The organism is Pseudomonas sp. BC42, from assembly GCF_021560055.1.
Taxonomy (GTDB): domain Bacteria; phylum Pseudomonadota; class Gammaproteobacteria; order Pseudomonadales; family Pseudomonadaceae; genus Aquipseudomonas.
Genome location: NZ_CP091067.1, coordinates 5,145,513 through 5,259,135 on the forward strand (window position 1 = coordinate 5,145,513; position 113,623 = coordinate 5,259,135).

At 64.4% G+C, this 113,623-nt stretch carries 105 protein-coding genes and 2 tRNA genes (2 of these 107 only partly in view); 45 read left to right on the plus strand and 62 right to left on the minus strand.

What is annotated here, in order from left to right; genetic code table 11:
* The 3 genes from L1O02_RS23160 to cysK all read right to left on the minus strand — a co-directional run.
* Positions 1-62 carry the start of a DMT family transporter gene (locus tag L1O02_RS23160; RefSeq protein WP_235758777.1) on the minus strand. 802 nt of this gene lie to the left of the window's left edge, so 62 of the gene's 864 nt are visible here — the first part of the coding sequence; it begins with the start codon at positions 60-62; the stop codon falls past the left edge of the window.
* Positions 63-412: 350 nt separating this feature from the next.
* A complete protein-coding gene (locus tag L1O02_RS23165) occupies positions 413-1,351 on the minus strand; it encodes an aspartyl/asparaginyl beta-hydroxylase domain-containing protein (protein WP_235758779.1) in 939 nt (312 codons plus the stop codon).
* 224 nt (positions 1,352-1,575) lie between these two features.
* Entirely contained in the window at positions 1,576-2,550 is a 975-nt protein-coding gene (gene cysK / locus L1O02_RS23170; protein ID WP_060838043.1) for a cysteine synthase A, read from the minus strand.
* Positions 2,551-2,677: 127 nt separating this feature from the next.
* Here cysK and L1O02_RS23175 point away from each other — a divergent pair, with 127 nt between their 5' ends.
* The 3 genes from L1O02_RS23175 (at position 2,678) to L1O02_RS23185 (ending at position 6,084) form a co-directional block, all read left to right on the plus strand.
* Positions 2,678-3,754 (plus strand): DUF748 domain-containing protein, encoded by a 1,077-nt coding sequence (locus tag L1O02_RS23175; RefSeq protein ID WP_235758781.1) that lies wholly within the window; start codon positions 2,678-2,680, stop codon positions 3,752-3,754.
* A 141-nt stretch (positions 3,755-3,895) separates the two neighbouring features.
* Complete coding sequence (locus L1O02_RS23180; RefSeq protein ID WP_047284378.1) at positions 3,896-4,741, plus strand: MoxR family ATPase; 846 nt, start codon at positions 3,896-3,898, stop codon at positions 4,739-4,741.
* Between the two features lie 164 nt (positions 4,742-4,905).
* Positions 4,906-6,084 carry a VWA domain-containing protein gene (locus tag L1O02_RS23185; protein ID WP_060838041.1) on the plus strand — a complete coding sequence of 393 codons (1,179 nt, stop codon included), beginning with the start codon at positions 4,906-4,908 and terminating at the stop codon, positions 6,082-6,084.
* Positions 6,085-6,197: 113 nt separating this feature from the next.
* Here L1O02_RS23185 and L1O02_RS23190 read toward each other — a convergent pair whose 3' ends face one another.
* The 4 genes from L1O02_RS23190 to L1O02_RS23205 all read right to left on the minus strand — a co-directional run bounded on the left by L1O02_RS23190 (position 6,198) and on the right by L1O02_RS23205 (position 9,921).
* On the minus strand, positions 6,198-7,115 hold the full coding sequence (locus L1O02_RS23190; RefSeq protein ID WP_060838040.1) for a biotin-dependent carboxyltransferase family protein: 918 nt from the start codon (positions 7,113-7,115) through the stop codon (positions 6,198-6,200).
* The gene (pxpB, locus tag L1O02_RS23195) at positions 7,112-7,816 is read right to left on the minus strand and encodes a 5-oxoprolinase subunit PxpB (protein ID WP_060842758.1); all 705 of its coding nucleotides are present in this window, start codon (positions 7,814-7,816) and stop codon (positions 7,112-7,114) included. Before pxpB ends, L1O02_RS23190 begins: the two co-directional genes overlap by 4 nt.
* Positions 7,813-8,565 (minus strand): 5-oxoprolinase subunit PxpA, encoded by a 753-nt coding sequence (locus tag L1O02_RS23200; protein WP_235758783.1) that lies wholly within the window; start codon positions 8,563-8,565, stop codon positions 7,813-7,815. The genes pxpB and L1O02_RS23200 overlap by 4 nt, the downstream gene beginning before the upstream one ends.
* 72 nt (positions 8,566-8,637) lie before the next feature.
* A complete protein-coding gene (locus L1O02_RS23205; protein ID WP_235758785.1) occupies positions 8,638-9,921 on the minus strand; it encodes an MFS transporter in 1,284 nt (427 codons plus the stop codon).
* 137 nt (positions 9,922-10,058) lie between these two features.
* Between L1O02_RS23205 and L1O02_RS23210 the strand changes: the two genes are divergently transcribed.
* A complete protein-coding gene (locus tag L1O02_RS23210) occupies positions 10,059-10,979 on the plus strand; it encodes a LysR family transcriptional regulator (RefSeq protein ID WP_060838036.1) in 921 nt (306 codons plus the stop codon).
* A 106-nt stretch (positions 10,980-11,085) separates the two neighbouring features.
* On the opposite strand, the gene L1O02_RS23215 is transcribed toward L1O02_RS23210, so the two are convergent.
* From L1O02_RS23215 to L1O02_RS23225, 3 genes are read right to left on the minus strand one after another with little or no spacing between them, the layout of a single operon-like run.
* Positions 11,086-11,628 carry a DUF2937 family protein gene (locus L1O02_RS23215; RefSeq protein WP_060838035.1) on the minus strand — a complete coding sequence of 181 codons (543 nt, stop codon included), beginning with the start codon at positions 11,626-11,628 and terminating at the stop codon, positions 11,086-11,088.
* Between the two features lie 10 nt (positions 11,629-11,638).
* The gene (locus L1O02_RS23220) at positions 11,639-12,415 is read right to left on the minus strand and encodes a class II glutamine amidotransferase (protein WP_060838034.1); all 777 of its coding nucleotides are present in this window, start codon (positions 12,413-12,415) and stop codon (positions 11,639-11,641) included.
* Positions 12,416-12,447: 32 nt separating this feature from the next.
* A complete protein-coding gene (locus tag L1O02_RS23225) occupies positions 12,448-12,942 on the minus strand; it encodes a hypothetical protein (RefSeq protein ID WP_060842755.1) in 495 nt (164 codons plus the stop codon).
* A gap of 100 nt (positions 12,943-13,042) precedes the next feature.
* On the opposite strand from L1O02_RS23225, the gene L1O02_RS23230 reads away from it, so the two are divergent.
* Entirely contained in the window at positions 13,043-15,097 is a 2,055-nt protein-coding gene (locus tag L1O02_RS23230; RefSeq protein ID WP_235758786.1) for a S9 family peptidase, read from the plus strand.
* Between the two features lie 103 nt (positions 15,098-15,200).
* The gene (locus L1O02_RS23235) at positions 15,201-15,674 is read left to right on the plus strand and encodes a cyclic nucleotide-binding domain-containing protein (protein WP_060842753.1); all 474 of its coding nucleotides are present in this window, start codon (positions 15,201-15,203) and stop codon (positions 15,672-15,674) included.
* 167 nt (positions 15,675-15,841) lie between these two features.
* Here the strand turns inward: L1O02_RS23235 and L1O02_RS23240 are convergent, their stop codons facing one another.
* Positions 15,842-16,153 (minus strand): hypothetical protein, encoded by a 312-nt coding sequence (locus tag L1O02_RS23240; protein WP_235758788.1) that lies wholly within the window; start codon positions 16,151-16,153, stop codon positions 15,842-15,844.
* Positions 16,154-16,228: 75 nt separating this feature from the next.
* On the opposite strand from L1O02_RS23240, the gene L1O02_RS23245 reads away from it, so the two are divergent.
* The 4 genes from L1O02_RS23245 (at position 16,229) to L1O02_RS23260 (ending at position 18,508) form a co-directional block, all read left to right on the plus strand.
* Positions 16,229-16,915, plus strand: a complete 687-nt coding sequence (locus tag L1O02_RS23245; protein ID WP_235758790.1) for a hypothetical protein — start codon at positions 16,229-16,231, stop codon at positions 16,913-16,915.
* A 49-nt stretch (positions 16,916-16,964) separates the two neighbouring features.
* The gene (locus tag L1O02_RS23250; RefSeq protein WP_011059841.1) at positions 16,965-17,342 is read left to right on the plus strand and encodes a YajD family HNH nuclease; all 378 of its coding nucleotides are present in this window, start codon (positions 16,965-16,967) and stop codon (positions 17,340-17,342) included.
* A 245-nt stretch (positions 17,343-17,587) separates the two neighbouring features.
* A complete protein-coding gene (locus L1O02_RS23255) occupies positions 17,588-18,055 on the plus strand; it encodes an RNA methyltransferase (RefSeq protein WP_011059840.1) in 468 nt (155 codons plus the stop codon).
* 81 nt (positions 18,056-18,136) lie between these two features.
* Entirely contained in the window at positions 18,137-18,508 is a 372-nt protein-coding gene (locus tag L1O02_RS23260; RefSeq protein ID WP_060838028.1) for a DUF2892 domain-containing protein, read from the plus strand.
* 60 nt (positions 18,509-18,568) lie between these two features.
* Here L1O02_RS23260 and L1O02_RS23265 read toward each other — a convergent pair whose 3' ends face one another.
* Positions 18,569-19,804 carry a hypothetical protein gene (locus L1O02_RS23265; RefSeq protein WP_060838027.1) on the minus strand — a complete coding sequence of 412 codons (1,236 nt, stop codon included), beginning with the start codon at positions 19,802-19,804 and terminating at the stop codon, positions 18,569-18,571.
* Between the two features lie 74 nt (positions 19,805-19,878).
* The gene (locus L1O02_RS23270) at positions 19,879-20,328 is read right to left on the minus strand and encodes a YcgN family cysteine cluster protein (protein ID WP_108544703.1); all 450 of its coding nucleotides are present in this window, start codon (positions 20,326-20,328) and stop codon (positions 19,879-19,881) included.
* Between the two features lie 275 nt (positions 20,329-20,603).
* Here L1O02_RS23270 and L1O02_RS23275 point away from each other — a divergent pair, with 275 nt between their 5' ends.
* The gene (locus L1O02_RS23275) at positions 20,604-21,197 is read left to right on the plus strand and encodes a nitroreductase family protein (protein WP_060838026.1); all 594 of its coding nucleotides are present in this window, start codon (positions 20,604-20,606) and stop codon (positions 21,195-21,197) included.
* A 61-nt stretch (positions 21,198-21,258) separates the two neighbouring features.
* Here the strand turns inward: L1O02_RS23275 and L1O02_RS23280 are convergent, their stop codons facing one another.
* From L1O02_RS23280 to L1O02_RS23295, 4 genes are all read right to left on the minus strand, one after another.
* Positions 21,259-22,191, minus strand: a complete 933-nt coding sequence (locus L1O02_RS23280) for a D-2-hydroxyacid dehydrogenase (RefSeq protein WP_235758792.1) — start codon at positions 22,189-22,191, stop codon at positions 21,259-21,261.
* 119 nt (positions 22,192-22,310) lie between these two features.
* Positions 22,311-22,604, minus strand: coding sequence for a YcgL domain-containing protein (locus tag L1O02_RS23285; RefSeq protein WP_016964446.1), 294 nt, complete (start codon positions 22,602-22,604; stop codon positions 22,311-22,313).
* Entirely contained in the window at positions 22,601-23,734 is a 1,134-nt protein-coding gene (gene rnd, locus L1O02_RS23290) for a ribonuclease D (RefSeq protein ID WP_060838024.1), read from the minus strand. Before rnd ends, L1O02_RS23285 begins: the two co-directional genes overlap by 4 nt.
* A gap of 122 nt (positions 23,735-23,856) precedes the next feature.
* Positions 23,857-24,519 carry a class I SAM-dependent methyltransferase gene (locus tag L1O02_RS23295; protein ID WP_060838023.1) on the minus strand — a complete coding sequence of 221 codons (663 nt, stop codon included), beginning with the start codon at positions 24,517-24,519 and terminating at the stop codon, positions 23,857-23,859.
* A 181-nt stretch (positions 24,520-24,700) separates the two neighbouring features.
* Between L1O02_RS23295 and L1O02_RS23300 the strand changes: the two genes are divergently transcribed.
* Positions 24,701-25,489, plus strand: coding sequence for a transporter substrate-binding domain-containing protein (locus tag L1O02_RS23300; RefSeq protein ID WP_060838022.1), 789 nt, complete (start codon positions 24,701-24,703; stop codon positions 25,487-25,489).
* Here L1O02_RS23300 and cynR read toward each other — a convergent pair.
* Positions 25,462-26,352 carry a transcriptional regulator CynR gene (gene cynR / locus L1O02_RS23305; protein ID WP_108544699.1) on the minus strand — a complete coding sequence of 297 codons (891 nt, stop codon included), beginning with the start codon at positions 26,350-26,352 and terminating at the stop codon, positions 25,462-25,464. The genes L1O02_RS23300 and cynR overlap by 28 nt on opposite strands.
* A 108-nt stretch (positions 26,353-26,460) precedes the next feature.
* Between cynR and L1O02_RS23310 the strand changes: the two genes are divergently transcribed.
* The 5 genes from L1O02_RS23310 (at position 26,461) to L1O02_RS23330 (ending at position 31,027) form a co-directional block, all read left to right on the plus strand.
* Positions 26,461-27,120 (plus strand): carbonic anhydrase, encoded by a 660-nt coding sequence (locus tag L1O02_RS23310; RefSeq protein ID WP_060842749.1) that lies wholly within the window; start codon positions 26,461-26,463, stop codon positions 27,118-27,120.
* 36 nt (positions 27,121-27,156) lie between these two features.
* On the plus strand, positions 27,157-27,627 hold the full coding sequence (gene cynS / locus L1O02_RS23315; protein ID WP_060838019.1) for a cyanase: 471 nt from the start codon (positions 27,157-27,159) through the stop codon (positions 27,625-27,627).
* A 171-nt stretch (positions 27,628-27,798) separates the two neighbouring features.
* On the plus strand, positions 27,799-28,983 hold the full coding sequence (locus L1O02_RS23320; RefSeq protein ID WP_235758794.1) for a cyanate transporter: 1,185 nt from the start codon (positions 27,799-27,801) through the stop codon (positions 28,981-28,983).
* A 16-nt stretch (positions 28,984-28,999) separates the two neighbouring features.
* Complete coding sequence (locus tag L1O02_RS23325; protein WP_235758796.1) at positions 29,000-29,908, plus strand: DMT family transporter; 909 nt, start codon at positions 29,000-29,002, stop codon at positions 29,906-29,908.
* Between the two features lie 180 nt (positions 29,909-30,088).
* Complete coding sequence (locus L1O02_RS23330) at positions 30,089-31,027, plus strand: LysR family transcriptional regulator (protein ID WP_060838016.1); 939 nt, start codon at positions 30,089-30,091, stop codon at positions 31,025-31,027.
* A gap of 3 nt (positions 31,028-31,030) precedes the next feature.
* Here the strand turns inward: L1O02_RS23330 and L1O02_RS23335 are convergent, their stop codons facing one another.
* From L1O02_RS23335 to dapA, 23 genes are all read right to left on the minus strand, one after another.
* A complete protein-coding gene (locus L1O02_RS23335; RefSeq protein ID WP_060838015.1) occupies positions 31,031-31,396 on the minus strand; it encodes a 5-carboxymethyl-2-hydroxymuconate Delta-isomerase in 366 nt (121 codons plus the stop codon).
* 80 nt (positions 31,397-31,476) lie between these two features.
* A complete protein-coding gene (locus tag L1O02_RS23340) occupies positions 31,477-32,667 on the minus strand; it encodes a low temperature requirement protein A (protein ID WP_235758798.1) in 1,191 nt (396 codons plus the stop codon).
* Between the two features lie 245 nt (positions 32,668-32,912).
* Positions 32,913-33,833 (minus strand): LysR substrate-binding domain-containing protein, encoded by a 921-nt coding sequence (locus L1O02_RS23345; RefSeq protein WP_060838013.1) that lies wholly within the window; start codon positions 33,831-33,833, stop codon positions 32,913-32,915.
* Positions 33,834-33,923: 90 nt separating this feature from the next.
* On the minus strand, positions 33,924-35,030 hold the full coding sequence (locus L1O02_RS23350) for a fimbrial protein (RefSeq protein WP_159426417.1): 1,107 nt from the start codon (positions 35,028-35,030) through the stop codon (positions 33,924-33,926).
* A gap of 198 nt (positions 35,031-35,228) precedes the next feature.
* A complete protein-coding gene (locus L1O02_RS23355) occupies positions 35,229-38,222 on the minus strand; it encodes a GLUG motif-containing protein (protein WP_235758800.1) in 2,994 nt (997 codons plus the stop codon).
* Positions 38,223-38,298: 76 nt separating this feature from the next.
* The gene (locus L1O02_RS23360; protein WP_108544686.1) at positions 38,299-39,951 is read right to left on the minus strand and encodes a ShlB/FhaC/HecB family hemolysin secretion/activation protein; all 1,653 of its coding nucleotides are present in this window, start codon (positions 39,949-39,951) and stop codon (positions 38,299-38,301) included.
* Positions 39,952-40,036: 85 nt separating this feature from the next.
* Entirely contained in the window at positions 40,037-40,789 is a 753-nt protein-coding gene (locus tag L1O02_RS23365) for a fimbria/pilus periplasmic chaperone (protein WP_235758802.1), read from the minus strand.
* Entirely contained in the window at positions 40,786-43,410 is a 2,625-nt protein-coding gene (locus L1O02_RS23370) for a fimbria/pilus outer membrane usher protein (RefSeq protein WP_348636612.1), read from the minus strand. Before L1O02_RS23370 ends, L1O02_RS23365 begins: the two co-directional genes overlap by 4 nt.
* Before the next feature lie 147 nt (positions 43,411-43,557).
* Positions 43,558-44,313 carry a fimbria/pilus periplasmic chaperone gene (locus L1O02_RS23375; protein ID WP_235758804.1) on the minus strand — a complete coding sequence of 252 codons (756 nt, stop codon included), beginning with the start codon at positions 44,311-44,313 and terminating at the stop codon, positions 43,558-43,560.
* A 28-nt stretch (positions 44,314-44,341) separates the two neighbouring features.
* Positions 44,342-44,923, minus strand: a complete 582-nt coding sequence (locus tag L1O02_RS23380) for a fimbrial protein (protein WP_082729189.1) — start codon at positions 44,921-44,923, stop codon at positions 44,342-44,344.
* Positions 44,924-45,633: 710 nt separating this feature from the next.
* Positions 45,634-48,567, minus strand: a complete 2,934-nt coding sequence (locus L1O02_RS23385; RefSeq protein WP_235758806.1) for a GLUG motif-containing protein — start codon at positions 48,565-48,567, stop codon at positions 45,634-45,636.
* A gap of 168 nt (positions 48,568-48,735) precedes the next feature.
* Positions 48,736-49,899, minus strand: a complete 1,164-nt coding sequence (locus L1O02_RS23390; protein ID WP_082729188.1) for a fimbrial protein — start codon at positions 49,897-49,899, stop codon at positions 48,736-48,738.
* Between the two features lie 209 nt (positions 49,900-50,108).
* Positions 50,109-53,144, minus strand: a complete 3,036-nt coding sequence (locus L1O02_RS23395) for a GLUG motif-containing protein (protein ID WP_235758808.1) — start codon at positions 53,142-53,144, stop codon at positions 50,109-50,111.
* Positions 53,145-53,219: 75 nt separating this feature from the next.
* Positions 53,220-54,854 (minus strand): ShlB/FhaC/HecB family hemolysin secretion/activation protein, encoded by a 1,635-nt coding sequence (locus L1O02_RS23400; protein WP_235760265.1) that lies wholly within the window; start codon positions 54,852-54,854, stop codon positions 53,220-53,222.
* Positions 54,855-54,948: 94 nt separating this feature from the next.
* Positions 54,949-55,707, minus strand: coding sequence for a fimbria/pilus periplasmic chaperone (locus L1O02_RS23405; protein ID WP_060838004.1), 759 nt, complete (start codon positions 55,705-55,707; stop codon positions 54,949-54,951).
* Positions 55,700-58,198 (minus strand): fimbria/pilus outer membrane usher protein, encoded by a 2,499-nt coding sequence (locus L1O02_RS23410; RefSeq protein ID WP_235760266.1) that lies wholly within the window; start codon positions 58,196-58,198, stop codon positions 55,700-55,702. The genes L1O02_RS23405 and L1O02_RS23410 overlap by 8 nt, the downstream gene beginning before the upstream one ends.
* Before the next feature lie 256 nt (positions 58,199-58,454).
* On the minus strand, positions 58,455-59,219 hold the full coding sequence (locus L1O02_RS23415; RefSeq protein WP_060838003.1) for a fimbria/pilus periplasmic chaperone: 765 nt from the start codon (positions 59,217-59,219) through the stop codon (positions 58,455-58,457).
* Positions 59,220-59,246: 27 nt separating this feature from the next.
* Complete coding sequence (locus L1O02_RS23420) at positions 59,247-59,810, minus strand: fimbrial protein (protein WP_060838002.1); 564 nt, start codon at positions 59,808-59,810, stop codon at positions 59,247-59,249.
* Positions 59,811-60,414: 604 nt separating this feature from the next.
* Positions 60,415-60,504: transfer RNA gene (locus tag L1O02_RS23425), tRNA-Ser, on the minus strand.
* Positions 60,505-60,588: 84 nt separating this feature from the next.
* The gene (gene purC, locus L1O02_RS23430) at positions 60,589-61,302 is read right to left on the minus strand and encodes a phosphoribosylaminoimidazolesuccinocarboxamide synthase (RefSeq protein ID WP_060838001.1); all 714 of its coding nucleotides are present in this window, start codon (positions 61,300-61,302) and stop codon (positions 60,589-60,591) included.
* Between the two features lie 28 nt (positions 61,303-61,330).
* Positions 61,331-62,089 carry an MBL fold metallo-hydrolase gene (locus L1O02_RS23435; protein ID WP_060838000.1) on the minus strand — a complete coding sequence of 253 codons (759 nt, stop codon included), beginning with the start codon at positions 62,087-62,089 and terminating at the stop codon, positions 61,331-61,333.
* 4 nt (positions 62,090-62,093) lie between these two features.
* Entirely contained in the window at positions 62,094-63,209 is a 1,116-nt protein-coding gene (bamC, locus tag L1O02_RS23440; RefSeq protein WP_047302471.1) for an outer membrane protein assembly factor BamC, read from the minus strand.
* Positions 63,210-63,226: 17 nt separating this feature from the next.
* Positions 63,227-64,105: a 4-hydroxy-tetrahydrodipicolinate synthase gene (gene dapA / locus L1O02_RS23445; RefSeq protein WP_060837999.1), complete on the minus strand. Its 879-nt coding sequence runs from the start codon at positions 64,103-64,105 to the stop codon at positions 63,227-63,229.
* A gap of 325 nt (positions 64,106-64,430) precedes the next feature.
* On the opposite strand from dapA, the gene L1O02_RS23450 reads away from it, so the two are divergent.
* Together L1O02_RS23450 and L1O02_RS23455 are read left to right on the plus strand one after the other, a co-directional pair.
* Entirely contained in the window at positions 64,431-64,991 is a 561-nt protein-coding gene (locus tag L1O02_RS23450) for a glycine cleavage system protein R (RefSeq protein WP_016963909.1), read from the plus strand.
* Positions 64,992-65,001: 10 nt separating this feature from the next.
* The gene (locus tag L1O02_RS23455; RefSeq protein WP_060837998.1) at positions 65,002-65,475 is read left to right on the plus strand and encodes a peroxiredoxin; all 474 of its coding nucleotides are present in this window, start codon (positions 65,002-65,004) and stop codon (positions 65,473-65,475) included.
* 36 nt (positions 65,476-65,511) lie between these two features.
* Here L1O02_RS23455 and L1O02_RS23460 read toward each other — a convergent pair whose 3' ends face one another.
* On the minus strand, positions 65,512-66,582 hold the full coding sequence (locus L1O02_RS23460; RefSeq protein WP_060837997.1) for an AI-2E family transporter: 1,071 nt from the start codon (positions 66,580-66,582) through the stop codon (positions 65,512-65,514).
* A 33-nt stretch (positions 66,583-66,615) separates the two neighbouring features.
* Positions 66,616-66,855, minus strand: coding sequence for a sulfurtransferase TusA family protein (locus L1O02_RS23465; RefSeq protein WP_060837996.1), 240 nt, complete (start codon positions 66,853-66,855; stop codon positions 66,616-66,618).
* 230 nt (positions 66,856-67,085) lie between these two features.
* Here L1O02_RS23465 and L1O02_RS23470 point away from each other — a divergent pair, with 230 nt between their 5' ends.
* Positions 67,086-68,519 (plus strand): M48 family metalloprotease, encoded by a 1,434-nt coding sequence (locus L1O02_RS23470; protein WP_047302467.1) that lies wholly within the window; start codon positions 67,086-67,088, stop codon positions 68,517-68,519.
* A 75-nt stretch (positions 68,520-68,594) separates the two neighbouring features.
* Here the strand turns inward: L1O02_RS23470 and L1O02_RS23475 are convergent, their stop codons facing one another.
* The 4 genes from L1O02_RS23475 to rpoE all read right to left on the minus strand — a co-directional run bounded on the left by L1O02_RS23475 (position 68,595) and on the right by rpoE (position 72,415).
* Positions 68,595-70,025: a DegQ family serine endoprotease gene (locus L1O02_RS23475; protein WP_060837995.1), complete on the minus strand. Its 1,431-nt coding sequence runs from the start codon at positions 70,023-70,025 to the stop codon at positions 68,595-68,597.
* Between the two features lie 224 nt (positions 70,026-70,249).
* Positions 70,250-71,206: a MucB/RseB C-terminal domain-containing protein gene (locus L1O02_RS23480; protein WP_108544676.1), complete on the minus strand. Its 957-nt coding sequence runs from the start codon at positions 71,204-71,206 to the stop codon at positions 70,250-70,252.
* An 8-nt stretch (positions 71,207-71,214) separates the two neighbouring features.
* On the minus strand, positions 71,215-71,802 hold the full coding sequence (locus L1O02_RS23485; RefSeq protein WP_016963902.1) for an anti sigma-E factor RseA C-terminal domain-containing protein: 588 nt from the start codon (positions 71,800-71,802) through the stop codon (positions 71,215-71,217).
* A gap of 31 nt (positions 71,803-71,833) precedes the next feature.
* A complete protein-coding gene (gene rpoE / locus L1O02_RS23490) occupies positions 71,834-72,415 on the minus strand; it encodes an RNA polymerase sigma factor RpoE (RefSeq protein WP_007930230.1) in 582 nt (193 codons plus the stop codon).
* Positions 72,416-72,972: 557 nt separating this feature from the next.
* Between rpoE and nadB the strand changes: the two genes are divergently transcribed.
* Positions 72,973-74,595, plus strand: a complete 1,623-nt coding sequence (gene nadB, locus L1O02_RS23495; protein WP_108544674.1) for an L-aspartate oxidase — start codon at positions 72,973-72,975, stop codon at positions 74,593-74,595.
* On the opposite strand, the gene L1O02_RS23500 is transcribed toward nadB, so the two are convergent.
* On the minus strand, positions 74,558-75,010 hold the full coding sequence (locus L1O02_RS23500; RefSeq protein ID WP_235758810.1) for a protein YgfX: 453 nt from the start codon (positions 75,008-75,010) through the stop codon (positions 74,558-74,560). The genes nadB and L1O02_RS23500 overlap by 38 nt on opposite strands.
* Positions 74,994-75,248, minus strand: a complete 255-nt coding sequence (locus tag L1O02_RS23505; RefSeq protein ID WP_016963899.1) for a succinate dehydrogenase assembly factor 2 — start codon at positions 75,246-75,248, stop codon at positions 74,994-74,996. The genes L1O02_RS23500 and L1O02_RS23505 overlap by 17 nt, the downstream gene beginning before the upstream one ends.
* Before the next feature lie 149 nt (positions 75,249-75,397).
* Between L1O02_RS23505 and L1O02_RS23510 the strand changes: the two genes are divergently transcribed.
* Complete coding sequence (locus tag L1O02_RS23510) at positions 75,398-76,339, plus strand: folate-binding protein YgfZ (protein WP_235758812.1); 942 nt, start codon at positions 75,398-75,400, stop codon at positions 76,337-76,339.
* A 37-nt stretch (positions 76,340-76,376) separates the two neighbouring features.
* On the plus strand, positions 76,377-77,198 hold the full coding sequence (locus L1O02_RS23515) for an HDOD domain-containing protein (protein ID WP_060842730.1): 822 nt from the start codon (positions 76,377-76,379) through the stop codon (positions 77,196-77,198).
* Between the two features lie 3 nt (positions 77,199-77,201).
* Here L1O02_RS23515 and L1O02_RS23520 read toward each other — a convergent pair whose 3' ends face one another.
* Together L1O02_RS23520 and L1O02_RS23525 are read right to left on the minus strand one after the other, a co-directional pair.
* Entirely contained in the window at positions 77,202-78,587 is a 1,386-nt protein-coding gene (locus L1O02_RS23520) for a sensor histidine kinase (protein ID WP_060837989.1), read from the minus strand.
* Positions 78,580-79,251 (minus strand): response regulator, encoded by a 672-nt coding sequence (locus L1O02_RS23525; protein ID WP_060837988.1) that lies wholly within the window; start codon positions 79,249-79,251, stop codon positions 78,580-78,582. The genes L1O02_RS23520 and L1O02_RS23525 overlap by 8 nt, the downstream gene beginning before the upstream one ends.
* Before the next feature lie 237 nt (positions 79,252-79,488).
* Here L1O02_RS23525 and L1O02_RS23530 point away from each other — a divergent pair, with 237 nt between their 5' ends.
* The 5 genes from L1O02_RS23530 to L1O02_RS23550 all read left to right on the plus strand — a co-directional run bounded on the left by L1O02_RS23530 (position 79,489) and on the right by L1O02_RS23550 (position 85,007).
* Positions 79,489-80,781 carry an OprD family porin gene (locus L1O02_RS23530; RefSeq protein WP_108544670.1) on the plus strand — a complete coding sequence of 431 codons (1,293 nt, stop codon included), beginning with the start codon at positions 79,489-79,491 and terminating at the stop codon, positions 80,779-80,781.
* Positions 80,782-80,963: 182 nt separating this feature from the next.
* Positions 80,964-81,950 (plus strand): tripartite tricarboxylate transporter substrate binding protein, encoded by a 987-nt coding sequence (locus L1O02_RS23535; protein ID WP_060837986.1) that lies wholly within the window; start codon positions 80,964-80,966, stop codon positions 81,948-81,950.
* 58 nt (positions 81,951-82,008) lie between these two features.
* Positions 82,009-82,467, plus strand: a complete 459-nt coding sequence (locus L1O02_RS23540) for a tripartite tricarboxylate transporter TctB family protein (RefSeq protein WP_060837985.1) — start codon at positions 82,009-82,011, stop codon at positions 82,465-82,467.
* A gap of 1 nt (position 82,468) precedes the next feature.
* Positions 82,469-83,983, plus strand: a complete 1,515-nt coding sequence (locus tag L1O02_RS23545) for a tripartite tricarboxylate transporter permease (protein WP_060837984.1) — start codon at positions 82,469-82,471, stop codon at positions 83,981-83,983.
* On the plus strand, positions 83,976-85,007 hold the full coding sequence (locus L1O02_RS23550) for an AbrB family transcriptional regulator (RefSeq protein WP_060837983.1): 1,032 nt from the start codon (positions 83,976-83,978) through the stop codon (positions 85,005-85,007). The genes L1O02_RS23545 and L1O02_RS23550 overlap by 8 nt, the downstream gene beginning before the upstream one ends.
* Before the next feature lie 32 nt (positions 85,008-85,039).
* On the opposite strand, the gene ung is transcribed toward L1O02_RS23550, so the two are convergent.
* The gene (gene ung, locus L1O02_RS23555) at positions 85,040-85,732 is read right to left on the minus strand and encodes a uracil-DNA glycosylase (protein ID WP_060837982.1); all 693 of its coding nucleotides are present in this window, start codon (positions 85,730-85,732) and stop codon (positions 85,040-85,042) included.
* 132 nt (positions 85,733-85,864) lie between these two features.
* Between ung and L1O02_RS23560 the strand changes: the two genes are divergently transcribed.
* Positions 85,865-86,977 (plus strand): enoyl-CoA hydratase/isomerase family protein, encoded by a 1,113-nt coding sequence (locus L1O02_RS23560; protein WP_235758815.1) that lies wholly within the window; start codon positions 85,865-85,867, stop codon positions 86,975-86,977.
* Between the two features lie 49 nt (positions 86,978-87,026).
* Here L1O02_RS23560 and L1O02_RS23565 read toward each other — a convergent pair whose 3' ends face one another.
* Positions 87,027-87,413 carry a hypothetical protein gene (locus L1O02_RS23565; RefSeq protein WP_082729322.1) on the minus strand — a complete coding sequence of 129 codons (387 nt, stop codon included), beginning with the start codon at positions 87,411-87,413 and terminating at the stop codon, positions 87,027-87,029.
* 303 nt (positions 87,414-87,716) lie between these two features.
* Between L1O02_RS23565 and L1O02_RS23570 the strand changes: the two genes are divergently transcribed.
* From L1O02_RS23570 to L1O02_RS23595, 6 genes are all read left to right on the plus strand, one after another.
* Positions 87,717-89,204 carry a sensor domain-containing diguanylate cyclase gene (locus L1O02_RS23570; protein ID WP_060837980.1) on the plus strand — a complete coding sequence of 496 codons (1,488 nt, stop codon included), beginning with the start codon at positions 87,717-87,719 and terminating at the stop codon, positions 89,202-89,204.
* Complete coding sequence (locus L1O02_RS23575) at positions 89,197-89,415, plus strand: cysteine-rich CWC family protein (RefSeq protein WP_060842727.1); 219 nt, start codon at positions 89,197-89,199, stop codon at positions 89,413-89,415. The genes L1O02_RS23570 and L1O02_RS23575 overlap by 8 nt, the downstream gene beginning before the upstream one ends.
* Before the next feature lie 35 nt (positions 89,416-89,450).
* Positions 89,451-90,143, plus strand: coding sequence for a pseudouridine synthase (locus L1O02_RS23580; RefSeq protein ID WP_108544664.1), 693 nt, complete (start codon positions 89,451-89,453; stop codon positions 90,141-90,143).
* Positions 90,144-90,469: 326 nt separating this feature from the next.
* On the plus strand, positions 90,470-91,354 hold the full coding sequence (locus L1O02_RS23585; protein ID WP_060837977.1) for an alpha/beta hydrolase: 885 nt from the start codon (positions 90,470-90,472) through the stop codon (positions 91,352-91,354).
* A gap of 157 nt (positions 91,355-91,511) precedes the next feature.
* Positions 91,512-91,585 (plus strand) — tRNA-Gly (locus L1O02_RS23590).
* A 442-nt stretch (positions 91,586-92,027) separates the two neighbouring features.
* On the plus strand, positions 92,028-92,756 hold the full coding sequence (locus L1O02_RS23595) for a class I SAM-dependent methyltransferase (RefSeq protein ID WP_235758817.1): 729 nt from the start codon (positions 92,028-92,030) through the stop codon (positions 92,754-92,756).
* A 46-nt stretch (positions 92,757-92,802) separates the two neighbouring features.
* Here the strand turns inward: L1O02_RS23595 and L1O02_RS23600 are convergent, their stop codons facing one another.
* Positions 92,803-94,578: an EAL domain-containing protein gene (locus L1O02_RS23600; protein ID WP_060837975.1), complete on the minus strand. Its 1,776-nt coding sequence runs from the start codon at positions 94,576-94,578 to the stop codon at positions 92,803-92,805.
* Positions 94,579-94,874: 296 nt separating this feature from the next.
* Between L1O02_RS23600 and L1O02_RS23605 the strand changes: the two genes are divergently transcribed.
* From L1O02_RS23605 to L1O02_RS23620, 4 genes are all read left to right on the plus strand, one after another.
* Complete coding sequence (locus L1O02_RS23605; RefSeq protein ID WP_235758819.1) at positions 94,875-96,413, plus strand: DUF1800 domain-containing protein; 1,539 nt, start codon at positions 94,875-94,877, stop codon at positions 96,411-96,413.
* A 42-nt stretch (positions 96,414-96,455) separates the two neighbouring features.
* The gene (locus tag L1O02_RS23610; RefSeq protein WP_235758821.1) at positions 96,456-97,652 is read left to right on the plus strand and encodes a DUF1501 domain-containing protein; all 1,197 of its coding nucleotides are present in this window, start codon (positions 96,456-96,458) and stop codon (positions 97,650-97,652) included.
* A gap of 340 nt (positions 97,653-97,992) precedes the next feature.
* On the plus strand, positions 97,993-98,280 hold the full coding sequence (locus L1O02_RS23615; protein WP_060837973.1) for a hypothetical protein: 288 nt from the start codon (positions 97,993-97,995) through the stop codon (positions 98,278-98,280).
* Positions 98,281-98,499: 219 nt separating this feature from the next.
* Positions 98,500-98,874 carry a hypothetical protein gene (locus L1O02_RS23620; protein ID WP_060837972.1) on the plus strand — a complete coding sequence of 125 codons (375 nt, stop codon included), beginning with the start codon at positions 98,500-98,502 and terminating at the stop codon, positions 98,872-98,874.
* 58 nt (positions 98,875-98,932) lie between these two features.
* On the opposite strand, the gene L1O02_RS23625 is transcribed toward L1O02_RS23620, so the two are convergent.
* Positions 98,933-99,469: a GNAT family N-acetyltransferase gene (locus L1O02_RS23625; RefSeq protein ID WP_060842723.1), complete on the minus strand. Its 537-nt coding sequence runs from the start codon at positions 99,467-99,469 to the stop codon at positions 98,933-98,935.
* A 224-nt stretch (positions 99,470-99,693) separates the two neighbouring features.
* On the opposite strand from L1O02_RS23625, the gene L1O02_RS23630 reads away from it, so the two are divergent.
* Positions 99,694-101,790, plus strand: coding sequence for a TonB-dependent siderophore receptor (locus L1O02_RS23630; protein WP_235758823.1), 2,097 nt, complete (start codon positions 99,694-99,696; stop codon positions 101,788-101,790).
* Between the two features lie 52 nt (positions 101,791-101,842).
* Here L1O02_RS23630 and L1O02_RS23635 read toward each other — a convergent pair whose 3' ends face one another.
* From L1O02_RS23635 to L1O02_RS23650, 4 genes are all read right to left on the minus strand, one after another.
* On the minus strand, positions 101,843-102,856 hold the full coding sequence (locus tag L1O02_RS23635) for an Ldh family oxidoreductase (RefSeq protein ID WP_235758825.1): 1,014 nt from the start codon (positions 102,854-102,856) through the stop codon (positions 101,843-101,845).
* Positions 102,857-102,983: 127 nt separating this feature from the next.
* Positions 102,984-104,549 carry an aldehyde dehydrogenase (NADP(+)) gene (locus L1O02_RS23640; RefSeq protein ID WP_235758828.1) on the minus strand — a complete coding sequence of 522 codons (1,566 nt, stop codon included), beginning with the start codon at positions 104,547-104,549 and terminating at the stop codon, positions 102,984-102,986.
* A gap of 32 nt (positions 104,550-104,581) precedes the next feature.
* Positions 104,582-106,153 carry an APC family permease gene (locus L1O02_RS23645; RefSeq protein WP_060842719.1) on the minus strand — a complete coding sequence of 524 codons (1,572 nt, stop codon included), beginning with the start codon at positions 106,151-106,153 and terminating at the stop codon, positions 104,582-104,584.
* Between the two features lie 127 nt (positions 106,154-106,280).
* Positions 106,281-107,201 carry a dihydrodipicolinate synthase family protein gene (locus L1O02_RS23650; RefSeq protein ID WP_060837967.1) on the minus strand — a complete coding sequence of 307 codons (921 nt, stop codon included), beginning with the start codon at positions 107,199-107,201 and terminating at the stop codon, positions 106,281-106,283.
* Between the two features lie 265 nt (positions 107,202-107,466).
* On the opposite strand from L1O02_RS23650, the gene L1O02_RS23655 reads away from it, so the two are divergent.
* From L1O02_RS23655 to L1O02_RS23675, 5 genes are all read left to right on the plus strand, one after another.
* Positions 107,467-108,399, plus strand: a complete 933-nt coding sequence (locus L1O02_RS23655; protein ID WP_235758830.1) for a 4-hydroxyproline epimerase — start codon at positions 107,467-107,469, stop codon at positions 108,397-108,399.
* Complete coding sequence (locus tag L1O02_RS23660; RefSeq protein WP_060842716.1) at positions 108,396-109,517, plus strand: FAD-dependent oxidoreductase; 1,122 nt, start codon at positions 108,396-108,398, stop codon at positions 109,515-109,517. The genes L1O02_RS23655 and L1O02_RS23660 overlap by 4 nt, the downstream gene beginning before the upstream one ends.
* Complete coding sequence (locus L1O02_RS23665; protein WP_060842715.1) at positions 109,514-109,747, plus strand: 2Fe-2S iron-sulfur cluster-binding protein; 234 nt, start codon at positions 109,514-109,516, stop codon at positions 109,745-109,747. Before L1O02_RS23660 ends, L1O02_RS23665 begins: the two co-directional genes overlap by 4 nt.
* Positions 109,744-111,003 (plus strand): FAD/NAD(P)-binding oxidoreductase, encoded by a 1,260-nt coding sequence (locus L1O02_RS23670; protein WP_060837963.1) that lies wholly within the window; start codon positions 109,744-109,746, stop codon positions 111,001-111,003. Before L1O02_RS23665 ends, L1O02_RS23670 begins: the two co-directional genes overlap by 4 nt.
* Positions 111,004-111,107: 104 nt before the next feature.
* Positions 111,108-111,926: an AraC family transcriptional regulator gene (locus L1O02_RS23675; RefSeq protein WP_060837962.1), complete on the plus strand. Its 819-nt coding sequence runs from the start codon at positions 111,108-111,110 to the stop codon at positions 111,924-111,926.
* Here L1O02_RS23675 and L1O02_RS23680 read toward each other — a convergent pair.
* From L1O02_RS23680 to L1O02_RS23690, 3 genes are all read right to left on the minus strand, one after another.
* A complete protein-coding gene (locus L1O02_RS23680; RefSeq protein ID WP_235758831.1) occupies positions 111,886-112,659 on the minus strand; it encodes a GNAT family N-acetyltransferase in 774 nt (257 codons plus the stop codon). The genes L1O02_RS23675 and L1O02_RS23680 overlap by 41 nt on opposite strands.
* Positions 112,660-112,808: 149 nt before the next feature.
* Complete coding sequence (locus tag L1O02_RS23685; protein WP_108544647.1) at positions 112,809-113,333, minus strand: DUF4142 domain-containing protein; 525 nt, start codon at positions 113,331-113,333, stop codon at positions 112,809-112,811.
* Positions 113,334-113,489: 156 nt separating this feature from the next.
* Positions 113,490-113,623, minus strand: partial view of a diguanylate cyclase gene (locus L1O02_RS23690; protein ID WP_235758833.1) — the final stretch only. Its footprint extends 1,216 nt past the window's final position; the window shows 134 of its 1,350 coding nt (coding positions 1,217-1,350); its start codon lies off the right edge, out of view — the gene reads right to left on this strand; it ends in the stop codon at positions 113,490-113,492.

Sequence of the window (113,623 nt, forward strand, 5' to 3'; positions counted from 1 at the left end):
AGCAGGACGAACAGGCTCGTGGAAGCCGCCGCCAACGCGGTTTTTTTGCAAATGAGCAACATGAATACCACCTGTAATCAGGCAAGAAGCCAATTCAGCCGAGGCTGAAGTTCAGTAGTGTTTGGTTCAGGCGGGCACCGGGAACAGCAGCGATGCTGATCAGCCCGAAAAGCCAACGCCCGGCGGTGATACGACTGCGTACACCGGCGTGCTACTGACAGGTGGGGGGTACTGACCGATCTGCACAGGCTGCTGATTCCCGCACGGCACGACGCCAGCGTTGACCGCTGAAAGCACTACCGCGTTGAGAGGGGAAAAAGCCATGTGCCGATGGTTCTCGAAGAGGAGGAACGTGAGTTGCAGGACTCACAGGGCGCCGACTATAACCAGCGCCCGAGAGGCGTTGCAAGATTTATCCGAACAGCCACTTCCACAACAGGACCAGCACCAGCACCGCCAGCACCGGACGCAGAATGCGGTAGAGCTTGGGGTTGCGGCGCTTCCACTGCTTGACCACGCCACTGAAGCTGTCGCTGAAGCGCTTGCTCCAGGCGTAGGCCTGGTTGATTCCGCCGACGCGCTCGTCGTCGAGGTTCTGCGGCGCGGTGGCACGCCCCAACTGGGCGCTGACCCAGCGGTTGATGCGGGTCATCAGCGGGCTGCTCAACGGCCGCTCGATGTCGCAGAACAGGATCACCCGGGTGGTTTCGGTTTCGTTCTTCACCCAGTGCACATAGGTTTCGTCGAACATCACGTCTTCACCGTCGCGCCAGGCGTATTCCTGGCCATCGACGAAAATCCGGCAGGCATCGGAGTTGGGGGTCGACAGGCCCAGGTGATAACGCAGGGAACCGGCAAAGGGATCGCGGTGCGGGTTCAGGTGGCTGCCACCGGGCAGCAGCGCGAACATCGCACCCTTGACGTTGGGAATGGCGCTCACCAGCTCGACGGTCTTGGGGCACAGGGCAGCGGCCGAAGGCAGCGGCTTGTCGTACCACTTGAGGTAGAAGCGCTTCCAGCCCTTCTTGAAGAACGAACCGAAGCCGGCATCGTTGTTCTTCTCGGCGGCACGAATGTAGCCCTCATCGAACAGATGCATGGCCTCTTCGCGGATCACCTGCCAGTTGTCCCGCAGGATATCCAGCTCGGGGAACTTGCTGCGATCCAGGTAGGGCTTGGAAGGCACCCCGGAGAACAGGTACATCAATGCGTTGTAGGGGGCGAACAGCGCCGAATGGTTGACGAACTGGCGCAGTACCGGCAGACGCGCCTTGCCGCGCAGATGCACGTAAAGGATGCTGCCGACGAACAGCGACAACACCGCGAACTTGGCGGCAAAGGAAAAGCTCATGCAACGACTCCTTGGAAATAGGCACCTGTGGGGAGTGTTCACCCGGCCTGGCAGCCGGCAATGATAAACACTCCTGGACCCTGGAAAAACCCGCACGACTCAACATTCAGTGTTAACGGTCGTGCAACAAAGGCGCTTGAGTAGCACAAGCGACCAGGCCCTTGCCTGATGTGGATCAGCATTCGCCGGCACGTCGGTGCCTGCCGACGAATGCCCGGGGTGCGTTACTGCTGGTTTTCCTGCTCGGTGAACAGGTCGCTGAACAGCATGCTCGACAGATAGCGCTCGCCGGAGTCCGGCAGGATCACCACGATGGTCTTGCCCTGCATTTCCGGGGTTTCCGCCAGACGCACCGCCACCGCCATTGCCGCACCGCAGGAAATCCCGCAGAGAATTCCCTCTTCCTGCATCAGGCGCAGGGCCATGGCCTTGGACTCTTCATCGGTCACCAGCTCCACCCGATCGACCATGGCCAGGTCGAGGTTCTTCGGCACGAAGCCGGCACCGATGCCCTGGATCTTGTGGGGGCTGGGCTTGATCTCTTCACCGGCAAGCTTCTGGCTGATCACCGGCGAAGTCGCCGGCTCCACCGCCACCGACAGGATAGGTTTGCCCTGGGTCTTCTTGATGTAGCGCGACACGCCGCTGATGGTGCCGCCGGTGCCGACCCCGGCCACCAGCACGTCCACGGCGCCGTCGGTGTCGTTCCAGATTTCCGGACCGGTGGTTTTCTCGTGGATCGCCGGGTTGGCCGGATTGTCGAACTGCTGCGGCATGAAGTACTTGGACGGATCGCTGGCCAGGATCTCGGCGGCCTTTTCAATCGCTCCCTTCATGCCCTTGGCCGGCTCGGTCAGCACCAGCTCCGCACCCAGGGCCTTGAGCACCTTGCGCCGCTCGATGCTCATGGACGCCGGCATGGTCAGCATCAGTTTGTAGCCACGAGCCGCTGCAACGAAGGCCAGGCCGATCCCGGTGTTGCCCGAAGTGGGCTCGACGATGGTCATCCCCGGCTTGAGCTTGCCGCTGCTTTCGGCGTCCCAGATCATGTTGGCGCCGATCCGGCACTTCACCGAGTAGCCCGGGTTGCGCCCTTCGATCTTGGCCAGGATGGTCACCCCGCGCGGGGCGATGCGGTTGATCTGCACCAAGGGCGTATTACCGATGGAATGGGCGTTGTCAGCAAAAATTCGGCTCATGGCTGGGTCCTTATGCAGCAGTGAAGAAGTTCCCAAGGGTATGCCTGGTGCCCTTGAGCGTCCAGTCGCGCCGAACGACTGCGATCGCGGGCAGTCAATGCCTGTATACGGCCGGAGACTGCTGATCATGAAAGCTCGTTATCGTTGGCCCCTGTGGACCCTGGCAAGCCTGGCGGTGGTGCTGGTGAGCCTGCACATTGCCCTGCCCTACCTGGTGCGCGATTACCTGAATGACAAGCTGGCGGACATGGGCGACTACCGCGGACGCATCAGCGACATCGACCTGGCCCTGTGGCGCGGTGCCTACCGCATCAACGGACTGGAGATCATCAAGGTCAGCGGCAAGGTGCCGGTGCCCTTCGTCAAGGCACCGCTGATCGACCTTTCGGTGAGCTGGCATTCGCTGTGGTACGACCACGCCGTGGTGGCCAAGGCGCTGTTCGTCCAGCCGGAGCTGAACTTCGTCGATGGCGGCGCCGACCAGCAGGCCTCGCAGACCGGTGCCGGCACCGACTGGCGGGCGCAGTTGGGCAAGCTGCTGCCCATCACCCTCGACGAAGTGCGGATCGAGGACGGCAAGATCCACTTTCGCAACTTCAGCTCCACGCCGCCGGTGAACATCGGTGCCACCCAGGTCAACGCCAGCTTCTACAACCTGACCAACGTGGTCGACAGCCAGGGCAAGCGCGACGCGCGCTTCGACGGCAAGGCCTCGCTGCAAGGCCAGGCCCCCATGGAAAGCACCGCCACCTTCGACCCCCTGAGCAATTTCGAGGACTTCGAATTCCGTCTGCGGGCCCGGGATATCGAACTCAAACGTTTCAACGACTTCGCCTCGGCCTACGGCAAGTTCGACTTCAATGCCGGACACGGCGACGTGGTGATCGAAGCCCAGGCCGACAAGGGCCAACTGCATGGCTATATCAAGCCGCTGCTGCGGGACGTGGAAGTCTTCAACTGGCAGCAGGACGTGGAGAACCGCAACAAGAGCATTTTCCGCTCGGTATGGGAGGCCCTGGTGGGGGCCGGCGAAACCCTGCTGAAGAACCAGCGCAAGAACCAGTTCGCCACCCGGGTCGAGCTCAGCGGCAACGTGCACCGGCAAGATATCAGCGCGTTCTCTGCGTTTTTGCAGATTTTGCGCAACGGTTTCATCCAGGCCTTCAACGCCCGCTATGAACAGCCCAAGCCCTCGACTGACTGAGTCACCCCGTGACGCTCCATTCAGAGACTGAATGGGGCGTCTACGTTCACAGTCGACCGGGCGCCGCGTTATAGTCGCGCATCGCATCAATTCAACCGACCTGCCCCGAGCAGCTCGCCGTCACCGTTCGAGGAATTGCAGATGAAGTTCGAAGGCACCAGCGCATACGTCGCCACCGATGACCTGAAGCTGGCAGTCAACGCCGCCATCACTCTGGAGCGTCCGCTGCTGGTCAAGGGCGAACCCGGCACCGGCAAGACCATGCTCGCCGAGCAACTGGCCGAATCCTTCGGCGCCAAGCTGATCACCTGGCACATCAAGTCCACCACCAAGGCCCACCAGGGTCTGTACGAGTACGACGCGGTCAGCCGCCTGCGCGACTCGCAGCTGGGGGTGGACAAGGTCCACGACATCCGCAACTACCTGAAGAAGGGCAAGCTCTGGGAAGCCTTCGAATCCGAGGAGCGGGTGATCCTCTTGATCGACGAGATCGACAAGGCCGACATCGAGTTCCCCAACGACCTGCTGCAAGAGCTCGACAAGATGGAGTTCTACGTCTACGAGATCGACGAGACCATCAAGGCCAAGCAGCGGCCGATCATCATCATTACCTCCAACAACGAGAAGGAACTGCCGGACGCCTTCCTGCGTCGCTGCTTCTTCCACTACATCGCCTTCCCCGATCGCGCCACCCTGCAGAAGATCGTCGACGTGCACTACCCGGACATCAAGAAGGACCTGGTCAGCGAAGCCCTGGACGTGTTCTTCGACGTGCGCAAGGTGCCGGGCCTGAAGAAGAAGCCCTCGACCTCGGAACTGGTGGACTGGCTCAAGCTCTTGATGGCCGACAACATCGGCGAGGCGGTGCTGCGCGAGCGCGATCCGACCAAGGCCATCCCGCCCCTGGCCGGCGCCCTGGTGAAGAACGAGCAGGACGTGCAGTTGCTGGAACGCCTGGCCTTCATGAGCCGTCGCGGTAGTCGTTAGGCTCTGCCCAGACGCTGCCTGCGCGTCGATCATGCTGCGTTAGAAACCGGTTCGGAATGCTCATTTAGCTCGCTAAACTCCGCCTCCTCAGCTGTTTCTGCCTTGCCTGATCGCCGCTCGGCGAGCTTTTGAACAGACCCCTAGATCATTAGAGAGCGATAGTCATGCTGCTCAACCTGTTCAATGAAATGCGCGCGGCCAAGGTGCCGGTGTCGGTGCGCGAACTGCTGGACCTGATCAACGCGCTCAAGCAGCGCGTGACCTTCGCCGACATGGACGAGTTCTACTACCTGGCCCGGGCGATCCTGGTGAAGGACGAACGGCATTTCGACAAGTTCGACCGGGCCTTCGGCGCCTACTTCAACGGCCTGGAAAAACTCGACGACCACCTGCAGGCGCTGATCCCCGAGGATTGGCTGCGCAAGGAATTCGAGCGTTCGCTGACGGATGAGGAACGGGCGCAGATCCAGTCCCTGGGCGGCCTGGACAAGCTCATCGAAGAGTTCAAGAAACGCCTGGAAGAACAGAAGGAACGCCACGCCGGCGGCAACAAGTGGATCGGCACCGGCGGCACCAGCCCCTTCGGCTCCGGCGGCTTCAACCCGGAAGGCATTCGCGTCGGCGACGCCGGCAAGCGCCAGGGCAAGGCGGTGAAAGTCTGGGACCAGCGCGAGTACAAGAACCTCGACGACTCGGTGGAACTGGGCACCCGCAACATCAAGGTGGCCCTGCGCCGCCTGCGCAAGTTCGCGCGCCAGGGCGCCGCGGACGAGCTGGACATCGACGGCACCATCGACCACACCGCTCGCGACGCCGGCCTGCTGAACATCCAGATGCGCCCGGAACGGCGCAACAACATCAAGCTGCTGTTGCTGTTCGACATCGGCGGCTCCATGGATGCCCACGTGAAGATCTGCGAGGAGCTGTTCTCGGCCTGCAAGACCGAGTTCAAGCACCTGGAGTACTACTACTTCCACAACTTCATCTATGAATCGGTGTGGAAGAACAACCTGCGTCGCGGCTCGGAACGCACCTCCACCCAGGACCTGCTGCACAAGTACGGTGCCGACTACAAGGTGATCTTCGTCGGCGATGCCGCCATGGCCCCCTATGAAATCACCCAGGCCGGCGGCAGCGTCGAACACTGGAACGAAGAGGCCGGTTATGTGTGGATGCAGCGCTTCATGGAGAAGTACAAGAAGCTCATCTGGATCAACCCCTACCCGAAGGACACCTGGGGCTACACCGCCTCGACCAACATCGTGCGCGAGTTGATCGAAGACCAGATGTACCCGCTGACCTTGCGTGGCCTGGAAGAAGGCATGCGTTTCCTGTCCAAGTAAGCGCGGCCTTGCGGGCCTTTTCGCAGCCTCGCCATGGCTCGACAGCAGCTACAGAGCCCCCTGTAGCCGCTTCCGCAGGCTGCGAACGGTCGCGAAGCGGCCGCCTTCAGCCACTACCCAAACCTGCGCAAGAACGCCACCTGCTGCCGATGCGCCGTTTCCTGCACCACCGGCGTCAATCGCACTTCGCCGCCCGGCAAGCACTGCGCCAGCCGCGCCAGGGATAACGGGGTCAAGGCCCCCAAGCGCGGATAGCCGCCAATGGTCTGCCGGTCGTTGAGCAGGACGATCGGCTGGCCGTCCGGCGGCACCTGGATCGCCCCCAGGGGAATGCCCTCGGAAATCATCGGCCGGCCCTGATACTGCAAGGTCGGCCCGAGCAAGCGCGCGCCCATGCGATCGGCGCGGCTGTCCAGGGTCCAGGTGCTATTGAAGGCATCGAACAGGCTCAGGCCGCTGAACTGGCCGATCTGCGCGCCGAGGATCACCTCCAGCGGTGCAGCGGATTGCCAATCCGGCAACTGCGCAGCCGTCAGGCTCTTGAGCGCCCCACCAGTGCCCGAATAGCTCAGTACCCCACCCTCGCTCAGCGCCCGGCCGTAACCGTCGAGCCCGCCAAGGGCCTCGCGCTGCACGCTGGCGCAACTGCCCAGGACCTTGGGCGCATCGAAACCACCCGGCGCCGCCAGGTAGGCCCGAGCGCCCAGGAAGGGTTGGGTAAAGCGCAGACGCTGGCCCTTTTGCAGGATGAAACTGCGCCCCGGGCTCAACGGTCGTTCATCGACATAAGCCCCAAGGTCGGCCCCGGCCAGGGCCAGCAGGCAATAGTCCTCGGCCAACAGGGTGAAGCCGCCCAGGGTGATTTCCACCACCGGCGCATCCAGGGCATTGCCCAGCAGCCAGTTGGCCCAGGACATCGACACCCAATCCAGCGCCCCGCCCTGGGTCACGCCCAAATGGCGCACGCCAAAACGCCCGGCATCCTGCAGCAGGCACAGCGGGGTGCTGGCCTCGATCATCAAGCGGCTCATGCCGGCACCTCCAGCGGCGTGTCATCGCCCCCCAGGCGCAGGAACTCGCTTCGGTCCACCGCGGCAAAGCGCACCCGGTCCCCCGGTTGCATCAGGCTGTAGCCGTCGCGCTCGCGATCGAACAGGCGGCTCGGGGTACGGCCGATCAGGTTCCAGCCCCCCGGCGATACCACCGGGTAAGCGGCGGTCTGTCGCTCGGCAATCCCCACGCTGCCCGCCGCCACCCGCTTGCGCGGGGTGTTCAGCCGCGGCGTCGCCAGCGCTTCTTCCACCAGCCCCATGAAGGCGAATCCGGGCGCGAAGCCCAGGGCAAACACTTGATATTCACGCTGGCTGTGACGCTGGATCACCTCGGCCACCGACAGCCCGCTGCGGCGGGACAACAGCGCCAGCTCCGGCCCGACACTGGGGTCGTACCACACCGGCAGCACATGCTCGCGCCCGGCCCCGGTGGTGCCGGGCGCCAGATCGGTCAAGGCGACCTCGATCCGCTGCCGGGCCTCGGCCGGACTCAGGGCCAGCAGGTCGTAATGCACCATCAGCGTGGTATAGGACGGCACCAGATCGACCAGAGACTCGCCAAAGGCCCGCCGCAGCCCTTCGGCGGCGGCCAGCATCCAGGGCATGTTGTCCTCGGCGATCACCTCGAACAGGCGCACCATCAGGCAGTCGATGGCGACGACTTCAACCTGTGGTTTCATAGGCCGGACTGCTGGTTCAGGGCCTGGCGAATGCGCTGCACCGCGGCCACCGAACTGGCGTTGTCGCCGTGCACGCACAGGGTGTCGGCCTGCAGCAGCAAGGCGCTGCCGTCGCTGGCGGTCAGGGGCTCGCCCCGGGCAATGGTCAGGGCCTGCTCGATGATGGTGGCCGAGTCGTGGTGCACCGCCCCCGGCAGTTGCCGCGACACCAGGTGCCCGGCGTTGTCGTAGGCGCGATCGGCAAAGGCCTCGAACCACAGGGTCACACCGTATTCGTCGCCCAGGGCCCGGGCCGCGCTGTTGTCGCGGGTGGCCATGAGCATCAGCGGCAGCTGCGGATCATAGGCCGCCACCGCCTGGATCACCGCCCGCAACTGGGCTGGCTTGGCCATCATGTCGTTGTACATCGCGCCATGGGGTTTGACGTAGCTGACCCGCGCGCCCTGGGCCCGGCAGATGCCGTCCAGCGCGCCGATCTGGTAGTGCAGCAGGTCGCGGATTTCCTCGGGCGAATAGCTCATGGAGCGGCGGCCGAAACCGGCCAGGTCCTGATAGGCCGGGTGCGCGCCGATGCGCACGCCATTGGCCAGGGCCAGGGCCACGGTCTTGCGCATGATGCCCGGGTCGCCGGCATGAAAGCCGCAGGCAATGTTGGCGCAGTCGATAAAGGGCATGACTTCGGCATCCAGGCCCAGGGTCCAGTTGCCAAAGCTCTCGCCGATGTCGCAATTCAATAACAGGCGGCTCATGGTCGGTGCTCCTGTGGTTCTTGTTGTGGGTCAGCTGCAGGGCTGTCGCGCAATGCCCGCGCAGATTATCAGTTAGTGCGCCTCAAGTTCCTTGCCGCGGGTTTCCGGCAGGCTCAGGGCCGCCAGCACCACCACGCCGTAGGACACCGCGGCGAACGTGCCGATGGCCACGCTCAGGGGCACGTGCTGGCTGAGCAGGCCGATCAGCAGCGGAAACAGCGCCGCCAGCGCCCGGCCGCTGTTGTAGCAGAAACCCTGGCCGGAACCGCGGATGCGGGTGGGGAACAGCTCGGTGAGAAAAGCCCCCATGCCGCTGAAGATCCCCGAAGCGAAGAAGCCCAGGGGAAAGCCCAGCCAGAGCATTACCGCGTTGCTCACCGGCATCTGCGTGTACAGCAGGACGATGGTGAAAGACCCCGCGGCAAACAGCACGAAGTTCTTCTTGCGCCCGAGAATGTCGGTCAGGTAGGCGCTGACCACGTAACCCACATAGGAGCCGGCGATCACCATGGCCAGGTAACCGCCGGTGCCCAGCACGCTGAGGCCGCGCTCGGTCTTGAGAAAGGTCGGCAGCCAGAAGGTGATGGCGTAGTAGCCGCCCTGGGCACCGGCTGCCAGCAACGACGCACGCAGGGTGGTGCTGAGGATCCCCGGGGCGAAGATCTCGTAGAACCGCGCCGGGTTGCTGGGTTTCTCACGGGCGCGGGTTTCCCGGTAGACCTCGGGATCCTTGACCAGGCGGCGGACGAAGATCACGAAGATCGCCGGCAGGATGCCCAGCAGAAACAGCCCGCGCCAGGCGTCTTCCGGCGGTAGCCAGGAGAACAGCAGCGCATAGAGGATCGCCGTCAGGCCCCAGCCCAGCGCCCAGCCGGACTGCACCATGCCCACCGCCTTGCCACGGTTCTTGGCGCGAATCACCTCGCCGATCAGCACCGCGCCGGCGGTCCATTCGCCACCGAAGCCGAAGCCCATCAGGGTCCGGGCGATCAGCAACTGCTGGTAGTTCTGGGCCAGGCCGCAGAGAAAGGTGAAAAACGCGAACCACAGCACCGTGAGTTGCAAGGTACGCACCCGACCGATGCGGTCGGAGAGAATCCCGGCGATCCAGCCTCCCAGGGCGGAGGCCAGCAAGGTGCTGGTATGGATCAGGCCAGCTTCGGCGGAGGTGATGCCCCACAGCGCGATCAGGGTCGGGATCACGAAGCTGAGCATCTGGGTGTCCATGCCATCCAGGCCATAACCGATCTTGCAGCTCCAGAAGGTGCGGCGTTCCTGCTGGTTTATATCCCGGTACCAGTCAAACGGACCGGCGCGGCGCGGGGCCTTGGCGGCCAGGGTTTCGGGCGCACTCATGGCGATCTCCAGGGTGATTTATTGGTGTTGTTCTGGGCCCAGACGACGCATATCTTGGGTTGGCGCATTCTTCGACTCGGACGCCCGACGCGTCCAACTAATAAAAACCGCCCCAAGGCATAAGAAAAGTTGATCCCATGAATCTCAAGTTTCTCGAAACCTTCGTCTGGGTGGCGCGGCTCAAGAGCTTCAGCCTCACCGCGGAAAAACTCTTCACCACCCAGGCAGCGATCTCCAGCCGCATCGCGGTGCTGGAAGGCGAACTGGGGGTCAAGCTGTTCCTGCGCGATTCCCGGGGCGTCAGCCTGACCCCGCAAGGGCTCAAGGTGCTGGAGCACGCCGAGCAGATGCTCGACACCCTGCACCTGCTGAAACAGTCCATCGAGGCGCCGTCGAGCAAGGTCGGACGGATGCGCATCGGGGTCATGGACACGGTGATCCATACCTGGCTCAGCCCCCTGGTGACGGAACTGATGGACCACTACCCGCAAGTGGAAATCGAGCTGGTGGCCGACACCTCGCTGAATCTGTGCGACCAGTTGCAAAAAGGCTTCCTCGACCTGGTGCTGCAGACCGACCTGCTGCGCCAGGAAAGCATCCGCAGCCTGGAAGTGGCCAGCCACCCGGTGGGCTGGATCGCCGCCAGCAATTCGATCTACAACCGCGACTACGCCAGCCTGGCCGAACTGGCCCAGGAGCGGATCATCACCTACTCGAAGAACTCCCTGCCCCACCAGCAGGTGCTGAGCCTGATGCAGGCCAACGGGGTACTGGCGCCACGGCTCAATTGCGTGAACTCGGTATCGGCCATCACTCGCCTGCTGCGCGACGGCTTCGGCATTGGCGCCCTGCCGCCGGTGCTGGTGCGCGAAGAGCTGGCCCGCGGCGAACTGACCCTGCTGGCCATCGACCAGCGCCCGCCCAACCTGCAGGTGGTGGTGTCGTGGCGGGTCGGCGTGGAATTGGTGGAGGACATCGTGCAGCTGTGCCAGCGCGTGGTGCAGCGCTATGGGCAGCAGGTCGGCGAGGATTACCTGGTACTGATCGCCCCGCAGTAAACATCGCCCTCCCCCCCTCGCAGGAGCTGGCTTGCCAGCGAAAGCGATCTGCAGCCAGGCGCAGGACTTGCAGGCCCCTTCGCCGGCAAGCCGGCTCCTACAGAGGTCAGAGGCCCTTGAGGTCGCGTTCCTCGATGGGACGGCTCTGGCGCAGGCGCCGGCCACCCAGGACCACCCAATCGATCAGGCGGTATAGGCACTCAAGGCCGAAGGACAGCAGCATGGCGCCGCTCATGCCCCAGATCATCGCTTCCGGGGTCAGCAGGATCTGGTAGCTGTAGCCGTCCCAGGTTTCCTTGCGGATATCCGGGTCGGGCGCCAGGGCCACTTGCAGCAGGCGGATGTACCAGGGGCCCTGCATGGCCTGGTATTGCTTGTCCAGGGCCAGCTGGCGATGCAGCAAGCCGCTCAGGCTCTCGGCATCGCTGCGAAACACCGGGTCTTCGCTGGCGCGGTAATGGGCCACCAGGGCATTCAGATCACCCTTGAAGAACTGCTGCGCGGTGCTCTGGAAGCCCCGCAGGCTGTTCTGCGACTCAATCAAGTGGGCTTCCACACGCTTGGCGTAATCGCTGATGAAACCCGGCACTTGCACACCGACCAACAGGCCGGCGGCGAACAACACCAGCCGCAGATAACTGAGCAACATAGAGATGTCCTTATTCAGTCTGGCCGTGGCTGACGCATTCACCGCGCCGCCACAGGCTCCATTGGCCCGGCTGATAGCGGGTCCAGGTTTCGTTTTCGGTCAAAGGTTCGGTGGCGATCACGGTCACTACGTCGTTGGGCGTGGTTTCCGCCTGGAAGTCGACGATCACATCGACATCCTTGAGCCGGGCCGGGCCGAACGGCGCGCGCCGGGTGATCTGCGCCAGCTTGGTGGAGCAGAAGCAGAACAGCCAGTCACCGTCACTGAGCAGCCCGTTGAACACGCCTTTGCTGCGGTATTCGCTGCAGGCCCGGATCAGGATCGGCAGCAGTTGCTCGACTTCCACCGGTTCGGGAAAGGCTTCGCGCACCCGGTTGAGCAAGTCGCAGAACGCCGCCTCGCTGTCGGTGTCCCCCACCGGGCGATAGAAGCTGGCCCGGGGCTGGAAGTCCGCCAGCTGGCCGTTATGGGCAAAGCACCAGTTGCGGCCCCAGAGCTCACGGACAAAGGGATGGGTGTTGGCCAGGCAGACCTTGCCGACGTTGGCCTGGCGAATGTGGCCGATCACCACTTCGCTCTTGATCGGGTAGCGCTGCACCAGATTGGCCACTTCCGACTCGCAGCTGGCCGCCGGGTCCTGGAACAGACGCAGGCCACGGCCTTCGTAGAAGGCGATGCCCCAACCGTCGCGGTGGGGACCGGTACGGCCACCGCGCTGCATCAGCCCGGTAAAGCTGAAGACGATATCGGTCGGTACATTGGCGCTCATGCCCAATAACTCACACATGCTCGGACTCTCGCTTGAATGCCGGGGCCAGGTTACAGACGCGGCTCGACCCGCGTATTCAGGGGAGTGCCCGCGGCAGGCCGACCATAACGGTCGTTGCCGGCACCGCCAAAGGGCTGGTCATCCTCGACTTCGGCAGCCTTGGCCGCGGCTTTCGCCGCTTCATGACGCTCGCGGCGCTCCCTGGCGGCGCGCTCGATGGGCCAGCGGATCAGCACGAACAGCAGGTACACGCCGAAGGCGATCATGCCGTACATGAACAGGTCGGATACCGCGCGCCAGGCGTTGTTGCCCACCTTGAAGGCGATGTCCAGGGCCGTGATGGCGATGGCCGGGGCAAATTTATCCTTGACCGAGTCGATGATGGTGGGGCTGAACAGCAGCACCGCCATCAGCACACGCAGCGGCTCGCGCAGCCAGCGCCACATCCAGCGGGTCAGGCGCATCCACACCAGCAGGCAGCCCAAGGCGGCGAAGGCATAGAGCCCCCAGGCGATCAGATAGTCGTTCTCGGTCATGGTGTCCATGGCAAGGCAGGCAAAGAGGCGCTTATGATAACGACTTTTGCCGTGTCAGGCTGCAACGCCGTCTGCCCAGCCCTCATTTGTCATCGCCCGAGAGCCACCCATGCCCTTACCCGCCAACGACAGCAGTGCCCCGATTGCCCACAAGGCCGATGGCGCTGACCCGTATGCCTGGCTGCAGGAACGCGACACCGACGCGGTGCTCGATTACCTGAAGGCTGAAAACAGCTACCTCGACGCCCAGCTGGCGCACCAGGCGCCGCTGCGCGAGACGCTGTTCCAGGAGATCAAGGGCCGGATCCTCGAAACCGACCTGTCCCTGCCATCGCCCTGGGGCCCGTACCTGTACTACACCCGCACCACCGCCGGTGACGAATACGCTCGCCACTACCGCTGCCCGCGCCCGGCGGACGACAGCCTGACGGTCGACGAAAGCCGCGAGCAACTGCTGCTGGACCCCAACGCCCTGGCCAATGGCGGCTTTTTCTCCCTGGGCGCCTTCAGCATCAGCCCCGACCACCAGCGCCTGGCCTACAGCCTCGACACCACCGGCGAGGAAATCTACACCCTGTTCGTCAAGGAGCTGTCCACCGGCAAGGTCAGCGAACTGTCCTTCGACAACTGCGATGGCAGCATGACCTGGGCCAACGACAGCCTGACCCTGTTCTTTGGCGAGCTGGACGACACTCACCGCCCGCACAAACTGTTGCGCTACCGCCTGGACGGCACGGCCGCCGAAGAAGTGTTCCACGAGCCGGACGGGCGCTTCTTCCTGCACTGCTACCGCTCAAGCTCCGAGCGCCAGTTGCTGCTGTCCCTGGGCAGCAAGACCACCGGCGAGACCTGGGTCCTGGACGCCGCGCGGCCGGAGCAGCCCTTTACCTGCATGGCGCCTCGGGTCGAAGGCCATGAATACGATGTCGACCATGGCCAGCTCGACGGCCAGTGGACCTGGTTCATCCGCAGCAATCGCGAAGGCATCAACTTCGCCCTCTACCAGGCCGCGGACAACGGCGCGATCCCCGAGCAAGACCACTGGCAACTGCTGGTGCCGCACAACCCCGAGGTGATGCTCGATGGCGTGACCCTCAACGCCGGCGCCATGACCCTGAGCCTGCGCGAAGGCGGCCTGCCGATCATCGAAGTGCACCCACAAGGCCTGCCGGCGTATCGTGTTCAACTGCCGGATGCCGCCTACAGCCTGCATGTGCAGAACAGCCTGGAGTTTTCCAGCTCGCGCATCCGCCTGCGCTACGAGGCGCTCAATCGCCCGGCCCAGGTGCGCCAGTTGCAACTGGCCGACGGCCAGCAGCAGGTGCTCAAGGAAACCCCGGTGCTGGGCCCCTTCGATGCCGACGCCTACGTCAGCCAGCGCCTCTGGGCCACCGCGGCCGACGGCACCCAAGTGCCCATCAGCCTGGTGGTCAAGCGCGAGTGCCTGGGCCGGCCGACGCCCCTGTACCTCTACGGCTACGGCGCCTATGGCGAGAGCCTCGACCCCTGGTTCTCCCACGCGCGCCTGAGCCTGCTCGATCGCGGTGTGGCCTTTGCCATCGCCCACGTGCGCGGCGGCGGCGAACTGGGCGAAGCCTGGTACCGCGCCGGCAAGCAGGAACACAAGCAGAACACCTTCAGCGACTTCATCGCCTGTGCCGAACACCTGATCGCCCAGGGCCGAACCAGCGCCCAACAGCTGGCCATCAGCGGCGGCAGCGCCGGCGGCCTACTGATCGGCGCGGTGCTCAACCAGCGCCCCGAACTGTTCCGGGTGGCCATCGCCGAAGTGCCCTTCGTCGATGTGCTCAACACCATGCTCGATCCGGAGCTGCCGCTGACCGTCACCGAATACGACGAATGGGGCAACCCCGAGGAGCCGGAAGTCCATGAGCGGATCAAGGCCTACGCGCCCTACGAGAACGTCCGCGCCCAGGCCTACCCGGCCACCCTGGTGATCGCCGGCTACAACGACAGTCGCGTGCAGTACTGGGAAGCGGCCAAATGGGTGGCTCGGCTGCGGGCCACCAAGACCGACGATAACCCGCTGCTGCTCAAGACCGAACTCGGCGCCGGGCATGGCGGCATGAGCGGTCGTTACCAGGGATTACGTGACGTAGCCCTCGAATATGCCTTTGTCCTGAACATTCTGGGCCTGGGCTGAGGAACTCTCGGCGGCGCTTCTGTCTTAAACCAGGACCGCCGCCGGCAAATGCCGGACCGGGCTCGCGCCCGCGCAACAGACACAAGAAAAAGACCCTGATCCCATGTCCGAACCCACCTTACTGAACAACGAGATCCGCGACTGGCTGATGGACTGCGGCCTGTTCGATCAACTGCTGCCCGCCGACTTCAACGCGGCGGCCGGCTACTTCAGCATCAGCAGCATCGCCCAGGGCCAGGCGATCTTCCGCGAGGGCGATGCCGGCAGCTTCATGTGCATCATCCACAGCGGCCAGGTGTCCGTGCAAAAGAGCACCCTGGACGGCCAGCCCCTGACCATCGCCACTCTGCGCAGCGGCCGGGCCTTTGGCGAGATGGCGGTACTCGATGGCGAACGGCGCTCGGCCACTTGCGTGGCGGCCAGTGATTGCCAGTTGCTCAACCTGGGCAAGGACTCCCTGGAGAAGATGCTCAACGAAGCGCCGAAGATCGCCGCCAAGATCATCCGCGCCCTGGCCGTGTCGCTGTCCAAGCGTCTGCGCATGGCCGACGGACAATTGCTCGCACAACAGATCTGAGCCACGGGATACCCAACCTGTGGCGAGGGAGCTTGCTCCCGCTGGGTGGCGTAGCCGCCCCAAAGGCCACCACCCGGTTTCAACCGTCACAACGCGGACTCAGCTAATGCGGCCGCTACGCAGCCGAGCGGGAGCAAGCTCCCTCGCCACATAGGCCGGTTCAGGCATTAACCCTGGACCTTGGCCTTGTTGTCGTTCTGCTCCAGCCCCGGCAGGGTCTGGTCCTTGGGTGGCTTGGGCATGTCGATCGGCGGCAGCAGGGGCGCGCTGCCACTGCTGCCGGCTTTGGGCGTGCTGGGTGGGGTCACTTGCGGATAAGGCGTGGGCGTTGCGGTGCCCGGGGTGCCGAGATTGGGCGTCGGGGTCACCACCGGGGCGCTTTGCGGCTCGTCGGCCAGGGCCGGGCCGGCACTCAGCGCCAGGGCGGCGGTCAGGGCGAGCGCCGCTTGGGCAATCACCGTTAGAATAGTGCGCTTCATCAATGGCTCCATTGCTATTGTCTGGCGTCAGGCTACTCCCAACCGGGAGGTTTTGCCTTCCTCAATGAGATCCCCATGAAACGTTTCGTACTGCTGGACACTACTCCGATTCCTGAAAGCGGCGGTGCCTTGTGCCTGTTCGAATACGGTGAGGATTTCGTCATCAAGATCCAGGGCGGCGACGGCGGCCAGTTGATGAACACCCGCATGCACGGCTCCGAGGACGCCCTGGCGCAGATCCCTTGCAGCAAGGTCGCCGGGCGCCCGAACTCGCGGGTGCTGATCGGCGGCCTGGGCATGGGCTTCACCCTGGCCGCGGCCCTCAAGCACCTGGGCCAGAACGCCGAGGTGGTGGTCGCCGAGCTGGTGCCCGGGGTGGTGGAATGGAACCGCGGCCCGCTCGGGGAAAAGTCCGGCCGACCGCTGCTGGACCCGCGCACGGTGATCCGCCTGGAAGACGTGGCCAAGGTCCTGCAAGCCGAGCCCCAGGGTTTTGACGCAATCATGCTCGACGTCGACAACGGCCCCGAAGGCCTGACCCAGAAAGCCAACAGCTGGCTCTACTCCAGCGCCGGCCTCGCCGCCTGCTCCCGGGCGCTGCGGCCCAAGGGCATCCTCGCGGTATGGTCCGCCAGCGCCGACCAGAAATTCTCCGAGCGCCTGCGCAAGGCCGGCTTCAAGGCCGAGCAAGTGCAGGTGTTCGCCCACGGCAATCGCGGCACCCGGCACACCATCTGGATTGCCGAGAAGCTCAAGGCCTGAGCTAAACTTCGTCCATTACCGTCATTAGTCCTTCTACAAAGGTGAACCCATGAGTTCGTCCACTCCCCCGTCCAACACCGCCAAGCTGGACCGTATCCTTGCCGACGCCCAGCGCGACCGGGAAATGGGCTACCGCGACAAGGCACTGAAGATGTACCCCCACGTCTGCGGCCGCTGCGCCCGGGAATTCTCCGGCAAGCGCCTGAGCGAGCTGACCGTGCACCACCGCGATCACAACCACGACAACAACCCCCAGGACGGCTCCAACTGGGAGCTGTTGTGCCTGTACTGCCACGACAACGAGCACTCGCGCTACACCGACCAGCAGTACTTCGGCGAAGGCTCGCTGAGCACGCCGAAAGTCGCCAAGGCGACCCACAACCCGTTCGCCGCCCTGGCCGGGTTGATGAAGAAAGACCCGGAGTGAGTGCCGACAGCCGGGCCCTGCGCTAACGATCCCTGTATGGAAAACCCTGTGGCGAGGGAGCTTGCTCCCACGGGGTCGCAAAGCGGCCCCAAAAACCGCCACCAGGGCTTTTCAGCCACTGCGCCAGTGCCGTCCAGGGGAGTGCTGCGCACTCCAGCGGGAGCAAGCGCCCTCGCCACAACAAGCCCCCGAGCGGTGGGCAATCTCCGTATAATCGCGCTCTTTTCCCCCAAGGCTTCCTGCTCGTGGCAAACAAAAGGTACAGCTGCATCGGTTTGTATAACCCCAAGTCGCCGGAGAACGTCGGTTCGGTGATGCGTGCCGCCGGCTGCTATGGCGTCGCCTCGGTGTTCTACACCGGCAAGCGCTATGAGCGTGCCCGCGACTTCGTCACCGACACCAAGAAGGTCCACCAGGACATTCCCCTGATCGGCATCGACGACCTGAAGAAAATCCTCCCCCTGGGCTGCATCCCGGTGGCCGTGGAACTGGTGGAAGGCGCCCGCCCGCTGCCGGAATACACCCACCCGGATCGCGCGCTGTACATCTTCGGCCCGGAAGACGGCTCCCTCGACAAGGAGATCCGCGACTGGTGCGAGGACGTGGTCTATATCCCCACCACCGGCTGCATGAACCTGGCCGCCACGGTCAACGTGGTGCTCTACGACCGCCTGGCCAAAGGCAACAACACCCGCTCCGGGCCCAAGTTCTGAAGGCACGCCGGACAATTGGCGGGAACCCCCGTGCCCCAGGTGCAGTCAGCTGCATACCCTTATGTCCTTTGGAGACAGATCATGAGCGAGCGCAAACAGCTGCAAACCATCGAGCCGGCCCCGTTGTCCAGTCAGCCGACACAGAACGTCCAGGGTTGGGAACGCATCGGCTCCCTGGCGGGGGGTGTGGTGATGCTGGGCAAGGGCCTGCGCCGCGGCGGCCTGTTCGGCCTGATTCAGGTGGCCATTGGCGGCGTGGCCCTGGCCCGCGGGATCAGTGGCCACAGCTCGGCCAAGAGCCTGCTGGAAAAAGGCCGCCAGGACCTGCATCAGGTGCGGACCAAGATCGAGCGCGCCGGTGATGAACTGCGCAACCTGAAGGCCAATGCCGAGGCCGCCGGGCGCAATGCCAAGGCCGCCAGCAACGATGCCGTGAAAACGCCCAAGGCCTGAGCTTGCGCCGTCCGCTGCGGACACCCGGGACCGGCTCCCGGGTCCTGGCGGCTCTTCGGCTCAGTGCAGCAAGGGGCTGTCGAGCACCTTGGACGATTCCCCCAGCACGCTTTCGCTCAGCTTGATGAATTCGGCGGTGCTGACGCTCTGCAGGCGCATCGCCCCTTGCAGCACATCGTCCAGTGAGCGTTTGTTGCGGGTCTTGAGGCGGATTTCCCGGTCCAGTTCCTGCAACAGCAACACCGCCTTGGCCACCGTGGCGCTGTCCACCTGTTCGCCCCGCAGGCTGCTGACCTTGTGGCTGTCCTTGATCAGGTGCTGGTGCAGAACCTGATAACGCTCGTCACTGATGCCACCCGCGCGGCGCAGCAATTCAATGGCGTAGTACTCGGCCAGGCCTTCGCTGATCCAGTCGCTGCGCTGGCTGTCGTTGATGCGCGCCAACGACTGCACCAGCTCGCGCAGCAAAGGACTGCTGCCGCTCTCGCTGACCAGCGGCAGGCGACTGTGGAGGAACAGCGAATCGCGCCCGGCCAGGCTGCCCCGCCACATCGGATCGGCGGCACCGACAATCAGCAACTTGCCCGGCTGGCGGGGAAACACCGCCTGCACTTGCGGCCAGACAAAGGTCAGCAGCGTCAGCACATCCATGCGCCGCATGCCCTGGCCCAGGGGCGAGGCAACGCTGACCTCGGTGGCCCCCAGGCGCGTGCGGCGGCTGCCCAGGTTGCCGGCCAGCATCCAGCCGGTGGGGCGGTCGAACAGGCGCGAGGGGTTGTCGATGCGGAAGCGGTTCTTGCCGATGCGTGGCCAGGCGGTCTCGATGCTCTTCCAGCCGGCGGGCAAATCGAAGTCCAGACGCGACACCAGCTCGACCCCGTCCTGCTGGTCGATACGGGCCGGCGGCACCAGGGTTTCGCCGCGCAGCAGCGCCCAGTTGGCGCTGCTGCGGCTGTCGTAGCTGCCCTTCTTGATGCTGTGGCTCAGGCGCACCCGGTAGCTGAGGCTGGCGCTGCCACGGGCCGGACGCCAGATACCGCGCTGGCCCCCGCCATCGGCGGCGGCCGCCTGCCATTGACCGTCGGCCTTGAAGTCGCTGTAGTCGCCGTCCTGGCCCAGGTCGAAATCCAGGCTGCGCAGTGCCGAGCCCTCGGCCAGGGTCAGGCGCACTTCGGCCTGATCGCTCTGAGGCAGAAAACGCACGTGATAATTCAGATCGACCTTGTTCGCCGCCAAGGCCGATGCGCTCATCGCCAGCAGCGCCGCGACCAGCGCCAGCTTCGCCCCCACCCTCATACCCACTCCTTGCTTGGCAGGCTGCTGGCGCTCAAGCGAGCGTCGGCAGCATCCGAGGCCTGCGCAGCGAATCCTCAACCTGCGCGAAAAATCAGATGATCCTCCCAGTCCTCCTCCGCCACGCTGCCTTCGGCCAGCATGCGCCCGGACTGGGAAATACGTTCGTGGTGCACGGCATCGCGATCGCCACACACCAGGTGGTGCCAGAGCGGCAGGTCCTTGCCTTCGCTGACCAGGCGGTAGCCACAGGTGGGCGGCAGCCACTTGAACTCCTCGGCCTTGCCCGGCGTCAGCTGAATGCAGTCAGGCACCGACGCGCGACGGTTGGCGTAGTCGCTGCACTGGCAGGTTTTCAGGTCCAGCAGTTTGCAGGCGATGCGCGTGTAATAGACGCTGTTGTCGTCCTCGTCCTCAAGCTTTTGCAGGCAGCACAGGCCACAGCCATCGCACAACGACTCCCATTCGTCCTGGTCGAGTTGTTCGAGGGTTTTGCGTATCCAGAAAGGTTCGACTTTGGCGGCCATGGCTCAAGCATCAGTATCCGAGGGTGAAAAGGCCGCCAGTCTAGTGCCGAAGCCCCCGCCGGCCAAGCGCTAGCGACTGCCGGTAGCCCGAGACTTGTCAGCAGGCCATGGGCACAGTAGCTTTGCCCCCCGGACCGCCCCGCGTCCGTGTGCCATGAACGCTCGACCGCGTTGCACCGGGCCGACCGCACGGGGGTCAGGAATACCCCTTCGCTCAGCTGATCTGCGCTTGCCGGTTTATTCCACTCTTCTCACTTGCTGCCAGGAGTTTTTCCATGAGCGCCAATCCTCGCGTTGCCGATTACGCCATCCACCCGCAGTTCACCCAGCGCTGGTCACCACGGGCCTTCACCGGCGAAAGCATCCCGGAAGAAACCCTGCTGAGCTTCTTCGAGGCCGCGCGCTGGGCGCCTTCGGCCTACAACTCGCAGCCCTGGCGCTTTCTCTATGCCCGGCGCGACACGCCGAACTGGGAACGCTTCCTCGGCCTGCTCAACGAATTCAACCGTGGCTGGGCGCAGCACGCCTCGGCCCTGGTGATCGTGATGTCCAAGACCACCTTCACCGCCCCGGGCGCCACGGAAGAGTCCCCGGCGCTGTGGCACACCTTCGACACCGGCTCGGCATGGGGCCACCTGGCGCTGCAGGCGAGCCTGAGTGGCTGGCACACCCACGGCATGGCCGGCTTCGACCAGGAACTGACTCGCAAGGAGCTGAAGATTCCCGAAGGCTATGCCCTGCATGCCGCCGTGGCGGTGGGCAAGCTGGGAGACAAGTCGACCCTGGCCGAATACCTACAGGCCCGGGAAGAGCCAAGCCCGCGTCGCCCCCTGAGCGAAACCGTGGCCGAAGGCGACTTCAGCCTTTAAAGCAGCCCCAAGTCGGTAGCGTCAAGCTTGAAGCTACCGGCTTGAAGCTTGGCGCTGGGTTCTAGTAGCCGCGAGCGAAATCCACTTCGCCGCGCAAGGCCTGCCTGGCCTTGTAGGCCCGCAGGTTGTCGACAAACAGCTGCACCATCAATTCCGGCGAAGTCGGCGCCGAACTGTGGCCGGTCAGCAGCAAGCCCCAGGCGGTCCAGAACGGGTGCCGTTGCGGCAGCGGTTCCTGGCGGCAGACATCGATCACCGCCCCGGCCAGATGGCCATCCTTGAGGGCCTGCACCAGGTCCGCATCGACCACGGAAACGCCGCGCCCGACATTGATGAACAGCCCGGTGGGCTTGAACTGCCTGAACAGCGCGGCGTCATACAGGTCGTGGGTGCTGGGGGTGTTGGGCAACAGGTTGACCACGTAATCCACTTCCCCCACCAACCGTCCCAGGTCTTGCAGGCCGGCCACTTCGATAAAGGGCGCCTGCTCCCGGGCCTGGCTGGCGATGCCGTACAGCTTGACCCCGAACGGCACCAGGAACTGCGCCACGCTCTGGCCGATGTCGCCGGTGCCGACGATCAGCACCTTGCGTCCCACCAGGCTCTGGCCCAGGCGGTTGTCCCACTTGCGCTCCACCTGGCTGACCAGTCGCGCCAGCACTTCACGCTCATGGCCGAGGATGTAGGTCAGCACGTACTCGGCCATCACCTGACCAAAGATCCCCACCGCCCGGGTCAGGCGGTAATGCCGGGGCAAACCGTCGGCCAGCAGCGGAGTGATGCCGGCCCAGGTGGATTGCAACCACTGGGGCTGGTGCCCCTGGCGCAACAGGGTTGCCAGCAGGTCCGGCTGTCCCAGCCAGACCGGGCAATCGGCCGCCAGCCGCGACAGTTCGGCGGAGTCGCCGCTGGTCAGCACTTCCAGCTCCGGGGCCGCCTGACGCAACAGGCGGGCATAAACAGCGTGATCGTGTTCGGCAATCAGAACGCGCATGGCTCAAACCTTAAAAACGGTGCAGGTCGCCGCCGACGGAGTTTCGCTCCATCGATCAAGGCGGCGGCCAGGTCAGTCAGTTTGCATCTAACAGCGGCTCGGGACCGAGCCGCTACGGGTCAGACCGGATCATTGCGACGCAGCAGCTCTTCGGGCAAATGCTCGATGTACTCGTCTTCGGCCGGCGGCATCTGCAGGTGATAACCCTGCTTCTCGAGGTTCTCCAGCACCTGGTGGATATCTTCCCGGGACAGCTTGCGCTCCGGGGTCAGGACCAGGTCGAAGGCATGTTGCGGCTTGCCGAAAGCCAGCAGCAGGTTTTCCGGCACGCGTTCCAGGGCCTCGCTCTTGAGGACGTAGAGGTACATCTCGTTCTTGCGCGGGCTTTTATAAATGGAGCAGATACGTTTCAAGGCTGTTCTCCGGCGGTGGCCAGGCTGTCCAGCAGCGCCTGGCCCATCAATTCGCGACGCCAGCCACGCAGCGAATCAGGCAATTGGTAAGGCCCGTTGGGGAAACCGCTCTTGAGCAGGCTTTCCAGGGTTTTCTTGCGCAGCATGACTTCCGGGGCGATGCCCAGGCGCTCGGCCTCGACCTGGCCCACGGCCTTGAGGCGCTTGAGCAGGGCCGCGGCTTCGATCGGCAACGGCTCGGGGACGGCCGGCGGCCACTGATCCGGGCCCAGGGCGGCGGTGCGCTTGATCAGGTCAAGGAGAAACTCACCGTCCTGGCGCACGGTACGCGGGTGCATGTCTTCGATCTTGGCCAGCGCCGACAGGGTGTCGGGCTGGGTCTTGGCCAGGGGCCAGAGGGCGTGTTCACGCACGATGCGGTTACGCGGCAAGTCCCGGGCACGGGCTTCACGCTCGCGCCAGGCACAGAGTTCGCGCAGCACCGCCAACTGGGCACGGGACAGTTTCCAGGCCAGCTTGGCCTCGCGATAGACCTCGTAGGGGTCCACTTCACGGCGCAGGTTGGCCACCAGCTCGGCACCGTCTTCCAGCACCCAGCGGTACTTGTCAGCCGACAGTTTGGGGCGCAGCTCGGTGAACACCTGAGCCAGGTGCACCGCGTCTTCGGCGGCGTAGCTGACCTGAGTCTGCGACAGCGGGCGCTGCAGCCAGTCGGACCGGGTTTCGCCCTTGGGCAACTCGATGCCCAGGACTTCCTGCACCAGGCGCGAATAGCCCATGGAGAAACCCAGGTTCAGGTAGGCGGCCGCCAGTTGGGTGTCGAACAATGGCGCCGGCAGGCTGCCGGTCAGACGCAGCAGGACTTCGAGGTCCTCGCTGCAGGCGTGCACCACCTTGACCACGGCCGGGTTCTCCAGCAGGGCCGCCAGGGGCTGCCAGTTGTCGATGGTCAAAGGATCAATCAGGTAGGCGCGCTGTCCATCGCCGATCTGCAACAGGGCGGCGATGGGGTAAAAAGTGTCGACCCGCATGAATTCGGTGTCGAGGGCGACGAAGGGCAATTGCTGCCACTGGGCACAAAGCTGACCGAGGCTATCGTTGTCGCGAATCCAATGTATATCGATGGCCACACGGCTCTCCCTTGAAGAATGGCGCGCAGTATATATCGCCGCCGGAGATTTCTGAGCATTCGCCCGACAAGAGCAAGTGCGAAACCTTCTACCGGAGGGCAAGAATAGTCCGAGAGTTGCAACTAACTGTGTTTTCTGAGGACGTAGACCCGCAAGGCTCCAAAGCCGGGCAGCAGATCCTGATGGCCCAGGACCTCAAAATCGGCCTGCTTGAACTCGCCTTCCAGCAGCCCCTTGCTCACCGGGCGCAAGGCCGCAGGCCCGGCCGACGCGGCCCCGCGCACGTTCACCAGCGGCTCGACCCGGGTGGCGATGATCACCGAGTCACGGCTGACCCGATGGAACTCCTGCAGCAGGGCCAGGCGGTCCTCGCTGTGACTCACATGGGCGAAGAGCTGCATGCAGATGATGCTGTCCACCGCATTGGCCGGCAGGCCGATGTCGAACGCCGAACTGTGGAAGGTCTTGACCCGTCGCATCAGGCTGGCCGGATGGTGGGTCTGGGCATGATTGAGCATGTCCTGGGAAGGGTCCGCCGCCAGGATCACCCGATTGCCATGCTCGGCCAGCACCGGCCAGTAACGCCCGGCGCCGCAGGCCACGTCCAGAATCAGCCCCGGTTCCCCGGCCAGGTTCAGCGCATGACGGACCAGGCACGCCATACGCCAGTGCGCCAGACGTGCGCCAAGCCCGGCAGGCCGAGGCTCGCCGCAAACGCGCGCATGCTCCTGGTCGTAACGCCGAGCGAACTCCAGTTCGATGGACGGTGGGGGGTGGGACGACATGACTGGCGAGCTCTTGTGGGTATCCAGAGGTCACAGATTAACCAGTCGTTCGTGAAAAAAAGGTCGAAAGCCCGCAGACCTTTCTGTCCTGGTGCTGAACAACACCCCGCTTGCCCGCCCTCGGCCGGGCACCAATAATGCCCCGGCACCCTGCCCCGCCCGCCACTCAAGGATCGACCCCATGCTCCGCCGCTTCCTGCTCTGCACCCTGTTGGGCCTCAGTGCCCCCGCCCTCAGCTTCGCCCAGGACGCCAGCTCGCGCCTGGACCAGGTGCTCGAGCGCGGCCAGTTGAAGGTCTGCACCACCGGCGACTACAAGCCCTACAGCTACCTGCGCGACGATGGCCAGTACGAAGGCATCGACATTGACATGGCCCAATCCCTGGCCAAGAGCCTGGGGGTCCGGGTGAAGTGGATCAGCACCACCTGGAAGAGCCTGATGGCCGACTTCCACAGCCAGCAGTGCGACATCGCCGTGGGCGGTATTTCGGTGTCCCTGGAGCGGCAGAAAACGGCCTTCTTCAGTCAGCCCCTGGGCATCGACGGCAAGATTCCCCTGGTGCGCTGCCAGGACCTCAAGCGCTATGAAACCCTGGAGCAGATCAACCAGCCCTCGGTGCGCCTGATCGAACCGCCGGGCGGCACCAACGAAATCTTCGCCCGGGCGCACGCCCCCAAGGCCAACCTGATCCTGTTCGCCGACAACGTGAAGATCTTCGATCAATTGCTGAGCCGGCAGGCCGACGTGATGATCACCGACGCCTCGGAGGCGCGCTTCCAGCAGAAACACAAGCCGGGGCTGTGCGCGGTCCATCCCGAGCGCTACCTGCAATACAGCGAGAAGGCCTTCCTCCTGCCCCGGGACGACATGGCCTGGAAAAGCTATGTCGACCAGTGGCTGCACCTGAGCAAGGCCACCGGCGCCTATGACCAGGTGGTGAATCAGTGGCTGGCGGCGCCTGCGCCCTGATCCAGCAGCATCTGCCGGAAGGCCTGGCTGGCGGCGCTGCGGTAGGCGCCACGGCGTCCCAGCAGCACCACGCGGCGCGGCGCCAGCGCTGGCTGCAGCGCCAGGGTGCGCAGCCCCGGCTGCTCCCGGGCAATCGAGCTGGGCAGGATGGTCGCCAACTGCCCGTGCCGGACCATCTCGACAATCGCGCTGACCGCATTGGCTTCGGCGGCAATCCGCGGTGCAATGCCCTGCTGCCGGCAATACAGGTCGATATGCTGGCGGGTGGCGAAATCGCCACTGAGCAGCACCAGGGACTGACGGCCCAGGGCCTCGGCCGTCAGGGGCAGGTGGTCCGGCTGCGGGTACTGCGGGCCGACCATCAGGCTCAGGGTCTCGGTGAACAGCGCCTGGCTGTCGATCTCCGCCAGGTGCTCGCCGGCAAAGGCGATCGCCAGGTCCAGGCGGTCCTCGGCCAGGGCCGCTTCCAGGCGGTCCTGAGGCATTTCCTCGATGCTCAGGTCGATGCCTGGGTAGCGCTGCTGAAAGCGGCTGAGCAAGGGCCCGGCCAGGTAGGCGGTGAACGTCGGGGTCAGCGCCAGGCGCAACGAGCCGCGGCTCAGGTCCTGCACATCGTGGATCGCCCGCTTGGCCGCTTGCAGGTCCTGCAGTGCGCGCCGGGCATAGGCGACATAGGCCTGGCCCGCGTCGGTGAGGCGCACGCTGCGCCCGGAGCGATCGAACAGCGCCGCGCCCAGCGCTTCCTCCAATTGCTTGATCTGCTGCGACAGGGTCGGCTGCGACACATGCAGCGCCTCGGCGGCGCGGGTGAAGTTGCAGTGCTCGGCCACGGCCAGCAGGTAACGGATATGACGCAGCAGCATGCAGGCTCCAACTATAGGCTGTACTTATGGGGAGCATAATAAGCCGGTCTTGGACGCTATAGCTGAAAACTTCCATCCTTGCCCCATCAGCGACGCAAGGAGAACCCCATGCAGACCATCATCGACGGCTTCCTCAAGTTCCAGCGCGAGGCCTTTCCACAACGCAGTGCCCTGTTCAAGCAACTGGCCAGCACCCAGAGCCCCGGCACCCTGTTCATCACCTGTTCCGACAGCCGGGTAGTGCCCGAGCTGCTGACCCAGCAGGAGCCCGGCGACCTGTTCGTGATCCGCAACGCCGGAAACATCGTGCCCAGCTACGGCCCCGAGCCGGGCGGCGTGTCGGCCACCGTGGAATATGCCGTCGCGGTGCTGGGGGTCAGCGACATCGTCATCTGCGGCCACTCCGACTGCGGCGCGATGACCGCCATCGCCAACTGCACATGCCTCGACCACCTGCCCGCCGTCGCCAACTGGCTGCGCCACGCCGAGTCGGCCAAGGTGATCAACGCCGCCCGCCAGCACGCCTCGCCGGCCGCCCACCTGGACGCCCTGGTGCGCGACAACGTGATTGCCCAGTTGGCCAACCTCAAGACCCACCCCGCGGTGGCCCTGGCCCTGGAACAGGGGCGGCTGAACCTGCATGGCTGGGTCTATGACATCGAAAGCGGCGCCATCGCCGCCCTCGACGGCAACCACCGACGCTTCGTGTCCCTGGCCGAGCATCCGCACACCTGTGCCCTGGCCAGCCAACCTTCCAGCGCTGCCTGAGCCGCTGCCCTTTCGTCACCCAAGAGGAATCACCCCATGCTGCAATCGCAATTTGCCCAAGCCCCACGCCTGGCCCTGGCCGACACCATCATCGACGCCAAGGCGCGCAAGAACCTGTCATGGCAGGACCTCACCGACGGCACCGGGCTGAGCCTGGCCTTCGTCACCGCCGCCCTGCTGGGCCAGCATGCCCTGCCGGCCGCAGCCGCCGACCTGGTGTGCGACAAGCTCGGCCTGGATCAGGACGCCAGCCGCCTGCTGCAAAGCATCCCCCTGCGCGGCAGCATCGCCGGTGGCATCCCCACTGACCCGACCCTGTACCGCTTCTATGAAATGCTCCAGGTCTACGGTTCGACCCTCAAAGCCCTGGTCCACGAACAATTCGGCGACGGCATCATCAGCGCCATCAACTTCAAGCTGGACATCAAGAAGGTCGAGGACCCCGAAGGCGGCTCCCGCGCCGTGATCACCCTGGACGGCAAGTACCTGCCGACCAAGCCTTTCTAAAGGCAGCGGCAAGCGGCAAGCGGCAAGCGTCAAGCTGCAAGTTCAAGCACCCCGCTTGCAGCTTGCGGCTTGCAGCTTATTTAATTTTTAAATAACACCGCAGACTTTCTGATTTGCGCCGTTTCTGAGCCGCACCGCCTAATCAGGCCCTGATTTCTTGAAGGTCTGGTTATGGAAAACGTTCGTGCAACTTCCCGCCCCGCGCTCTGGCTGATGGTCAGCGTGGTCCTGGTGGCGCTCAATCTGCGGCCGTCGATGGCCGCTGTCGGCCCGCTCTTGTCGGGTATTCGCGGTGACATCCCGCTGAGTTTCAGCCTGGCCTCGTTGCTGACCATGCTGCCGGTGATGGCCATGGGCCTGGCGATGTTCTTCGGCATGGCCGTCAACCAACGCCTGGGCGAACACCGTACCGTGCTCCTGTCACTGCTGATCATCGGCCTGGCGACCGTTTCGCGGTTGTTCATGGATTCGGCCGCCGAGCTGATTCTCAGCGCGGTGCTGGCCGGCATCGGCATCGCCCTGATCCAGGCGCTGATGCCGGCGCTGATCAAGTCGCGTTTTGCCGACAATGTCTCGCTGTTCATGGGCCTGTATGTCACTTCGATCATGGGCGGCGCGGCCATTGCGGCGTCCTTCGCCCCGCTGGTGATGAATCACAGCGGCAGCTGGCGCCTGGCCCTGGCGATCTGGGCCGCCCTGGCCCTGCTCGGGCTGGGGTTCTGGTACGCCCAGCGCCGGTCGCTGCCGAGCCTGCCCGCCTCCCGCGGCGCACGGGAATCCTTTGCCGGCAACCGCCGGGCCTGGCTGCTGGCGGTGTTCTTCGGCCTCGGCACCGCCTCCTACACCTGCGTACTGGCGTGGCTGGCGCCCTACTACGTGGAGAACGGCTGGAGTGAGCAGAACGCCGGCCTGCTGCTGGGCTTTCTCACCGCTATGGAAGTGATTTCCGGGCTGGTCACCCCGGCCATCGCCAACCGCAACCCGGACCGGCGCCGGGTACTGGTGGGCCTGCTGGTGCTGATCATCGCCGGCTTCTGCGGCCTGATCCTCAGCCCGCAGCACCTGAGCCTGCTCTGGCCATGCCTGCTGGGCCTGGGGATTGGCGGGCTGTTTCCCATGAGCCTGATCGTGTCCCTGGACCACCTGCCCGACCCGCGCCGGGCCGGCGGCCTGACCGCCTTCGTGCAGGGCATCGGCTACCTGATCGCCGGCCTCTCGCCGCTGCTGGCGGGCATCATCCGTGACCAGCTGGGCAGCTTCGAATGGGCCTGGTGGTCACTGACCGCGGTGATGCTGCTGATGCTGCTCATGGTGCTGCGTTTCGATCCGCGGCATTACCGCCAGCACATCCGCTGAGCCACCGGAGCCTGCCATGCATCCCGTGAATTTCACCCAGGCGCATCTCGGCATGCTGCTGTGGGCGGCGTTGATCGCCGCATCGTTCTTCGCCGCCGCCCAGGTCAACCAGGCCATCGACCCGGTGCTGCTGACCGCGCTGCGCCTGCTGTTCTCGGCCCTGATGTTCGCCCCCCTGCTGTGGTTCAAGGGCTCCTCGGCGATGACCCTGGCGGGGCTGCGGGCCCATGCCGTGCTGGGGCTGCTGCTGGCGCTGTACTTCGGCTCGCTGTTCGAGGCCTTGCGCTACACCTCGGCGGTCAACACCGGAACCCTGTTCACCCTGGTGCCGCTGCTGACCCTGGTGCTCGAAGGCTGGCTGCTGCCCGGCGATCGCCAGTCCCGGCGCTGGCCGGCGATGCTGGTGGCCGGCGCCGGGGCCCTGCTGCTGATCCTCAAGGGTGGCACCCCGGGGCAGTGGCCGTCGTTGTACGCCATGGGCGTCTATGGCCTGGGATGCCTGGCCATGGCCGCCTACTCGCCGCTGAGCCAGCGCCTCAAGGCCAATAGCCTGCAAGGGCGCAGCCCGGCGGCCATGACCTTCTGGAACATGCTGTTCGGCGCCCTGTTTCTGTTTGCCGCCAGCCTGGTCGGCGGCGGCTGGCGCAGTGCAACCCTGCTGGGCAGCCAGGATCTGCTGTGGCTGCTGTACCTGGCACTGTTCGCCACCCTGGCGACCTTCTGGCTGCTGCACCGGGCGATTGGCGTCATCGCCCCGTCCACGGTGATTTCCTACATTTACCTCAGCACCCTATTGCTGACGCTGTTCCATTGGCTGTGGCTGGGCCAGACGCCGCGAACCGGGGAAATGCTCGGCGCCGTGCTAGTGGCCCTGGGCATGCTCGGCCTGGTGCGCGGCAGCCGTGCGAAGGCTGCCGCGGCCTGAAATTGCCCCGGGACAGGCAGCCGCTGGCTGAGCGAAAATGCGCAGGTCGTGTTATCGGAATTTAATGTCCCGATGCTGTCCGCGAATCCCCGCTCCGGGCATTTAATTAGGACGATCGTTCCGCTAGCATCGACCCGGTTTGCGCGCCACCGGCGCCAGGTGCCCAGCGGGATGGAACGGATGCTCATCAACAATGTGCTCAGAAAACTCGACATGCAGGACCTGATGGTCTTTGTCGCGGTGTACGAGCAAAGCAGTGTCACCGGGGTGTCGGAAACCCTGTGCGTCAGTCAGTCGACGGTCAGCTACTGCCTGAAGAAACTGCGCAACGGCTTCGAGGACGAGCTGTTCGTCCACACCCGCAACGGCATGCGCCCGACCTACAAGGCCACCAGCATGTACAGCCACGTGCTGAAGATCCTGGAGAGCATCAACCTGTGTCACAGCGGCGTGCCGGCCTTCGATCCGACCCGCCAGGCCGTGACCTTTAACCTGTGCGCTCCGGAGTACTTCGAGCTGTTGATCCTGCCCCGGCTGCTCAAGGGCTTCGACTACGCCGACCTGCCGGTGACGGTCAACGTGCAGAAACTGGAGAGCGATGTTCCCGCCGAGGAACTGCGCGACGGCAGCCTCGACCTGGTGATCTGTTTCGGCCCCCACTTCCATCGCAGCCACGCCGACCTGAAGTCGCAGATGCTGCTGGAGGACGATCTGGTGTGCGTCTTCGACAAGCGCGCGACGCCGCCCAAGGAGCCGCGCTTCAGCCTGCAGTCGTTCATCGAGCGGCGCCACGTGTTTCCCACGCCCTGGACCTCGGACAGCAACATGGTGGATGGCTGGCTGGCCCGCCAGGCCCACAAGCGGCAGATCGTCGCCCGCTCCAACAGCTACAGCGCGGCGTTGAAGATGATCACCGGCACCGACTTCATCCTCACCCTGCCGCGACGCATCCAGGGCCTGCTGGCCAACGAGGCGGTGTTCAGCCACTGCGAGGCCCCCAGCGGGCTGCCGGGGTTCACCCTGGATATGCAATGGAGCGAGCACACCGATCAGGACAGTGCGCAGACCTGGTTCCGTGAACAGGTGGTCAAGGTCTGCGCCGAACCGGGGCTGGTCTAGCCGTCAACGACCGATGGCGGCCTTGCTGTAGGAAGCGCGGTCGATATCGATGATCTCCACGCACAGTTGCACCTGAATGTCCGCCGGCCAGGGCGCCAGGTCCTGCAACACCGCCAGCAGGCTCTCGGACAAGTGCTTCTTGACCTCCGGCGAACGGCCGCTGAGCAAGGCCAGCTTGACGTGGACAAAGGCCCGCTCGCCCAGGCCCGTGCCGACCCGGAACGCCTCGACCTTGACCGCGCGGCTCTTGATATCGAACTCATCGGAGAACTGCCCGGACGCCACCAGCCCGTGGTTGAGTCGCAGCAGCGCCTTGTCGACGTCCAGTTGCGGCAGGTTGGCGGTGTATTCCATATGCAGGTGCGGCATGGCAGGACTCCTGGTCTGTCAGGGAAAAAGGCGCTCCATACTACACAAGCCGCAGCCGCCGACCGAACAGGTTGTTGGCCTCATTGCCCCGCCGTCGACCTCCGCTCACGCAGGGCCAGGGTTTCCCAGGCCGCCACGCCCACCATCACCAGCGTGCTCAGGCTGCCCAGGGCCAGGGCGGACAACAGCTGGCTGACGGCCGCCGGCAACAACAGCAGGAGCACCAGCAACCCGGCCAGGTGCGACAGCGGCGGCAACGGCCGGTCGTTCATCACCCACTTGAACAGGGCGCAGCCCAGGAGAAACAGCCAGGGGCCGCCAACGATCACCAGCACCCCGGCCGGACTGGCGTGATCGGGGTGCATCAGCACCAGTTCATCGGCCACGGCACTGACGATGATCCCGGCCACGATCAGCAGGTGCAGGTAGGTGTAGGCAATCCGCGCCTGGCGCCCCGGATCGGCGGAATGGGCTATACGGTGATGCGCCCGTTCGGCACCGCTGTCGAAGTACACCCACCACATGGCGATGCTGCCCAGCACCGCCGCCACGAAGCCCAGCAGGCCCTGGGCGCTGGTGGTCAGCTCGGCGAAGGTGGCGCCGGTTACCAGCAGCGACTCCCCCAGGGCGATGATCACGAACAGACCGCAGCGCTCGGCCATGTGATTGCCTTCCACGTTCCAGTCGGCCAGGGTCGAGCGGCCCAGCCCCGGCACCCAGAAATACAGCGACGGCGACAGCACCTCGATGGCCAGGGCCAGCCCCCAGCACGCCAGGCGCTGCGGACCTTCAAGCAGGCCACCGGTGATCCAGAAGACCCCGGAGAACAGCAGCCACAACAGAATCCGCTGAAAATTGCGGGTCATGTTCAACGGCTCGCCGCGCACCGCCCACAGGGAATAGGCGGTGCGCCCCACCTGCATGAACACATAGGCGCCGGCGAACAGCAGGCCGCGCTCACCGAAGGCCTGGGGAATCGAGGATGACAGCAGCAGCCCCGCCACCATCAGCACGAACAGCCCGAGGCGGATCGGCAGGGTTTCCGGATCCAGCCAGTTGGTGATCCACGACGTGAAGATCCACACCCACCACACCGCCACCATCAGCAACGCCACCTGCAGCGCCCCGCCCAGCGACAGATGGGCCAGCAGGGAATGGGACAGCTGGGTCACGGCGAACACGAACACCAGGTCGAAAAACAGCTCGACCATGCCAACCTTGCCGCTGTCGTGGCGGCCACGCCCACGCAACAGGGAACGGGAACGACTCATGGGCACACTCCACCGATCAATGTTTCACCCGAAGACCTACACAGCAAAGCAGCCGCCAGCGCCAATGCCAAGCGGGCGGCCTCCGTTCACCGCGCCGCTGTAGCCGCTGCCGCAGGCTGCGACCCAGTGCGCAGGACTGGCAAGGCCGCCCACCCGATCCGCCGGGCATGCCGCATGGGGCAGGTTTCGGGCCCGCTGCGCGGTCCATCGCAGCCTGCGGCAGCGGCTACAGGGCATGTTGAGGGTCAGCTCGCCAGGGGCGCCCTTTCACTCATGAAGGCTTCCAGGCGCGAGCGCAGCCAGCGTTCCGCGGGATCGCTGTCGACGTGGCTGAGCCAGACCATGGACAAGTCCAGGGTCGGGGTCTTGAACGGATAGGGCTCGACAAACAGCTGGCCCGAGGCGGCCATGGCGGCCGCCGCATAGTCCGGCAGGCTGGCGAGCATGTCGGTGCCTGCCAGCAGCGCCGGCAACGAGCTGTACTGCGGCACCGACAGCACCACCTGGCGGGTGCGGCCGATTTCCGCCAGCCACTCATCGGCGAAACCGGCGACATTGGCGGTGTGGGACACCAGCACATGGGGCCGCGCGCAGTATTCGTCGAGGGTCAGCGGCGTATCGCTGGCATCGGCCCGCAACACGCTGGGCTGGATGTGCCGCAGCAACTTGCGCTTGGCATTGGCCGGCAGGCCGCGGGTCTGGCTGATGCCGACGGTGATGTCGCCCGAGGCCAGCAGATCGGGAATCCGCCAGTAGTCCACATGCTGCACCACGACCACCACCTGCGGCGCTTCCTGGCGCAGGGCCCGCAGCAGGGGCGGCAACAGGCCGAACTCGACGTCGTCGGACAGGCCGATGCGAAAGGTCATGCTACTGCTGGCGGGATCGAAATCGTGGGTCAGGCTCAGGGCCGAGGACAGCGCGTCCAGGGCCGGCGACAGGTGCTGGATGATCTGCTCGGCGCGCGCAGTGGGCTCCATGCGATGGCCGACCCGGATGAACAGCGGATCGTTGAACATCGCTCGCAAACGGTTGAGGGCGGAGCTGATGGTGGGCTGGCCGAGAAACAGCTTCTCCGCCACCCGGGTGACGTTGCGTTCAAGCATCAACGCCTCGAACACCACCATCAGGTTGATGTCGGCCTTGCGCAGTTCATTGCGATTCATCGGTGCTCCCCCGGTCCCCAGACGGAGGTCAGTGTAGAAAGGCCTGTGGGCCGGCGTCCAGGTAAACACCCGAGGCCGGCGGCCGGTGCTTCAGTCGAAGGTGAAGTTGAACTGGGCGCTGCTGTTGGCTGCCCCCTCGGTGACGGGACCGGTGCGAATGTACTGGGCGCGAAAGCTGAAGCTGGCGCTGTCGCTGCCCAACAGGCGCTCCATGGCGTATTGAGTGCCATTGCAATGAATCCGCGGGATCTGCTCATTGAACATGACGATGCCAACGCCCTTGGCGACGGACCGCCCCTGATCCTGAGCCGATTGAGTCAGCCCCAGTATCCCTGTCGGGTCGCAGCGCGAGGCCGGTTCGGTGCTGAACGAAACCTTCGGCAGGCTGTTGAACGAGCAGTCGTTGACCTCAAGCCTGGCCATGGCCGAGGGCGGCGAGGTCGCGCCCAGCGTCGGGAAGTCATGGGCCGAGGGACTGCCCAGGCGCAGCGTGACGTTGCGGGTGACCACCTGGCACTGGGCGGTGAACTTGACGCCTTCGGAACCAAGCAGATCGTGCTCGTTGAGCAGCAGTTGTTTCGAACACCGCTCTCTATTGTCGTGTTGCGGCAGCTCCTGCAAATGTTGCCCGACCGTCACCACCCCCTGGTCCAGATCCAGCGCGTATAGCGCCACCTGGGCACCGCTCAAGCTGTTGACCACCAGCGCCCCCTTGGGCAACTCGTCAGCGGGTCGGGTCAGGACCAGCGAATACACGTAGGCCGTGACGACCTTTTTCAACGCGGCGTTTGCGTGCTCCACGCCGTACTTTTCCAGTACCCGGGGATAGAAATTGCCCGTGAGGACATGAGGGCCCGCGCCGGTAGGATAGGCCGTCACCTGGAAGCTGATGCCATCGATATTGGTCGGAATGATGCCGTCGGGAAATCTCACCCCGGGCAAATGCGCGGCGGACACCAACTCATGCTGCTCCTGGGTTGCAGATTCCTCGGTGGTGTATTCGATCACCGGGTTCACGTGACGCTGCTGCAATACCGAACCCACCGGCGTGCTCCGGGTCAATGGCGTGATTTCCAACCAGTCCTGGGCAGTGCTGCCATAACTACTGAACACGCACCCCCTGGCCTTGCCCTCGATAGCCGCGTACACCGGTGCGCCCCCTTGCACGCACAACAGCATCAAGATGATCGCGCGCATCAACAGACCGGGCCGTCGTCCATCGCTGAGGAGCCTGAACCATGGATCTCTCATCGGTCATTGCCTCCTTTTCCAAGCCGGCCCCGGGTGCACGCTGCGGTGCCCCGGGAGCCGGTCAATCGATAGTGAACAGGTTGCAAGTGCCCGGCGTGCCAGGGACAGTCCCTGGCAGCCGGGCCGAGGTCTTGCCGACGCGCCTTAGTCCATCAGGCCGCTGGACACCCGGGCCGACGAATAGGAGCCGTGGTTGATGCCGATCTGGTCACCATACGTCTGGAAGTAGGCCCAGACGGTATCGACCTTGCCGGTGGATTTCGAGCCTTGGATCTGCCCCTCGTTCACGCCCACCAGCCCACCCAGGGTGGTACGCCAGCCGCCACTGACGCGGCCACGGGACTCGGAGTTGACGATCCGCGACTGGTTATCGCCGACCAGGCCCCCGACCTTGCTGTGCCAGGTTCCATGGACATTGCCAGTCGCCACGGCACGCTCGATGACGTGGTTGGAGTAGTTGGAGTTGAAGCCCACCAGTCCGCCCACCGAGCTGTAGGTATCGCCAAAGACCTTGCCATGGGCCTCGACCGAGACCAGGTCGCCATCGTTGTAGCCCACCAGCCCGCCAATATTACTGCTGGCATAGCCCTCCACCGCGCCCAGCGCCTTGGCATCGTAGATCAGGCCACCGATGTTGCTGCCGACCAGGCCGCCGACGTTGGCCTTCGCTCCTCCCTTGACCTCGCCCTTGGCCTCGATGTAGCCGCTGATGGTGCTGTCGTCACTTTTTCCAACCAGCCCGCCCAGATTCATGCCGGCCAGGTCAATGACATTACCGGTGGCCTGGACGTTGCTGACCACGCTCTGGTTCTGCTGCGAGCCGATCAGCCCCCCGGCGGCCTCGGTGCCCGCCCCGTAGACGTTACCGCTGGCACTGGACCCGCGGATGATGCCTGAGCGGTTGAACCCGACCAGCCCGCCAATATGGCTACCCAGCGAGCCGTACACGGTCATCGAGGAACGGGAGCCGGTAATGGTGCCGTCCTGGTTATTACCCACCAGCCCGCCCAGGTTCAGTCCCTTGTAGAGCGGATTGTAAGTACCGATGGTGCCCTTGCTCGACGAGTCGGCAATCACGGCGCCCTTGTTGACCCCGACCAGTCCTCCGGCGCCGCCCATGGCCTGTTTGAACATCTTGGTGGTGATATCGACATCACTGGAACTGCCACTGATGAGACCGGCCCTGACACTGCCGAAGCGGTTTTCCCCGGCCACGCCGCCGATGGCCGTGGTATGGGCGCCGCCATACAGCGAACCCGCTATCGATGAGTCCTTGATCGACCCACCGTAGTTGACCCCCACCAGGCCGCCGACCTTGTTGCGCTGGTCGCTATTGGCAGAGACCTGCATATCGCGGGCACTGACCCGTTCGATGCTGCCACTGTTGCGCCCCACCAGACCGCCAATTTCACTGAAGCCGTTGCGGCTGTTTTGTCCGTTGACGGTGATCGAGGCCAGCTTCAGATCGCTGATGCTGCCGGAGGACTGGCCGAACAATCCGGCATACAGGCCCGAGCTGTTGATGGTGAAGCCACTGATGGTATTGCCCAGACCGTTCAAGGAACCGGTGAACACCTGGTCGCCGCCAATCGAGTTGATGCTCCCCGAGCCCTTGATCTGATTGCCCAGCACATAGTGGTCATCAAGCTTGTTGCCGATGGCCTGCAACTGCTGGCTGTTCTGGATCACTTTGTGCTGCTTGCCATTGGCGTCAAACCCGGCGTCGCCTCCGGACAAGGTCACCAGTCCCTTGTCGCCCACGATCAGTTGCTCGCCATGATTGACCCCCAGACTGTTGCTGGTGCCGGTGAGGCTCACGTGACTGTCGAGCCGGACCGACTTGGCGGCGTTCAGTTGCAGACGCGAGTTGGCACCCGTGGCGTTGATCCGTTGATTGACCTTGACGTCCTTGGCGGCGCTCAGGGTCAGTTGGTTGCCGCTTTTCCACTCGACCGCAGCGTCCACCGCCACATCGCCATTGCGGCTGCGCAGATGAAGGTTGGTCTTGTCCAGGTTCTGGGAGAGGGTGCTGTCGATCAGGGTCGGGTTGCCGGACACGCCCGTGGAACCCACCTTGACCTCATTGGACTCGATGACCCAGGTGCCGGTGCGACCGCTCCTGGAGCGGGTATCGACCTCGGCATTGAGCTCGACCCGAGTGACCGCGCCCGAGGTTTGAACCGTACCGCCGTTGCCGTCGGTGGCTAAGGCGCTGGCCGTCAATTTGCCCCCCACATTGACCACGCCACGCTCGCCGCCATCCAGAACAATGCGTCCATCCTTGTTGGACAGGGTATTGGCCTCGATCACGCCCTGGTTGTTGACCACCGCCTGAGTCAGCGCATTGGAGTTCTTGGCCAGCATCAGCACCTGGCCGCCATCGGCCTTGAGCAACGACGTGTTCTGCGCCAACGCATCCGCGGCGGCACCGTTGATCTGCAAGCTGATCAGATTGTCGTTACCCAGGCTCAGGGTGAAGTCGTTGCCGGCCCCCAGGGCCACAGCGCCCTGATTGGCGACGATTTCGCCGTTGTTGCGCACCCGCGCGCCCAGCAGCGCCACGTAGCCGCCATCGGCAGCAGTGATCTTGCCGTCGTTGATCACTTCGACCGCCGACTTTCCGGTGAACTGGTAGCGGCCGTTATTGAAGTCATCGTCACTGATGCCACGGGTCGAGGCCACCAGGCCGCCGACGTTGACCTGGGCGCCCTGGCCGATCAACACCCCGTTGGGGTTGATCAGAAACACCTGGCCGTTGGCGTTCAGCGCGCCTTGAATGTTGCTGGCCTTGAAGCCGGTCACCCGGTTCAGGGCGATGGAGTCTCGCCCCGGCTGGTTGAAGGTCACCGATTGATTGGCGGCGATGTTGAACTCGTTCCAGTTGGTGATCAGCTTGTCGGTCTTTTGATTGATCACCAGGTTGTTGCCATTGACGTCGTAATTGGCACTGCCGGAAACCAGCGTGCCGCCTTCGGGCAGCGCCATCGCCGGCGTCAGTCCTCCCAGGGCCAGCAAGCCGGCTGCCATCACCAGCAACCCCTTGCGCCCACCACTGCGACGCCGGCGCCGCGCGCCCTCGCAGGTTACGCTCCAGCGACCTTGGGCCTGGTTCCATACCAACGCATAAATCTTGTTCACGATGACTCCTTATTGACGTTTAAACGCCCTGCTGTTTTTCGCAGGGCGGCACCACTTCCAAAGCACACGCAGGCCTTCAGAAAAACTGTGTCGCGTTCACCCAGATCCGTGGGGTGCGCTCGGGACCGTCCCCGGCCTTCCGGTTATCCAGGGGCCAGGCACTGCTCAGGTTGAGTTGCCGCCGCTCGCCGCTCCAGCGCGCCCCCAGGCCCGCCGATTGCAGGCGCTGGGTGTTGATCTCGTTCGTCCAGGGCAGGCGGTTGACCTGCACGTAGCCCTTGTCGGCAAACAGGCTCAGTTGCCAGCCGGGTGCCAGGGCGTAGCCCAGCTCCAGGCCGGCCTGCCAGCCCTGGTCGCCAATGCCGGCGCTCAGGGGATAGGCGCGCACCCCATAGGGGCCGCCCAGTCCCATCTTTTCCGAGCTGTCGAGGTTGGCCGAGGTCCACTGGGCATTGACCTGGGCTTGGAGCTGGAAGCGGTCGCCCAGGCGCTGCAGGCGCGCGAGCTGCAGGTTGGTCTTGGCGAAGCCGCCGCCGGTGGCGGCGGTATAGCGATCCAGGCGCTGCTCAAGAGCGTCATCGAAGGTCAGGCGACCCGAGCCGTAGGACAGGCTGAACTGGTTGTAGCCACCGCCGAAGAAGTGGTCCTGGCGGTTGCCGCCCAGGCTCAGGGTCCACAACTCGATGTGCTTGCGCTTGCTCAGCTCGAACAGGTCGATGTCGTCGCGCAGCCGCTTGTTCTCGTATTGCAGCTGCGCGCTCAGGTCGAAGGTCCGGCCCCGCAGGATCGGCTGGGCGAGGAAGACACTGTGGACACGGGCCTGGCCGTTCATCTGCAGCTTCTTCACACGCTTTCTGTTGAGCTCGTAGCTCATGTGCGAATAGGCCGCGCCGACACGGGTCGACCAGGGCCCCACCGGCAGTTGATAAGCGCCGCGCCAGTAGCGCTGGTCCCGATCGCTGCCCAGCAGGCGCAGGTTGATCTGGTCCCCCAGGCCCAGGGGATTGTTCAGGTTGAAGCTGCCCCCCAGGCGAAACTCGCCAGTGTGGTAGCCACCGAAGTTGTCGGCCTCCAGGCTGCCGCTGGCCCAGGGACCAGGCTGCGCCTGCACCAGCAGGTCACTGGTACCGGGGACCTGCCCCGCCCGCAAGGTGCCGTTGACCCGGACCCCGGGCAGGTCGTTGAGCAGCAGCAGGCTGCGCTCGAGGTCCGCGCTGTTGACCGCCGCACCAGCGTCCAGTGCGGCCAGCGGCCCACGCAGTACGACGTCCCGGGCACGGGACTGGTTGCTCAGTTCGACACGTCCGTAGCGGCCTTCCATGACCTCGATGCGCACCACTCCGGCATCGACTTCCTGGGCCGGCAAGAAGGCCCGGGCCAGCAGATAGCCCTGTTGCTGGTAATGGGCGGTGATGCGCTGCGCTGCGTCACGCAAACCGCCCAGGTCCAGTTCCTGTCCGCGCAGATCGTCCAGCAGCGGCTGCAGGTCCTGATCGCTGAACACCTGATTGCCCTCGATGACGAAGGCCTTGACCCGCAAGCGCACCCCCGAAGTGTCCGGGGCTGGGGTCGAACGCTCGGCCTGGGGCACCTCCAGCCGCACCTCATCGGTGGGCGGTGGCAGCGCCGGCTGGGTGGCTTCGATGTCTCGTATGGCCTGTCCGGCGCTGGGCACCTGGACCCGCATCTGCGCCTGCGCCAGCGTGGGCAACAGCAGCGCCAGCAACATCCCCGGAAGCAGCGCCGACGGCACTCGCGCCGGCCCCGCACCTCGTCCCTTGCCTCCACCGGCCGGCCGCCCGGCCGCCGTACCACTAGGGGTGTATTTGCACACTTCCACTCAGCGTCTCCCCGCTGTCTAAAACCACTTGGTATCGAACGTCTGTCATGGCGTCGCGCAACGCCGGCGCCACGGGTAAAGGCAGGCGCACCGAGCCGAACGGCTCGACGGTGATGCCCTGCCAGGTGATGGGTGGCTGCAGGTCGCCCACGGCCAGCTGCGCCAGGGACACGTAGTACGGCGTCGGATTGCTCACGTTGAGCGCCGCAGCTCCTGCCGCCTGCGCCGCCGTCTGCAGGTTCCAGCGCAGTTGGCGTACCGCTTGGTCGGCGCGCCCAGGCAGGCCCTTGGGGCGATACAGCAGCTTCATGCGCAAGCGATAGCTGACGCGCAGCTGGTTGCCGCTCAGGGGTTGCAGGGACGGCACTTCCAGAAAGTTGAGCCAGAACAGCGACTCGCGATCAGCGGGCAGCGGCTCGCCGCTGTGACGCAGCGACAGGACGACACTCTGCTGCGGATCAAGCCGCGACAACGGGGGCGAAAGCACGAACGGCACTGCCAGCCGGCTCGGATCCACCGAGGGATCCCCCTGGTCCAGCCAGGTCTGCAGCAGCAACGGCGCCGAGCCGAGATTGCCGGCCCGGATGCTCAAGGCCGCCAGCCCCTGGGGGTAGATGAAACGCGTGCCGACAATCGACAGGTCGGCCCGGGCGCCCTGACTGCACAGCAGCAGCGCCGTCCCCAGCAGGCACAGGTCACGCCCCACACGAACAAGCCAGCCCCTCAAGATGCAGGCTCCATGGCGCTGGTGCCCGACTGCGACAGGCCGCGGCACGGCAGGTCGAGCAAAAGCGAATCGTTGCCCGACCGGGTCGCGGGCGCCGGCAATACGTAGTCGATCAGGCACTGCTCGGCGGGGCCTTCGCCCCACTGCACACGGATGCGGCCGCGGTCCTTCTCGCTGCGCAGCACCAGGCGACTGCCCTGCCCCACCGCCCCCAGCTCCTCGCCGCTGTCGGCGTCCAGGGCACTGGCGGCAAAGGGCAGCGGTGCACCATCGGCCTGCCGGCTGTCGACCAGAAACGCCCGGGCCTTGCGGGTCGGGTAGGACAGCCTGACCACCGCCCCCGCCCTGGGCGCGACGTTGCGCGAACTGACCTGCAGCTCGACATCCTCGGCCATGCCGCTGGGGTCCAGGTCCACGGTATTGAGCTGATAGGGCGCAAGACTCGGCAACACCGCATACCCCTGCCCGTCCACCTGCGCACCGGCATAGCCGACACTGGCGCCACTGGCATGGGGGGCATGCACCAGGGCCGCGGTTTCACTCAGGGTCTGGGACAGGGTCAGGCCCCCGGAATGCAGGAGCATGCCGCCGGAGGCGCCCAGCGACTGGGCCCGGTAGTCACGGCCCTGGGACAGGCTCGAACTTAAGGCCACCTGCGGCAGGTAGTAGCTCAGATTGGCGTTGGTCGAGGTTTCCCGCGGCTGGGCATCATGGGACACCGACACGCCATAGGAGGCGGTTTCACGCTCGCCCAGCGAGCCGGAAATGCCGCTGGAATAGTGGGCACCGGAATTCCGGTCGTGACTGATGAAGGCGTTGGCCAGGGTGGAACGCCCGGCGACGCCCCCCAGGGGCAGCGACAGGCTCAGGCTCCACAGGGTGTTCTCGCTGCTGGTGCGCCGCCCCGAAAACTGGCTCGAACCCTGGGTCCGCTGGACGCTGAAGGCATAGCTGAGGCCGCGCCATTGGTGGTTGTAGCCCATGGAGTAGTTGCGCGCCCGACCGCGGCTGTTCCAGTAGTTGAGGGAGGAGCCGTTGAGGTAGAAGTCACCGCCGATGCCGTCCACCCGCTGGTTGATCGTCACATCCAGCCGATCGCGGACCCGGGCGAAGTCGTCGAACCGCGCCCCTCGGTTGACGAAGTCCTCCAGGTCGATGGCGTCCCTCAGGCTCAGATAGCCCCGGGTCGAATAGCGATAAGCCAGCAACGAGAACTGGGTGCCGCTGTCATGCAGGTTCTTGCTGTAGGAAAGACGCAGGCTGGAGCCCTGCAGGCTGCCGTTGCGCGGCACCTGGGTGCGGGACTGGGTCAGGTCGAGGCCGAAACCGCCGAACTCGGTGTTCAGCGCCGCGCCGATCAGGCCGGCCATGTAGCTGCCGGTGAGCGAGGCGCCGGCATAACCGGTGACCTGGTTGTCCAGCCCCCGTTGCAGGGTGCCCTGGGCCACGTACTGATGCTGGCCACGCCCCCCGGCCCTGATCACCTGCCCGCCGCTCAGGCTGTAGCGGGTATTCCCCGGACGCAGGTGGCGGGCCATGGTGGCAAAGGGCACGGTAAAACGCTGGGTGCGACCGTCGGCCTCGGTAAGGGTCACCTCCAGGTCGCCGCCAAAGCTGGCGGCCTGCAGGTCGGCAATCTCGAAGGGGCCCGGGGCGACGGTGGTTTCATACACCAGGTAACCGCGCTGATACACCGTGACCTTGGCGTTGGTATTGGCCGTGCCGCGCACCACCGGGGCGAAATAGCGCTGGGTGGTGGGCAGCATGCGTTCATCGCTGAACAGCTTGATGCCGCGAAACGACACCGAATCGAACAGTTCGGCATCGGTCACGCTCTCCCCCACCAGCAATTGCGAACGCCAGTCGGTCAGGTCGGTCTGGCCGTAGATATAGCCCCGTTGATAATCGCTGCCGCTGTCGGGCGACCAGGACAAGGTGCCGCTGTGACGCAGGCGCAGGTTTCCCAGGTTCAGGCCCATGTTCAATCCGGCATAGCCGTTAGTACTGCGCCGACCACGGCTCTGGGAGCTGAACAGGTTGGTGCTGTAGTTGAGCCGGGCCGCGTTGATGCCCCCGTCCCAACTGGCCGGATCGACGTAGCTGGAAGCGAGTTCAGGCAGCACGAACAGCTGGGGCACCGAGAGCTCCAGCTGCTGCTCGGCCATGTTGACCTTTGTCGTCACGTGGGGGATGTAACTGGCCAGGTCGCCGCAGAACACCCCGTCGCCCTGCAACGGATGACGGGCAGGCGCCAGCGCGGCGTCGACTTTGTTCAGGTCGATGCCCAGTTGCTTGAGCAAAGCGCGGTCGTAGCAGGGCTGGCTGCCTTGGGGATCATCGCTTTCGCGCAGTTCGATCTCGATCAGCCCGCGCCAGGCACCGCTGACCCGCACATCCAGCAGGTACTTGCCCGGCGCCACGTAACCCGGGCGCTCGAAGCGCTGGGTGTCGATGAGGGTTCCCGGCCCCTTGAACAGCATCTGGGTATCGAAGAACACCGGGCTGTTCTGAGACGCGTCGCCGGCCACCTCCGACGGCGTGGCCTGATCAGCGCTCGTCGGCTGGGCCGCCACAGGAGCCGCCAGCCCCAGCAGCCCGGCCAGCACCGACAGTACTCGCAAGAGCAGGGCCGTACCCTCGCCAGGACAGACTCGAGCACGCACAGGAAAACCCAGCCAGCAGGGCTGCACACCGAACATAATCGACACCAATGCACTCAGCGTCCAAAAACAACCTGGGCCAAGAGCGAAATTGAATTAACAGGGCAACTAGAGAAGGTTCTTTTCAAGCGGCACTCGGCCGCCGAAGTCATTGACCACTTCAAAGCGCACCGCCGCATTGCGAGGCGCTCTTTCGGCGTTTGCCGGCCAGGCGAAGGACTCCCGGGCAAAGGGCGCGACCATCCCGGCCCCTAGGTCGACGCTCCGCCCCTGCTCTTGCACCTCGACCTTGCTGAAGGACAGGTAATAAGGCGTCGGATTGGACACCTGGATGACCGGACCTGAGCTCATGTCCCTGGCCACTCCTGCGGGCTCGAACTTCCAACTGAGCTTGTCCACCGCCGAATTGACATTGACCTGCAAGTCCGTAGGACGAAAGAACAACTTGATCCGGTGGCGGAAGGTAAAGGCCAATCGGTTTTCATCCTGTTTCTGTTGTGGCGGAACTTCCAGGATATTCAGCCAGTACAGCGATTCACGATCAGCAGGCAATGGTTCTTTCGAATAACCAATACGCAGTACCGCCGCGGCATTGGGTTCCAGGCGACTGAGTGCCGGAGTCAGTTGAAAAGGCACTTTCATTTCTTCAGGCGCCTTACTGGCATCGCCATCGTCGATCCAGGCCTGTACCAATATGGGCATGCTGCCCGGATTATTCATTCTCAGTTTTACATCACGGGCATTCGCCGGATAAACCACACGAGTACCATGAATAACTATTTCCGCATTGACTGCCGAGGAAAACAAAGCCAGAAAGATGGCGCCGATAACGAAAGTTTTAAACACATGCGCTTTCGGCGCCATGAGCAACTCCTTATATAACTGACGGACGTCAGTTGTACGTCACATCGAAGTTGATATTGGAGTCGGCACGACCTTCGACGATCGTGTCGCTGACCGCCACATAGGAGGCCTTGAACTTCAGCACGGCCTTGTTGCCCACCACATCGGCCACCTGCTGATTGTTGTTTTCCGAGAGGTCGATTTTCCCCGGCGTGGCGCCGTTGTTGTGAATCTGGATCTGCACGCCCGACGCCGAACCGGAACCACTGTCGATCAGACGCAGGTTGCCGGTGGCGTTGTCGATGAAACCGTCCTTGTGGAAGCTGACCGAGGCCTTGGAGCCGTCGGTGCAACCGCCGCCACTGAGGTTGATGTTGAATTCCTTGAACTCGGAGGCGGTGCCGATGCCGCCGGCGAAGACCGAAGGCAGGACGTTGCCGAACTTGACCGTGCCAGTGTTCGCTCCGGACTCGTTGGCATCGACCTGAACCTTGCAACTGACGCTGGAGATCAGGCCTTCGAACTTCACATTGCCGGAGTTGATACCGGTCTCTGCGTAACTCAATGCCGGAGTCAATGCCGCAAGCAGCAACCCGGAGGCCGCCTTGGATGCAAAAGATTTAAGTTTCATCTGATTCCCTATTATTAAAAACCGTCTAAGAGCACAGCATTCAAAACAACATCGCCCTCCCGAGACGTACAGCCTTGCTGAACTTCGAGCCAACGAAACATGAGTTGAACACCACAACAACCTCGATCAACTGCAATCGCCCACAATGAAATACATCTCGCCAACAGGCATCTGCGTTCCATCCAGAGCGACGATTAAGATACCGACCGCACTCTTCTTTTAGAATAACGACCAATCCTCATATACCGAGGAGCGCTCCCTAAATGAACAAGATTTTTCTTGGGAACTTGTACTACTTATAAAAATGCCACTAAGCAGACGAACAACAACTCATAAATAAGACACTTCTTATATATGGTCTCGTACAGTGTAAAGTCGCGATAATCCGCAGGAATTGCGCCCTGTAGCGCGCGGATCGAATGACGGTCGGCCGGGTCCGGGCCGCAGCAGTGCTCGCACAATGAAACGCCCGGTGCAATGCACCGGGCGTTTGGTCAGACCTTGCGCCACCGCAGCCAGTGCTGCCAGCGCGCAACCCGCTTGATCGTCTGTCGATGCTTCACCTGGATAGCCGTCACGCGCCGGAAGTGGCCGGCAAGCACCTGGGATCCGGGGCCGCGCCCGCCATGCACCGGGGTACAGCCGCTACGCCATGGAGGCCCCTGACGTTGCGGCCAGCGCCCCCGCTATCGGCAGCGAACTCCCCGCGGTCAACGGTCGACGCCCCTATCGTTGCCAGCCACCACCGGCAGGTTGCCGTAGGCGACGGATTGAGCAATGTCCCCCAGGTTCAACCCGGCCAGCCCACCCAGGTAGGCGGCATCGACCCCACTGACGTGGCTGCTGGAAAGCGAGTTGACGATCCACGCGCCGTTCAGGCCCACCAGACCACCGACCACACTGTAGCTGCCGCCAGAGACGCTGCCCTTGGCCGACGCGCCGTCGATCAGCCTGTCCCTGTCGCCGCCATGGGCGCCCACCAGGCCGCCGACGAAGCTCTTGGAACCTGCGCTGACATCACCCAGCGCTTCCACGGAGCGCAGATCGCCGCTGTTGAAACCGACGAGCCCGCCGGCAAAGCTCTCGTCACCGGCGATGACGTTGCCCTGCGCCACCGCGAACTGGGCAAGGCCGCCGGTGTTATGACCGATGAGTCCGCCCACGCTCGCGGAGCTGCCGCCAAAGACCAGTCCCGAGGCCTGGGCCAGGCTGACCTCGCTGTCCTGGTTTTTCCCGATCAGGCCGCCGACATGGGTGCCGTCCTGAGCGATGACCGTGGCGCTGGCCTTGACGTTGCGCAGCACGCTGTCCTGGTTCAGGCCCACCAGACCACCGGCGTTGGCAAGACCGAACCCCAGCACGGCACCGCTGGCGCTCGAATCTGTGATCCGACCGGCGTCATTGCGGCCAACCAGTCCCCCGGCATTGTTGCCGCCATAGCCGACCACCACGGCCGAGGAGTGGGAACCCTCGATGCTCCCGCCCTGGTTGTAGCCCACCAGTCCCCCCTGGTTCAGGCCCACGTAGTAACGGTCGTCGCCCTTGCCGACCACGCCTGCGCTGGACGAACCGGCAATCAGCCCTTCGCGGTTGATGCCCACCAGCCCCCCCACGCCTCCCAGGGCATTGCCGGCCATGCTGCCGTTGACCTTGGCGCTGGCGCTGCTGGCGGTCACCGACCCTGCTCCTCCGGCTTGTCCCTTGGCGTTCAGCCCCACCAGGCCCCCTGCAGCCGAGGTCGAGGTGGTGCCAAGCACCGTGCCGCTCATTGACGACTGATCGATGGAGCCGCCGAGGTTGACTCCGACCAACCCGCCAATGACGTTGTTGTGCTCGCTCGCGGCGCTCACCGTCAGGTCGCTGGCGCTGACGTTGACAATGCGCCCGCTGTTCTCCCCGACCAGCCCACCGACGGCACTGAAACCGGGAGCGGTGGCGCTGCCGTTGATGTTCATCGAGGCGAGCTTGAGGTTGCTGATGCTGCCGGACGAACGTGCGAAGAGCCCGCCATGGGCTCCGTCGCTGTCGAGGGTGAAACCGCTGAGGGTATTGCCCAGGCCGTCGAAGATCCCGCTGAACGACTGTTGCCCGCCAATGGACTGAAGATGCTCGCTGCCCTCGATCGAGTTGCCCAGGACATAGCGACCATCGAGCTCGTGATCGATCAGCTGCAACTGGTCGGCGTTCTGAATGACTTGATACTCGTGCCCGTTGGCCATGAAGCGGGCGCCGCTGCCGGACAGGCTGACCTGCCCGGTCTGGCCCAGGGCCAAGTCGCCGGCCTGATTCAGCCCGAGGCGGGTGTCGCGGCCGCTGAGCTCGATCTGGCTGTCGAGCTTGATGCTCCGCTTGGCGTCGAGTTCGATACGGGCCTGGTCCCCGGTGGCCTTGAGGCTGTCATTGAGGTGGATGTCCTGGGCCGACGACAGGCGCAACTGGTGACCGCTGTGCCAGGCAACCGCGCCCTCCAGGCTGATATCGCCCTTGCCACTGGCCAGCTCGATGTCAGTGGTGCCCAGGTTGCGCGACAAGGTGTCGGAGTGGACGGTGTTGCTGCTGGAGGTCATGGCCGAACCGACCTTCAGCGTGTCGCTGCCGATCTTCCAGGTTCCGCTCTGGCCCTCGCGAGCCTGGGTATTGACCCGGGTCGACAGCGACACCCGGGTGGTCGCGCCGCGCGTCTCGATCACCCCGCCATCGCCCTGGCTATCCAGGGCGTTGGCCACCAGGGCCCCACCGACGCTGACCACGCCCACCTCGCCACCGTCCAGGGTGATCCGGCCGGCTTTCTGCGACAGGGTATTGGCCTCGATGGCGCCCTGGTTGTTGACCACGGTCTGCAGCATGGAACCGGCGCTCCTGGCAGTCATCAACACCTGCCCGCCATCGGCCTTGAGCAGGCCGCCGTTTTGCACCAGGGCCTTGAGCGCGGCGCTGTCGATCTGCAGATCCAGCAGTGGGTCATTGTCGAAGCTGACGGTGAAGGCGTTGCCCGCCGCCAGGGCAATACGCCCGCCGCGGGCCTTGACCGTGCCCTCGTTGCGCACCTTGGCCGCCAACAGCGCGACACTGCCACCGTCAGCGGCGCTGATGCTGCCGTGGTTGACGATCTCGGCACCGGAGGTGCCGGCGAACCGGTAACTGCCGGCGCTGAAATCGGCATCGCTGAGGTTCTGGGTCGAGGCCACCAGGCCGCCGACATTGACCTGCGCCCGGCTGCCGAACACCACGCCATTGGGGTTGATCAAGAAGACCTGGCCATTGGCATTGATCCGGCCGTGGATCTGACTGCCGTTGACGCCGATGACCCGGTTCAGGGCAATGGAGGCACGGGTGGGCTGATTGAAGGTCACCGACTGATCGGCCGCGACATTGAAGTCCTTCCAGTTGGTGATCAGCTTGTCGCTGTGTTGATTGATGGACAGGTGCTTGCCCTGGGTCTGCATATCGGCACTCCCGGACACCACTTGCCCGCCGCTGGGCAAGGCCTGTGCCGCGGGCAAGGCGGCCAGCGCCAGCAGACCGGCAACGGCCACCACCAGCCCCTTGCCAGCACCCGAACGGCGCCGGCGACGCGCCCCCTCATGCGCCACGTTCCAGCAACCCTGGGCCTGGTTCCAGACCAACGCGTAAATCTTGTTCATGCACACTCCTTATCGATTGATCTACGCCCTGCAAACCTTTGCAGGGCGGCACAACAGCCGCATCCCCGTGGACGGCGGCATAGCTGTGTTGGGGGTACGAGGCACGGGCCTGTCAGCACGCCCGGACTCGCCGTGGCACGCGCCGAGAGGCTCGATGCCTGGTCGGGGTCAGGGAAAGGTGAAGGTGAACTCCGCAGCGCCATTGGCCTGGCCGGCGTCGATTTCGCCGTCGTTGCCGGTGCGGATGTAGCCGGCCCGCAGGGGGATCCTGGCGCCATCGCCGACACGCTGCATTTCGTAGCGCGTGCCGTTGTATTCGATGGGCAGGCGGGTCAGGTCATTGATCACGACGATGCCAAAGCCCTTGGCCGGCCGTCCGGAAGGTCCCGAGCCACTGAGGCCGAGCACGCCGGGGATCGAGGAGCCTGCGGATTTGTCGGTGAAGCTGATGTGCGGCTTGGCATTGGCGGCACAGCGGCTCAGTTCGATGCTGAAAGGAACGGCGGCGGAAGTGTCGTTGACCTTGGGAAAATCCGTCAGGGCAAAGCGCCCCAGGGGAACGGGGATGGTCTTGTAGCCTTCCACCACGCAGGTGTTGGGAATCTCGATCGGGCCGCCACCGCCCATGCTGATCAGCTCGGGCCCCATCAAGGGATAGTTGTGCTGGCAGATGCCGGGTGGGCTGGTGTCCGTGGGCCATGTCACCTCGGAGCCCAGACTCGCCTGGTTGGCGGGCAAGTCGAATGCATACAGCATCAGGTTGGAACTGCCGACCACACGGTCGACGGTGAGCTTGCCGCTGGGCAACTGGTCCGGCGGCACGGTCAGGATCAGCGACTGGGTGAAGTGGGTGAGCATAGTGCCCTGGGGGCGGTTGCCGGTGTCGTAGGTCAGCTCGCTTTTCTCCAGGGCGATCAGCCCGGGGGTTTGCGTCAGGGTGATGGGCTGGCCGGAATCGGGCCGCACGGCCACCCGGAAGCCGATGCCGTCGACGTTGGTCGGCGCGGATTGAAAACGCTGGGGCGTGCCGCCACTCCAGTTGCCCACCGTGACCAGCTCGCGCGCCCGGCTTCCGGAGGGTACGTAGCGGTAGTTGGTGTAGAGGCTCACCGCCCGCTGCCAGAGCACGTCGCCCTCCTTGGCCCTGGCGTCCAGCGGTGTGACCGCCACCCAGGGCGTGCCGTTACCGTTGCTGAATTCGCAGTTCACCGCAAAGGCATTGACCTGGGCGGCCTGAGCGTCAACGCCAAGCAACCCTGAAAACATCCCGCTGAAGATCCACAGGGAAAGCCGCTTTCGAGTGGCGATCAGCCGCAGCCATTGGCGCATCATTTGTCATTCTCCAAGCCTGCGCCTGTGTGCCAGCGCCCACGCAACGGGCGGTGTCGCGCACAAACGCGAGGGATTGCCTGCACCGGCCGGCTGCTGCCGACCGTCCGGAAAGAGGCTAGGACCCGGGAGCAAACCGCCAGCCCGGCACGCCTTACAGTCATTCGGCGCGCCGGGCAGCGGCCCGTCCCTGGATCAGCCGGTGTTACTCATCAATCACGGATGACGCCCTGGTTCAGACCGACCTGTGGCACTTGGGTCGCCAGGCCCAGGGCGGTGTTGTAGGCCAGGGTTCCGTAGTTGACGCCGGCCAGGCCGCCGTAGGTCTGATAGCCACGGGGAAGGACGCTGATGTTGCCGTAGGCCACGGACTGGCGTACGTCGCCCATGTTCAGCCCAACCAGGCCGCCCAGGCGGGCATAGGTGCCGCCACTGACCTGACCATTGGCCAGGGAGTTGGTGATCCGCGAGTCGTTCTGCCCGACCAGGCCGCCCACGCTGCTCTGGCTGCCACCCACCACGTTGCCCTTGGCCGAGGCGGTATCGATGCGGTGGTCCACATAGTCGCCATTGGTCCCTGCCAGGCCGCCGACAAAGCTGTTGTTGCCACCGGTGACGTTGCCGCTGGCTTCCACCGAACTCAGGTCGCCGTCGTTGTAGCCCACCAGCCCGCCGATGTAACTCAGGGCGCCGCCGGTGACCTTGCCGCGCGCCACGGCGTACTCGGTGGTGCCGGCAAAGTTGTGCCCGATCAGCCCGCCAATGTTGCCGCTGCCGCCGCCCAGCACCTCGCCGGTGGCTTCAGCGGTGTGGATGTGGCTCTGGACGTTCTTGCCCACCAGACCGCCGACGTTGCCACCGGTGGAGTCGGCCACCCGGCCGGTCGCCTTGACGTTGTTCAGCACGCTGTTCTTGTTCAGGCCCACCAGGCCGCCAGCGGCCGCCGATCCGGTGCCGGTGACCGCACCACTGGCGCTGGAGTCAGTGACGGTGCCGTTGTTGTTGAGGCCCACCAGGCCGCCGATATTGCTGGCGGCAAACCCCACCACGCTGACCGAGGAGCTGGCGCGCTCGATGCTGCCGCCCTGGTTGTAGCCCACCAGACCGCCAAGGTTCGGGTCCTGGACGTAGCGGCTGAAACCGGTGCCCACGGAGCCGGCGCTCGAAGAGTCGGCGATGGTGCCGTTCTTGTTGACGCCCACCAGCCCCCCCATGCCGCCAAAGGAACTGATCTGCATGGTGCCCAGGACCTGGACGTTGGTGCTGCTGTTGGTGATGGAGCCAACGCCATCGATGCTGTTGCGGTTTTCCCCTACCAGTCCACCCACGGCCAGGGTATTGGCGTTACCGGTCACGGTGCCGGCCAGGGTTGCGCGATCGATGCTGCCGCCGGAGTTGACGCCCACCAGGCCGCCCAGGGTGTTGTTTTGATTGCTGTTGGCGACCACGCGCAGATTACTGGCGCTGACGTTGTTGATACTGCCGCCGTTGAGCCCCACCAGGCCGCCGATGTAGCCGAAGCCGGCGTTGGAGGTGGTGCCGTTAATGGTCATCGAGGCCAGCTTGAGGTTGCTGATGGCGCCCGAGGACTTGCCGAACAGGCCACCGTAAGGGCCGTCGGTGTTGACGGTGAAGCCGCTGACGGTGTTGCCCAGGCCATCGAAGGTTCCGGTGAACGTATTGCTGCCACCGATGGACTTGATGACGCCACTGCCGGCGATGTTGTTGCCCAGTACGTAGAGACCGTCGAGGTTGGCGCCGATCGCCTGCAACTGCGCGGCGTTCTGTATCACCTTGTACAGGTCGCCATTGGCGTCGAACCAGGCGCCGCTGCCGGAGAGGGTGACCCGGCCATTCGGGCCCAGGGCATAGGTGTTGCCGTAATCCAGGCCCAGGCTGCTGTTGATGCCGGTGAGCTCCACCGCGGCGTTGAGCTTGAGGTCCTGGGCGGCGTTGAGCTCGACGCGGGTTCCACCGCCGCTGCCCTTGAGGCTGCTGTTGAGCTGAATGTCCCGGGCCGAGTTGACGCTCAGCTGATTGCCGCTGGTCCAGTCTATGGCGCCGTCCACCGACACATCGCCGGTCTTGCTGCTCAGCTCGACGTTGGTGGTGGCCAGGTTGTGCGACAGGGTATCGGCGTACACGGTGTGGCTACCGGCGGTGGCCGTGGGGCTGACATTGACCTCGCTGGAGCTGATCTTCCAGGTGCCGACCTTGCCGTTGCCGGCCTGGGTGTTGACCCGTGCGGCCAGTTGCACCTTGGTGTTGGCGCCCTTGGTCTCGATCACGCCACCATCACCGATGGCGGTCAGGGCATTGGCGCTCATCGAGCCGCCGACGTTGACCACGCCCACGTCGCCACCGTCCAGGGTGATCTTGCCGGCCTTGCGCGACAGAGTGTTGGCCTCGATGGCGCCCTGGTTGTTGACCACGGTCTGCAGCATGGAGCCTGCGCTCTTGGCGGTCATCAGCACCTGCCCGCCGTCGGCCTTGAGCAGGCCGCCGTTGCTCACCAGCGCATTGATCGCGGCGGCATCCACTTGCAGGTCCAGCAGGTTGTTGCCGTCGAAACTGACGGTGAAGGCACTGCCGCCGCCCAGGGCCACGCGGCCCTTCTGCGCCTTGATGGTGCCTTCGTTGCGCACGCTCCTGCCGAGCAGCGCCACGTTGCCGCCGTCTGCCGCGGTAATGGAGCCGTTGTTGATGACCTCGGCCGATGAGGTGCCGGCGAACTTGTAGTTGCCGGCGTTGAAATTGTCATCGCTGATGTTATGGGTCGAGGCCACCAAGCCACCGACGTTGACCTGGGCGTTGTTGCCGAATACCACGCCGTTGGGGTTGATCAGGAACACCTGGCCGTTGGCCTTGATCTGGCCCTGGATGTTACTGCCGTTGACGCCAATCACCCGGTTCAGGGCGATGGAGGTGGTTTTCGGCTGGTTGAAGGTCACCGCCTGGCCCTTGTTCACGCTGAAGTCGTTCCAGTTGATGATCACCTTGTCGGTGCTCTGGTTGATCGACATCTGCTTGCCGTTGTCGAACGGCAAAATGTCCGCCGCGCCGGCAACCACGGTGCCCCCCGTCGGCAACGCGAAAGCCGCGGGCAGCCCGCCCAGGCTCAACAGCCCGGCCGCCATCAGCACCAGGCCTTTGCGGGTCCCGGAGCGACGCCGACGACGCGCCCCCTCGTCGGTCACACTCCAGCAACCCTGGGCCTGATTCCATACCAATGCATAAACCTTGTTCACGTTGACTCCTCATCTATTGATAAACGCCCTGCAACCCTTGCAGGACGGGACAGCATCCGAAGCACACGCAAGCCTTCAGAAATACTGGGTGGCGCTGGCCCAGATGCGCGGGGTGCGCTCGGGGCCATTGCCTTCCTGGTTGTTGTCCAGCGCCCAGGCGCTGGTCAGGCTGATCTGCTGCGAAGGCCCGCTCCACGTGGCGCCGACACCGGCGCCGGAGAGCTGGCGACGGTTGTCTTCGCGAGTCCAGGGCAGCTTGTTGAGCTGCACCGCGCCGTGGTCGACAAAGGCCTTGAGCTGCCAGCGCGGGGCCAGGGCGTAACGCAACTCCAGGCTGGCCTGCCATCCCTGGTCGCCGCTGCCGGCGCCCTGGGGATAGGCACGCACGTCGAAGGGGCCGCCAATGCCGAACTTCTCCGAACTGTCCAGGTTGGAGCCGGCCCACTGCGCGTTGAGCTGGGCATAGAGCTGAAAGCGCGGGCTCAGGTACTGCAGGCGCGCGCCGTTGAACGTGAGCTTCTGGAAACCGCCGGCCGCTGCGGCGGTGAAGCGATCGAGCCATTGCGCCTCGGCACCGTCGAGGCTCAGGCGACCGCTGCCATAAGTGAGGTCGAAGAAGTTCTGCCCGCCGCCGAACACCCCGTCCTGGGAGTTGCCGTTCAGGCCCAGGGTCCAGAGTTCCACATGCTTGCGGCTGCTGGTTTCGAACAGGTCGATGTCGTCCCGCAGCCGTTTGTCCTCGTACTGCAACTGGGCACTGAGATCGAAGCTGCGGCTGCGGATCAGCGGCTGGGTGACAAACACGCTGCCGATGCTGGCCTGGCCATGGGCTTGCAGGGGCTCGAAGATCCGGCCCAGCTCGTAGCTCATGTGCGAATAGGCCACGCCCAGGCTGGTGGACCGGGGCCCCAGCGGCAGTTTGTAGGCGGCGCGGTAGTAACGCTGATCCTCGTCGCTGCCCAGCACGCGCAGGTTGAGCTGGTCGCCCAGGCGTAGCGGGTTGTTGAGGTTGAGGCTGCCCCCCAGGCGATATTCGCCGGTGTAGTAGCCGCCGTAGTTGTCGGCTTCCAGGCTGCCGCTGGCCCAGGGCCCGGGCCCGGCATCGACCAGCAGGTCGGTGGTGCCGCGCTGCTCGCCGGCACGCAGGGTGCCCTTGACCCGCACCCCGGGAAGGTCGCTCAACAGCAGCAGGCTGCGTTCCAGGTCATCGCTGTGCACCGGGGCATCGCTCTTGAGGGCCGACAAGGGGCCTGCGATCACCGCGTCCCGGGCCCGGGAGCTGTTGTGCAGCTCGATACGCCCGTAGCGCCCCTCCAGCACTTCGATGCGCACCACGGCGTCTTCGATGTCCTGAGCCGGCAGGAACGCCCGGGCCAGCATGTAGCCCTGGCTCTGGTAGTAGCCGGTCAGGCGCTCGGCCGCGGCCCGCAACTGGTTCAGGTCCAGCTCCTGGCCTTGCAGATCCGCCAGCAGTGGCAGCAGCGTCTGGCTGTCGATCGCCCGGTTGCCGACGATTTCGAACCGCTTGACCAGCAAACGGAGACCGGAGCTGTCCGGCGCCTGGGCCGGGGCGCTCGGCGGCTTGACCGCGGGCAGGTCCAACTCAGGCTCCGACGACTCCGGCAAGGCCGGCTGCGTGGCCTGGATGTCACGCATCGCCTGTCCCGCATTGGGTACGTAGACGGCAGCAGTCGCCAGGCATGGCAGCATCAGCAGCAGACTCAAACAGCCTCTGGATACGCCTGGCCGGGTCCCCACGTAGCGACCGCAAATCGGCCCGCGCGCCCCCTTGTCCGAGGCCACTTCAGTCTTGTATCCGCGCACTTCCACTCAGCGTCTCCCCGCTGTCTGTTGCCACTTGGTAATGAATCACCGCCCGATCCGGGGTGATCGCCTGTACGTCGGGCAGGTCGATCCGCGTGGTGCCCAAGGGCGCCACGGTGATCCCCTGCCGGGTGATGGCTGGAGCGCCGCTGCCCAGGGTCAATTGGGCCAACGACACGTAATAGGGTGTCGGGTTGCTGACCAGCAGCGCGGCCTGGTTCCTGGCCTTGGCCGCGGCGCTGAAGCGCCAGCGCAGTTGTGCTACGGCCTGGTCCGCCGTGCCCGCCAGGCCCTCGGGGCGATACAGCAGCTTCATGCGCATGCGGTAGGCCAGGCGCAGGACGTTCTCGCTCGTCGGCAGCCGGGACGGCACTTCGAGAAAGTTGACCCAGAACACCGACTCGCGGTCGCCGGGCAGCGGCTCACCGCTGTAGCGCAGCACCAGGGCCGCCCGCTGCATGGGCTCAAGCCGGGAAATCGGCGGCGACAGTACGAACGGCACCGCCAGTTCGCTGGGGTTGGCCTGGGCATCGCCCTTGTCCAACCAGGCCTGCAACAGGATCGGCGCCTGACCGACGTTGCCGACGCGGATGGTCAGCGCCGACTGCCCGGCGGGATAAATGAATCGCGAACCGACAATCGACAGATCCGCCTGGGCCCCGGCACTGAAAGCAAGCAGCAGCCCCGCCAGTCGCCTGAGTCCCCGGCAGGCAAGGCTGCATTGGCATGGGTTACGCATCGGCAGCGCTCCCCGACAGCACGGAATCGGCATCACCAGGCGGCACCGCGCGGCAGGGCAGCTGCAGCAATTCGTAGCTGCTGGCGGACGCCGGATCGCGGGGGGGCAATCGATAGTCGATCAGGCATTGCTGGCCGGGCTCGTGGCCCCACTCCACCCGCAAGGTCCCCTGGTCCTGCTCGGAGCGCAGCACCAGTCGGCTGCCCTGCCCCACCGCCCCCAGCTCGACGCCGCTGGACACCTCGACCGCCAGGGCAGCGAACGGCAGTTGCTGGCCATTGGGCTGACGGCTGTCGATCAGAAAAGCCCGGGCTCTGCGGGTCGGGTAGTTGAGCCGCACCACGGCGCCCGCCAGCGGCGCAACATTGCGCGAACTGACCTGCAGTTCGACATCGTCGGCGATACCGTTGGGGTCGATGTCCACGGTGTTCAGTTGATAGGGGCTCAGGCTCGGCACCACGGCATAGCCGCGCTCATCCACCCGCGTCCCGGCGTAGCCGACCCGGGCCCCCTTGGCGTGGGGCGCGTACACCAGGCCCGAGGTTTCACTCAGGGTCTGGGAGAACGTCAGGCCGCCCTGGTGCAGGACCATGCCCCCGGAAGCCCCGAGGGATTGCTGGCGGTAATCGCTGCCCTGGGAAAAGCTCGAACTCAGGGAAACCTCGGGCATGAAGTAGTTGAAGCTGGCGTTGGTCGAGGTTTCGCGCTGGCGTTGATCATGGGAGGCGGACACCGCATAGGTGGCATCACCGTCCTGGTCCAGCGCCCCGGAAATCCCGCTGGTGTAATGCGCGCCGGAGTTCCGGTCGTGACTGGCATAGGCGTTGACCGTCGTTCCCCGACGTCCCGCGCGACCCAGGGGAATCGACAGGCTGAAGCTGAAATAGGTGTTGTCCGCGCCGGCACCGCGCCCAGGACCATTGCTGGTGGCGCGCATGCGCTGGGCCATGAACGAGTAACTGTTGCCCCGCCACTGATTGCCGTAGCCCAGGGAGAAGTTCAGGGCCTGGCCCTGGCGGTTCCAGTACTTGAGGCTGGAGCCGGTGACATAGAGCTGGCCGCCGCCCTTGCCCAGTTGCTGGTTGATGTTCACGTCCAGACGGTCCCGCACCCGGGAAAACGATTCGACCTGCGCGCCACGCTCGACATAGTCCTGCACGGCAATGGCGTCGTGCAGGCCCAGAAAACCGCTGGTGGAATAGCGGTACGCCAACAAGGAAAACTGGGTGCCGCTGACCGGCAGGTTCTTGCTGTATGAAAGGCGCAGGCTCGAGCCCAGCAGGCTGCCGTTGCCGGGCAGTTCGGTGCGGGCCTGGGTCAGGTCCAGGGCAAAGGCGCCCACGGAGGTGTTCAGCGCGCTGCCGATCAGGGCCGACATGTAACTGCCCGTCAGCGCGGTGCCGACATAGCCGGTCAACTGGTTGTCCAGACCGCGGTGCAAGGTGCCCTGGGCCACGTACTGCTCGGAGCCTCCCAGCCCCGGGTCCGTCACCTGGCCGAGGGTCAGGCTGTAGCGGGAAGTGCCCGGGCGCAGCAGTTGCACGGTGGTGGCAAAGGGCACGGTGAAGCGGCTGACCTGGCCATTGGCCTCGGTCACCGTCACCTCCAGATCGCCACCGAAGCTCGCGGCCTGCAGGTCGGAGATTTCGAAAGGCCCCGGCGCGACCGAGGTTTCGTAGATCAGGTAACCACGCTGGTACACCGAAACCTTGGCGTTGCTGTTGGCCGTGCCCCGGACTTGCGGCGCGTAGTAACGCTGGGTATCGGGCAGCATGCGCGAATCGCTGGCCAGCTGAACGCCGCGAAACGACACCGAATCGAACAGATCGGCATCCATGACGCTTTCCCCCACCAGCAACTGCGAGTGCCAGTCCGGCAGCTCGGTCTGGGCGTAGATGTAGCCTCGCTGATAGCGGCCGCCCAGCTCAGGCGACCAGGTCGCGGTGCCGCTGTGACGCAAGCGCAGCGCCCCGACATTGAGCCCCAGGTTGAGTCCGGCGTAACCGTGGGTCTGGCTCTGCCCGCGACTCTGGGAGCTGAACAGGTTGCTGTTGTAGTTGAGTACCGCGGCGCTGATCCCGGGATCCCAACTGGCGGGGTCGACATAGGTCTTCGACAGGTTCGCCTGCAGGAAGTACTGCGGCACCGAAAGCTCGATCTTCTGCTCGGCGATATTGATCCGGCTGCTGGCCCCGGGGATGTAACTGTCCAGCTCGCCGCAGAACGCTGCCGCGCCCTGGAGCGGGTGGGTGGCTGCGGTTCCCAGGGCGGTGTCGGCTTTTTTCAGGTCGATGCCCAGCGTCTGCAACAGGCTCCGGTCGAAACACGGCTGGCTGCCCTGGGGCTCGTCACTGGCCCGGAACTCGATTTCCTGCAGCGCCCGCCACTGGCCGCTCACCCACAGGTCGAGCAGGTACTTGCCCGGCGCGATGTAGCCCGGATGTTCAAAGCGTGAGGTGTCGATGGGGGTCTGGGTTCCTTGAAACAGCATCTGGCTGTCGAACAGCACCCGCTGGCCCTGTTCAGGGTCGTGGTTCTCCTCGTTCGCCGTCAGGCCTGTGGAATTGCCCAGCAAGGTCGCGCCCAGACACAGAGCCCATACAAACGGAACAGAGCCCCGGCCGCACACAACCCCGGGGCGCGCGGATACACCGCGCCCTTGGCACTGAACACTGAACATAACGACATCCCAACGCGCCCAAGCATGGGCGACCTGATAAACCAGCGAAGTTGAATCAAGAAACCGACTAGAGCAGCGGGCGCTCAAGCAGCCGGCGGCCGCCGAAATCGTTGATCACTTCATAGTGAATGGAGGCCTTGCCCGGCTCCTGCGCAGCCGCTGCCGGCCAGGCAAACGACTCATCGGCGAACGGCGCGACCATGCCGGGCTTGAGCGGGAACTGTCGCCCGCCCTGTACAACTTCCAGACGTCCGAAAGACACGTAGTAAGGCGTTGGATTGGAGACTTTCACCACAGCTACCGGCGCACTTTGGGCAGTGCTATTCAAGCGAGCCGCAGGGTTGAACTCCCACTTGAGTTTTTCTCCTGCCGTATCGACATTTCCTGCCAGATCGCGAGGACGAAAGAAGATCTTGATCCGTGTCCTAAAGGCAAACTGCAGTACGTTTTCTTCGTTTTCCTTACGCGGTGGAGTTTCCAGTACATTCAACCAGAACAATGTCTCGCGATCGGTTGCCAAGGGTTCCTTCGAATAAGAAAGACGCAGTACGGCAGCCCCGCCCGACTCCAGGCGACTGACCGCCGGTGCCAAGAGGAAAGGCACTTTTATTTCTTCGGGAGACTTATCGGCCTCGCCTTTATCAATCCAGCTTTGCGCCAAAAGAGGGACAGGCCCGGTATTAGTTATTTTCAAGGTAACTTCCCGGGCATCGGATGGATAAACCAAGCGGGTGCCTTGAAGAACTATCCCGGCCTGTGCAGTTACCGAGAACAGCCCCAGGAACATGACACCGAGAACGAGAGAATGAACAAAACGCGCTGTCGGCGCCATGACCTGCCCCTTAAAGACTAAAGGCTGTTACTGGTAAGCCAGGGTGTAGCGGATAAAGGAGATACCCGAACCGGCTCCGACCGAAGCAGCCGTGGACACATAAGCGGCCTTGTACTTGAGGGTGGCGGTATTACCGGAAACCTTTGCCACCTGTGGCGAGGTTTCGGCCTGGCCAAGGACGATTTTCTGCGGCTGGGCGGCGTTGTCGTTATAGATCTGGATCTGCACGCCGGTGGCCGGAGCGCTGCCGATCAGCTTGAGGTTGCCTGTTGCAGGATCGATGTTATTGACCTGGTCGAACTCGATGGACACCTTGGAGTCATTCTTGCAGTTGGTGCCCGAGAGTTTCAGTTCAAAAGGTTTCAGGTCGGAAGTGGTGCCGATAGTTGCAAAGTGCGTAGGCAGAAAAGTACCCAGTTCAACGTTAGTTACGTTGTTTTCACCCGGGGCCTTGCCGTTGATCTCGCAGGTCACGTCTGTGATGCTGCCGCTGAAGTTCACAATACCATCGGTTGCCTGGGCGAACGTCGGGATCAATGCGGCCAACATCAACCCGGAAGTTGCCATTGAGACGAGGGACTTGCGTTTCATCTGATTTCCTTTTCCAATTAACTCAAAGGATGACGGGCAAGAACCTTCCTTATCTGAAAGTCGACAAAGTGCTTGTCACCACAGTAGAAAGAACACTCGCCCTACCCTGTTGAAAGTGTATGAGCGCTGCTGACTTCCAGTTTTAAAATCCCCCTATAGTTCGAAAGGCGGACCAGGCATGTCAGCAGCGACTACAATAACCAAGCACTGATTTTTTTAGATCAAGACCACACCGATTCGAATTACAGGAATACTCCCAGACAACACAGGGAAATTTCCCACAACAAGAACATCGGCCACGAGTTAGACCGTTATCAAGTCAATCAATAGCTGTTAATGCATAGGAACTGCCGGCGTTATTCATCGACCGCCACTTGAAAACAGTTGGCCAAGTACCGATGAACCTCGGCACTTGAATGTGCAGCGGCCACGTCAGGTTGTGGGGACAGGCAACGGATGAACAACACGGCTTAAGGCAGGGGTCATGGCCACCGGCGCCGAGCACCGGTGGCGCCCTGGAACAGGACGTGTCCGACGCGTTGGCAAAAAACGCAGGCAACAAAAAAGCCCCGGAAATCGATGATTTCCGGGGCTTTCATTTGTATGGCGGAGAGATAGGGATTCGAACCCTAGGTACCGGTGAAGGTACAACGGATTTCGAATCCGTCCCATTCGGCCACTCTGGCATCTCTCCAACGGCGCGCATCATAACAGCACATTTGCTCGAAGCGAAGCCCCTTGAGCGAATTTTTTCCGTGCTATCAGATGCTTGCGTCGATTACAGCGGTACGCCGAGGCGCTGGGCCACTTCTTCGTAGGCTTCGATGACATCGCCGAGGCCCTGGCGGAAGCGATCCTTGTCCATTTTCTTCTTGGTGTCCTTGTCCCACAGACGGCAACCGTCCGGGCTGAACTCGTCGCCCAGGACGATGGAACCGTCGCTGAACACGCCGAACTCCAGCTTGAAGTCCACCAGCAGCAGGCCGGCGTCATCGAACAGCTTGCTCAGCACTTCGTTGACCTTGAGCGACAGCTCTTTCATCCGCGCCAGTTGCTCGGCGGTGCCCCAGCCGAAGGCCACCACGTGGGATTCGTTGATGAACGGATCGCCCTTGGCGTCGTCCTTGAGGAACAGTTCGAAGGTGTAGGGGTTGAGTTTCATGCCCTCTTCCACACCCAGGCGCTTGACCAGGCTGCCGGCCGCGTAGTTGCGCACCACGCACTCCACCGGAATCATGTCGAGCTTCTTCACCAGGCACTCGTTGTCGCCCAGCAGCTTGTCGAACTGGGTCGGAATGCCGGCGGCTTCGAGTTTTTGCATGATGAAAGCGTTGAACTTGTTGTTCACCATCCCCTTGCGGTCCAGCTGCTCGATGCGCTTGCCGTCGAACGCCGAGGTGTCGTTGCGAAACAGCAGGATCAAGCGGTCGGCGTCATCGGTCTTGTAAACCGACTTGGCTTTGCCGCGGTAGAGTTCTTCACGTTTTTCCATGATGGGCTCCGCTTGCTACGTAGGTGGGCTAGGCGATGTGACGCCAGTCGAGCCCTGAATCTTGATCGGCCAGTTGCAGCCAGTCCGGGTCACACCCGAGGGTGTCGACAAAACATTGCCGGGCCAGCTGCGGCAGGTTGTTCTTGCTGCTCAGATGGGCGAGGACCAGATGCTGCAGGTCCTGCCATCCCAATTCGGCCACCAGGCTTGCGGCCTGATGGTTGTTCAAATGTCCCTGGTCGCCACCCACCCGCTGCTTGAGAAAGTACGGGTAATAACCGCGCGCCAGCAGGTCACGGCAGTGATTGGCCTCGATCATCAAGGCATCCAGGCCACGGTAGCCTTCCAGTACGCCGGCGCAGTAGGAACCCAGGTCGGTCAGCAGACCGAAACGCCGCTGGCCGTCACTGAAGACAAACTGGGTAGGCTCCAGGGCGTCGTGGGCGACGGCAATCACGTCAATGCGCAAGGTGCCGATCTGCAGTGGCTCGCCACCACGGACAAAACCCGCCGCCTCGACCGGCTTGCGCATCCCGCGCAGGGTTCCCTGACTGAGGTAGACCGGTAGATTGTAGCGCCGAGACAGCAAACCCACGCCATGCACGTGGTCGGCATGTTCGTGGGTCACCAGGATGGCGCTCAACTGCGAGGGATGGACTCCCAGGCGCAGCAGGCGCCGCTCGGTTTCCCGCAGGGAGAAACCACAATCCACCAGAATGTAAGTGTCAGCACTGGCGATCAGCGTGCCATTCCCTTGGCTACCACTGCCGAGAACGGCAAAACGCATCTGATCAGCCCAGGTTGTCCTGAATCACGCCCAACACTTTGCGCGCCACATCGGCCGGCGCCACGGTATTGATGTTCTTCTCGACGGTGACCTGGACGTTGTCGCCGACCTTGCTCAGGCGAACCTGATAGCGCTCGGCGCGGGCTTCGATCTCTTCCTTGGCCGGTTTGCTGCCGAACAACTTGCCGAAGAAGCCCGGCTCGTCGTTTTTCTTCTCGGCTTTTTCCGCCAGGTTGATGTAGTACAGGCCCAGGCTGCGGTTGATGTCCTCAACCCGCCATTCGCCCTGCTCCAGGGCACGGCCTACGCTGGACCAGGCGCGATCGAGGTCGGCGCCCAGGTTCAGCACCGGGTTGCCGCTGCCGTCTTCGCTGAGGCTGACCCGGCTTGGGGTATCGAAATCACGAGCCGCCAACAGGGACACCGAACCGCCTTTCTCGGCGGTACGGCTCATGCTGGCCAGCATGTCGTCCACCAGCGCCGCGTCCAGGCCGGTGTTGAGTGAGCGGTTGGTGAACTCCACGTCGGCCGTGCTGCCGGCAGGGCGCTCGGCGCTGACCACGTAGACTTCACTGGTATTGCGCTGCACGCCCGGCTCGATGCGCACCCGCACGCGGGTTTCGCTGTCGGCGGCAACGCCGGCGCTGCTCAGGCGCTTGGCCACAGCCGCGGAAAGCTCGTCGGAACGCTGCCAGCTGGTGGTGAATTCGCCGGTTTGCGGGCGCTGCTGATCCAGGCGGAAGCCGTTGTCCTGGAAGAACTGCACCGCCACTGGCCAGACTTCGGCCGGTGGATGCTGGGCCATGACCCAACGGGAATCACCGCTCTTCTGCAGGGTGTAGTCGCTGGCGTCGGCAATCGCCGACAGCGGCTGCGGACGAGGCACCTGGTACTCGCCCTTGACGTTGTCGTCCGCGACGTTGCGCGGGATCGGCAGCAATGGGTCAAGACGCTTGGAGGTCTGGACATCCGGCGGCAATTGCATCGGTGCGGTTTGTTGCGCTTGCAGGTAATCGCTACCCCGGTCACGGAAGTAGCCTTCCGGGCCCCAGATCCAACCGCAGCCACTGGTGCTGGAGATAATCAAGGCAAGTGCGGAAAGTCCGGCCATTCGCTTCATGCGTTGTACTTCCTCAATTAAACCAAGACGCCGGACTGGCGCATGGCCTGCCGCAGCGGTTCGTGACAGGCGGCACTGAGCCAGGTGAGCGGCAGACGGATACCGTCCGGCATCATGCCCATTTCGTGCAGGGCCCATTTCACGGGAATAGGGTTGGATTCGATGAACAGTGTCTTGTTCAGCGGCATCAGGGTTTCGTGGATCTCGCGGGCCTTGGCGGCGTCGCCGGCCATGGCCGCGGCGCACATCTGGCTCATGGCCCGGGGCGCGACGTTGGCGGTCACCGAGATATTGCCCTTGCCGCCCAGCAGGATCAGTTCAACGGCAGTGGCGTCATCGCCGGAGTACACCAGGAAATCGCTGGGCACGCCGGCCAGGATCGCCTTGGCCCGCTGCAGGTCGCCGGTGGCTTCCTTGATGCCGATGATGTTCTTCACGCTGGACAGGCGGATCACGGTCTCGGCCTGCATGTCGCATGCGGTACGGCCTGGAACGTTGTAGAGGATCTGCGGAATGTCCACGGCCTCGGCAATGGCGCGGAAATGCTGGTACAGGCCTTCCTGGGTCGGCTTGTTGTAGTACGGAGTCACCAGCAGGCAGGCGTCGGCGCCGGCGATCTTCGCGTTGGTGGTCAGTTCGATCGCTTCACGCGTCGAGTTGGCGCCGGTACCGGCAATCACCGGAATGCGCCCTGCAACCTGGGCCACCACCCGACGAATCACTTCGATGTGCTCGTTGACATCCAGAGTGGCCGACTCACCTGTGGTGCCGACCGCCACGATGGCGTTGGTGCCCTCTTGCAGGTGGAAGTCCACCAGTTTGCTCAGGCTGTCCCAGTCGAGATTTCCCTGTGCATCCATGGGTGTGACCAGTGCCACCATACTGCCCGCAATCATGCAACCGCTCCTGCCGGAAAAAGAGAGCGGTAATGGTACTGGCGCCAAGTTCCTTGCACAAGCGAAGTCCCGCGCCGTGAGCATTCCCCTGAGCGATGGTTTTCGCTACCCTTCAGGCTTTGATCGCTACCGATAAGCGTGTAAACCGGGTTATCGCCTGCCTGTCGCTTCTCCAAAGCCCCATTCCTGCCTTGCCAGCCCCTGTTCCGGATGTTTCGGGACCTGTCGCCGGCTGGTACTCCGGGGCCCTGAGAAGTCGCTGGCGACGCTTGCCCGGCACTGGCTTGTCAAAAGTATCGACCGCTCATCGCTTTAGGAATGCTGCATGTCCACCCCCACAGTTCGCGAACAATTCCTTGTCATCAGTGCCCTCGGCGCCAACCCCATGGAGCTGACCAACGTCCTGTGCCGCGCCAGCCATGAAAACCGCTGCGCCGTCGTGACCTCGCGCCTGACCCGGCATGGCGAGTGCAGCGCCCTGGTGCTGGAGATTTCCGGCAGCTGGGACGCCCTGGCGCGCCTGGAGAGCAGCCTGCCGTTCCTGGCCAAGAAGCACGCCTTCACCGTCAATGTGGTGCGCAGCGCAGCTCTGGAAAGCCGCCCTCAGGCTCTGCCTTATGTGGCTTATGTCAGCGCGGCGTACCGCTCGGACATCGTCAATGAGCTGTGCCAATTCTTCATCGACCACCATGTCGAGCTGGAAAACCTCACCTGCGATACCTACCAGGCTCCGCAGACCGGGGGCACCATGCTCAACGCCACCTTCACCGTGACCCTGCCCGCCGGCACCCAGATCAGCTGGTTGCGCGATCAGTTCCTGGATTTTGCCGATGCCATGAACCTCGATGCGCTGATCGAACCCTGGCGCCCACAGAACCCCATGTAAGGAAGCTCCCATGGCCGTTGCTATCGACCAACCCGTCGCCGATTTCCAGGCCCCTGCCACCAGCGGCCAGACCGTCAGCCTGTCCGGTCTCAAGGGCAAGCAAGTGGTGATCTACTTCTATCCCAAGGACAGCACCCCGGGCTGCACCACCGAGGGCCAGGGCTTTCGCGATCAATACGCCGCCTTCCAGGCTGCCAATACCGAAATCTTCGGCATTTCCCGCGACAGCCTGAAGTCCCACGAGAACTTCAAGTGCAAGCAGGAATTCCCCTTCGAACTGATCAGCGACAAGGACGAGGCCGTTTGCCAGCTGTTCGACGTGATCAAGTTGAAGAAGCTCTACGGCAAGGAATACCTGGGCGTGGACCGCAGCACCTTCCTGATCGACAAGGACGGTGTTCTGCGCCAGGAATGGCGCGGGGTGAAGGTTCCAGGCCACGTCGACGCCGTACTGGCCGCGGCCCAGGCCCTGAACAAGGCCTGAAATGACCGGGGCGGCTGAATCAGCCGCCCCGCGTATCTAGAGTAAAGGCGCCACCACCGGGTCCTTTCTAGGCCAGGCATCCAGCACTGCCTTGAATAAGGTGGCCAGGGGAATCGCAAAGAAAATCCCCCAGAACCCCCACAGCCCGCCAAACAGCAGCACCGCACAGATGATCGCCACCGGGTGCAGGTTCACCGCACCGGAGAACAGCAGCGGCACCAGCACGTTGCCATCCAGGGTCTGGATGATCCCGTAGACCGCCATCAGGTAGATGAACTGGTCGCTCCAGCCCCATTGGAACAGCGCAATCAGCGCCACCGGCACCGTCACCACCACAGCGCCGACATAGGGCACCACCACCGAAATGCCGACCAGTAGCGCCAGCAACGCCGCGTAGTTGAGGCCCAGGGCGACGAAGGCGATGTAGGTGACGCCACCGCAGATGACAATCTCGATGACCTTGCCGCGGATGTAATTGGCGATCTGCCGGTTCATTTCGTGGGCGACCCGGGTAATCAGGGTCCGCTCCCGCGGCAGATAGCCGATGACCCAGCGGCTGATCATCGCCCGATCCTTGAGGAAGAAAAACACCAGGATCGGCACCAGCACCAGGTAGATCATGATGTTCACCAGCAACGGCAGGCTGGACAGGGAGAAGGTCAACGCCCATTGCCCGAACTTGCCGATCTCGCCCCTGGCCACCTCGATGGCCTGCAGCACCTGCTCGTCCGACACCAGGTGCGGGTACCGCTCGGGCAACAGCAGCAACAGCGATTGCCACTTGGCGAGCATCCCGGGCAACTCGTTGAACAAGGTGACGAACTGGTGCCAGAGCAACGGCACCACCACCAGGATGAAGACCAGCAACAAGCCCATGAACAAGGCAAATACCAGTCCCACCGCCGCGCCGCCCGGCAGGCGCAGGCGCTCCAGGCTCACCACCAGCCCCTGCATCAGGTACGCCAGGACCATGCCCGCCAACACCGGCGCCAGCATGCCGCCCAGGGTCAGCACCGCCGTAAAGGCCAGGAACAGCAGGACGGCGAGCACCACCGCCTCTTCATCCGAGAAGTAGCGCTGTATCCAGTCGCGTAGCACTTTGAACATCAATGATCCTTAGGTGAAATCGATGAGCGGCCGTCAGGCCTTTTTCAGCCAGTAACGATAGACCCCGGCATCGTCCTCTTCGTGCAGCAGGGTATGACCGGCCAGACGGGCAAAGGTGCGAAAGTCGCGCTGGGACCCGGCATCGGTGGCAATGACCTTGAGCACCGCGCCACTGGCCAGGCGATTGAGTTCCATCTTGGCCTTGAGCAGCGGCAGCGGACAATTGAGCCCGCTGGCGTCCAGCTCGGCATCATGGGCGACAACATCGGTCATTGAACTTACTCCGATCATGAATTCAGGCGCCTAGAATACCCTGCAAGCTCAAGCCCCCGGCAATAAACAAGCCTTGCCCCAAACACACACCGCTGTGACAAAGGGCTTATGGGGTAGACGCTGGAATTTGCCAGAAAGCACCTTGGATCCGCAGAGTTTTCACCGCCTTTGTCTGGTCCCCGGACCAGCGGCCAGCTACAGTAGAGCCTTTGTCGAATAAGGCTTTGTGCATGAATTTATTGCGCCCTACCCTGCTGACGCTCGCTTGCCTGCTCGCCTCACCGGGCTTCGCCGACGACCTGCCGTCACTCGGTGATGCCAGTTCAGCCATTGTCTCGCCACAACAGGAACACCAGCTGGGCCGCGCCTGGCTGGCGCTGCTGCGCAGCCAGGTCTCGCAGCTCAACGACCCGCAGCTCAAGGACTACGTCGAAACCAGCGTCTACAAACTGGTGGAAACCAGCCAGGTCAATGACCGGCGCCTGGAGTTCATCCTGATCAACAGCCCGCAGCTCAACGCCTTTGCCGCTCCCGGCGGGATTGTCGGAGTCAACGGCGGCCTGTTCCTCAACGCCCAGACCGAAGGCGAATATGCCTCGGTACTGGCTCACGAATTGGCGCACCTTTCCCAGCGGCACTTCGCCCGCGGCGTCGAGGCCCAGCAACGCATGCAGGTGCCGATGATGGCCGCGCTGCTGGCGGGGATCGTGATCGCCGCCGCCGGTGCCGGGGATGCCGGGATCGCCACCATCGCCGGCACCCAGGCAGCGGCGATCCAGGAACAGCGGCGCTTCTCCCGACAGAATGAGCAGGAAGCCGACCGTATCGGCATCCTTAATCTGGAGAAGGCCGGCTACGATCCGCGTTCGATGCCCACCATGTTCGAGCGCCTGATGCGCCAGTACCGCTTCGATGCCAAGCCGCCGGAATTCCTTCTGACCCACCCGGTTACCGAATCGCGGATCGCCGACACCCGCAACCGCGCGGAACAGGCCAAGCAGGGCGGCACCGAAGACAGCCTGCGCTATCAACTGATTCGGGCCCGGGTACAACTCAACTATGAGGAGTCCCCGGGCCTGGCTGCCAAGCGTTTTCGCGCCCAGCTCGACGAGAACCCGAAGAACGACATCGCGCGCTATGGCCTGGCCATCGCCCAGATCAAGGGCAGCCAATGGAACGAGGCGCGGGAAAACCTCAAGCCGTTGCTGGCCAAGTCACCCAATGACATCACCTACAACCTGGCCCAGATCGAGCTGGACATGGCCAACAGCCGCCTGCCGGATGCGCAAAGCCGGGTCGAGCGAATGCTCAACCTCTACCCCGGCAACTATCCGCTGAACCAGGTCCGCGTTGACCTTCTACTCAAGCAGAACCGCCCGGCGGACGCGGAAAAAGCCCTGGAAGGCCTGCTGAAAAGTCGCCCGGATGACCCGGACGTCTGGTACCTGGTGGCGGAAACCCGCGGCCTGTCCGGCAACATCATCGGCCTGCACCAGGCCCGGGCCGAGTACTTCGCTCTGGTCGGCGACTATCGCCAGGCCATCCAGCAGCTGGACTTCGCCAAGCGCCGGGCCGGCAGCAACTTCCCCCTGTCGTCGAGAATCGATGCGCGTCAGCGCGAGATGATGGATCAGGAGCAGATGGTCAAGGACATGATGCGCTGACCTGGAGCGTGACCATAAAAAAGCCCGCCTCATACGAGGCGGGCTTTTTATTGGGCAACCCTGAAGGCTGGCGGGTTATTCGGCCAGCTTGAAGGTAATGAAGCTGGCGCGCCCCTGACGCAGAACACGCATGGACACCGAACGATTCTTCGGCAGCGCCTTGGCGATTTCAGTGAACTCCTTCGCGGTGGTGATCGCCTGGTTGTTCAGGTGAGTGATCACGTCGCCCGGTTGCAGACCGATCAGGGCAGCAGGACCATCCTGAACTTCCTTGATGACAACGCCCCCCTTGAGGTCGAAGGCTTTCTTCTGCTCATCGTTGAGTTCGACCACGGCCACGCCGAGACGGTTGCTGCTGCGCTCGACTCCGGACTTGGGCAGCATGCTCAGGTCCTTGTCTTCCTCGGGAATAGCACCGACGGTCAGCTCGACGTTCTTGCGCTTGCCCTCGCGGATCACTTCCAGATTGGCCTTGGCCCCGGCCTTCAGCGCGCCCACCAAATGCGGCAGGTCCGCCGACATGACGATGGGCTGGCCATTGAGGCTGAGAATCACATCGCCCACTTGCAAGCCGCCCTTGGCTGCCGGGCCGCCGTCCTGAACCTGCGCCACCAGTGCACCGGCAGGTTTTTCCAGGCCGAAGGATTCAGCCAGGTCTTTGTTGACCTCCTGAATCACCACGCCCAGCCAACCACGACTGACCTTGCCACCTGTTTTCAGTTGATTGGAAACATCCATTGCCACGTCGATCGGGATCGCGAAAGACACGCCCATGAAGCCACCGGAACGGGTGTAGATCTGCGAGTTGATCCCCACCACTTCACCGGCCAGGTTGAACAGCGGACCACCGGAGTTGCCCGGGTTGATCGGCACGTCGGTCTGGATGAACGGCACATAGTTTTCGTTCGGCAGGCTGCGACCGATGGCGCTGACGATGCCCTGGGTCACGGTGTGGTCGAAGCCGAACGGCGAACCGATGGCCACGACCCATTGCCCGGCCTTGAGGTCCTGGGATTTGCCCAGTTTCAGCACGGGCAGGTCCTTGCCATCGATCTTCAGCAGCGCCACGTCGGAGCGCGGGTCGGTGCCGATCAGCTTGGCTTTCAATTCGCTGCGGTCGGCCAGGCGCACGAGGATCTCGTCCGCATCGGCAATCACGTGGTTGTTGGTGAGGATGTAGCCATCCGGGGAGATGATGAAGCCCGAACCCAGGGATTGCGCCTCACGCTGGCGATCGCCGCGCGGGGAGCGCTGCTGGGGCATGCCGCGCTCGAAGAACTCCCGCAGCATTGGCGGCAAGCCTTCCAGGTCGGGCATCTGCGCCGAGTTGGAAACCCGGCGATCAGGCAGTTTCTGCGTGGTACTGATGTTCACCACTGCGGGCGAGGCCTGCTCGACCAGTTGGGTGAAATCAGGCAACTCGGCGGCCTGGGCAGACACGGCCTGCCCCAGCACCAGTACGGTGGCAAGAATGGTGAAGTAGGACTTCAAGCGTGGTATCGACATACGGCTCCCGTTACGACGAGCGTGGTTAAGCGATATGGAGCAGCAAATGCCGAAAAGACAGGGGTGGCACTTTTGCTCCAGGAACGACAAATAAGGTCAGAACCGAGGGGGTTCTGACCTATAAAAAAACTTTGTGGATTTTGCAAATGAAATTGCTCACCAGACATTTCATCTTCTCAATTGTGGGTGAGCCATGACTGACCTCTTACACAACCAATAAAGGTTCATTGCTGGGTGGCGGCATCGAAGCGCATGGACAGAGCAATACGTTCGGCGGTGCCAATGGGAATCTCCCCGACCACCGTGACCATCATTTCGCCTTCGGGGGTGGTCAGGCGCCGTGATACGGCAACCGTCGGCCCCAGCTGAGAACGAGTATCGGTGACCGCTTCGCCATTGAGCGGCTCGAGGAACACGGAAAAACGCGCAAAACCATCGTCATACAGCAGGCTGTTGACCACGGACTTGGTTTGCGGATCCTTGCGGGCGCTGCTGCTGGTCAACTCGAAACCCGGAGGCAACCAGTCGGAGTGCCAGGCCCGAGTGCTCTTGATCGCCGAGGCCTTGTCGCTGTCCAGAGCCACCGGCTTGCAGTCCGGGCCGGCGCGCAGCTCGTTGTCATCCGGGATATTTGCGGTGTCCAGACGGGTGAACTGGAAGCGCTCGAGCAGTTGCCCCTTGTCGTTCAACAACAGGGACTTGAGCGGCAAGCCGGTTTCCTGATCCAGGTGCAATTCGAAGCCGTAACGGTGCTGGTCTCGCGGGGTAACCGCAATGATCACTGCCTGGCGCCCGGCCACGCGCGACTTGCCGATAACGGCTAGCTCATACCAATTCTTGAGTTTTTGCGGATCCAGGGCACGCGCCGCAGAGTCCGGGGCATCCCCCAACCCTGCCACCAACGTACCGCTGACGCATTGGGTACGACCATCGACACGCACAACCTCTTGAGCGGATCCGTCAAGCTGGATCAACCGCTCACGGACGTTTCCATCCTGGACACGATGCCAGATGTTATGGGTAGAAAAACTACCATTGCGCTCGTAAACGAAGGTGCCCTGAAAGCTTTGCTGGCGTTCCGCTTGCCCAAGACGCTGCAACCAGTCCTGGGCTTCGTCGGCGTGGGCTGGAACCACAAACCAGCCACTGAGCAGAAGCGAGAGTAGAGGTATGGCGCGCATGATCCTCCTTAGCGGTTTTCCAAGCTCGCCGCACGGGCATAAGGCAGTGCGCTTTCAGTGCCTTTGAGTGCAGCTTGCTGAGCATGCTGACGCAGGTAACTTGGCAGGCGCTGGTCGTGCCAGCCGGGCTGCCCTTGCAATACGCCATTGGCCATGGGGCCGGTGGCTTCCGAGCTCTCATTGTAGCCGGCCAATACAGCAGGGCCTTTGACTTGTGGAGCAGCCAGGGTTGGCTGACCCGCTTGCTGAGCGAGCTCAACACCAGCGATCTCGTCATGGTTGTACAGACGTACGCCAGCAAGTACCGCTACGGTCACAGACGCAGCCACTGCCAGACGACCCAGGCTGCGCCAAGGTCCACGAGACGCTTTGGCCGGTACAGCTTCATCGGCCAGGGCTGCAGAAACGGCAGCGGCAATGTCCAGACGCGGAAGCAGCAACTCCTTGTGCATGGCCGCCCGGGCGATTTGATAACGAGCCCAGGTCTCACGGGTTTCCACTTCGTCGACGGCATTCAATACCCGACGCAATTCCAGTTCGTCCGCTTCGTTATCCATCACCGCGGACAGCGATTCCTGCAGGGCTTCACGACTCATGGCGGTTCCTCTCTTGGCTGTCGCCGCTGTCTCAGGTTTCCTGCAACAACGGCTGCAGGGCTTTATCGATGGCTTCCCGAGCGCGGAAAATCCGGGAGCGCACGGTACCCACCGGACACTGCATGACGCTGGCAATGTCCTCGTAACTCAGACCATCGAATTCACGTAAAGTTAAGGCTGTACGCAAATCTTCAGGTAGTTGCTGAATGGTTCGATGGACGGTGCCTTCGATCTCATCCCGCAGCAATGCGCGTTCCGGCGATTCGAGATCCTTCAGGCCATGATCGCCGTCATAGAACTCCGCATCCTCAGAACTGACATCGCTATCCGGCGGCCGGCGGCCGCGTGAAACCAGATAGTTTTTCGCCGTGTTGATGGCGATACGGTACAGCCACGTATAGAACGCGCTGTCCCCCCGAAAATTACCTAGTGCACGGTAAGCCTTGATAAAGGCTTCTTGTGCGACATCCTGGGCTTCATGGGTGTCGTGCACGAAACGCACGATCAACCCGAGAATTTTGTGCTGGTATTTCAGCACGAGCAGATCGAACGCTCGCTTGTCGCCACGCTGAACGCGCTCGACCAGCTGCTGATCCTCTTCCTGGGTTAGCATGAACACTCCTCGATAAGCTCGGAGGAGGCTTGCATCACTAATCGATCAGGCTTGCAAACATAGACTCGGGCTTTTCGCAAAAGTTCTCCCCCTCCAAGCAAGTTTCCTGCGGGCTCTGATCCGGCACGCACGAAAAACGCAGCGCGGGCAAGGCCGGCTGCGCGAATAATCCTGTCGTCGATTTCCGTCACAAGGGACAGACTGCAAACCCTGGCCAGAACCGACGCTGTCCCTTCTTTCAGGCAACCTTCTATTGAGTTTGGGGCCTTGGCAAAAGTTCCCAATCTTTATAGCTGTGCCGAACGAAGATTGTGTAACGGTGAAGAGAAAAACCGCCTTACTTCTTCGATCAGCCCGCGCGGAAGCTGGAACGCCGCGAGTAGAGGCTGGCCGAGAGCAACGCTTTTGCTCAGCGAAGTCGCACAACGCCATGAAGGCGCGACTATTGTGCCGATCCCCCCCTCTATATACTAGTGGGCTGTATGGCTGCTTTGACTCGCCGATTCAGGCGTCTTGCGCCAACCCCGTATTGGGTCGCTTTGAGCGGAATCCTTCAAATGAGCCAACAGTTTCAACACGATGTTCTGGTGATAGGCAGCGGCGCCGCCGGCTTGAGCCTGGCCCTTAACCTGCCCAGCCACCTGCGTATTGCCGTCCTGAGCAAGGGCGACCTGGCCAACGGCTCGACCTACTGGGCCCAGGGCGGTGTAGCAGCCGTGCTGGACGATACCGACACCGTCGAGTCCCACGTCGATGACACCCTCAATGCCGGTGGCGGCCTGTGCCATGAAGATGCGGTGCGCTTTACCGTCGAGCACAGCCGTGAAGCCATCCAATGGCTGATCGACCAAGGCGTCCCCTTCACCCGGGACGAAGACGCCGGCAGCGATGAAAGCGGCTTCGAATTCCACCTGACCCGCGAAGGCGGCCACAGCCACCGACGAATCATCCATGCCGCAGACGCCACCGGCGCGGCGATCTTCAAGACGTTACTGGCCCAGGCCCGACAACACCCCAACATCGAGCTGCTGGAGCAAAGGGTCGCCGTCGACCTGATCACCGAAAAGCGCCTGGGCCTGGAAGGCGACCGCTGCCTGGGGGCCTACGTGCTCAATCGCGGCACCGGCGAAGTCGATACCTTCGGCGCGCGCTTCGTGATTCTCGCCTCCGGCGGCGCGGCCAAGGTCTACCTCTATACCAGCAACCCCGACAGCGCCTGCGGTGACGGCATCGCCATGGCCTGGCGCTCGGGCTGCCGGGTAGCCAACCTGGAATTCAATCAGTTCCACCCTACCTGCCTGTATCACCCGCTGGCCAAGAGTTTCCTGATCACCGAGGCCCTGCGCGGCGAAGGCGCCCACCTCAAGCTGCCCAACGGCGAACGTTTCATGCCGCGCTTCGATCCACGGGCCGAACTGGCTCCGCGGGATATCGTCGCCCGGGCCATCGACCACGAAATGAAGCGCCTGGGGATTGACTGCGTCTACCTGGACATCAGCCACAAGCCGGCCGAGTTCATCAAAAGCCACTTCCCGACGGTGTATGAACGCTGCCTGGAGTTTTCCATCGACATCACCCGGCAGCCGATCCCGGTGGTACCGGCGGCCCACTACACCTGTGGCGGGGTGATGGTCGACCAGCAGGGCCGCACCGACGTGCCCGGCCTGTACGCCATCGGCGAAACCAGCTTCACCGGCCTGCACGGGGCCAACCGCATGGCCAGCAACTCGCTGCTGGAGTGCTTCGTCTATGCCCGCTCGGCAGCCGCCGACATCCTTGAGCAACTGCCCCGGGTCTCGATTCCCGCCGCCCTGCCCGCCTGGGACGCGAGCCAGGTCACCGACTCCGACGAAGACGTGATCATTGCGCACAACTGGGATGAACTGCGGCGATTCATGTGGGACTACGTGGGTATCGTGCGCACCAACAAGCGCCTGCAACGGGCTCAGCATCGGGTGCGCCTGCTGTTGGATGAGATCGACGAGTTCTACAGCAACTACAAGGTCAGTCGCGACCTGATCGAGTTGCGCAACCTGGCCCAGGTCGCCGAGCTGATGATCCTTTCGGCCATGGAGCGCAAGGAAAGCCGCGGCCTGCACTACACACTCGACTACCCGCAGCTGCTGCCCGAGGCCCGGGACACTATTCTGCAGCCGCCCACCTACGCCGGCCGAACTTGAGCCGCACCCGCAGGCGCCGATGCACGTCGGCCGCCTGCGCATCCCGCGGGACGCACAGAGAACGCACCCACGGCTCGCCGCGCACACGAAAACGCAGGACCACGATCAGCGGCAACGCCAGGCTGTCAGGGCGCAGCTGCACCGCCTGCCAACCCTTGGCCGGGCTCCACAACTGCCAGCCCTGTGCCGAATGCCGCAAGCCGGTGAACGCCCGGGGGTGAGTCAGGAGAATCTGTCGAGGCAGCACCCAACCGGCATGCAACAGGCACAGCAACAATCCCAGGAACTGGGCGACAGGCGCGCACTGCAAAAGAAAAATGGCCGCCACGGCTAATGCCTGGGCCATCAGGTAGGCCGCCAGCAGTTGCCTTGAAGCACGCCAGCGGCACTCGAACAGGCTACTTGGGTTGGACACGGTCCAGAATCATGCGAACCATGCGCTGCAGCTCAGGGTCCTCGGACTCGCTGCGCTCCATGAACCAGCCGAACATGTCCTGATCCTCGCACTCCAGCAGCTTGCGATAGCACTCGCGATCAGTCTCATCGAGATGCGGGTACACCTCCCTGACGAACGGCACCAGCAACACGTCCAGCTCAAGCATGCCGCGACGGCTGTGCCAGTAGAGGCGATTCAGTTCAACATCTTCAACCATGGAGCGCTCCTCAAATAGAGCGCAAGTATACAGCCCGGGGAACACGAGAACAGTCGGCTTTGGTCGGTCACCGGCTATCCTTTGTGAACTATCCATTTCAGGGGCGCCCCCTTATGATGTGCCCCAGACTTTTTACCCTGCGATGAACCATGGCTGACTCCGCTTTTTTCTGCCCCCTGTCCCACGAAGGCGTCCTCGCCGTCCGCGGCCCTGATGCCAGCAAATTCCTTCAGGGTCAGTTGACCTGCAACCTCAATTACCTCAGCGACAGCCAATCCAGCCTCGGCGCGCGCTGCAACCAGAAAGGTCGCATGCAGTCGAGTTTCCGCATCCTTCTGCAAGGGGACGGTTGCCTGCTGGCCATGGCCCGTGAACTGCTCGAACCGCAACTGGCGGACCTGAAGAAGTACGCCGTGTTCTCCAAGGCCACGCTCAGCGACGAAAGCGCCAGCTGGGTGCGTTTCGGCCTTGCTGGCGGCGACGCCACCCTCGGCGGCCTGGGCCTCGCACTGCCCCAGGAAGACGGCGCCGTGGTCCGGACCGAGGACCTGATGGCCATACGCGTGTCCAGCGACCGCGCCGAACTCTGGGTCCCGGCTGAACAGGCTGAGCACCGGGCCCGGCAATTGGCCGCGCAACTGCCCGAGGGCGAGCTCAACCAGTGGCTGCTGGGCCAGATCCGCGCCGGCCTCGGCCAGGTCATGGCACAGACCCGCGAGCTGTTCATTCCACAGATGCTCAACCTGCAGGCCGTGGGTGGCGTCAGCTTCAAGAAGGGCTGCTACACCGGCCAGGAAATCGTCGCCCGCATGCAGTACCTGGGCAAGCTCAAGCGCCGCCTCTACCGCCTCGCCCTGCCCGCAGGCGAGCTTCCCGTCCCGGGCACCCCGCTGTTCTCCCCCACCCACGGCAGCGCCATCGGTGAAGTGGTGCTGGCCGCCCAGGCGACCGATCAGGTGGAACTGCTGGCCGTATTGCAGGCCGAGGCGGTGGAAGACGGCAACCTGCACCTGGGGACACTCGAAGGACCCGGTCTGCACTTGCTGGATCTGCCATACGAGCTGGACCGCGATCGCGAAATCCAGCGCTGATCGACACCCCTTCCCTGCAACACCCTAGAGAACTGAAATGACTGAGCTGGCGCAAAAGGTCCAACGGGATTTGGTGGAGGCCATCGACAACGATGACCTGGTCCTGCCAACCCTGCCGGAGGTGGCCATGCAGATTCGCCAGGCCGCCGAAGACCCGGAAATCAGCGTCAGTACCCTGAGCAAAGTGATAGGCCGCGACACCGCGTTGTCGGCGCGACTGATCAAGGTGGTCAACAGTCCCCTGCTGCGGGCGACCCAGGAAGTCACCGACCTGCACACCGCGATCACCCGCCTGGGGGTCAACTACAGCAGCAACCTGGCCATCGGCCTGGTGATGGAGCAGATCTTCAACGCCCGCTCCGAAGTGGTTGCTCAAAAGATGCACGACGTCTGGCGCCGCAGCCTGGAAGTGGCCGGGGTCAGCTACGCCCTGTGTCGCAGCTACACACAGCTCAAGCCCGACCAGGCGGCCCTGGGCGGACTGGTGCACCAGATCGGCGTACTGCCGATCCTGACCTACGCCGAAGACCATTACGAACTGCTGTCCGACCCGGTCAGCCTCAACCACGTGATCGAGCGTATCCACCCGTTGCTGGGAGACAAGCTGCTGCGGGTCTGGGAGTTCCCCGAGCAACTGGTGGCAATCCCCGGGCAGTACCTGCACTTCGACCGCCAGAGCGCCGGGATCGACTACGTCGATCTGGTGCAGGTGGCGACCCTGTACTGCCACAAGGACACTGATCACCCACTCTCGCGGATCGACGCCTTCAGCGTGCCGGCCTTCAAGAAGCTGGGGATCGACCCGGAAAACCAGGCCGTGTGCAACGACCTGCAAGCATCCCGCTCAATGCTCTACTGATGCTCATCCGGCGATGAAGCTCACCCGCACCTTCAGCCCCGAAGGCTCGCCGTCATGCAGGCTGATCTGGGCCAGATGGGCGCGACAGATTTCCCCCACGATCGCCAAGCCCAATCCCGAACCGGCCACCTGCTGATTGCGTCGATAGAAACGCTCGAAGACCCGGTCCCGATCCTCCTGGGGAATCCCCGGCCCATCGTCCTCCACCTCCAGCACGCCCGGCGCAAAGACCCGCAGCACCACATTGCCGCCCGGTGGCGTGTGGGCCAGGGCGTTGTCCACCAGGTTGCTCAGCAACTCGTTGAGCAAGGTCGGCTCGCCCTTGAGCCACACCGGCTCATCGGCCTCCAGCGCCAGGGCCACGCCCCGGGCATGGGCCAGGGGCGCCATGGCCATGCCCAGTTCCCGAGCCAGCTGGCTCAGATCGAGCAACTGCGCACCGCCTTCGGCAATGGCCCGGGCGCCGTTTTCCACCCGAGCCAGGGACAGCAGTTGATTGGCCAGGTGAGTCAGGCGATCGGTGCCCTGGGCCGCGCTGTCCAGGGTCGAACGCCAGGTCTGCGGTTCATCGGAGCGCAGGCCCAGTTCCAGGCGGGCCTTGAGTGCCGCCAGGGGCGTGCGCAACTCATGGGCGGCCTCGGCAATGAACTGCGCCTGGCGCTCGAACTGACCGCGCAGGCGTTCGGTGAAATGATTCAAGGCCCGCACCAGGGGCCACAACTCGCGCTGCACCGACACCAGCGGCAGTGGCCGCAAGTCATCGGGCTGACGCTCCTCCACCGCACCGCGCAAACGCTCCAGTGGCCGCAGCGCGGCACTCACCGCAAACCACACCAGCAGCAACGCCCCGATGGCCAGCATGCCCAGGCGCAGCAAGGTATCGGCCATCAGGCTGCGGGCCATGGCGACCCGCGCTTCGTCGGTCTCGGCCACGCGGATTTCCGCCATGCCATTCATGTTCGGCTCGCTGACCGCCTTGAGCAGGCTCACCACCCGCACGTTCTGCCCCTGGTAAGTGGCGTCATAGAAGCGCGCCAGGGCCGGGTAGTCATCGGTACGCGGGGTGCCCGGCGGCGGACCGGGGAGGTTTTCGTAGCCGGAAATCAGTTGCTGGTGAATGTCGTTGACCTGGTAGTAGATGCGTCCGGCACTGTCGTAGGCAAAGGTGTCCAGGGCCACATAGGGCACATTGGCGCTCAGGCTGCCGTCACGCTGGGACAGGCCGGCGGCGATGGTCCGCGCCGAGGCCAGCAGGGTCCGGTCATAGGCGGTGTCGGCGGCCTCGCGGCCGTTCCAGTAGGCACTCAAGCCGCTGGCCAGCATCAGCACCACCAGCAGCAGTGCCAGGTTCCACAGCAACCGCCAGCGCAGGCTGCTGGGCTTATGCATCGCGACTTTCCAGCAAGTAGCCCAGGCCGCGGAAGGTGACGATCGCCACCGCCTGGCCATCGAGCTTCTTGCGCAGGCGATGGACATAGATCTCGATGGCGTCCGGGCTGGCTTCCTCGTCCAGACCGAACACCTGGGACGCCAGCTGCTCCTTGCTCATCACCCGGCCAGGACGGGCAATCAATGCCTCCAGCACGGCCTGCTCGCGGGACGTCAGGGTCAGCAGTTCCTCGCCCAGGGTGAAGCGTCGGGTGTCCAGGTCATAGGCCAGCACCCCGCAGCGCTGCTGGCGTTCGCCGCCCAGCACGCTGCGGCGCAACAGGGCCTTGACCCGGGCTTCCAGCTCGGTCAATTCGAACGGCTTGGCCAGGTAATCGTCGGCTCCCAGGTTCAGACCGTGAACCCGGTCCTTGACGTCGCTGCGGGCAGTGAGCATCAGCACCGGCAGGTTCTTGCCCCGGGCACGCAAGCGCGCCAGTACCTCGAAACCGTCCATGCGCGGCAGGCCGACATCGAGGATCGCCACAGCGTACTCCTCGCTGCCCAGGGCCAGGTCGGCGGCCACGCCATCGTGCAGCACATCCACGGTCAGGCCGGTGCTCTTGAGCGCCTGGGCGACACTTTCGGCCAGTTGCAGATGGTCTTCGACGAGCAGGACTCGCATGGATGATTACCTCGTTTCAGGGGGGATCGACGCCGCTCTTTGGCGCGGAGTGTACCGCCGCATCCGCCGCTGTGAAGCCCGAAAACCGGGAAAATGCACTGAAAGGTTAGCGAAAGGTTGGCCCTTTAGAGTCCCGTTACGGACAGTCTCGACTGCCCTGGTCTCAACGACCGCTGACACGCAAAACGCCTCGAAGCGTTTTCGTCGACAATAAGAACAATAACGGAGTACCCCTGGATGCCGTCCACGCGCCCTCACGCCGTCACACCTGTGTTTTTTTCCCGTCTGACCCCGACCGCCCTGGCCAGCGCCGCGGCCCTCGCCGGTGTCGCGCCCTTCAGCCAAGCCGCCTTCTTCGAAGACAGCAGCGCCACCTTCGAAACCCGCAACATGTACTTCAACCGCGACTTTCGCGATGGCACCAGCGCCCAGCAGTCCAAGCGCGACGAATGGGCCCAGGGCTTCATGCTCAACCTGCAGTCGGGCTACACCGAAGGCACGGTGGGCTTCGGCGTCGACGCCCTGGGCATGCTGGGGGTCAAGCTCGACTCCAGCCCCGACCGCACCGGCACCGGCCTGCTGCCGACCCACGATGACGGACGCGCCGCCGACCAGTACTCCAAGCTCGGCCTGACCGGCAAAGTGAAGATCTCCGCCACCGAACTGAAAATCGGCAGCCTGATTCCCGAGTTGCCGATCCTCAAGCCCAACGACGGGCGCATTCTGCCGCAGACCTTCGAAGGCGGCTTGCTGACCTCCAAGGAGATCAAGAACCTGACCTTCACCGGCGGCCGCCTGGACAAGGCCAAGGACCGCGACGACAGCAACTACGAGGACATCCGCCTCAACAACAAGAACAGCCGCTTCGCCGGCACCGTGGCCGGCAAGCACTTCAACTTCGGCGGCCTGGACTACAAGTTCACCGACAAGATCACCGGCAGCTATCACTTCGCCCAACTGGACGACGTCTACAACCAGCACTTCCTCGGCCTGGTCGCGTCCCGCCCCCTGGGGCCTGGCACCTTCGCCAGCGACCTGCGCCTGGCCATCAGCGACGACCAGGGCCAGGCCCGGGGCGGCAAGATCGACAACAGGTCCCTCAACGGCCTGTTGAGCTACGCCCTCAACGGCCACAAACTCAGCGCCGGCTATCAGCACATGTCCGGCGACAGCGCCTTCCCCTATGTCGATGGCAGCGACCCGTACCTGGTGAACTTCGTGCAGATCAACGATTTCGCCGGTGCCGAGGAGCGTTCCTGGCAGGCCCGCTACGACTACGACTTCGCCAAGCTCGGGGTGCCCGGCCTGAGTTTCATGACCCGCTACATCAGCGGCGACAACATCGCCCTGAAAAACGGCGACACCGGCAAGGAGTGGGAGCGCAACACCGAGATCAAGTACGTGGTGCAAAGCGGCACCTTCAAGGACGTTGCGGTGCGCCTGCGCAACGCCACCTACCGCTCCAACTATTCGGCTCGCGACGCCGATGAAGTGCGCCTGCTGGTGAGTTACGCCGTAGCCCTGTGGTAAGCCCGCGCGCACGCCTCGTATCTCACCGTTTCAGCGTTTTGTAGGCGCTGGCTTGCCAGCGAAGAGGCCCGCCAGCCCGACACCCGGCTCAAGGGCTCCTTCGCCGGTCAGCCGGCCGCTGCGGAACAAGGGTCGGGGATGACCCGGACAGACCGATAACAACAACTCCTGTGGAGACAATCATGGACTTTTCACTGCGCAACCTTGCCCTCACCGCCGGCTGCATGCTGTTCGCCGGCCAGTTGCTGGCCGCATCCGCCGAGCCCAAGCGCCCGGAATGCATCGCCCCGGCCTCCCCGGGCGGCGGCTTCGACCTGACCTGCAAGCTGGCGCAAAGCGCGCTGGTCAACGAGAAGATTCTGACCAAGCCGATGCGCGTGACCTACATGCCCGGCGGAGTCGGTGCCGTGGCCTACAACGCGGTGGTGGCCCAGCGCCCGGCCGACGCCGGGACCCTGGTGGCCTGGTCCAGCGGCTCGCTGCTGAACCTGGCCCAGGGCAAGTTCGGCCGTTTCGATGAAAGCGCGGTGCGCTGGCTGGCGGCGGTCGGCACCAGCTACGGCGCTATCGCGGTGAAAAGCGACTCGCCCTACAAGACCCTCGACGATCTGGTCCAGGCTCTTAAGAAAGATCCAAGCAAGGTGGTGATAGGTTCCGGCGGCACCGTGGGCAGTCAGGACTGGATGCAGACCGCGCTGATCGCCAAGGCCGCCGGGATCAACCCCCGGGACCTGCGCTACGTCGCCCTGGAAGGCGGCGGTGAAATCGCCACCGCCCTGCTGGGTGGGCACATCCAGGTGGGCAGCACCGACATTTCCGACTCCATGCCGCATATCCAGGCCGGCGACATGCGCCTGCTGGCGGTGTTCTCCGAACAGCGTCTGGACGAGCCGGAAATGAAAGACATCCCCACCGCCAAGGAACAGGGCTACGACATCGTCTGGCCGGTGGTACGCGGTTTCTACCTCGGGCCGAAGGTCACCGACGAGGAGTACGCCTGGTGGAAAAACGCCTTCGACAAGCTGCTGGCCTCCGAAGAGTTCGCCAAGCTGCGTGATCAGCGCGAGCTGTTCCCCTTCGCCCTGACCGGCCCCGAGCTGGACACCTACGTGAAAAAGCAGGTGGCCGACTACAAGACCCTGGCCAAAGAGTTCGGCCTGATCCAGTGACCGTCCCTTGCTGACGGCCCGGCCCTCGCGCATCGGGGGCCGCGCCCGGGAGTTAACCATGCTCGTTCAACGTCTCTTCGCCGCGGTGTTGCTGCTGGCCTGTGCCGCTCTGGCACTGATGGCCTGGCCGTACCAGGCGGCCTTTTCCTACGAACCCGTGGGCCCGCGGGCCTTCCCTCTGCTGATGCTCGGCCTGATGGGCCTGGCCTTGCTGTACATGCTGGTGCGCCCGACGCCGATCAAGCACAGCGAAGACGAACCGCCCCTGGACCGGGCCACCCTGAACAAGATCACGATCTGCGTGGCCTTGCTGCTGGTGTTCGCCGGCACCTTCGAACCCCTGGGGTTCATCGTCGCCAGCATCCTCATCGGTGTACCCATGGCCCGGCTTTACGGCGGCCGCTGGCTGCCCAGCCTGATCATCATCAGCCTGCTCAGTGTCGGCCTCTACTGGCTGTTCGACCGGGTCATGGACGTGCCTCTGCCCCTCGGCCTGCTCGACGTTCTGGAGAATTGATATGGATACCCTCAGTTACCTGGGCCAGGGCTTCGGCGTTGCACTGACCCCCTACAACCTGGTCACCGCCCTGTCCGGCACCCTGATCGGCACCGTGGTCGGGCTGCTGCCGGGCCTGGGCCCGATCAACGGCGTGGCGCTGCTGATCCCCATCGCCTTCGCCCTGGGCCTGCCGCCGGAATCGGCGCTGATCCTGCTGGCGGCGGTCTACCTGGGCTGCGAATACGGCGGCCGCATCAGCTCGATCCTGCTGAACATTCCCGGTGAAGCCTCCACCGTGATGACCACCCTCGACGGCTACCCCATGGCGCGCAAGGGCCTGGCGGGCGTGGCCCTGTCGCTGTCGGCCTGGAGCTCGTTCATCGGCGCCTTCATCGCCACCTGCGGCATGGTGCTGTTCGCCCCGCTGCTGGCCAAGTGGGCGATCGCCTTCGGCCCGGCGGAGTACTTCGTGCTGATGGTATTCGCCATCGTCTGCCTGGGCGGGATGGCCGGCGACCGGCCGTTGAAGACCTTCATCGCCGCGCTGATCGGGCTGTTCCTGTCGGCGGTCGGCATCGACGCCAACAGCGGCGTGTACCGCTTCACCGGGGACAACATCCACCTCACCGACGGCATCCAGTTCGTGGTGCTGGTGCTGGGCCTGTTCTCCATCAGCGAGATCCTGTTGCTGCTGGAGAAGACCCATCGCGGCCAGGAAGCGGTAAAAGCCACCGGGCGCATGATGTTCAACATCAAGGAAGCGGCCTCGGTGTTCGCGGTGAACATCCGCTGCGGCCTGCTGGGCTTCATCATGGGAGTGCTGCCCGGCGCCGGCGCGACCCTGGCCAGCGCCGTGGCCTACATGACCGAGAAGCGCATCGCCGGTGCCAGCGGCACCTTCGGCGAAGGCGACAAGCGTGGCCTGGCCGCCCCGGAAACCGCCATCGGCGCCTCGGCCTGCGGCGCCCTGGTGCCGATGCTGACCCTCGGCGTACCCGGCTCCGGCACCACCGCGGTGATGATCGGCGCCCTGTCGCTGTACAACATCACCCCCGGTCCGCTGCTGTTCCAGCAGCAACCAGACATCGTCTGGGGCCTGATCGCCTCGTTGTTCATCGCCAACATCATGCTGGTGATCCTCAACATCCCGATGATCCGCCTCTTCACCCGTATCCTCGCGGTGCCGAACTGGGCCCTGGTGCCGGTGATCGCGATCATTACCGGGATCGGCGTCTACGCGGTGCACGCCACCACCTTCGACCTGTTTTTGATGGTCGGTATCGGCATCTTCGGCTACATCCTGCGCAAGCTGGACTTCCCGTTGTCGCCGGTGCTGCTGGGCTTCATCCTCGGCGGACTGATGGAACAGAACCTGCGCCGGGCGCTGTCGATTTCCAACGGCGCCATGGAGATTCTCTGGTCGAGCCCGATCACGGTCGGGGTCTGGGTGCTGACCGTGATCATGCTGCTGATGCCGCTGCTGCGCATCTGGCGCAAGCGCGCGGCCCAGCAACGTGCCGTGGCCGATGTCTGACGCCCGCTTCCGGCAATGGTGGGGCACGCCCCTGGTGGGTCTGGCTGGCGGTTACCTGGCCAGCCAGATCGGCTGGCCGCTGCCGTGGATGGTCGGCTCGCTGCTGGCGATCATCCTGGTGCGCTGCCTGACGCCCTGGCAGTTGGCGGAGATCCCCGGCGGGCGCAAAGGCGGGCAATGGGTGGTGGGCATCGGCATCGGCCTGCACTTCACTCCGCAGGTGATGGAGCAGGTGCTGAGCCATTTCGGCCTGATCTTCTTCGGTGCCCTGGTCACCAGCCTGTCCAGCGTGGTTGGGGTCTGGTTGCTGCGACGCACCGGGGAAGACCGGGCCACGGCATTCTTCTCCAGCATGCCCGGCGGCTCCGGGGAGATGGTCAATCTCGGCGCCCGTAACGGTGCGGTGCTCAGTCGGGTAGCGGCCGGGCAGAGCCTGCGGGTGCTGACGGTGGTGCTCTGTGTGCCGGCGGCGTTCAAGTACCTGCTGGGGGAAGGCACCCCGTCCCTGCAGGCAAGCAGCGTGGACTGGCAGTGGCTGGCCCTGCTGTTTCCGGCTGGAGCGCTGCTGGCCTGGCTCTGGCAACGCCTGCGCCAGCCCAATCCCTGGCTGTTCGGGCCCTTGCTGCTCAGCGCGACGGCGAGCATCGCCTGGGACCTGCACATCGGCCTGCCCGACGGCGCCAGCCAGATCGGCCAGTGGCTGATCGGCAGTGGCCTGGGCTGTCATTTCAACCGAGAGTTCTTCCGTCGGGCGCCCTCGTTCATGGGCCGCACCCTGATCGGCACCGCCCTGACCATGCTGATGGCCGGCCTCGCGGCCCTGGGCCTGAGTGTGTTGACCCGCCTCGATCTGCGGTCGCTGACCCTGGGCATGATGCCCGGCGGCATTGCGGAGATGAGCCTGACAGCGGAGGTCCTGCAACTGTCGGTGCCACTGGTGACGGCGATGCAGGTCATGAGGTTGTTGTTCGTGCTGTTTCTCGCCGAGCCCCTGTTCCGCCACTGGAACAAAGGCCCCCTGTAGCCGCAGCCTGCGCAGCGGCTACAGGATTGGCCTTACAACGGCGGCAGGCGCCACTCGATCGGCGTCTCGCCATTCTGCTCCAGGTACTTGTTGGTCCGGCTGAAGTGCCCGCAACCGAGGAAGCCACGGTAGGCCGACAGCGGCGACGGGTGCACCGAGGTCAGCACCAGGTGCTTGGTGGCGTCGATCAGTTTCTGCTTGCTCTGGGCATGGGCGCCCCACAGCAGGAACACCAGATGCGGCTGATGCTCGCTGACCACCTCGATGATCCGATCGGTGAAAAACTGCCAGCCCTTGCCCGCGTGGGAGGCGGCGTTGGCCCGCTCCACGGTCATGGTGGTGTTGAGCATCAGCACGCCCTGGTCGGCCCAGCTTTGCAGGTAGCCGTGGTTGGGAATGTCGATGTTCAGGTCGCGCTTGAGCTCTTTATAGATGTTCACCAGCGACGGCGGCGCCGGCACTCCGGGCTGCACCGAGAAGCACAGGCCGTGGGCCTGGCCCGGTCCGTGGTACGGGTCCTGGCCGAGAATCACCACCTTGACCTTGTCCAGCGGCGTCGAGTTCAGGGCGTTGAAGATCATCGGTCCCGGCGGGTAGATTTCCTTGCCGGCGGCATGTTCCCGGCGCAGGAACTCGCGAAGTTCGCTCATGTAGGGCTGCTCGAATTCGGCACGCAGGGCCTCCTTCCAGCTCGGTTCGAGTTTGATACGATCGTCAGCAGTCATGGCCAGGCCCGTGAAAAAACAATGGCCGCACCCTAGGAAAGCCGACTTCGCTTGTCAATTGATCTGACACGGAACCGGCACTTTCCCTACCAGCGATCATACTGATCGCTTCTATTGCTCCTCGAGGTCACGATGAACCTGCACGTCGAAGAACTCACCGGCAGCGATGGCGCCCGCATCGCCATTGCCACCCTGGACGCGGAAAAATCCCTGAACGCCCTGTCGCTGCCGATGATCCAGCAACTGAGCGAACGCCTCGACGCCTGGGCCAAGGACCCGCAAGTGGTCTGCGTGCTGTTGCGCGGCAACGGCGCCAAGGCCTTCTGTGCCGGTGGCGAAGTGCGCAGCCTGGCCCAGGCGTGCCTGGATCATCCGGGTGAAGTACCGGCCTTGGCCGGGCATTTTTTCGCTGCGGAATACCGTCTCGACTATCGCCTGCACACCTACCCCAAGCCGGTGATCTGCTGGGGCCACGGCTATGTACTGGGCGGCGGCATGGGCTTGCTGCAAGGGGCCGGCATCCGCATCGTCACCCCCAGCAGTCGCCTGGCGATGCCGGAAATCAGCATCGGCCTGTATCCCGATGTCGGCGCCAGCTGGTTCCTTTCACGGATGCCCGGCAAGCTCGGCCTGTTTCTCGGGCTCACCGGGGCCCATATGAATGGCCGCGATGCCCTGGACCTGGGCCTCGCCGACCGCTTCCTGCTGGATGAGCAACAGGAAACGCTGATCGAAGGCTTGCTGCAGTTGAACTGGCAGGAACAGACCCCGCGGCAGCTCAACAGCCTGCTCAAGGCCTTGCAGCACGAAGCCCTGGCGCAACTGCCCGACGCCCAGTGGCTGCCGCGCCGGGCGCAGATCGACGAATGGCTGGATGTCAGTGACGTGGCCTGCGCCTGGCGCGCCGTCAGCCAGTTGCAGCATCACGACGATGCCCTCTACCAACGCGCGGCCCAGACCCTCGCCCAGGGCTGCCCGCTGACGGCCCACCTGGTCTGGGAACAGATCCGCCGCGCCCGCTACCTGTCGCTGGCCGAGGTGTTCCAGATGGAGTACACCCTGAGCCTGAACTGCTGCCGGCATCCGGAGTTTGCCGAGGGCGTGCGTGCGCGCCTGATCGACAAGGATCATCAACCGCACTGGCATTGGGCGGATATCAATCAGGTGCCCGAGGCCGTGGTCGAAGCGCACTTCCACAAGGCCTGGGAAGGTCGCCATCCCCTGGCGGACCTGACGGATTACTAAAAAGCCCGTAGCCACCACCGGCGGCTACGGGCTCCAGGCCCCGGTACAATCAGTGGCCGCGCCCACCCCGTCCATGGTCGCCACGGCCACGCCCGCCGTGACCGCCCCAGTCCTGATTGCCACCGTTGTCGTTGTTCCAGTTGCCGTGGCGCTCATGCCCGCCCCAACCCTGCGCGGGATAAGGTCGGTAGCCCGCCCGGGGGACCTGGTAGTAACGCGGAGCCGGTGCGTAATAACGCGGCGCCGGCTGGTAGTAGCGTGGGGTGTAGTAGCTGCGTCCGGTCGAGTAATAGGAAGCGCCGCCACCGTAGTAATAGGCCGGTGCCGGGGCACTGTAGACCTCGGAGCTGTAGTAGCTTGAGCCTCCATCGTAATAAGGGACACACGCGCCAAGACTCAAACCCAGTAATGCAACAAGCAGAAGTCGACGATACATGGCGGCCTCCTGGACCGCGAAGAAGCCACGCCAGCGACGCTGGCAGGCGGCAATCAGCAACAGGCTGACTGACGCAATATCTGACCGCAAAAATGCCTTCTGGTGCGATTCTGGCAACACATTGATACAAGTCATGCGACCGCTGGTAGGCCCCCGCCCATGGCGTCTCAAGGCCTGGGCCGACGGCGGTGCAAGAAGTGTTTGCAACGTATCAATGCCCAGACAATTCCGTGCGCTGTTGAACAAGTCATTTGTCCGCCGTGCCACTAGAATGCGTCATCGGGCCACTATCACGGAATCGCCATGCCGCTTCGTTCTCCCCTGTATTCGCAACGTTCGCTGGTGCTGGTCCTGATCACCCTGCTGGGCAGTGGCTTCCTCGCCACCTCCCTGCTCAGCTACTACGCCTCGCGGGATTCGATCCGCGACAACATCGTCAACACCGAACTGCCGCTGACTTCCGACACCGTGTATTCGGAAATCCAGAAGGACCTGGTACGGCCGGTGCTCATCTCCTCGATGATGGCCCGCGACACCTTCATGCGTGACTGGGTGGTGGCCGGCGAGCGCGACCCCAGCCAGATGACCCGCTACCTCAACGAGGTCATGACCCACTACGACGCCTACACCGCCTTCTTCGTCTCCAACACCAGCCTCACCTACTACCAGGCCAAGGGCGTGCTGAAGAAGATCAAGGTCGATGAGCCCCGGGACGCCTGGTACTTTCGCGTGCGCAATATGGCGACGCCCTACGAAATCAACGTCGACCCGGACCTGGCCAATCAGGACAAACTGACCTTCTTCATCAACTACAAGGTCTACGACTACCAGGACCGCTTCATCGGCGCCGCTGGCGTCGGCCTGACGGTGGACGCGGTGATCAAGCTGATCGACAAGTACCAGCAGCGCTACCAGCGCAGCGTGTACTTCGTCGACACCTTCGGGCGCATCGTGCTGACCGGTGCCGATGGCGGTCCCCAGGGTGCCCGCAGTGGCCAGTCCCTGCATGATCTGGCAAGCCTCAAGGAACTGATGGCCCAACTGCCCAAGCCCCACAGCGGCAGCTATGAATACTCGACCCAGGGCCAGGGGCATTTTCTCAATGTGCGCTTCATTCCCGAACTGAACTGGTACCTGTTCGTCGACAAGCGCGAAGACGGCGCCCTCAACGGCATCCGCCAGTCGCTGTACCTTAACCTGCTGATCTGCCTGGTGATCACCGCCATCGTGCTGATCCTGCTCAGCGGCGTGGTGCGCCGCTACCAGCGCAAGATCGAAACCCAGGCCACCCTCGACAGCCTGACCCGTCTGCCCAACCGCCGCGGTTTCGACCTGCTGGCGGCCCAGGCCCTGCAAGAGGCGCGACGCGACTTGACGCCGCTCTGCGCCCTGCTGCTGGACCTGGATCACTTCAAGCGCCTCAACGATACCTACGGCCACCTGGCCGGGGACCAGGTGCTCAGCGGCTTCGCCCGGGACCTGCAGGACTGCCTGCGCCAGTCCGATATCGTCTGTCGCTGGGGCGGCGAGGAATTCATCGTCCTGCTCAAGGACACCGAGAGCGGGCCCGCCCTGCAGATCGCCGAAAAGATTCGTCTGCTGACCGAACGGCAGCGCTACTACTATGAAGGGCAACCCCTGCAACTGACCGTCAGTATCGGCTTGACCGCCCTGCAACCGGCAGACACCCTGCACAGCCTGCTGTCCCGTGCCGACCATGCGATGTATCGCGCCAAGCAAAGTGGACGTAATCGAACCTGCGTGGAAATGCCTCACTCCAGCCATGAATGAACCTGACCTTTGCCCGGCCTGCGGTGCCCGCAACGACTGCGCCCTGGCCGACCCACGCACGGCGGACCGAGCCTGCTGGTGCTACAGCGTGAGCATCGACCCGGCCATCATCGAGGCCCTGGCGCCCCAACTGCGCGACCGTGCCTGCCTGTGCCCACGCTGCGCCGGGGTCGAGGCGCAGCTGCGCGCCGGCACCCTGCCCCGCTCCTGAAACCCGTCCCCTTCCACTGCCAGCGATTTCCCGCCATGCGCCTTGACCGTTTCCTCAGCAACCTGCCGCGCTTCAACCGCCAACAGGTGCGCCTGCTGCTGGTGCAGCGGCGCGTCCGCATCGACGGTCAGCCGGTCAGCGATCCCCGGGCCGAGGTCAGCGAATTCAGTCGGGTGGAGCTGGATGAGGAGGTGCTGCAGGCCGGCAAGCCGGCGCGCTACTTCATGCTGCACAAGCCCATGGGTTGCGTCAGTGCCACCCGCGATCCCGAGCACCGGACCGTGCTGGAGCTGATCCACGAGCCGCACCCGCAGGAGCTGCACATCGCCGGACGCCTGGACTACAACACCACCGGGCTGATGCTGATCACCAACGACGGCCAGTGGTCGCGACGCCTGACCCAGCCGCAGACCAAACTGCCCAAGCTCTACTACGTGGAAACCGAAGACGAGATTGGGCCCGAGTACATCCAGACCTTCGCCGAGGGCCTGTATTTTGCCTTCGAAGACCTCACCACCCTGCCCGCGCAGTTGCAGATCCTCGGTCCGCGCAGCGCCCGGCTGAGCATCGTCGAAGGGCGCTATCACCAGGTCAAACGCATGTTCGGCCACTTCAACAACAAGGTGCTGCGCCTGCATCGCGAACGCATGGGGCCGCTGCTGCTGGACGAACGGCTGGCACCTGGCGAATACCGGCCCCTGAGCGCCGACGAAATCCGCCTGATCTGAAGTGCCCCCCTGCCCGGATGACCGCTGGGCAGAAGCTGTCGAACAATTTGTCCAATCGACTTGCAGGTTGCCGATTGCCCTGCTTGAATCACTCCGTCGGCCGAAATGTGACCGATGAGTCACGAACAGACATCTAAGAAACCTTTTGCCGGCCTGAGCCCTGCCTGCTCTGCATTTCCCCCGGCAAATCGCCCACCTATAACAACACCCGTCGACCTGCCTTACCGGATCGACATGGGCTCCCATTCCAGGCGTATGCCTACCTGTCACATTGCCCGTGCACACTCAGTGATGCGCGCATACCCGCTTGCCAGGAGTCTTATGACATGAGGCCAGAAATCGCTGTGCTGGATATACAGGGTCAGTATCGGGTTTACACGGAGTTCTATCGCGCAGATGCCGCAGACAAGACCATCATTCTGGTCAACGGCTCGATGGCCACTACTGCGTCCTTTGCGCAGACCGTGAAGAACCTGCACCCGCAGTTCAACGTGGTGCTCTACGACCAGCCCTACGCGGGCCGCTCCAAAGCCCACAACAAACACGAACGGATGCTCACCAAGGAAGTGGAGGGGCAGATCCTCCTGGAGTTGATCGAACACTTCGCCGCCGAGCATGTGCTGTCGTTTTCCTGGGGTGGCGCCGCCGCCTTGCAGGCTCTGGCCCAGCGTCCACGGCGCATCGAGAAGGCGGTGATCAGCTCGTTCTCGCCGGTGATCAACGAGCCGATGCGCGATTATCTGGAGCGCGGTGTCGATTACCTCGGCAACCTCGACCGCCATCGCGTCGGCCACCTGGTCAACGACACCATCGGCAAGCACCTGCCCTCGCTGTTCAAGCGCTACAACTACCGCCACGTCAGCAGCCTGGCGGAGCACGAATACGGGCAGATGCACTTCCACATCAGCCATGTGCTCAACGGCGACCGGCAGTGCTACTTGCGAGCGGCGAAGAACATCCAGGTGCCGGTGCTGTTTCTCAACGGTGAGTGGGACGAGTACACCTCGGCCAACGACGCCAAGCTGTTCGCCGACCATGTGCAGCAAGCGAGCTTCAGCACCATCCAGGCCACCGGGCACTTTCTCGACATGGAACACAAGGCCGCCTGCCGCGACAGCCGCCAGGCATTGTTGGGATTCCTCAAGCCGGGTCAGTACGACGGTCGAACGCGCGCGCACTGCGTTCAGCATCAGCATGCACGGGCGATCTGACAGTGCATCGTCACCGGTGGGCCAGCCGCCCTTGAAAAACCCTGTTTTTCCTGGCGCATGGCCCACCTGCGGCGAACAGCGATGACACGCAAGCGCAGGTCAGATAAAGAAAAACTTCAAATCTGCGGCCACATCTGGTACAAAGTCAGCCGTTCGAGCGGGTGTCGTATAATGGCATTACTCCAGCTTCCCAAGCTGATAACGAGGGTTCGATTCCCTTCACCCGCTCCACTTCCCCAATCTGCCAGTCAGCGCAGATCCGCAAAGTAGTTTCCCCGTCGTTGAACTCAGGCGACCTCTTCTCTTCCAAGCTTCAAGCCTGACGACTCAAAGCCCCAGCCCTGTACCTGGCTCGGCCGAACGGGTCGCCTCGATGGTCGTGCCCATCACTCTCGCTTTGCCCATGAATCCTCGCAGGGTACAGGCCGCCAATCGGGACGCTTCAGTTGGCCTTGGCCGGCGCTTGTGCTCCCGACGATCGGCACGCATAACGCACCCGGCGATAGCCCGGCCTGGCAAATTGGCTATGATATCCGGCCTGTTTCCCTGCCCCCCCTGCCCGGCCATCGACGATACCTGCGTCGCGCCCTTCGAGGGACAAGCCCCTCAGCCGCTTCTTTTGCATGATTCGCCCGACATCACGGGCTGCACACGAACCTGAAGGAACTGCGACATGACCCAGAACATTTACGACGACCCGACTTTTTTTCAGGGCTACAGCCAGCTAGGGCGCTCCGTCGGCGGCCTGGATGCGGCGCCGGAATGGCCGGCCCTGCAAGCCCTGCTGCCACCGATGAAAGGCCTCAAGGTGCTGGACCTGGGCTGCGGTTATGGCTGGTTCAGCCGATGGGCAAGCGAACAAGGGGCCCAGCAGGTGCTGGGCCTGGACGTTTCGGAAAAGATGCTGGCGACTGCCCGCGCCAGCACCTCGGCGCCCCATATCGATTATCAGCGGGCCGACCTGGAACACCTGAGCCTGCCCAACTGCAGCTTCGACCTGGCCTACAGCTCCCTGGCCCTGCATTACATCAAGGACCTGCGCGGCCTGTTCGCCCAGGTCTACGCAGCCCTGGTGCCCGGGGCGCGCCTGGTGTTCTCCATCGAGCACCCGATCTTCATGGCTCCACGCAATCCGGGCTGGCAGGTGGATGACCAGGGCCGCAAGTCCTGGCCCCTGGACAGCTATCAGCAGGAAGGCGAACGGATCACCCATTGGCTGGCCGAGGGGGTGATCAAGCAGCACCGTACCCTGGGCACCCTGCTCAACACCCTGATCGCTACCGGGTTCAACATTCGCCACGTCGAGGAATGGGGACCGAGCGCCCAGCAAGTGCTGGAGCAACCCGCCCTGGAAGAAGAGCGCGAGCGACCGATGATGTTGCTGGTGGCCGCCCAGCGCTGAGGGGGCCGCCGTTGCGCGGCCACCTCGGCAGGAGGGTCCCGCGTGGCTAGAAGCCCTGCTGCAAGGGAAAGCGCCGGGCGCCACAGCGGGCGAGGAACTTTTCCTGGGCCATGGGCCGGGCCAGGAAGTAGCCCTGGGCCTCGTCGCAACCAAAGGCCCGCAGCATCTGCAGACATTTGAAACTCTCGATGCCCTCGGCCACGGTGCGGTAGCCCAGTTCCCGGGCCAGGGCGATCACCGAGCGAGTGATCTTCTGGTGCTGGGCGCTGCTCTCAAGGTCGGTGACCATGGACTTGTCGAGCTTCACCACATTGGCCGGAATCTGGTGCAGGTAGGCGAAGTTGCTGTAGCCGGTGCCAAAGTCGTCGATGGCCACATCCATGCCCAGGCCGCGAATCTTGCTCAGCTGATCCAGCACCTTGGGATTGGAGCGCAGCCAGGCCCCTTCGGTGATTTCCACTTCCAGGCGCTGCGGGTCGATGCGATGGCGCCGGCAGGCATCGCGCAGCACATCGGCAATGTCCTGATCCTCGAAATCCTGGGGCGAGAGGTTGATCGACAGACGCTGCACGTCGCTGGAACTCCAGCGGTGCAGGCGCTCCAGCACGGCATTGATCACCCAGTGGGTCACCCGGTGGATCAGCGCATTGCGCTCCATGACCGGAATGAACTCCGCCGGTGAAATCGGCCCCAGCCACGGATGATCCCAGCGGATCAGTGCCTCGGCGCTCACCTGAGCACCGTCGGGCAGGGCGAAGCGCGGCTGGAACATCAGGTAGATCTGTCCGCTGTCCAGGGCTTCGCTGATGTCCGACGCGAGGTTGAAGGCCCGCCGATAGGCCTGGTCACGCACCACATCGTAGGGCGCCCAGGTGCTGCGGTTGAGGGTCGCCAGCTCCAGGGCGAACATCGCCTTGCGCAGCACGTCGGGCACCGCGTCGCGGTCCGTGGAAAATTCCACCGTGCCCGCGCACACCGCCGGAATCATCGGCAGTTCCAGGCCCGGCGGCTGACGGCGCAGACGCCGCACCAGCCCGTCCAGAAAGCGCTCGATCCCGGGGGCCGCCGGCAGCAGGAACCCGAAGCGCTTGACAGACACGTGGTACACCCGCACATGCCGCCCCAGGTAGGCGAGCAGTTGCTGGGCCAGGAAGCGCACGATGGTTTCGAACGGCGCCAGGCCCATGGCCAGGGTCAGCTCGTGGGCCACGGTCATGTCCACCGCATCCACCAGCACCAGCACGCGCCTTTCCCCCGGATTTTCGTCCGCCAGGTCGTACAGGTCTCTCTGGAACTGTTCACGGTTGGGCAGGCAGCTCACCGGGTCGCGCCGGGTCAGGCGCTGACGCTGCTCGACCTGTTCCATCACCAGCGATGCCAAGTCGCGCAATTGCTGGCGCTCGGCGGCATTCAGGCGCTGGGGCTCTTTGTCGATGACGCACAGACTGCCAATCGCATGCCCGGTGGAAGTAATCAGCGGCGCGCCGGCATAAAAGCCGATGCCCGGATCATCAGTCACCAGGGGGTTGCGGTGAAAACGCACATCCTGGCGGGCGTCTTCCACCTCGAACACATCATCGGTTCTGATGGTGTAAGCGCAGAACGATTGCTCGATAGGGGTCTGTTCGACCGCGAACCCCACCCGCGACTTGAACCATTGCCGATCACGGTCCACCAGGGTGATCAACGCCGTGGGCACCTTGAAATACTCGGCAGCCAGCCGGCAGATGCGGTCGAAGCGCTCGCAACGGGCGGTATCCAGCAGTTCCAGGGCATACAGGGCAGCCAGGCGCTGCTCCTCGGCCAACGCCTTATCGGGCATATGCCGTCTCGGGCAGGATCAACACACTCATCAGAAACCTATCTCACCCACACAGGGATATAACGACGCCCGGAAAACCGGCCGAACCTTGAAGTAATGGCATTACGACATCCATCGACAGCATGACGCAGTGACTAGTGCTTGCCAATTCCATCCGTCGGACGAACGGTCGACGGCCAGCGCCCGAAGGCTGCGTTGAAACACTTGATCTAGAGCGATCCACCCTGGAAGGTAGCACCCAGCCAGGCCGTACTGCGACGCTACACCGCTGCCCTCTCCATCCGGAAAACCGCCCCATGCCAAGGCCTCATACGCTGCATCGTTGCCTGTACCTGTGGAGCGCGCTGGCCGTGTTCCTGCCGCTCCTTGCCCAGGCCGCCGAGCCCCAGCCCCCCAGCGCCGCCGACATTGCCTGGCTCAGGCGCGACGGCTTCGATCTGGACACCGCACAACTCCAGCGCCTGCGCCACCTGGGCCGCGACGGATTGCTCGAGGCGCAACTGCAGGATCGCCTGCGCGAGCCGTTGCCAGCGGCAATCGACGCCCTGCTGCGCAGCTACCCGGCCCTGAACGACTCGACCCCGGCCTTGCTGCAGGAGTTCAAGCAGCGCCAGGAACAGCTCAAGGCCATGCCCGACGGCGATGCCCGCAACCAGGCCAGGCAAGACCTTCGCCAGCGGGCCAACCAGCTCGCCGAGCAGACCCAGTCCGCAGTGCTGCTGCAAGCCATCTATGGCCCCAACCAGCTCAAGGAGCAGTTGGTGCTGTTCTGGCTCAATCACTTCAGCCTGTTCCAGGGCAAGGGCCAGGTGCGACTGCTGAGCGCCGACTACGTGAACGAGGCGATTCGCCCCCATGCCCTGGGCCGGTTCAAGGACCTGCTGCTGGCCACCCTGCAAAGCCCGGCGATGCTCGAATACCTCGACAACAGCCAGAACGCCAAGGGCCGGGTCAACGAAAACTACGCCCGTGAGCTGCTGGAGCTGCACAGCCTGGGCGTGGCGGCCGGCTACAGCCAGGAGGACGTGCAGCAACTGGCACTGATCCTGACCGGAGCCGGATTGGCGCCCCGAGACGGTCGCGAACAACATTGGCCCCGGTCCTTGCAGCCACGGGTGGTGCAACAGGGATTGTTCCAGTTCAACCCCAGGCGCCATGACTTCAGCGACAAGCGCCTGCTCGGCCACACCATCAAGGGCAGCGGCTACGACGAGATCACCCAGGCCATCGACCTCATCACCCTGCAACCGGCCTGCGCCCAGTTCATCTCGCGCAAGCTGGCCCAGTACTTCGTCGCCGACGAACCGCCGGCGGCCCTGGTGACCCGCATGGCCAAGACCTTCCGCGACAGCGACGGCGACATCGCCCAGGTCATGCGCACGCTGATGCAGTCGCCGGAGTTACTGCAATCGACCGGCAAGAAATTCAAGGACCCGCAGCAGTTCGTGGTGTCGGCGCTGCGCCTGACCTATGACGGCAAGCCTGTGGCCAACCCGCGGCCCCTGCTCAACTGGCTGAACCAGATGGGCCAGCCGGTGTTCGGCCGGATTACCCCCGACGGCTGGCCGCTGGTGGCCAGTGGCTGGTCGAGCTCCGGGCAAATGGCCAAGCGCTTTGAAATCGCCCGGGCCATAGGTTCGGGCAACAACCGGCTGTTCACCGCCGAGGGCAGCACGGTTCCGGGGCCGGGTTTTCCGATGATCACCACCCCGATGTATTACCAGGCGATCGCGCCTCACCTCTCCAGCGCCACCCGCAACGCCCTGGAGCAGGCCGTCTCGCCCCAGGAATGGAACACCTTCCTGTTGTCCTCGCCGGACTTCAACAACCGCTGAGCACGCGCCAAAGGGCTGCGCGCCACCTGACCGGGAACCGCCATGAATCGTCGCCAACTGCTGATTGCCGCGGCCGCCGCAGCCGCCCTGCCCGGCCTGTCGTTTTCCGCCCGGCTGTTCGCCGCACCGGCCGCCGCGCCGCGAACCCTGCTGGTGTTCCTGCGCGGCGGTTACGACTGCAACAACCTGCTGGTGCCCTACAGCAGCGACTTCTACTACGAGTCGCGCCCAAGCCTGGCAATCGCCCGCCCCGATGCGCACAACCCGCAAAGCGCCATCGCCCTGGACAGCCACTGGGGCCTGAACCCGGTGCTGCGGGACTCGCTGTACCCGCTGTGGCAGCGCAAGGAAATGGCCTTCGTGCCCTTCGCCGGCACCGACGACCTGTCCCGCAGCCACTTCGCAACCCAGGACAGCATCGAGGCCGGACAGCCGAGCCAGCCACGCCGGCGCTACGACTCGGGCTTTCTCGCGCGCCTGGTCCGGCAAGTGCCCGACAGCGCGCCGATGGCTTTCACCGATGCCCTGCCCCTGAGCTTCCAGGGTGGCCGGGACATTCCCAACCTGTCCCTGCGCAGTGCCGGCAAGGCGCCCTTCGATGCGCGCCAGACAAACATTCTGTCGTCCATGTACCAGCACACGCCCTACGCCGCGGCGGCCAGCGACGGCCTGGCCTTGCGCCAGAAAGTCTCGCAGGAGCTGCAGCAAGAGATGCTCGCGGCCAATCGCGGGGCCGCCAATGCGCAGAGCTTCGCCACCCAGACCCGGCGCATGGCCAGCCTGATGCGCGAGCAATATCGCCTGGGTTTCGTCGATGTCGGCGGCTGGGATACCCACGTCAACCAGGGCAGTACCCAGGGCCCGCTGGCCAACAACCTGGCCAACCTCGGGCAAGGGCTGGCGGCCTATGCCGAGGCCATGGGCGAGCACTGGAAGAACAGCCTGGTGATCGTGGTATCCGAATTCGGCCGGACCTTTCGCGAGAATGGCGCCAAGGGCACCGATCACGGCCATGGCACGGTGTACTGGGTGCTCGGCGGCGCTGTACGCGGTGGGCGCCTGGCCGGGGAGCAAGTGGCGGTGAATGCCCGGGGCCTGCTGCAGGACCGCGACTACCCGGTGCTCAACAACTACCGCGATCTGCTCGGGGGCTTGCTGGCCACGACCTGGGGGCTGACGGGCGCCCAGGTGCAGGAAGTGTTCCCCAACTCGCGGCCCAATGCCCTGGGGCTGGTCTGAAGCCTCGACCAGGCAGCCGGATAAACACGAAAAAAAAGAGCGATCCGAAGATCGCCCTCGCAGCTTGCCAGCCGATGCATCGGGCCACTGGCCGCGACAGACGCTTGGCGATCTGCCGTGCATCCGCTGGAAGCCATTTGCCCCCTGTTACCGCCCCGCTCCTGCTTGGCGTGTTGCACTTTTTAACAGTTGGCCACTGTCTGTTTGCTGAACCCGGTGCAACCCGGCCCAGGACGCCTGAGCCCCCCAGCGACCCGAAACCCTTGCCAAGCGGCGCAAAAAGCTCAAGCATGCGCCGCCCGCGCCCTGGGCGCCCCTCGCTCACGGAAGGAGCCGTACCTTGAAAAAACTGCTGTTCCTGCTCTCCCTCATCCTGTTGCTGATGCTCAATGTCGGTTACTACACCGAGCTGGAAGAGGCCGAAACCCACACCCGCTGGTTTCTCAAGCAAGCCCCGACCCTGCGCCTGGAGTTTTTCAACATCCACGCCAATGACGGCGATTACCGGCGCGTGGAAAAACTCAGCGACGAACAACGGCAGATGATCATCGACTACTGCAAATACCGCCTGGGCATCGACACCCAGGTCACCACCCAGGCCGACGTCGAGCGTTGCGCCAAGCTCTAGGACAACCCTTCGCGGGCACTCCAGGGCCCTCGTCCGCACCTTTGGTACTTGTCTCATATTGGCCGGGCAAGCCCGCGCCTATGGTCGCTGCAGCCCGGCTGCGGCCCGCCTCGCCTCCCGGGGTGGTATGGTGGCCGGCTGCCCTGCGTGTCGGGGCTCACTGGAGGAGCAATACGCTGAACGCCTGGTCGTGAAGCTTGAGGAGGTCACTGAAGAGATATGTGTAACGCCAAAGATATTTACACTGCGGGTTGGGTCCTGGTGGTCATGTCCGGGCTGGTGTCCCTGGTGATCCAGGTGTACCTGGGCTATTTCAGGCTCGATGACATGGTCAAGCACCTGGCTCGCTGCCGGGTCATCGCCATCCGCATGCCGCTCCTGGGCAAGGACCCCCTGAGCCGCTTCTTCATGCTGCTGTGCATCGGCGCCATGTTCGCCATGCCCCACCTGTTCCTGCGCAATGGCGGCCTGAACGTGAAGGACTACCGGAAATTCCCCCTGGGCCTGAAGTGCCTGATCAATCTGTTCCAGCTTGCGGCCCTGGCCGCCGCGATCGCCTTCCTGGTGCTGTGGTGGGTCAGCCGTCACCTCTGAGGGCCGTCATCGAGCATGGGGGCGCCGAACCACGGCGCCCCGCACTGGCATCCCCGCCTCAGCCGGCCGCCGTTTGCTGCCGGAAATCCTCACGGCTCATCGCAAAGAAGCGGCAAGGCAAGCCTTCAAAATCCGCATCGTGGGTGAAGCGAAAACCGATCTTGCGCGCCACCGCCAATGACGCCTCGTTATCGACATGGGCATCGACGACTATCCGTTCCACGGCCGGGTCGGCAAACGCATGGGCGACAATCCGGCGTGCGGCCTCGCTGGCATAGCCTTGCCCCCAGGCCCGCCGCACCAGGCGCCAGCCCATTTCCAGCTCCGGCCCGACCGCGTCGAAGGGAATGAAGGACACCCAGCCCAGCAATTCATCCGGCGCCTGCTTGGCGAAGATCGCCCAATAACCGCAGCGCGGGCCAAAGTCCTGGGTCATGCGCGAGCGCAGGAAATCCTGGTGCCATTGACCGCCGTCCCAGGTGCCCGGAATGAAGCGCGTGACTTCCGGATCCTGGTCCATGCGCAGGCAGGCCTGGAAATGCTCGAGGGTCCGTGGTCGCAGCAACAGCCTGGGGGTTTCAAGGTGCAGGTTCATCCGTGAGTGTCCAAGAAGAATGGGCCGTCCATGAAATCGCATCGGACGAAAAAACAGAAGAGCCAACGCTGCATACACGTTTCGATCCGATTGTTCAGATAAGTCTGATTGAATGATAAAAATTCGCACATGAGAATCGCTTCCAAATAAATGGAGGTCTTTTCTCAATGTCCAGTCCTGCCCGCCCACATTCATGGAAGTTGTGGTCCACATCCCTTGGTTTGATGGCAATTGGCGAAGCCAGCCTGGCCGCCGACGCCGACAACATCGAGCCCCCGCAGACGGCTCCGGTGACCCTCGCGCCCACGGCGGTACAAGGTATTCACCCAGCCGGTTACAAGCGTGAAGCCTCGGACTCGGTGAAGTTCACCGCCCCGCTGCGCGAAACCCCGAAGTCGGTGACCATCATTACCGACACCCTGGTGCAAGAGCGCGCCGTGTCCAGCCTGACCGACGCCCTGCGCAACACACCGGGCATCACCTTTGGTGCAGGTGAAGGCGGCACACCGCTGGGCGACCGTCCGTTCATCCGCGGCTTCGAAGCCAGCACCGACATCATGATCGACGGCATTCGCGACGTCGGGCGCATGAACCACGAAGTGTTCAACTACGAGCAGATCGAAATCGTCAAAGGCCCGGGCTCGGCCTACTCGGGGCGTGGCTCCACCGGCGGCACCCTGAACCTGATCAGCAAGGTGCCGCAGGCGGAAACCTTCGCCACCGGCAGCCTGACCCTGGGCACCGATCAACTGCGCCGCAGCACCGTCGATCTCAACCAGTACCTGCCCGAACAGAACCTGGCGCTGCGCCTGAACGCCATGAAGCATGAGGCCGATACCCCCGGGCGCGACCATGTGCAAGTGTCGCGCTGGGGCGTGGCACCGAGCCTGAGCTTCGGCCTGAACACCGACACCCGCGCCACCTTGAGCTACTACCACCTGCAGAGCGATGACCTGCCCGACCAGGGTCACCCGGTGTCGGAAATCACCGGCAAGCCGATCAAGGTCGACCGTGACAACTTCTATGGTTTCACCCAGCGCGACTTCCGCAATACCTCGGCGGACCTCGCCACCCTGCAGCTGGAACACGACATCAATGACCACCTGACCCTGCGCAACACCACCCGCCAGGGCCGCAGCATGCAGGACTACGTCATGAGCCGGCCGATCGCCCTGGCGCCCCAGGAGCTGGCCAACCGGGTGCAACGCTCGGCGCGCGGGCGCAATGTGGTCAACAGTTCGCTGATCAACCAGACCGACATCTACGGCACGTTCGACACCGGCGCCATCGGCCACCGCTACAGCGCCGGCCTGGAATTCTCCCGTGAACGCATCGATGTCAAGAACCGCTACGCCAGCTCCAGGAGCCTCAACCTCGGCGACCTGCATCATCCCAATCCCAAGGATCCGTTCACCCCGGTGCTGCGAGACGATGGCCAGCACACTGTCACCCGACACAACAACCGCGCTGCCTATGTGATGGACACCCTCGCCCTGCACGAGCAATGGGACCTGAACCTGGGCCTGCGCTACGACGCCTATCACGTCCGCGACCCGGCCCAAAGCAACCGCAGCAACCTGTGGAGCTACCAGAGCGGCATCGTCTTCAAGCCCGTGCCCTACGGCAGCATCTACCTGGCCTACGGCACGTCCTTCAACCCCTCGGGCGAAACCGCCGGGCAATCAGGCAGGGCCGATGGTCCGGCGGGCGGCCGCTTGAGCAACCTGGCTCCGGAAAAGAGCCGCAGCCTCGAACTGGGCACCAAATGGGACCTGCTCAACGAACGCCTGGCGCTGACCGCCGCCCTGTTCAAGACCGAAAAAGACAACGCCCGCACCTACGATCCGCTGACCGGCATCGCGACCCTGGACGGCAATGTCGAAGTCAAAGGCTTTGAAGTGGAAGCCACCGGTCACCTGACCGAGCGCTGGGAAGTGGTGGCCGGCTACACCCGCCTGGATGCCAGGGCGGTGAAATACGCCGCCGACGCCGAGTCCGTCCATAACGGCAATCAGCTGAAATTCATCGCCCCCAACAGTGGCTCGGTCTGGAGCACCTACCAACTCACCGAGCGCTGGAAGGTCGGCGCCGGCGCCAACTACGTGGGCAAGCGCTACACCAACGATGAGAACACCCACAGCCTGGACGCCTACTGGCGCTACGACGCCATGACCGCTTACCGCGTGAACAAGAACCTGGACCTGCAGTTCAACGTGCTCAACCTCGCCGACAAGACCTACTACGACGCGTCCCACGTTGGCCTGTTTGCCACCGTCGCGCCGGGGCGTTCCGCCGAACTGGCGGCCAACCTGCGCTTCTGACCCGAGCCGCAGCACTTGGGGGGCGATGGACACTCCATCGCCCCCCAGAGCGTCATGGCAGCAAGGCCTGGATATCGTTCCACAGCGCCCGAGGAACCTGCACCCCCCGCTCCAGGCTGCGGGCCCGGGCCTCAAAACGCCGCTGCGACGGCAACCGCGCGCCCTGCTGGGCAATGGCCGCAAACAACCCTTCCGCCCGCTCCAGCCCGGCTTGATAGCCCTCCCCCAGAAACACCTGGGGATCGAACGCCAGCACCAGTTCGCCATGGCAAGGCGTGGCCCCGACACCCTCATCGAAAGCCATGGATTCGGCACTGGTCAGGTCGCCAATCAGCGCCCCGGCCAGCAGTTCGATCATCGCCGCCAGGGCCGAGCCCTTGTGCCCGCCAAAGGTGCGCATCGCCCCTTGCAAGGCGGCCCGTGCATCGGTGGTGGGCTCGCCGTCGGCGTCGATGGCCCAGTGCTCGGGAATCGGCTTGCCCTGACGCGCATGCAGCTCGATATCGCCCCGGGCAATGGCGCTGGTGGCGAAGTCGAAGACAAAGGGATTGCCCCCCGGCCGCGGCCAGGCAAAGGCCAGGGGGTTGGTGCCGAACACCGGGTGGCGCCCGCCGGCCGGGGCCACCCAGCTGTGGCTGGGGTTCATCGCCAGTCCCACCAGGCCGTTGGCGGCCATCGCCTCGACCTCCGGCCACAGCGCGGAAAAGTGGAAGCAGCGCTTGATCACCATCGCCGCGATGCCCTGGCTGCGGGCCTTGTCCGCCAGCAACGGCAAGCCGGTGTGAAAGCCCAGCAACGAGTAGCCGTAATGGGCATCCACCTCCAGCACCGCCGGCGAGATGTGCCGCAGGCTGGGTTCGGCGCGCGGGTCGATCTTGCCCTCGCGCACCGAGCGTACGCAGCCCAGCAGGCGGTACACCCCATGGGAATGGCACTCGTCACGCTGACCTTGGGTAATGACCTCGGCGATGACCCGGGCATGGGCGTCGGACAGGCCGTGATGGCTGAGAACCCGATACGCCAGGGCGTGGACGTCATCCAGGGACAGGCTGATGTGTTCAGACATGCTGCAACCTCTATGGCAGGTGGGGAACGCTCCTGTGGGAGAGTTTTTACCGATGGAGTAAGCGAATGAAGGAACAAGCGGGCCGACACTCCCCGGTGGAGCGCAGCCTCGCCTCAGGTCAAGCCGATCACCGGCCGTCGAGCAGTTGCGGCACCCGCCACGGATTGGCGCTGTGCAGCTCGGCCGGCAACAACGCCTCGGGCAGGTCCTGGTAGGCCACCGGGCGCAGGAAGCGCTGGATCGCCAGGCTGCCCACCGAGGTGCTGCGGCTGTCGGACGTGGCCGGGAACGGCCCGCCGTGGACCATGGCGTGAGCCACTTCGACGCCGGTGCCGAAACCGTTGGCCAGCAGGCGCCCGGCCTTGCTCTCCAGCAACGGCAACAAGGCCCGCACTTGCGGCTGATCGCCGTCGCTCAGGTGAACGGCGATGGTCAACTGGCCCTCCAGGCTCTGCAGGACCTGCTGCAACGCAGCGACGTCCTCGCAGCGAACGATCAGCGAGGCCGGGCCAAAGACTTCCTCGCGCAATTCGCGGCACGCCATGAAGGCCGTGGCCGAGGTGGCGAACAGTGCCCCGCGCGCCTGCGGGCCCTGCCCTTCCGGGCCCAGGGCCAGGGTCTGCACCCGGGCATGCGCGGCGAGAATGGCCACGCCTTGGCAGTAGCTGCGGTAGATGCCCGGCGTGAGCATGGTTTGCGCCGCCACATGGCCCAGGGCCTCGGCGGCGGCCCGCTCAAAACGCTGCAACGCCGGTCCATCGACGGCCAGGATCAGCCCCGGGTTGGTGCAGAACTGCCCGGCGCCCAGGGTCAGCGAGGCAACGAACGCCGAAGCCATCGGCTCCGCGCGTTCCTCCAGGGCATGGGGCAACAGCAGCACCGGGTTGATCGAACTCATCTCCGCATAGACCGGGATCGGTTCGGGGCGCGCCGCGGCGATCTGCATCAGCGCCATCCCGCCGCTGCGCGAGCCGGTGAAGCCCACGGCCTTGATCCGCGGATCCGCCACCAGCCCCTGGCCGATGCTGCGGCCACTGTCGAACAGCAGTGAAAACACGCCCTCGGGCATGCCCTGCTGCCGGGCCGCCCGAGCGATGGCCCGGGCCACCAGTTCCGAGGTCCCGGGGTGGGCCGAATGCGCCTTGACGATCACCGGGCAACCCGCTGCCAGAGCCGAGGCGGTATCGCCACCGGCCACGGAAAAGGCCAGGGGAAAGTTCGACGCGCCGAACACCGCCACCGGCCCCAGGCCGATCTGCCGCAGGCGCAGGTCGACCCTGGGCAGGGGCTGGCGCGAAGGTTGCGCCGGATCGATCCGTACCCCGAGGAAGCCGCCATGGCGCACCACGGCAGCAAACAAGCGTAACTGGCCGACGGTACGTCCGCGCTCGCCCTCCAGGCGGGCGCGGGGCAGGCCGGTTTCCAGCTGGCAGCGCTCGATCAGCTCATCGCCCAGCTCAAGGATGTGGCTGGCGATACTCTCCAAAAATGCCGCTCGCTGCTCCAGCGGCAACTGCCGATAGGGCTCGAACGCCGCCTGGGCCAGGGCGCAGGCGCGCTCCAGGTCGGCCTGTTCGGCACCGCCAAAGGCCGGTTGCAGCAGCTCGCCGCTGGCGGCGGCCAGCCCGTGGATCCGCCCATTGGCGCCGAAGCTGGCGCGTTGGCCGATCAGCATCTGTCCAGTCACTGTCATGGCTTGCCTCGTCTGTTGGAAAATGCGCACGCTCATTCCACCTCATCGCCATCCAGCACCAGCTTGGCGCCGGGCACCCCGGTGTTGGCGCCCCAGGTGTAGATGCACAGGGCCATGAGGGTCACGGTCAGGGTGTCGAAGGGGTGAGCCAGGACGCCGATGCCGCCGAAGCTGCCCAGGTAGGAAATGACCATGGTCAGGGCATAGAAGGCGATCAGCCACAGCGACGAGCGCACCTGCTCGCCGATGCTCAGGTGGTCGGTCGGCACCAGGCGCCTGCACAGCAGGTAGATCACGAACATCAGGATCTGCAGTCCCAGCAGCCAGGACACCGTGCTCCAGCCGGACCAGTAGACGATCAGCGCCGCAATCACGAAGGACACCGGGCCGAGCAAGGCAAAACCGCGCACCCGGAACGGCCGCGGCATCTGCGGTGCGCTCTTGCGCAAGGCCGCGACACTGACCGGCGCCACGGCGTAGCTGAGCACCAGGGCCGCCGAGACCACGTTGATCAGCGCCTCCCACGAGGGAAACGGCAGGGTCCAGAACACCGACAGGCCGAAGGTCAGCCACAGCGCCGGGCGCGGGATGCCGGACTGCTCATCGATGCGGGTGAAGACCTTGAAGAAGGTCCCGGTGCGAGCCCAGCCATAGACCACCCGCGGCGTGGCGTTCATGTAGATGTTGCCGCAGCCGCTGGGGGAGATCACCGCATCGGCCACCACCAGATAGGCCAGCCAGCCGACCCCGAGGGTCAGGGCGATGTCGCGGTACGGCAGGGAAAATTCCTTGCTGATGCCGCTCCAGCCGTTGGCCAGCATTTCCGTGGGAATGCTGCCCAGGAAGGCCAACTGCAGCAGGCCGTAGATCAGGGTCGAGAGCAGCACCGAGAGAATCAGCGCGATGGGAATGGTGCGCTGCGGATTGCGCACTTCGCTGGCCACGGAAATGATCGGCGTCAGCCCCAGGTAGGCAAAGATGATGCCCCCGGCCGATACCGCCATCTCGATCCCCGACAGGCCGAACGGCGCAAAGCCCTGGATGTGGAAGTTGTCGGGCTTGAAGAAGGTGAACAGCACCACGATCACCAGCAAGGGCACGATGAACTTGAACAGGCTGATGAAGTTGTTGGACTTGGCGAAGGTCTTGACGCTGGAGTAGTTGAGCCAGAAGAACAGGCACAACAGGGCGAACTGCAGCAGCCAGCCGATGATCGTCGGGTTGCTGGAACCTTCGTGGGTCAATAGCGGGAACCAGGCCGCCGCATATTGCCGGGCCGCCACCACTTCGATGGCCACCAGGCTGGAAAAGGCAATCAGGGTGATGAAGCCCATCAGGTAGCCCAGCAGCGGGCCGTGGGAGAACACCGGGTAGCGCACCACGCCACCGGCCCGGGGCAGGGCCGCCCCCAGCTCGCAGTAGACGATGCCCAACAGCAGCACGGCGAAGCCACCCAGCAGCCAGGAAAAGATCCCGGCCGGCCCGGCAATCGCCGAAACGTGGCTGGCGGCGAACAGCCAGCCGGAACCGAAGATCGCACCCAGACCGATAAAGGTCAGGTCCACCAGAGAAAGTTGCTTCTTGAATTTGCCTTTGCCTGACATGGGGCTGCGCCTTTTTGGGGTTATTGGAATAGGCAGGTCGAATGTCACGTCGGCGGGGCCGCCCGACGCTTGCAGCACATGCGCTGTTGCGCAAGCGGGCGCCCCGCCCGGGGCGCCCGGCAAGGGATTACAGGCCGACGTCCGGCAGGCGCGGCCGCGTGGCCAGGGCCTTGGCGACTATGGCTTTGACTTCGGCCAGGGTTTCCCCTTGCAGCGCCAGACGCGGCGGCCGGGTGATGGACGAACCGCGGCCCACCAGCTCTTCGCAGAGCTTGATGCACTGCACCAGATCCGGCCGGGCGTCCAGGTGCAGCAGCGGCATGAACCAGCGATACAGGGCCAGGGCCTCCTCGAAGCGTTTGTCCCTGGCCAGGCGGAACAGCGTCTCGCCTTCCCGGGGGAAGGCCACCGACATGCCCGAGACCCAGCCCTCGGCGCCCACCGCGACGCTTTCCACCACCACGTCATCGAGCCCGGCAAACAGCACGAAACGATCGCCGACCGCGTTGCGCAGGTCGATGAAGCGCCGGGTGTCACCGGAGGAATCCTTGAAGCAGACGATGTTCTCGCAGTCCTGCAGGGCGATCAGCACCTCGGGGGTGACGTCGTTCTTGTAGATCGGCGGGTTGTTGTAAACCATCACCGGCAAATCGGTGCCGGTGGCCACGGCGCGAAAATGCGCCGCGGTTTCATGGGGCTTGGCCGAGTACACCAGCGCCGGCATCACCATCACCCCATCGGCCCCGGCCCTGGCGGCCTCGCGCACGGTGTTGCGGGCAAAGTCAGTGGTGAACTCGGCCACCCCGGCAATCACCGGCACCCGGCCGGCCGCGGCGTCCTTGGCGACTTCGATCACCGCGAGTTTCTCGGCGGTACTCAGGGAGGTGTTTTCCCCCACGGTGCCGCACACCACCAGGCCGGACACGCCATCGTCCACCAGCTTGCGCATGACCTGGTGAGTGGCCTGCAGATCGAGGGAGAAATCGGCTTTGAACTGAGTGGTCACGGCGGGGAATACACCGCTCCACTGGATGGCTTTACGGCTCATGGTCTTGTCCTTGTTTGAGGTCGGCCGGGCCGACTGGCGTTGGAGACGCTATCCAGAGTCGCCTTTTATCCCCCTTGCAGCTTGAAGCTTTTCACCCCCGCAGGAGACGAAATCGGCACATTCAGCGATCGCCTGCGCCGTACCTCCCCGAGCCCGGGTACGCACCGGCGACTGTGCCGATTTCGTCATCCGCGCCAGGGAAAACCCACAAGCGGCAGCCCCCTCGCCAGGGCCACTCTGTAGCTCTTTCCCCGCAGGTGCCGCCATGAAAAAAATAACCGTGATCGACTCCCACACCGGGGGTGAACCCACCCGTCTGGTCATCGACGGCTTTCCCGACCTGGGCCGGGGCTCCATGGCCGAGCGCCTGCAAACCCTGAGCAACGACCACGATCAATGGCGCCGCGCCTGCGTCCTCGAACCCCGGGGCAGCGACGTACTGGTGGGCGCCCTGCTCTGCGCGCCCCAGGCCAGCGATGCCTGCGCCGGCGTGATCTTCTTCAACAACAGCGGCTACCTGGGCATGTGCGGCCACGGCACCATCGGCCTGGTGCGCTCGCTGTACCACCTGGGGCGCATCGACTGCGGCGTGCACCGCATCGAAACCCCGGTGGGCACGGTGCAGGCCACCCTGCATGACGACCTGTCGGTGAGCGTGCGCAATGTGCCCGCCTATCGCTACCGCAGGCAGGTGGCGCTGCAGGTGCCGGGGCACGGCACGCTGCACGGCGACATTGCCTGGGGCGGCAACTGGTTCTTCCTGATCAGCGATCATGGCCAGCGCCTGGCCCTGGACAATGTCGAAGCCCTGACCCATTACACCTGGAGCGTGCGCGCGGCCCTGGAAGCCGCCGGAATTACCGGCGCCGGGGGCGGGATCATCGACCACATCGAACTGTTCGCCGACGACCCGCAAGCCGACAGCCGCAACTTCGTACTCTGTCCGGGCAAGGCCTACGACCGCTCTCCCTGCGGCACCGGCACCAGTGCCAAGCTGGCCTGCCTGGCCGCGGACGGCAAGCTCGCCCCGGGCCAGACCTGGCGCCAGGCCAGCGTCATCGGCAGCCAGTTCAGCGCCCACTACGAAGTGGTCGGCGACCGGATCATTCCCACCCTGCGCGGCAGTGCCCATATCAGCGCCGAAGCCACCCTGCTGCTGGACGACAGCGATCCGTTCGCCTGGGGCATCGGCTCGTGAAGGTGCAGGCCGAGGCCGATGTGATCGTGGTCGGCGCCGGCATCATCGGCGCCGCCTGCGCCCACGAACTGGCCCGCCGCGGTCTGCGGGTGCAGGTACTGGACGACGCCCGTGGCGGCGCCACCGCAGCCGGCATGGGGCATCTGGTGGCCATGGACGACAACCCTGCGGAGCTGGCCCTGAGTCACTACTCCATCGGCCTCTGGCGCCAGTTGCGTGCCCATCTGCCCGAGGCCTGCGCCTACCGCAATTGCGGCACCCTGTGGCTGGCCGCCGACCGCGCGGAAATGGACCTGGCCCGGACCAAGCAGCAGACCCTGGCCGCACAGGGCGTCACCGGCCAACTGCTCGATGGCCCGGCACTGGCGGCCCTGGAACCGATGCTGCGCCAGGGCCTGGGCGGTGCCCTGCAAGTCCCCGGCGACGGCATCCTCTACGCCCCGGCCACCGCCCGCTGGCTGCTCGACAGCCAGCCGCTGATCCGCTGTCTGCGTGCCCGGGTCCGCAGCGTCGCCGGCAACCGGCTGGAACTCGACGATGGCCGGGTGCTGCAGGCGCCCCAGGTGCTGCTGGCCAACGGCTACGGCGCCCGGGAGCTGCTGGCGGAACTGCCCTTGCGACCGAAGAAGGGCCACCTGCTGATCACCGACCGCTACCCGCAGCAGGTGGGGCATCAATTGGTGGAACTGGGCTATGCCGCCAGCGCCCACGCCAGCAACGGCACCTCGGTGGCGTTCAATGTCCAGCCACGCCCCACCGGGCAACTGCTGATCGGCTCGTCCCGACAGTTCGACACCCTGGAGCCCGAGGTCGAGCCCCAGGTGCTGGCACCGATGCTGCGGCGCGCGGTGGAGTACCTGCCGGCACTGGCGCAGCTCAACGGCATCCGCGCCTGGACCGGCTTTCGCGCCGCCACGCCCGACGGCCTGCCGATCCTCGGCGAACACCCGCAACAGCCGGGGCTGTGGCTGGCGGTCGGCCATGAAGGGCTGGGGGTGACCACCGCCCCCGGCAGCGCACGGCTGCTGGTGCAACAGATGTTCGGCGAATGCCCGGCGCTCGATCCGCGACCTTATCTGCCCGGGCGCTTCGCCCCCCTGACTGGAGAGTCCCCATGATCATCTACCTGGATCGACAGGCACTGGCCGTGCGCCCCGGCCTCACGGTCGCCGCCGCCGTGGCCGCCAGCGGCGACCCGCGGACCCGCACCGCCTGCAACGGCGGGCCACGGGCGCCGTTCTGCGGCATGGGCATCTGCCAGGAATGCCGGATGAGCATCGACGGCCTGCGCCAACTGGCCTGCCAGACCCTGTGCCAGGACGGCATGCAGGTGGAGCGCAGCCAATGAACCCCCGGCGCCTGCGCTGCCAGATACTGATTGTCGGCAGCGGCCCGGCAGGGCTGGCCGCGGCCCGGGCCGCCAGCCACAGCGCCCGCTCGATCGTGCTCATCGACGACAACCCGCGCCCCGGCGGCCAGATCTGGCGCCAGGGTCCAACGCCGCCGGCCGCGGACGAACGCTTCAAGGTTGTGCAGCACCCGGCGGTGCGGTACCTCGGCGCCACCCGCGTGATCGCCGCCCTGAGCTCCCACAGCCTGCTGCTGGAGGATGCCCGCCAGGCCTGGCAGCTGGACTTCGAACAGCTGATCCTGTGCTGCGGCGCCCAGGAACTGCTGCTGCCCTTTCCCGGCTGGACCCTGCCCGGGGTCACCGGCGCCGGAGGCCTGCAGGCCCTGGTGAAAAACGGCCTGCCCCTGCAGGGAAAAACCCTGGTGATCGCCGGCAGCGGCCCCTTGCTGCTGGCCACCGCCGCCACCGCACGCCAGGCCGGGGCGCGGGTGCTGCGGGTGCTGGAACAGGCGCCCGCCGCGGCGGTGCTGGGGTTCGCCAGCCAACTGTGGCGCTGGCCGACCAAGCTGATCCAGGCCATGCAACTGCTCACCCCGGCCTACCGCTGCAACGCCCACGTGGTGGAGGCCCTGGGCGACCAGCACCTGCAACGGGTACGCATCCGCCAGGGCCGGCACCTCAGTGAACTGCCCTGCGACTACCTGGCCTGCGGCTTCGGCCTGGTGCCCAACACCCGACTGGCCAGCCACCTGGGCTGTCGCCTGGAGCAGGGGGCCATCGCCGTCGACCCGCAACAACGCAGCAGCCTGCCCCAGGTCCTGGCCGCCGGTGAATGCACCGGCATCGGTGGCAGCGAACTGGCCTTGATCGAAGGCGAGATTGCCGGCTGCGTGGCCAGCGGCCAGCGTGCCCGGGCCGCCACGCTGATCGACCGCCGCCGGCACTGGCAGGACTTTGCCGCACGGCTGCAACGGCACTTCGAACTGCAACCGCAGATCCTGCAACTGGCCCGCCCCGATACCCTGCTCTGCCGGTGCGAAGATGTGCCCTATGCGGCCGTGGCCGGCGCGGCGGACTGGAGCAGCGCCAAGCTGCACAGCCGGTGCGGCATGGGCGCCTGCCAGGGCCGGGTCTGCGCCAGCGCCGCCCGGCGCCTGTTCGACTGGCCCGAGGTGGCGCCGCGTTCGCCCCTGGTGCCGGCCCGGGTCGCCACCCTGATGCTCGACGCCCGCCCGCCGGACGCGGCAGACTAAAAACCGGCACCGGCCCGGGTCGGCACGCAGCCCCCGGCCCTTTGCCGGCCCTGGCTTTAGCGACACAGATCCATCCCCCAAGCCCCCCCAGAGAGAGGCCGACGATGATCGATAGCGCACAGCTCCACCATTTGCCCAGGGCCATCGCCGCCCAATCCCCCGGGGACATCGACAGCCTGCTGGCCAACATGGCGCCCCTCGCCCCGCTGCTGGACTGCATCCCCAGCGCGGTGTTCTTCATCAAGGATCTGCAGGCCCGCTACCTGATCGCCAACCTGACCCTGGCCCAGCGCTGCGGCTTCAAGAGCATCCGCCCCCTGCTGGGCAAGACCTCCGCCGAGGTCTTTCCCGCGGTGCTCGGCCCGGTCTACACCGAGCAGGACCAGCGCGTGCTGCACCAGGGCGTGACCATCAAGGGCCAACTGGAATTGCACCTGTACGGCAGTCGCGAACCGGGCTGGTGCCTGACCCACAAGCTGCCGCTCTATGGTCGCGACGCCCGGATCATCGGCATGGCCGGCATCTCCCTGGACCTGCAGGCGGCCCATGACACCCATCCGGCCTATGAACGCCTGGCGGCGGTGGACCGGCATATCCGCGAGCACTACAGCGAAGCCATCCGCCTGCAGGACCTGACCCGCATCGCCAGGCTGTCCACGGCCCAGCTGGAGCGCTACTGCAAGCGCATCTTCCACCTCACGCCGCGACAGATGATCCACAAGGTGCGTCTGGAACACGCCTCACAATTGCTGCTGACCCAGGAGCCCATCACCGAAGTGGCCCTGCAATGCGGCTACACCGACCACAGCGCCTTCAGCCGGCAATTCAAGGCCCTCACCGGGCTCAGCCCGCGGCAGTTCCGGCAGAACGCCGCGGCCCCGCTCATGCCTGACAGAAAGTGCGGTAGTCGAACAGGACATTGAAGCCGGCCTTGCGGTAGATCGACAGACCGTCGAGCGAGGCCTCCAGCACGCACCATCTGGCGCCCCGGCTCCGGGCGAAGCCGAGCACCGCGTGGATCAGCGCCGTGGCGTAACCCCGCCCCTGGAAACCCTGCAGCGTGCCGATATCGTCCAGCCGCGCCACCTCCGGCCCCAGGGACAGGGTCAAGGCGCTCACCGGACGCTGATCGACGTACAGGCTGAAATGCCGCAAGGCCCGCCCGGCCTGCAACGCCGCCCGATGCCGCGCCAGGTACTGCTCGATGGCCGCATCCCCCGACTCGAAGGCACTCGCCACCGGCCGCGCCCAATCCTCCAGGTGTCGATCGGTGCAGCGCACATCCCTCAGTGCCGGCGCGGCCTGGGGCGGGACGTAGGAAGCAAGATCGAGGGCCATGCACCGGGTCTGGTCCGCCGCCACCAGTTGCTGCTGGAGCAACCGCTGGCTGTAGCGCGCCGCCTGGGCCTGGGGCATCACCACACAGAACGGCACCCCGGCACGCTCAAGAAACGCCACGCCCTCGGCCAGAGGCTCGGCGTTGTCGCGTTCGCTGCCCTGCATCAGCAGCAGGTTCAGGCTGCTGGCTGCAACGCCGGTGCAATAGGCGTTCACCTCGTCGCCAAAGCGGCGATAGAACTGCGAGATGGACAGGAAGAAATAATCCTCTGCCCGATGGTACAGATCGCTGATCGCAACGCGCGGTGCCTGCGCCATGTCCTGCCTCCTTGAGCCTCGCGGCGCCGGATCCGACGCCTGCAGCGGGCCACGTTAAGCCCACAGCCCAGGCAGCTCCAGCACAATCCTGTTTGATTGTGCGAAGTCATGTACCGAGGTGTAAGCAGGCGTGAGTGCTCGCCCGAGGTTCACCCCTCCAGCCGATCGATCGGGCGTCCGGCGCGGATCGCCCTGGCCATTTGCAGGTGGTTTTCCAGTTTCGGCAGGGTTTCCTCGGCGAACGCCTTGAGCTCGGGAAGCTCGCTGGTCTGCGCCTGTTGCCGGATCTGCCGGATCGCCGCCTGGGTGGCCTTGATCTGGTTCGTGGCGTAGACGCGGTCGCTATCCTCGCCTTCGGGAAGTGGCGGCACCCGGCGCTTGGCCTGGTCCAGCAGCTGTTCCCGGGGGGCCACCGGCAGGTCCAGCTGCCTGGCAATCTTCGCCAGATGCTGATTGGCCGTGGTGCGATCGTTGATCACCTGGATGGTGTATTCCTTGAGCGCCTTGGATGAGGTCAGCCGGTGCGCCTGGCGGCTGGCTTCGATATCGGCCATGGCTTGGGCCGAGGCATCGTCGATGAAGGCCGCAGGGGATTGGGCCAGGGCGCTGCCGGCACCAAGGCCCAGCAACAGGGCCAGGCCGGCGCGGCCAAGGACAGTGGCCATGCAGTTCATGGGGGGTTCTCCTCTTGCAAATCCATCCGGCGGGAGCCAGCGCCCCCGCCTGCATTGGGAAAACCCTGAGCGCCAAAGGTTTACCGGGAGCGGCGCCGAGACGACGAACGGCGACGCTTCCCGCTTGGGTCCGGGGGCTGGATCAGCGCGCCGGTCTCAGGCGCTGGAGCGGCTCTTGCGCTCGCGCTTGACCGCATACATGGCCTCGTCGGCGTATTTGAACAGCTGTTTTTCCTCCAGGCCATGTTCGGGGTACAGGCCAATGCCGATGCTCGGCAGGATGTTCAGCC

Excerpts from the sequence above, each read along its gene's own strand:
- L1O02_RS23250 (WP_011059841.1), top strand. The coding sequence starts at position 16,965 with ATGAGTTCGTCCACTCCCCCGTCCAACACCGCCAAGCTGGACCGTATC.
- L1O02_RS23630 (WP_235758823.1), top strand. The coding sequence starts at position 99,694 with ATGGCAATTGGCGAAGCCAGCCTGGCCGCCGACGCCGACAACATCGAG.
- L1O02_RS23675 (WP_060837962.1), top strand. The coding sequence starts at position 111,108 with ATGATCGATAGCGCACAGCTCCACCATTTGCCCAGGGCCATCGCCGCC.
- L1O02_RS23215 (WP_060838035.1), bottom strand. The coding sequence starts at position 11,628 with ATGTTGCTCAGTTATCTGCGGCTGGTGTTGTTCGCCGCCGGCCTGTTG.
- L1O02_RS23280 (WP_235758792.1), bottom strand. The coding sequence starts at position 22,191 with ATGCGCGTTCTGATTGCCGAACACGATCACGCTGTTTATGCCCGCCTG.
- L1O02_RS23480 (WP_108544676.1), bottom strand. The coding sequence starts at position 71,206 with ATGCGCGCCATACCTCTACTCTCGCTTCTGCTCAGTGGCTGGTTTGTG.
- pxpB (WP_060842758.1), bottom strand. The coding sequence starts at position 7,816 with ATGAAACCACAGGTTGAAGTCGTCGCCATCGACTGCCTGATGGTGCGC.
- L1O02_RS23575 (WP_060842727.1), top strand. The coding sequence starts at position 89,197 with ATGAATGAACCTGACCTTTGCCCGGCCTGCGGTGCCCGCAACGACTGC.
- L1O02_RS23640 (WP_235758828.1), bottom strand. The coding sequence starts at position 104,549 with ATGACAGTGACTGGACAGATGCTGATCGGCCAACGCGCCAGCTTCGGC.
- L1O02_RS23455 (WP_060837998.1), top strand. The coding sequence starts at position 65,002 with ATGGCCGTTGCTATCGACCAACCCGTCGCCGATTTCCAGGCCCCTGCC.
- L1O02_RS23520 (WP_060837989.1), bottom strand. The coding sequence starts at position 78,587 with ATGCATAAGCCCAGCAGCCTGCGCTGGCGGTTGCTGTGGAACCTGGCA.
- L1O02_RS23410 (WP_235760266.1), bottom strand. The coding sequence starts at position 58,198 with ATGCTGTTTCAAGGAACCCAGACCCCCATCGACACCTCACGCTTTGAA.
- L1O02_RS23360 (WP_108544686.1), bottom strand. The coding sequence starts at position 39,951 with ATGTTGCTGGCGCTGCTGTTGCCCACGCTGGCGCAGGCGCAGATGCGG.
- L1O02_RS23655 (WP_235758830.1), top strand. The coding sequence starts at position 107,467 with ATGAAAAAAATAACCGTGATCGACTCCCACACCGGGGGTGAACCCACC.
- nadB (WP_108544674.1), top strand. The coding sequence starts at position 72,973 with ATGAGCCAACAGTTTCAACACGATGTTCTGGTGATAGGCAGCGGCGCC.
- L1O02_RS23460 (WP_060837997.1), bottom strand. The coding sequence starts at position 66,582 with ATGTTCAAAGTGCTACGCGACTGGATACAGCGCTACTTCTCGGATGAA.
- cynS (WP_060838019.1), top strand. The coding sequence starts at position 27,157 with ATGCTGCAATCGCAATTTGCCCAAGCCCCACGCCTGGCCCTGGCCGAC.
- L1O02_RS23450 (WP_016963909.1), top strand. The coding sequence starts at position 64,431 with ATGTCCACCCCCACAGTTCGCGAACAATTCCTTGTCATCAGTGCCCTC.
- L1O02_RS23200 (WP_235758783.1), bottom strand. The coding sequence starts at position 8,565 with ATGAGCCGCCTGTTATTGAATTGCGACATCGGCGAGAGCTTTGGCAAC.
- L1O02_RS23185 (WP_060838041.1), top strand. The coding sequence starts at position 4,906 with ATGCTGCTCAACCTGTTCAATGAAATGCGCGCGGCCAAGGTGCCGGTG.
- L1O02_RS23350 (WP_159426417.1), bottom strand. The coding sequence starts at position 35,030 with ATGCGCGCGATCATCTTGATGCTGTTGTGCGTGCAAGGGGGCGCACCG.
- L1O02_RS23275 (WP_060838026.1), top strand. The coding sequence starts at position 20,604 with ATGAGCGCCAATCCTCGCGTTGCCGATTACGCCATCCACCCGCAGTTC.
- L1O02_RS23175 (WP_235758781.1), top strand. The coding sequence starts at position 2,678 with ATGAAAGCTCGTTATCGTTGGCCCCTGTGGACCCTGGCAAGCCTGGCG.
- L1O02_RS23665 (WP_060842715.1), top strand. The coding sequence starts at position 109,514 with ATGATCATCTACCTGGATCGACAGGCACTGGCCGTGCGCCCCGGCCTC.
- L1O02_RS23340 (WP_235758798.1), bottom strand. The coding sequence starts at position 32,667 with ATGAGTCGTTCCCGTTCCCTGTTGCGTGGGCGTGGCCGCCACGACAGC.
- L1O02_RS23240 (WP_235758788.1), bottom strand. The coding sequence starts at position 16,153 with ATGAAGCGCACTATTCTAACGGTGATTGCCCAAGCGGCGCTCGCCCTG.
- L1O02_RS23335 (WP_060838015.1), bottom strand. The coding sequence starts at position 31,396 with ATGCCGCACCTGCATATGGAATACACCGCCAACCTGCCGCAACTGGAC.
- L1O02_RS23485 (WP_016963902.1), bottom strand. The coding sequence starts at position 71,802 with ATGAGTCGTGAAGCCCTGCAGGAATCGCTGTCCGCGGTGATGGATAAC.
- L1O02_RS23470 (WP_047302467.1), top strand. The coding sequence starts at position 67,086 with ATGAATTTATTGCGCCCTACCCTGCTGACGCTCGCTTGCCTGCTCGCC.
- L1O02_RS23540 (WP_060837985.1), top strand. The coding sequence starts at position 82,009 with ATGCTCGTTCAACGTCTCTTCGCCGCGGTGTTGCTGCTGGCCTGTGCC.
- L1O02_RS23260 (WP_060838028.1), top strand. The coding sequence starts at position 18,137 with ATGAGCGAGCGCAAACAGCTGCAAACCATCGAGCCGGCCCCGTTGTCC.
- L1O02_RS23405 (WP_060838004.1), bottom strand. The coding sequence starts at position 55,707 with ATGCGTAACCCATGCCAATGCAGCCTTGCCTGCCGGGGACTCAGGCGA.
- bamC (WP_047302471.1), bottom strand. The coding sequence starts at position 63,209 with ATGAAGCGAATGGCCGGACTTTCCGCACTTGCCTTGATTATCTCCAGC.
- L1O02_RS23235 (WP_060842753.1), top strand. The coding sequence starts at position 15,201 with ATGTCCGAACCCACCTTACTGAACAACGAGATCCGCGACTGGCTGATG.
- L1O02_RS23265 (WP_060838027.1), bottom strand. The coding sequence starts at position 19,804 with ATGAGGGTGGGGGCGAAGCTGGCGCTGGTCGCGGCGCTGCTGGCGATG.
- L1O02_RS23530 (WP_108544670.1), top strand. The coding sequence starts at position 79,489 with ATGCCGTCCACGCGCCCTCACGCCGTCACACCTGTGTTTTTTTCCCGT.
- L1O02_RS23245 (WP_235758790.1), top strand. The coding sequence starts at position 16,229 with ATGAAACGTTTCGTACTGCTGGACACTACTCCGATTCCTGAAAGCGGC.
- L1O02_RS23685 (WP_108544647.1), bottom strand. The coding sequence starts at position 113,333 with ATGAACTGCATGGCCACTGTCCTTGGCCGCGCCGGCCTGGCCCTGTTG.
- L1O02_RS23165 (WP_235758779.1), bottom strand. The coding sequence starts at position 1,351 with ATGAGCTTTTCCTTTGCCGCCAAGTTCGCGGTGTTGTCGCTGTTCGTC.
- L1O02_RS23345 (WP_060838013.1), bottom strand. The coding sequence starts at position 33,833 with ATGAATCGCAATGAACTGCGCAAGGCCGACATCAACCTGATGGTGGTG.
- purC (WP_060838001.1), bottom strand. The coding sequence starts at position 61,302 with ATGGAAAAACGTGAAGAACTCTACCGCGGCAAAGCCAAGTCGGTTTAC.
- L1O02_RS23205 (WP_235758785.1), bottom strand. The coding sequence starts at position 9,921 with ATGAGTGCGCCCGAAACCCTGGCCGCCAAGGCCCCGCGCCGCGCCGGT.
- L1O02_RS23325 (WP_235758796.1), top strand. The coding sequence starts at position 29,000 with ATGCATCCCGTGAATTTCACCCAGGCGCATCTCGGCATGCTGCTGTGG.
- L1O02_RS23385 (WP_235758806.1), bottom strand. The coding sequence starts at position 48,567 with ATGAACAAGATTTACGCGTTGGTCTGGAACCAGGCCCAGGGTTGCTGG.
- L1O02_RS23505 (WP_016963899.1), bottom strand. The coding sequence starts at position 75,248 with ATGGTTGAAGATGTTGAACTGAATCGCCTCTACTGGCACAGCCGTCGC.
- cynR (WP_108544699.1), bottom strand. The coding sequence starts at position 26,352 with ATGCTGCTGCGTCATATCCGTTACCTGCTGGCCGTGGCCGAGCACTGC.
- L1O02_RS23210 (WP_060838036.1), top strand. The coding sequence starts at position 10,059 with ATGAATCTCAAGTTTCTCGAAACCTTCGTCTGGGTGGCGCGGCTCAAG.
- L1O02_RS23435 (WP_060838000.1), bottom strand. The coding sequence starts at position 62,089 with ATGCGTTTTGCCGTTCTCGGCAGTGGTAGCCAAGGGAATGGCACGCTG.
- rpoE (WP_007930230.1), bottom strand. The coding sequence starts at position 72,415 with ATGCTAACCCAGGAAGAGGATCAGCAGCTGGTCGAGCGCGTTCAGCGT.
- L1O02_RS23560 (WP_235758815.1), top strand. The coding sequence starts at position 85,865 with ATGAACCTGCACGTCGAAGAACTCACCGGCAGCGATGGCGCCCGCATC.
- L1O02_RS23375 (WP_235758804.1), bottom strand. The coding sequence starts at position 44,313 with ATGGCGCCGAAAGCGCATGTGTTTAAAACTTTCGTTATCGGCGCCATC.
- L1O02_RS23670 (WP_060837963.1), top strand. The coding sequence starts at position 109,744 with ATGAACCCCCGGCGCCTGCGCTGCCAGATACTGATTGTCGGCAGCGGC.
- L1O02_RS23525 (WP_060837988.1), bottom strand. The coding sequence starts at position 79,251 with ATGCGAGTCCTGCTCGTCGAAGACCATCTGCAACTGGCCGAAAGTGTC.
- L1O02_RS23510 (WP_235758812.1), top strand. The coding sequence starts at position 75,398 with ATGGCTGACTCCGCTTTTTTCTGCCCCCTGTCCCACGAAGGCGTCCTC.
- L1O02_RS23595 (WP_235758817.1), top strand. The coding sequence starts at position 92,028 with ATGACCCAGAACATTTACGACGACCCGACTTTTTTTCAGGGCTACAGC.
- L1O02_RS23390 (WP_082729188.1), bottom strand. The coding sequence starts at position 49,899 with ATGATGCGCCAATGGCTGCGGCTGATCGCCACTCGAAAGCGGCTTTCC.
- L1O02_RS23415 (WP_060838003.1), bottom strand. The coding sequence starts at position 59,219 with ATGGCGCCGACAGCGCGTTTTGTTCATTCTCTCGTTCTCGGTGTCATG.
- L1O02_RS23190 (WP_060838040.1), bottom strand. The coding sequence starts at position 7,115 with ATGAGCCGCTTGATGATCGAGGCCAGCACCCCGCTGTGCCTGCTGCAG.
- L1O02_RS23545 (WP_060837984.1), top strand. The coding sequence starts at position 82,469 with ATGGATACCCTCAGTTACCTGGGCCAGGGCTTCGGCGTTGCACTGACC.
- L1O02_RS23420 (WP_060838002.1), bottom strand. The coding sequence starts at position 59,810 with ATGAAACGCAAGTCCCTCGTCTCAATGGCAACTTCCGGGTTGATGTTG.
- L1O02_RS23620 (WP_060837972.1), top strand. The coding sequence starts at position 98,500 with ATGTGTAACGCCAAAGATATTTACACTGCGGGTTGGGTCCTGGTGGTC.
- dapA (WP_060837999.1), bottom strand. The coding sequence starts at position 64,105 with ATGATTGCGGGCAGTATGGTGGCACTGGTCACACCCATGGATGCACAG.
- cysK (WP_060838043.1), bottom strand. The coding sequence starts at position 2,550 with ATGAGCCGAATTTTTGCTGACAACGCCCATTCCATCGGTAATACGCCC.
- L1O02_RS23515 (WP_060842730.1), top strand. The coding sequence starts at position 76,377 with ATGACTGAGCTGGCGCAAAAGGTCCAACGGGATTTGGTGGAGGCCATC.
- L1O02_RS23400 (WP_235760265.1), bottom strand. The coding sequence starts at position 54,854 with ATGCTGCCATGCCTGGCGACTGCTGCCGTCTACGTACCCAATGCGGGA.
- L1O02_RS23625 (WP_060842723.1), bottom strand. The coding sequence starts at position 99,469 with ATGAACCTGCACCTTGAAACCCCCAGGCTGTTGCTGCGACCACGGACC.
- L1O02_RS23330 (WP_060838016.1), top strand. The coding sequence starts at position 30,089 with ATGCTCATCAACAATGTGCTCAGAAAACTCGACATGCAGGACCTGATG.
- L1O02_RS23220 (WP_060838034.1), bottom strand. The coding sequence starts at position 12,415 with ATGTGTGAGTTATTGGGCATGAGCGCCAATGTACCGACCGATATCGTC.
- ung (WP_060837982.1), bottom strand. The coding sequence starts at position 85,732 with ATGACTGCTGACGATCGTATCAAACTCGAACCGAGCTGGAAGGAGGCC.
- L1O02_RS23645 (WP_060842719.1), bottom strand. The coding sequence starts at position 106,153 with ATGTCAGGCAAAGGCAAATTCAAGAAGCAACTTTCTCTGGTGGACCTG.
- L1O02_RS23600 (WP_060837975.1), bottom strand. The coding sequence starts at position 94,578 with ATGCCCGATAAGGCGTTGGCCGAGGAGCAGCGCCTGGCTGCCCTGTAT.
- L1O02_RS23585 (WP_060837977.1), top strand. The coding sequence starts at position 90,470 with ATGAGGCCAGAAATCGCTGTGCTGGATATACAGGGTCAGTATCGGGTT.
- L1O02_RS23680 (WP_235758831.1), bottom strand. The coding sequence starts at position 112,659 with ATGGCGCAGGCACCGCGCGTTGCGATCAGCGATCTGTACCATCGGGCA.
- L1O02_RS23565 (WP_082729322.1), bottom strand. The coding sequence starts at position 87,413 with ATGTATCGTCGACTTCTGCTTGTTGCATTACTGGGTTTGAGTCTTGGC.
- L1O02_RS23535 (WP_060837986.1), top strand. The coding sequence starts at position 80,964 with ATGGACTTTTCACTGCGCAACCTTGCCCTCACCGCCGGCTGCATGCTG.
- L1O02_RS23475 (WP_060837995.1), bottom strand. The coding sequence starts at position 70,025 with ATGTCGATACCACGCTTGAAGTCCTACTTCACCATTCTTGCCACCGTA.
- L1O02_RS23570 (WP_060837980.1), top strand. The coding sequence starts at position 87,717 with ATGCCGCTTCGTTCTCCCCTGTATTCGCAACGTTCGCTGGTGCTGGTC.
- L1O02_RS23270 (WP_108544703.1), bottom strand. The coding sequence starts at position 20,328 with ATGGCCGCCAAAGTCGAACCTTTCTGGATACGCAAAACCCTCGAACAA.
- L1O02_RS23380 (WP_082729189.1), bottom strand. The coding sequence starts at position 44,923 with ATGAAACTTAAATCTTTTGCATCCAAGGCGGCCTCCGGGTTGCTGCTT.
- L1O02_RS23230 (WP_235758786.1), top strand. The coding sequence starts at position 13,043 with ATGCCCTTACCCGCCAACGACAGCAGTGCCCCGATTGCCCACAAGGCC.
- L1O02_RS23300 (WP_060838022.1), top strand. The coding sequence starts at position 24,701 with ATGCTCCGCCGCTTCCTGCTCTGCACCCTGTTGGGCCTCAGTGCCCCC.
- L1O02_RS23295 (WP_060838023.1), bottom strand. The coding sequence starts at position 24,519 with ATGTCGTCCCACCCCCCACCGTCCATCGAACTGGAGTTCGCTCGGCGT.
- L1O02_RS23465 (WP_060837996.1), bottom strand. The coding sequence starts at position 66,855 with ATGACCGATGTTGTCGCCCATGATGCCGAGCTGGACGCCAGCGGGCTC.
- L1O02_RS23605 (WP_235758819.1), top strand. The coding sequence starts at position 94,875 with ATGCCAAGGCCTCATACGCTGCATCGTTGCCTGTACCTGTGGAGCGCG.
- L1O02_RS23180 (WP_047284378.1), top strand. The coding sequence starts at position 3,896 with ATGAAGTTCGAAGGCACCAGCGCATACGTCGCCACCGATGACCTGAAG.
- L1O02_RS23610 (WP_235758821.1), top strand. The coding sequence starts at position 96,456 with ATGAATCGTCGCCAACTGCTGATTGCCGCGGCCGCCGCAGCCGCCCTG.
- L1O02_RS23650 (WP_060837967.1), bottom strand. The coding sequence starts at position 107,201 with ATGAGCCGTAAAGCCATCCAGTGGAGCGGTGTATTCCCCGCCGTGACC.
- L1O02_RS23310 (WP_060842749.1), top strand. The coding sequence starts at position 26,461 with ATGCAGACCATCATCGACGGCTTCCTCAAGTTCCAGCGCGAGGCCTTT.
- L1O02_RS23550 (WP_060837983.1), top strand. The coding sequence starts at position 83,976 with ATGTCTGACGCCCGCTTCCGGCAATGGTGGGGCACGCCCCTGGTGGGT.
- L1O02_RS23580 (WP_108544664.1), top strand. The coding sequence starts at position 89,451 with ATGCGCCTTGACCGTTTCCTCAGCAACCTGCCGCGCTTCAACCGCCAA.
- L1O02_RS23635 (WP_235758825.1), bottom strand. The coding sequence starts at position 102,856 with ATGTCTGAACACATCAGCCTGTCCCTGGATGACGTCCACGCCCTGGCG.
- L1O02_RS23320 (WP_235758794.1), top strand. The coding sequence starts at position 27,799 with ATGGAAAACGTTCGTGCAACTTCCCGCCCCGCGCTCTGGCTGATGGTC.
- L1O02_RS23225 (WP_060842755.1), bottom strand. The coding sequence starts at position 12,942 with ATGGACACCATGACCGAGAACGACTATCTGATCGCCTGGGGGCTCTAT.